This is a genomic window from Pseudovibrio denitrificans JCM 12308, from assembly GCF_001310815.1.
GTDB classification, from domain to species: Bacteria; Pseudomonadota; Alphaproteobacteria; order Rhizobiales; family Stappiaceae; genus Pseudovibrio; species Pseudovibrio denitrificans.
In genome coordinates this window covers 114,801-230,143 of sequence record NZ_BAZK01000004.1, presented here as the reverse complement: position 1 = coordinate 230,143, position 115,343 = coordinate 114,801, and the positions used below count along the sequence as shown (strand labels likewise).

The window sequence follows — 115,343 nt, the reverse complement described above, 5'->3', positions numbered from 1 at the left end:
TTGCCTGAGCCAGATCTTGCTCAGATATTAAAACTGGGGCGCTCTCCGGGCGGAGCCTGGGTACTGCTTTCTGCCCTTAAACTCCATGGAAGCATCGTGGAGTTTAAGGAAACTCGGATTATGCGTTCATCAGTTAACCCTATCCTTTGGCCATTAATAAAGGATGGAGACAAACCTAACCCATGAGAATCTGAGTTGATGGGCTTATGAGGGTATCAACATTGAGACGCCTTACCTTCTCTAATCTTGCAGCAACTTCAAGCCCTGCCCCCTCAACTAATCGGAGGGCGGATGACTTTGCCTTTTTCGTTGATGACCTGGACGCTTGCCCATTGTTCGACTGAGAACAGGGTTTTCCATTTTTCTTCAACGCGAGCGCGGCTTACGTTTGCATCTGAGAAGTTGGCGTTGGTCAGGTCGGCATCATCGAAGACGCTGTCGGCCAGTAAGCAGTAGCTCAGGTCTGGTCCGTTGGTAGCAAGTTTTCCTGCCAGAGGGCCGCTGTTCTTCATGCCGCGGAAATAGGCCCCGCTCAAGTCCAGTTGGATGCTCTGGTCTTTCTTCTTGAGCAGTTTCTTTAGTTCAGAAACTTTTTGAATGGAAGCAACCAACTCCCCACGTGCGAGCGTGCTCTTTGCCAGCCATCAGGTTTGCTCGTTGCGATGAACTAGCGCTGCGAATATGCGCGGCCAGAAGCTGAAGGACATCCTGATGGTGTTCTTTCGGGTTGGATTTTGCGATCTCGGAGAGGATCACAATACCCGCTTCACGCAGTGCGCCGTTACCTGATTCAAGAAGCTCGGCCGCTTTGGTGAACTGACCCAGAACGTAATTTCGCCGTGTTGCTTTAACGGCAGCGAAAGCGGAACTGGCGATGTAAGCGAGCAATAAGAACGCAGGAATCGCGACAAAAACGGTAAATAACGCACTTAAACCCGCAGCAACGTTATAGAACACCGATGTCTGCTCAATCGGAGTATATGGCACCCCTTTTGGCACCGGCAACTCACCGCGGAACATCTCGATCTTACCACCAGCCAGTACCACAAGGTTTCGAACCATCGAGTACTCATCGGGGATAAGATTGAGGTAGTCGCAAATCAGGTAGGCCGGGATGGTGAGAAAACCGAGGGTGACCAGCGTTACGGCAATACGGAAACTATACTTCATTGAAATGAAACCTGTCTAAAAAAGTAAATGTTACCAATGGCATGCCTGACGCAGTGGCGGCAGCATTTCGCGAAGGTTTGCCAGGTCAAAGAGGTAAGCACGCGATCCTTCATCCGAGAGGACATCAAACTGCACCCGGTCAACCTGAGCCCATCGGTTGATATGTGCAATGCTGGTTAAGCCGCGGGGACTGATCAAAACGCGCTTGCTTTCCGCACTCTGCCACACATCATTGTCGATGCGTTGCTCTCTCAACAACACCCGGATCGGAACTCGTCGTTTGGCATGCGGTTCATCCAGCACCAAAGCAACCGTTGTGATGTCTTCAACGCAAGACAGCAGAAGGATCGCACCGGGCTGGTCATGTCTTTCATCAACTGACTTCAGCGCTTTCATGCTGAGATAAACGTTGGTTGCCCCAGGCTCGACAACCGGTTGCTGCTCCTCCTGCGTGCTGAGCGCCTGCGTTTTTTCTGGCACGACACCTTCACGAGACTTGAGTGTCTTTTCAGGCTGCTTTGCTTCCTGAATATCCTCCCACTCAAAAACGGCTGGGTAGCCGATTTTCCCGAAACGGAAGACCCAGTTGGAGTTACCAGCCCGGCGCATTCTTTCCATTGCTTTTGCTTGCTGCTCTAAAGGACCAGCGGGTGCATTTGCTTGTTCGACAAATTCCGCTTGCGGCTCAGCCGCAGAAAGCACCTCCAAAGGCGTACCAAGCAACTGATCAAAGCACGACAGCCGATCAACGCGCCCCAAAGTCATCGTGCATTGTTTAAGCGCCTGCTGGTCAATCTGAATGGTTTCAGCTGAAAGAGGATGCGTTGTTGCCAACCATCCTGCGAGCGCAGCACTTGCCAGGTAACGGTGAAATCTATTTTTCTTCATGATCAAACCCCACCGTTCGATAGTTTGAAGCTGCTAAGTTTGTTTGCCAAAGTTCGCTTTGGAATTTGCAGGAAGTCAGCCATTTTTCGTCGGTCGCCATCAAAGCGAGAGTAGGCATTGCTCAGCAGGCGGTGTTCAAAATCAGACAGAACTGTTCGAAGTCCTTTTTCAGCCAGCATCAGTTCTTCAGTTTCGCCTTGCGACGCGGCATCACTGCTCTGAACAGTTGGAGTACACGTTATCTGCTGATCCATGGCCTGCCGCAGCATGGTGCCTGTGATCACATCGGTTCCAAAAGCAAGGAAGACAGCTTTGATCATACAGTTCTGGAGTTCGCGAACGTTGCCCTTTAATTCAGCAGCTTCCAGCACTACCATCGCTTCAGAACTCAACGTCTTTGGCGTATCTCCCTCGCTAACCGCGATTTCCTGAAGGAAGTAGCGGGCAAGGTGGACACTGTCTCCATCACGCATACGCAGTGGTGGCACCTCTATGGCAAGTTGGGAGATGCGGTAGAATAAGTCAGCGCGGAACTTGCCCTGCTCAATAGCCTCTCGCAGATTGACATGAGTTGCGCACACAAGACGGAAGTCAACAGGCTCATCTTTGTCACTGCCCAAGGGTCGAAGCTTTTTCTCTTGCAGAATTCGGAGCAGTTTCACCTGCAGATCCATGGAGAGATCACCAATCTCGTCCAGAAACAGAGTGCCCCCCGAGGCACGTTTTACCAGGCCATCTCTGTTCTCCATCGCCCCGGTAAAAGCGCCTTTTTTGTAACCGAACAGCTCACTTTCAATGAGGTTAGCAGGCAGGGCCGAAATGTTCTCAGCTATGAACGGCCCATCAGCGAACTGAGACAAACGATGCAACGAGCGGGCTACAATTTCTTTGCCAGACCCCGTCTCACCTTGCACGAGGATCGCATACTTGGTTTGTGCAAACTGAGCGATCTTCTCTCTGACCTGAACGATTTGCGGCGAACGCCCCACAAGGCTTTCAGAGAGCATTGCATCCACCTGCCCCTTTTGCACTTTGGACTGAACCGCTTGCGTCTCACCGTCTTTCTGCAGTGTATCCAGTGAGTTCAGAAGGAGAGAAAGATGGAAGTAAGAGTGCCACAACACGTGCATTGCGGCGTGGTCTTTTTGAAGCGTTGTGATGCTTGCTGAAGGCATCAGCAGGAAGACATAGACCTGCTGATGCGTGTTGTTTCGTTCTTCACTCTCCAGCAAGAGGCGATGCCCGATGAGTGAACCATGTCGGCAGAACAGGGCTTTGCTCAAGCCTTGTGTTTTTGCTTCATGGAATGGCTCAGTCTGCAAGGCATCCAGAACTCCATCGCGCTCCGTGCCAACTTCATTCTCAAGCTCTGGCAGTCGGCTTACTGGTAAGCCACCATCGCAAGCAAAAGGGATTAGTTTTCGGCCCGTAACATCCGGCAGGTACACCGCAATTGCCTGAGCTTTGGTAGACGCCAGAATAGTCTTCAGGACCTTTGCACGCAGCTCATTTTCCGATCTGCATGCCATGAAAGCCATAAGAGCGTCTGTTGTAGAGGATGTATCCATACCCGCACCTCTAAACCTCTTCCAATGTGTTTTCATCGGTTGGTTCAGCCGTCGTATCTTCCTGGAAAACCGCAGAAAAAGAGAAACCGCCATCTTCTTCCGGAGAGTCGATGGCGATGGAAGCGATATGCTCGCCGCGATGCCCAGCCTCCAGAATCTCAATGGAGAGCGTGGGGAGCAGCTGGCGCTGAATAACCTGATCAACAAGTCGCGCACCGTTTGAGGCCACCCGGCACATTTGCGTTACACGACCATAGGCTGCCTCGGTGATTGTAAGAGCGATCTTTTGTGTCTCTTTCAGCAGCTCAATGAGATCATTCAGACGCATCTGAACGATGTCGGCCAGCACTTCTTCAGAAAGCGGCATGTAAACCAGAGGCTCCATGCGGGCCAAAAGCGCGGGTTTGAAATGTTGGGCAAACAGCGGTGTTAGAGATTTCAACATTGAGCCGTGGCTCGGCACCTGACCGTCTTCTGCATTTGCAACCCAGTTCTCAATTTGGTCCGAGCCCAGATTGCTGGTCAGGAAGAACACCACATTGCGACAATCGATGAGGCGCCCTTCCCCATCTGCCAGTTCCCCTTTGTCAAAGGCCTGATAAAACAGATTGAGGACGTTGGGATCAGCCTTTTCAACTTCATCAAGCAGCACGACTGAGTATGGCTTCTTGCGGATCGCTTCAGTTAGAACACCGCCTTCTCCGTATCCGACATAACCGGGAGGTGAGCCGATCAAGCGGGAAACCGTATGACGTTCCTGATACTCAGACATATTGATGGTCGTGATGAACTCTTCGCCACCGAACAACCGGCGCGACACTTCAAGCGCGGTTTCTGTCTTACCCACGCCTGAAGGCCCGGCAAGGAAGAACACGCCCAACGGCTGGCCTTTTTTATGCAAATCAAGCCGTGATGCACGCAACCGCGCTTCGATGGCATCAATCGCGTGGTCCTGTCCTTTGATGGCCTTCTTCATGGTTTCAGCAAGCGTCAGAAGGCGATGATAATCATCCTGAACCATCGAATTAACCGGGATGCCCGTCCAATCGCTGATAATGGCAGCTATCTCCGCAGAACCCACTTCGACTGAAATGAGAGGCTCAGAACCGGCTTCCGCTATCAGCGCATTTTTGTGATTGGCGAGAAGAGCACGGTCTTGCTCCAGCGCATCTTCCTCCAACGTTTCCGGCTGTTTTTGGAACAAGTCTTCACGCGCGGAGATGAAGTTTTCAGCCAGTGCTACCTGCGCTTCTAGGCGAGAAGAAAGTTCCTGCTTGCGTTCCTCAAGATCATTGATCTGATCAGCAATTGCCTTCAGGCGCTCCAGTTGCTCAGGCTCTAAAGGAGCAGTCAGTTGATCTCGCTCCAGACCTTCCCTCTCCCAGCTCAGGGTTTGAAGACTTTGCTCCACATCTTGCAATTCTACTGGTGGAGTGTTGGCTCCAGCGCGCACGCGGGCACAGGCTGTATCCAGAACATCAATCGCTTTGTCCGGCAGTTGGCGACCAGTGATGTAACGCGCAGCCAGCCGAACTGAAGCGCCAATAGCTTCTTCAGTGATGTAAACGCCATGCGCTTCCTCATAGGCCTTTTTGAGCCCGCGCATGATGATGATCGCCTCATCAATGGTTGGCTCATCCAACTTCACCAACTGAAAACGACGGGTGAGTGCCGGGTCTTTTTCAAAGTACTTTTTGTATTCTGTCCAGGTTGTCGCTGCGATTGTTTTCAGCTCACCTCTGGCAAGAGCTGGTTTCAAAAGGTTCGCTGCATCAGAACCACCCTGGTCACCACCTGCCCCAATCAAGGTATGAGCTTCATCGATGAACAGAATGATCGGCTCAGCGCTGGACCGCACTTCATCGATCACACCCTTCAGGCGCTTTTCAAACTCACCTTTCATGGATGCGCCTGCCTGCAGGGCTCCAACATCCAGCCCCCACAGCGCGACATTGGCAAAATCTTCAGGCACCTCGCCATTTGCAATGCGCAGTGCAAGCCCTTCAGCGAGTGCAGTTTTACCTACGCCTGCTTCGCCAACACAAATTGGGTTATTCTTGCGACGGCGGCACAGGATCTCAATAATCTGGCGGATCTCATTGTCCCGGCAGAAGATTGGGTCAATCTTTCCGTCCTTCGCAAGCTGGGTGAAGTTGGTTCCGTATTTATGAAGAAACCCTTCTGCGGTATCGGCTGCACCTGCCCCACCGCCAGCACCCTGCCCGGCACGGTGGTCTTTCTCAAATGAACCGGCAGTTAGCTCATCAAACTGTCGGAGCAAGGTGTCTGATGATACGCGTTCAAGCAGCGGATAGTAGTCCATCTGCATGTAACGGCCACGGTCGTTCAACAGTGCAATCAGAACAGCACCTGAGCGAACAGTCTTTTCGCCTTGCTCTACAGAAGCGATCAACCAGGCGTCTTGCAATAAGTCCTGAAGCAGTGGTGAGAAGGTTGGCGTCCGGTCGGTTTCAACTCGACGATACCGATTGAACGTCGCGCGAAATGCCTCGTTCAAAACGTCGACATCTACATTCTGGCTTTGTACGAGAAGCCTAAAATCTACTGCAGGTTGTGAAGCAAGAGAAATGAGGAAATGCTCAATTGTTACTTCCTGATGCGAGTTTGAAACGCACAGGCTAGCAGCTTCTTCAATTGCCTGCCGACAGCACGGGTTGAGACGCTCAATCAGCGCCTTGATTTCCAGTCGAGCCATACCCGATCTCCAAAACTAAAGCATTTCACGCAGTTGAGTGACAACGCCGTCGGTGTATTGGTCGATCTGCCAATAAAACCCGACGTAGGTCAGTGCGCACAAAATAAAAAGGCTAATCCAAACAAGGGAAACAGGCGTATGCCAATGAACAACATGCGCTTTTTCTATGATTTTGTTTTCTGATTGACCGAGTTCAGAAGTCCCCTCGCCTCTCTCCTGACGGATGATGTGGCGAACGTCCCGCATAATTTCCTCAAGCTGCAGCTTGCCGTTGTGCATGACCCGGTATTTGCCTTCAAAACCGAGACCAAGCAGCACATACAAGAACTCTATCAACTCGATGTACCGAACCGGATCCCGCATCAACCTGCTGAGAACGATAAAGAACTTCTCTCCGCCCCAGGTTTCGCTATGAAACAGCGCTAGCAAGCTACGCTCTGACCAGTCAGAATTTTGCCCCCATGGAGAGCACATCACCGCCTCATCAATTGCGGAGCAAAGGCAATAGCGGTGAGCCAGAATAGTCGCCCGATCAAACCCTTCACGCTGGAGTTCAAGTTCCAGAGATTCAATCTCTGCCCGAACATCCTTATGGAGGTAATCCAGCTTGTTGTTCTCTGAGACTTCCGGGATACGCGAGATCAAAGCCAGCAATGATTGGCTCGCATCAATAATCTTATTGATGCTGTGCCCCCGCATCGGAAAGCTGATGTGTTGAACAGGTCTCGGAGAAACATCCTTCAGGTTCTGCGGAACGCTTTCCGCTGTTGCGACAGACACATCCTCTGCAACTTCAGGATCGCTAGCGTCAAACAGATTTGCGACTTCACTCATCATGCCGTCCTTTCGTTGCGAATAGCCCAGAACTGCAGCTGCAAATCGGCAAACTCACCAGCTATGTGGAAGGCAAAACCACTCGCGTTTTCAATGTATTGCCAGCCTGCTGAGTTGGCATCCAACTGGAAGTATGAGAACCCGGCATGATAAGGCAGCTGCCGCGGAGGAGATGGCAACCGCTGCAGAACCACACCCGGCAAATGCAGATGGATCAGCTCACGAATACGCTCAATGGAAGAGACTTTGGTTTGAGCTGGGAAGGATTTTGCTAGCTCTTCGAGCTCCATGCTGGCTTTCACAGCAACCACAAAGATCGCTGAGTTCAACAGTGAGCGATCATTGAGCGGAGATGTAATGATCCCGTACTTCTGCTTGTTCAACGGTAACGCAATCGCATTCGCTTCGAAGATCGTCGACAATGATTGCCGCAGTGAGCTGATCACCGGATCAAAGCAAACCTGAGGTTCTTCATGGTGATACGCAGGCCAGGATGTCGGCATCCGTTGTTCATTGGTGAATGTCGCCAGTTCTCCTGCGGCACCGGAAAAGATCTTGTAAAGCTCTCTTGGGTGCACGCCTTTAAGCATGATGTATGTCGAAATTCAGGCCAGAGCCGGTTGATCGTTTGCAGCATGAGAAAGTCGGATACATCCGAGACACCCCTTTGACCGGGCGTGCCCATACGCGTTGAAATGTGCGTTGCTCTTTGCCTCAGCAATCCCACCAGATCATCAAGCGTTTTGCGCAAACGTGGCTGGGCATCGATGGTCGAGGCCATTGGCAGGAACTCCTCATCCAGCACAACGCTGCCATCTGAGTTTTTGTTCCGAATGCGCGTCAACGGTAAGCAGGTGAAAGCCGAGCGATCTTCACGTTCCAACATCAGGCGCAAACGATACTGCGCCACATCCACCATGAAAGGTTCTGTGTCAGAGCTGGTGTTGTTGCGCACATCCTGAGAGAAGGCGCGCATTCTGGTCGCATCCTGAGGATTAAGCGGATCTTCGACCTCCGGCACGCCATTTGAGCGCAGTGGCAAAGCCAGATAAACGGTCTGGCCCACGACATTTTCACCGCTCACATCCAAAGGTGCTGGTGCCATGGTCTCCCCGGGCACATCAACTGTTGTGCCATCGGGGAAAATGCCGAGCACATAATCAACGAGCAGCTTGCCATGCAGAAGGCTTTCCTTATTGATCTCCAACCGGCTCACCCCATGCTGGTAAGGATCAATAGCTTCGCTGCGAGAGCGGATAAGATGCTCTAAGTATCGCTGTTGCTGCTGAAAATGGTGGGGCTTTAAAAACAAGCCATCTCGCCAAATTACATGATTTCGCAGTGACATAATCTAAATAAACCTATTTGCTCTCAAACCTATCGATGCAGGTTTGTGATAATTTTTTTTCTGCTGATCACAGCAAGTAGCTTGTACGTCTCTCCCTTGGGCTTGACCTTTTCGACTGCGCGCCAGTCGACCTTCTCAGGCTTGGCATATCCACCAACCAGACCGATGAAGACCGTTTCCTTATCCAGCTCCAGTTCGGTCACAACCTTTGACTCCCCAGGCATGACCTGAACCTCTTTCACGTCAACAAAGGTGGTTCCAAGAGCGTTCTCGTAGTCTTCCGTCGCCTCTTCAAACGAGGACTGAAGCAACTTGCCGTCATCACCCAGCTGAAAGACCCAGACATCAATGGGAACACTCTCACCAAGATCATTCTTGTTTGATCCCGGCTCAGAGAAAATGGTGACATCAATCAGGCTCGGCTGGTCTTTAGGCTCTCCCACTGGGATGCCCGGATCCATGACCACCTTGAAAACCTTCTCAGGTATCTTCTGCGCTTCGCATGCGCCCAGCACCAGAAGTGCTACGAACATGCAGACCAAGTGTAAGCTCTTTTTCAGGAGCGCGTGTTGTGTCCAACCCCAGTTCATTTTCTGCTAGCCGCCTTATTATTTTGGAAGCTGAAGGTATTGGGTGTACTGATCCTCCATCCCGCTTACTCCGCAGCACAGAGCTGATGACTGCGCATCTCACGGTCGTAAACCTGACGGAAAATCTCCCAGAACATGCGGGTTAGTCCACGCTGCCGGCCTGAGCGCATTTCATTGTAGTAGTGCTCGTACATCTGCCAGTTCCAGCTATCCAGATCGCCTGTACGAGGTGCATGCCCTTTGTAACGCGCAAAGCGCTTGGTCAGGTTCTCAGGAGAAAGGCCAAACAGAACCGCTTCCAGTGCTTCGTCGGCGGCGATGCGGCTTGCCTTCTCATGTAACTCAATCTGCATGAGGCTCTCTTCAATGGCGGATGGTGCATTCAGGTGCACAGGGCTTTGAACGAGCAGCAAATCTTCGATTGCCTGTTCAGGGCTTTGCGCCAGTCGGATTGGGTTGTCTTCCACCGGATGCAAGTGGGTATCGTTCATGGAAGACCGGTCTTCCCACTGCTGAGCGTGAATGGACATCAGACCGGAAATCGCTGTCCTCAAAGCCGCACCAACTTCCTGCGTAATGCGGTTTGCCTCAGGCAAACTCATATCGCCAATCGGTAGTCCCAATGCAGACAGGAGAGGACGCAGCACTACGTGATCCACCATGCCTTCTTCGCCCGTTTCAGATAAAGAAACCGACCCATGCCAGCTCTCGGTCTCCTGAATATCGCTGACCAGCATTTCCTGCCCGCCCGAGTTCGTCAGGGATTCAAGATAGCTATCCATTTCCGGGTCAACCGGCTCTGTACTCGTCGTGGACATTGCGTGGTTTCCTTTTGCTTGGGGCATAATCATGAGGCGGTGATGTGCTTGAGGGTCATCGATACCCACCGCCTTACCGCTGTATTCGAGTTGCAATCCCAGCGTGCCCAGAAGATCTTCATCCTGCTCTTGCTGCTCAGGCTCACTGTCGTGATTGAGTTGGGAGAGAGGGTCCTGATTTCCTGGCAGGCCTTCTTCATCCTGCTGGTCAAGAACCTCAACCGGATCACAAAGAAGCGCGTTGGAGCGTTGATTGCTTGCGAAAAAGTCTTCGCTCAGATCGCTCTCAAGGCGATCGGCCAAGATGTATTCAATGTTGCTTTGAGACTGTTCGTCTTCATCCTGCAAATGCCCTGACACGATGGTATCAATGGCTGCAAAGCGGCCCGCCCACTGCTCGCTATGATCCTCCAGCTCGCTTCCTTCAGCGACCACATAGGTTGTCAGCTTAAACGCCCCAACTTTCCAGACATCACCATCTGAAATGCGAAAGCGTTGCCCGGACGGGATTGGTCGGTTTGAACCGTTTACGATGATCCCTTCATCACCAACGGCTTCGGCGCAATAAACACCATCCTGAAAGAACACCCGCACATGTTCGCGGGAGACGGAGTTGTGCCTATCCATCAGCTGCCAATGGCACTGTGCTCCAGAGCCGATGCTCCCACCGGTTTTCTCAAACGTGGCGGTGGCTTTGCTGCCGTTCTCTAGCGTGGAGGTGTTGTTGATGACTAAAACCAGCTTCATTTTACCTCCTACAACCGCGCTGAAATGAGAACTTCGCGAGGGCTCTCATCGCCTTTGTCGAGAAACGTCGACCAACCCAGCCGTCCTTGATACTCATCGGAAAGCTCAACAGGTGCAGCCTGTTTGGGTGCAAGTTCCAGTTTGATGTCGTAGGCATGCTGATCGCGTAGCATGAACTCCACCAGATCTCGCAGGGCCTTGTAATCACGCCCGTGCGGGAGAAAGTCCTGAAAGCGCACGAAACTCAGGTTCTTGATGAAGATATTGAACTTACTGGAGATATCGGAAACGCTGTCCCCGATAATGGTGTCTTCACCCAGAAGCATATTGTGCTGTCCAAGTTCGGAGCGTTGAGCTGCAGGAATGTCCACCTTGCGAGCGACCCACTCTTCCACCTCAACATCCTTATGAAAGAAGGCATGTGAGACGACACTGGCAATGGCAGCCGGTGAGCGATTTCGGGAGGCCAATACACCCGCAAATGTGAGCAAGCGTGCCCAATTGATCGGTGATTTGCGACGAGCTTCCTGATCTGAAAGCCCGAAGATGCAGAACACCCATTGAGAGAACGGATCCAACGCCCCAGGTTCATAACGCACGTAGAAGCGATACTTGCGCATGGAACGGTGCAAGAGGCCAACAAGGCGGTTATGGAAGAAATCAAAGAACCCCTTCATCAAGGAGCCCTGCGCATCATACTTGGCTATAACCTCTTGATAGTAAGAGGGAAGCGGCGAACTTGAACCATGCAAGCCAAGGAATGTGACTTCCATATTGAAGTCAGCATAACTGATCGACTCGTCACCTTCTTCTACCTCATCTCGTTTCTCGATACTGGCAATATCAGAGAGCGGAAAGCCGAGAGAATGCATAACACTGAAGTTGATCTTCTCATCTTTTGGCAAAAGATGCGTACCAACCTCATTGCTTTCGTCATAACAACGCTGGATCAACTCAACAGCTTGGAAGAAGGACCAGCTGCGAGCATTAAACTGCATGTCACCTCTTAAATCAGAGGCTGTCGCCCAATTTTCGCTGGCCATTGATAAACTTCATTATTTTGCGTTCCATTCACGATGAGTTCGTGGAACGAATTGACACTTGAATAGAGAGAAAAGAATTCTGCGAGCACACTGCAGAACAAGAACATTTCGCCCTCACTCTGAAACGCCTCTTCATTGAGGGACATGACAGTTTTCAAACCTCGAACAGCCTGTCCTCGGAATAGTTTGTCGACTGGCTTTGTCTCAATCGAAACAATGCCATCAATACGTTGTTTGCTGACCCGCTCGTCTTGCCGGTTCAGGCGCGCCTGAAAATCGTAGGTCGCAATCACAGTCTTCAACGCTTCTTTTTCAAGAAGGGAGACGTAATTGAGAGAAAGATTGGAAATCAGGTTCCAGTAGAGCGATCCATCCAGTGGCGGATAAACTGGCGCTGTTGGCTGCCCCAAGTTCTTAAAGGTCACAAAGCTTGGCGTTTCACCGGTTGGCTCACACACATCCCCTGCTCCCAGTTCCATCGCATGATTGGGATGGAAACACTTCAGATCTGCGGACAGAACTTCATGCTCCGGGATCGCACGCTCATTGTCATGGCGCACAAATGAAACCAGATGCTCCATGCCGCGCTTGCCCAATGCTTCGCGAAGCCGCAAGCGATAGTAAATCTGAGTGAGGCCATCTGCCCGTTCAACTTCGTGATGGAAAGACTCAAAAGACGGATACTCTCGCAAATGAGAGCCACTTGTCGGATCTTTTGCAGCACGCCAACTCATAATGCGGTCGATAGAGAAGATATCAATCGCACCACGCCCATTGGCAGTCGGCCTGATCGGATACCGCATTTGGCTATGATCGATCTTCATCGGCTCAGCATCATAAGCAAACAAGTTCACCGCAGGCACGCAGTAAAGACGGAACGTTCCAGGGCGGACTTTAACCTCTGGCGGAAGAGGCCTAGAGAACGTGAGCTCTAATGAGAAATCTGTTTCTTCGCGATTTCTGAAGAATGGCTCCAGTCCATCGATATCATAGCATTGGAACTTCGCAGGAAAGACGAAGTACTCCTGCAGCAAGCGATATCCCTCATAGGCCGAATTTTCATTGGGAAGCAGGGCCTCAGACCCACCGAAACTGCCCGGCTGTAACGCTGAGATCGGTAGCTTATAGCGGGCAACTTCGCCATCCTCTGCCTCCTCGGAATCAAAGCAAACACTGATGTCCTTCAAATATCGCCCCAGCCACAGATAAAGCATCTGCGCGGCGACCTCATCTCCTGCGATCCATAAACGTAAATCTCGGAAGCTCAACCGGGACAACGGCAAACCAGATAGCGTCTGGAACTTAAGCGTCAGGACAGTACTTTCACGTGAGCGCTGAACGTCCTGCTCGACGATATCAAGCGGATAAACGGTTACATCTGCTGTGGTTTGAAACGGGCAAACAATCTCATCAACTGGCTTCGACAGAATTTGCGAGCCAGCAGGTAGAACCTGACGTTCTGTAATCGCTTTTTCTACGGGCACCATCTGCATCAGTGTTGTTGAAGGAAACGCCCGCAGGAAGTTTGGAATAAGCAACTGCACGAGCGAGTGGGTGAGCTCTGGCAACTCATCATCCAGCTTCTCGCGCAATCTTGATGTCAGGAACGCAAAGCCTTCCAACAACCGTTCCACATCAGGATCCGTGGAGGCATCAGACAGATACTTTGACAGCCGCGGGTTGCGCTCGGAAAAAAGCCGACCGCTCTCGCGCAGATACGTCAGTTCGTCCTGAAAGTAAGAAGCTTTCACAGCTGGTTGCCTGCTTGACTAAACAATGTGGGCGACATGCCCGTCTTTCATGAGGATATCGATTTGCACCTGCTCTCCCTTGCTAAGGGCGGGCATGAGCAAAGTTGCTTTAAAGCGCAGCTCTAACGGTCTGTCGGGATCACGGACAAAATGGACTGATCGCACCTTCACCCGCGGTTCGTATCTCTCGATGCATTGGCGAATAGACGCTGCGATGTGTTGGGTCAGATCGTTGGTCGCAACACTGGACAGGTTGAAATCCACCAGCCCCAAATCCGGAGTAGCAGCAGAAGCCCCTGCTCTGGCATTCAACAGTTTGGCCAAATGACGTTTGATCGAATTTACTTTGGCTTCCAGCAGATCGACGCTCTGAGGAGGAGCTACCTCCTCCTCATCAGCAATCAAACGCTCAAACAAACTGCCCCGAGCTGTCCGAAGTCTACTGTCCCAAACAACGGTATCTTCGCGCTTTCTCATAAGTCAGCCTTAGCTATCCTTGTCCAGCTTACCTACGAGCGACAGCTCAAAGTTCGCACCCATGTACTTGAAGTGCGGACGCACCTTCAAAGACACCTGATACCAACCCGGATCGCCTTCAACATCGGAAACGATCACTTCAGCAGCACGCAATGGGCGACGAGAACGCACATCTTGAGGTGGGTTCTCCTGATCGGCCACGTACTGTCGAAGCCACGTGTTCAGCTCACGCTCCAGATCTTCACGCTCTTTCCAGGAACCAATCTGCTCACGCTGCAGCACTTTGATGTAGTGCGCCAGACGGTTCACAATCATCATGTAAGGAAGCTGCGTGCCGAGCTTATAGTTGGTCTCTGCTTCTTTACCTTCCTTGGTGTTCTGGAAGATTTTTGGCTTCTGCGCTGAGTTAGCCGAGAAGAAAGCAGCATTGTCAGAGCCTTTGCGCATGGTCAGCGCAATGAAGCCTTCCTCAGCAAGCTCAAACTCGCGACGGTCTGTGACGAGAACTTCTGTCGGGATTTTCTCTTCAAGCTGACCAAATGCTTCGAACACATGCACTGGAAGATCGTGAACAGCACCACCAGACTGAGGACCAATGATGTTCGGGCACCACCGATACTTTGCGAAGCTCTCAGTCAGTCGAGTTGCCATCAGGAACGACGTGTTCCCCCAGAGGTAACTTTCGTGCTCTTCAGTCACATTCTCGTTGTAAACAAAGGAGTTAACCGGATTTTCTTCTGCGTCATATGGCATACGCAGCAAGAAACGAGGGCAGGTCAGGCCAACATAACGAGAGTCTTCACTCTGGCGGAAACCCATCCATTTACGGAACCGTGGCCCTTCATAGATGGAGAACAAATCTTTCTGTGCAGGCAGGTCCACGTACTCGTCAACATCGAACATCTTTGGACCAGCAGCCGCAAGGAATGGAGCGTGTGCCATTGCACCGACAGAAGCAGCAAACTGCAGCAGTTTTACATCGCGAGCACCCGGGCCAAAGTCATAGTTCGCAATCATGGCGCCAACTGGCTCACCACCAAACTGACCATAACCACTGGAATAGACGTGCTTGTAAAGGCCGGATTGTACGACTTCCGGGCTCGTTTCAAAGTCTTCCAGCAACTTGTCTTTGGAAACAGAAAGGACGTCGATCTTGATGTTTTCGCGGAAATCCGTGCGATCAACCAGCAGCTTCAGTCCACGCCAGGCAGATTCAAGTTCCTGAAACTTCTCATCATGAAGGATTTCGTCCAGCTGCGAGGAAACTTTCAAGTCCAACTCAGAGATCATGCGGTCAACCAGAACGCGATTGATCCGCTGATCAACTTCCTGACTGGAAAGGAGGTCGGAAATAAACGCCTCAACGCCTCTGCGCGCTATAGAATAGCTTTCTTCGTCTTCTGGGCGAATGCGCGTCTCTTCCATAATCTGATCTAAAAGAGAAATCGCGGCGCCCGCACCGGTAACATCCGGCTGGCCGGCAGAGGCTGATACATCTACCATGTCATCATATCCATGTTTTTAATTAGAAAAGTACTTGCGGATCAAAACTATGGAGCTCCGCAGCTTTACAGAAATTTTACTTGCAACAGCTCGAAATCAGCTGGTTTCTTCCTGAGAAGACACGACTGCATCCAGCTCTGACAAAAGCTTTTCCCTTTGCTCTTTGTCCTGCAAAATCTGCTCGAGCCGGTTACGGAATGCCGGTATGTTTCCAAGCGGCCCTTTCAAAGCAACCAGCGCTTCACGAAGATCAATTAGCTTTTTAAGTTCAGGCACTTGTTTAACAATGGAGTCTGGCTCAAAGTCCTTCAGGCCTTCAAACTTCAAGTTGACGGCCAGCTGCGCATCCTCATCTTCAACAAGGGTATTTTTAACTGTCAGCTCACGCTCCAGACCAGCTTCTTTCATAACCGATGCAAAGGTATTTTTATCGACGGAAAGCAGCTCGCGGTCTTCAAGAGGCGTGTCATCTTCTTTACCGTTGTAATCACCCAGCATGACTAGACGCAGCGGCAGTTCAACTTCTTCCTGCTGATCACCAGTTGCCGGAACATAACGAATATTAATTCGCTCTTTTGGCGCAACAGAACCTTCCTTGCCAGCCATAGAACTTCCCCATCTCTTCTTAGAAAATCAGAAAACAACTTAGGATTTACCTAAGATTATACTCAAATCTAAAATTAAACACTTTAGCGTCAATTCGACTCTAAATTTTCTTTAGGCCTATCGGAAAGAAAAACGATCGACAACAGAAAAGTAAAAGTTGCATTATTAGACTTTAGTCATATTGATTAGCAAAGTAAATATTCTGAAACAAATAGATTATTCAAACACAACACGTGATTCGCGCCTATTAACACCAATCAGAGAAGCGTAGTGATGGCTAGATCTCTTTCAATAATCAAATCAATACTATTATCGATTATTAAATTAACTACGTCATATATATTTATCAGCCTAACATTTCTAATTTTACTATTTTTAAGCATATTTTTATTCAGGGACACGATCTTCTCTTTCGCACCAACAGACGAAAGAAAATTAATCTATGCGACAGTAGCAATGGCCATATTTTCTGTCATTTGGGGCGTGAGTAACTTAGTTTATGTAAGCATAAAGAAGAAAAAGATTGATTTAAGTAAAAATAAAGACAAAAAAGAAAAGCCAAAGACACCTGATCTATCCTATCTGAATGAGTTTGAACGCGGCTTCACACAGGCACTCCAAACAATCAGCAGAAACTGGGCAGGCAAGGGTGAACGGAAGAAAGGAAAGAACCTCTACGCACTTCCCTGGTTCGTCGTATTGGGCTCTCCCAGTTCAGGTAAGACATCCCTAATCGTTGAATCGAACTTAAAGTTCCCGCTCGCCCACCTATTCTCTCAGGAAGATGCAAAACACGTTCAACCAACCAAGGACGTCGATTGCTGGGTAACTGATGAAGCTGTTCTCTTTGATGTCGCAGGCCAGTTCGTTGAACATGTAAACGGCCAGCAACCAGACTCTAAAGAAACGCATTACTCCGGTTTATGGCGTCGTTTCCTAAAGCTTTTGCGGGATAACCGGCCACGCAGACCGATCAATGGCGTCGTATTGTGTCTGGATCTCTCCGAACTGCTCTCACTCAGCTCACAAGAACGAACAACGAAAGCTGCCCTTGTTCACGCTCGCCTGAGCGAAATGACGGAAGTGCTCGGCACTCGTTACACCGTACACGTGGTCCTTACAAAGTTTGATCTGATTGATGGCTTCCATGAGTTCATTGGATGTCTGGCTGCTGCCGAAAGAACAAAACCGTTCGGCTTTACATTTGATCTTCACGATGGCCGTGATCAGGATAAGTGGTTGGACGAGTTCAATTCAGCCTTTGCCAAGTTTCTTGATGACCTCAACAGCACAGTTGTCGACCGACTTTCTGAAATGCGGTCGGCGCATCAAAGACGCCAGTTATACTTATTCACGCGCGAAATGGCTGGCCTGAGCAACATACTGAGCTCTTTTCTGGGGAAAGCCCTCCATCAGGACAAGTTTTCAACTGCTCCTCATATCCGCGGTATCTTCTTTTCCTCTGCACGTCAGGAGGCCATTCCCACCAATCCGGTTTTACTGGCAACTTCGCAGAAATATGAGATCGCAGCACCAATCCTGCCCATTCATAGTGGCCCATCCAAACAGTACTTCTCTGCTTCACTCTTTGACCAGGTGGTGTTCAAAGAAGCTGGCCTTGCAGGCGACAACATAAAGATTGAACGTGCCAAACGCTTCGCTCTCGTCGGATCAGGCCTTACCGCTTCTCTTCTTTATGTTGGTTTTTTCAGCACCTATTGGGTCGGCTATGAAAATAGTCGGGCACGGGCAGATGAAGTCGTCAATATCACAGAGAGCTTTGAAGAGCTGTTCCAGCAAGGCCCTGACAAGAACCTGAACGCCTCTGGACAGAACTACATCCGTCCTCTCGGCGCACTCACATCTGCAAGCGACATCTTTGGCAATTATCGCGAGAGAAACTGGCTTGTATCCCAACTCTCACTTTATCAGGCTATAAGATCGGCCCGGAAGTTGAAAAAGCTTACGTTGATATGTTGGCCCGCTATTTCCTGCCAGAGGTTGCAGCATATGTTCGAAACGAAATTGCAGCTCTTGGGAATGATGAAACCAGCAAAGACAGCAATGAACGGCTGGAAGCGTTACGCGTCTACCTAATGTTGGGCGATGCTTCCCGGCGAAATGAGCTTCTCGTCAAATCCTGGATGGAACAGAAATGGCAGGAGCAGTTTGAAGGCGATCTTAAGCTGCAAAAAGCGCTACGCGATCACCTTGTCTTTGCCATCGAAACTGCCGGGCTAGAAGCGAAGCTGGACAAAAAACTGGTCAAGACCTCCCAAAGAGATCTGAGAGAAGTACCGCGAGACCTGCGACTCTACCGCAATATCGAGCAAGTGAGTGACAGACAGCTGGCTTCACCCGTGAACTTCAGAAACGACATCGGGCCAGCATACAACATCGTTTTCAGCGGAACCGGCAACACCACTCATGACGACCAACCAATTGGGGTAAAGCAGTTTTTCACAAAAGATGCTTATCTCGACTACTTCGTCAAAATGAATGATGGCCTGTCCGTCGTCGCCGTAGAGGATGCCTGGGTGGCCGATGAGCGGGACACCGTGGAATATTCCCAAGCTGACCTAAAAGAGTTCCGTCGCAAAATCGCATCCCGCTATGCAACGAACTACATCTCCAACTGGAATGACGCTCTAAACCGTTTGGAAATTACGGACTTCAGAAACCTGGATCACGCCGTAGATATTCTGGAAACACTAACTGGGCCAGACAGACCTCTTAATCGGCTCATTAACCGGGTTAAGAGTGAAACAGAAATCTACGAGAGTAAGCTCATTGAGCTTAATGCCGAACAAGCCGTCAATTCTGAGCTGCCCTTCGACATCTACAGAGAACAGGGCCTCCGCGTTCGCCGCGCCTTTTCCAATCTCAATGGATTGGTGGAAGCTGAAGAAGGTGAGAAGGCTTATCTGGAAGATCTCGATGCGGCCCTTAATACTCTTTATGAGTATCTGAAAGACATCCGCCAAGCTGGAGAACGATCTGGCGAAGTTGCATTGGCACGTGCCAAAGCCAGAATTGATCTTCAGGGCGAAGACCCAATCTACACACTCAAACGCATCGGCGTTGATCTTCCCAGCCCACTCAATCGCTTCTTCGCAAAACTGGCCGATCAAAGCTGGAAGGTATTGCTGCAAGAAGCCAAGAAAGAACTGCAACGCAGCTGGAACGAGGAAATCTATGCAGATTATAACCTCAACTATGCGCAGCTCTATCCTTTCAACAAGCAGGCAGAGCAAGAGATCCCTCTTGAAGAGTTTGAAAGCTTCTTCGGCCCTGGTGGCAAGATCGAAACGTTCTACAAAAAGAACTTGATCGTGTTTGTTGATGAGGCAACGGGCGAGCCCAAAACCATCGATGGTCGCCATCTCGCCATCGCTAAGGATTTTCAGGATAATCTCAAGATCATCTTAGATCTGCGCAGAAGCTACTTTAACTCAGAAGGTCTGATCGGTGTGGAGTACAACATCCAGCCAGTCTCTCTTTCCGCAAAACTCCGCCGTGCGGTTATGAACATTGAAGGGCAGATCATCTCCTACTCCCACGGTCCACGTCGCCCGATCCGGGTAATCTGGCCGAATGTTCTCACGAATGAAGCTGAAAGCAGTCTGTCGGTCTTCCCTGCGGGTCGTGGTCGTCCACACACCACCACTTTTAAGGGGCCGTGGTCAGGCTTCCGACTGCTGGATTTTGCCACGACAAAAGGCTTTGATAGCAATGGCGCGCTGATCGAATTCAGCTTCAACGGGCAGAAAGCAACATACTCCTTGCTTCATAAAGGAGCCAGTTCACTGGCACGCAAGCAGCCGCTCTCCGGCCTTATCCTGCCAGCAAAGATGTGATGCCTATGACCACAAAAGATGCAAACTCCGAAGAGGCAGCTCCGGCTGCTTCTTCCATCTTCGTGACATCCTACGATGATCTGGCAAAGGCAGTCCTTTCGCCTATCTCAGAAGGGTTTGAAGATGATATTGAAGATCACCCGGATTTCGATGCCGTAAGTGACGAGTTAATGAAGCGCGGCACACTCTCCCATGGCTCGATCGATTGGAGCCTGGTGGAGCGAGAAGCCCTCAAGCTGTTGCAAAACACGCAAAAGAGTTTGGCCGTTTTCGAAGCACTCCTGCTGGCAAGAATGACACGGAAAACACGTGGTGCGGTGGCCAGTTGTATCAGAGCGCTCGATGCGTGCTTAACAACACCCAAGGCAGAACTTCATCCCAAAGAAGATCGCAGGTTTGAGCTCATCCTCAGGCGTATTTGCGGTCTTTTCAGTCTGGATAGTTTGCCGGGCAAACCCGGATCAGAAGCGGATAAACTTGAGGAAAGCCTTGCCCGGCTGATCAAAAACGAGCTCTTGCTTGAACATGGATTGGTAAAAGATTTTCGTGTCCTTCAAGAACGCATAGAGCTAGAGAAAAAACAGCAAGAGAACGAGCAAGCACGCAAATCCGCCAGTTCTGGCACCCCTGCAGATTCAACAAGTGCCGGAAGCATCGGCTCATCGCCAGCGATGGATGCTCGTTCCTTTAAGCGCCTCACAGCTGAGATCTGCACACTCATTTTTAAGCAAGACCCATCCCTACCTTTTATCTACCAACTCCGACGCCACGCCTGTTGGCAAGAGATAACAGGCGCTCCCCAAATCACCTCAGAACCACGAACCATTATCCCGGCAATATCTATCGATACCTGCGACAAGTATAGGGATGCCTTAAAGCAAGGCACGCCAGATATTTCGATCATTCACCAGTTAGAAACGACACTTTTCTCCATGCCCTTTTGGATTGAAGGCCAGTATCTCGCCGCACAATTGGCACTCAAAGCCGATCACAACCAGGTCGCAAACGCGATAACTGAAAGCACTCAGAGTTTTGTTAGTCGTGTCCCAGAGTTGCGTGAGCTGTGTTTTGATGATGGAACGCCCTTCATCGAAGGAGAAACAGCCGAATGGCTCAACTCAAAGCCCCTGAACAGCGATACGCCCGAACTACTAAGCACACCGCAGGAGCAAAAAGGCCTGACCGACTTCGTCAGCAATCCCAAACTCGCAACCAAATGGAACGGCGAGTACAAATCCCAACGCTCCCCCCGCCAAAAAGCCTTCATGGAACTGGCAATGCTGGAAGACCTCGCCCTCTCCGGCTTCTCCGCCCTCGTCTCCGACCAAACCCTCCGCCTCCAATCCGCCGTAGAAGAAACCTCCATCACAGACTGGGACCCGGAGTTTTTTAAAAGAGCAGCTATTCTCACGCGTAAGAGTCGGCGGTGAGAGTATGACCTTTAAGATGTTCATCGTCTTTCAATTTTGCTTCGAGCCGGAAACTGGTGCATATATAGAGAGAGTACTTTTAGGGTCTGTTCTGTTTGTTGAGATTGGAATGTCGCGGTATCAAAAGCTTGATAGGAATGAACTTCTGAATGCTGCTGAGAGGGTTATTCAGAACCAGGGGGCTCACGCGCTTTCTATTGGCACAGTAGCAGCAGAAGCTGGGGTTTCTCGTGGTGGGATTCAGTCTAACTTTGGCACTCGGGCTCAGCTGATTGATGCACTATTTGACCGGTGGGATGAAGATCTTGAGCGCTATAAGCAAGAGGTACGTTCTCGCGCGCGCAGTGACATCAGCGATCTGGATGTTTTTCTTGCAGCCTCCCGATTGCAGCATAAGCAACAACCTCAGCAAATGTCAGCCATGATGATTTTGACCATGCAAACACAGGCGCACCGTGAAGCCTCTCATGAATGGATGGCGGACAAGCTGAGTTTGATACCTTCTGAAGACAAGCAGAAGCGCCTTGAACGTCTCCGCCTGCTTGTTAGCGAAGCGATGATTGTCATTCATTCGATGCAGCTGACACCGCTTTCTGAAGATGATTGGGACGAGGTTTGGGATGATCTGGATGGAGTGTTCAGAAACGACACCCCATCCTAAACGTTTCATCAGCTTGCCTTAAACAGCGACCTGCTCGTTTCGTTCAGCATCAACCGAGGCTGAGTGTTTGGGTGCGAAAAGTAGATAAATGTAAGGCAGCGTTATCAGTGTAAACATCGTACCGATAACCATACCTGCCACCAGAATTATCCCGATACTGTTGCGGGCTTCTGCACCCGGTCCAGTAACGAGCACCAGAGGAAAATGACCTAAAACTGTCGCTGCTGTTGTCATGATAACAGGGCGCAGTCTGGTCTTTGCAGATTCAATGATCGCTGTTGTCAGATCCTTTCCTTGCTCGACAAGAACGTTTGCAAATTCAACAATCAAAATTGCGTTCTTAGCAACCAGCCCAACAAGTGTGATCACTCCAATTTGTGAGTAGATGTTCACCGAGGTGAACCCCAAGAAGGTGAACAAAAGGGCTGCAGACAAAGCCAATGGCACAGAGCCGACAACAACAATGAGTGGAGTCCTGAAGCTGTTGAACTGCACGCTCAAAGCCAGATAGACAACCGCGATAGAAGCCAGAAGGACAAACATCAGACTGTTGCCTTCCTGCTTAATTTGCCGGGATATGCCAGCGTAATCCAGAGAGTATCCAGCCGGGAGAATTTGCTTGGCTTTCTGCTCCATAAACTCCAGTGCTTGCGCTTTAGTGGTTCCTGGAACCACAGATCCGAGTATCCTGAAAGAACGTTGCTGGTTGAACTTTCCGAGTGTCCTCGGCACTGCAGCAACTTCCAAAGAAGCAATGGAAGACAAAGGAATGTAAGTGCTCTCAGGCCCTTTGATCTGCAGGTTCATGATCTGATCAGGTGCCAAACGGGCATCCTTCTCAACCATTGGCACAACAACATAAGCCTTACCGTCAGCATCAAAACGGTTGAGATATTGATCCGACAGCATGAAAGATAACTGATCACTGACGTCTTTCGAAGTCAGGCCCAGATCAGCTATTCTTGTGTGATTGAGTTTCAGCTTAACAAGTGGTCGATCAATTTTCAGATCAGTGTCAGCATACATAAACATGCCGCTTTGATAGGCTTCTCCAACAAGCTGGTAGCCATAGTTCAGCATGTTTTCGTAGCTGTCAGGTCCTTTGATCACCAACTCAACGTCAAACTGACCAGCAGTTGGCAGCGGAGGCAGCAGCAAAGGCAGCACTTTCAGTCCTGAAACCTGAGAGAGCTCATAGAATAGTCCTGGCAGTATTTCTTGCACGCTCTGCTCTCTCTCAAAGAAGTCGCTAAGCTGGATGCCACCAAAACCACCATTCGCTGTCAGAACCTGCCAAATTTCACCTGCACCTTCGACACGCTTTCCAGCTTCAATTGCCGGTTTCAAGTTTTCGGAAACTGCAGGCAGAGTACTTCCAGGAGGGGCTTGCACGATAAAGTTGATGTTCCCCTGATCTTCAATTGGCGCAAGCTCCTTGGCGGAAAACAGGAAAAACGGGATCATGAGAAGTGCAAAGACAAAACTGAAGGTCAGTATTTGTGCACGCCAGTTCAGCAACCGGATGAGCAAGTTGCCATAAGAATTGCTGGCACGAGTAAACAAGCGACCTATGAAGGCTGCGAACCGTGTCTCCATACCACGTGGGCTGGCCACATAGGCGCTCATGATTGGAGAAAGCGTAACAGCAAAAATGCCGGAGATAAGCACTGCGGCAGCAAGCGTAAAGGCAAACTCCCGAAACAGACTCCCTGACAAGCCGGTAACAAAACCAATCGGCAAGAAAACACTCGCCAGCGTCAGCGTCATTGCGATGATCGGTGAAAACAGCTCTTTTGAACTTTTCAGCGCAGCCTGAAACTTCGACAAGCCCTGCTGCCTATGTCGCGCAACATTCTCAACGACGACAATCGCATCATCCACCACGAGACCAACGGAAAGGACAATTGCGAGGATCGTCAGAATGTTAAGCGTGAAGCCAAGGGCGTACATCACAGCAACACTACCCAGTAAGGAGACCGGAATTGCGGTCAGTGGGACAAGTGAAGCTCTGAACGAGCCCATCAGGATGAGTACGATGAGACCGACGAGTAAGACCGTTTCACCAAGTGTTTTCACAATTTCAAAGAGGGAATCCCTCATTGCGAGTGTAGAGTCGAATGCGATGCCGACATGCAAGCCATCAGGAAACCCGGCGTTGAGTTCCTCCAGCTTTTCATAAAGCGTGTCACCAATGGCAATCTCATTTGCACCTGGCAGAGGCCAGACGGAGAGGAATACACGTTCATCAAAGTTTGAACGTGTTTCGACAATACCAGGCCGCTCACCGAGCTCAACACGGGCAACATCTTTGAGCTTGAGGGTGTACCCACCAAGATCCTTGATCGCTAACTCCTCAAAGTCCTGAGCAAGTTTCAGGTTTGAGTTGCTTATAATGTTGAACTGCTGCTCTTCGCCTTTGACATCACCGATCGCCGCAACAACATTGTTTGAGGCAAGAGCGTTGACAGGTCCTGTGAGGAAAGATTGTAACCAGCTAATCGAACCTGATCGACCCAGATTCTGAGTGCAGGCTCACGCCCACCTTCAACTCTCGCGCGCTGAACACCCTCGATCGAAGACAGCACTGGTACGACGTTACGTGTCAGATAGTCTGTAATCTCGAAGCGTTTCCAGTAATCTGAGGAGACATCAAGATAGAATGAGGCATACGGCCGATCAGCGCGCAAAAGAGAGATGACAGGCTCTTCAGCATCAGCCGGCAAATCAGACCGGATCTTGTTCAGGTTTGCAGTCAACTCAGACAGTGCAGCTGTACGATCCTCATTGATCTTCAGCCACGCTGTCACCGTGCTCTGACCTGCAACCGTCTTGGAATCCACATAGTCCACACCCGGCACGCTCATGGCTGCACGTTCAACAGGCTCGGTTACAAACCCTTGCACAACATTTGCGGCAAGACCTGTGTAGCGGGTAGTGATCTCGATGGCAGAGCTTTCTATAACTGGAAACTGCACAACAGGCAGACGCAGCGCTGATACCAATCCCAGCAAGACAAACAGGAGTGAAATTACGATCGCTAGGACGGGCTTTTTAACAAAGATATCCATACGTCCCTCCTAGTGTTTGCCAGCAGAGATTGCAGAAGAAATTTGCTGTTGTGTCTGTGGTGTAATCAACTCAACAAGCATACCAGGGGACAACTTAAACCCACCATCAGTCGCGATAAGATCTCCCTGAGAAATGCCTTGGCCGATCAGAACGGTCTCACCTAGGTATTGAAGATCAGCAATGTCCTTACGTGTTGCCCGATAAGCAGACTGTTCATCCTGTGCAAGCGCATAGACAAACTGACCGTAGCTGTCAGACTGAATGGAAGAACTGGGAAGTGCGCTATAGTCCTTTGCAGGGGCTGCTGGAACGAGAACCTCCACAAAAGCACCATGGATCAATTGCAGATCAGATACAGAAACAGTGGCTCGATGAACACGCGTTCTGGTGCTTGTAGATATTGCAGCATCACGATGAATAACAGTAGCAGTGACCGGCTTAGCGTCTGCTCCAATCGCCGTAACTTCATCACCGATGGCTAGTTCCATTTGGTGTTGAGGCAATTTGAAGTCTATCCAGATGTCGTCAGTATCGCCTACCACTTGAGTTATCAGCTCATTGACACCTAAGAACTCCCCGACAGATAAGACAGTTGTGTTTGTCTTTCCTGCAAAAGGCGCTCTGATAGTCTTTTTCAGGATCCGGCTTTTAATCTGACCTACTTTGGCTTTTGACGTATCCAGCAAGGCACGTGCATTATCAAGCGCGCTTTGGCTCCCACTTCCAGTAGAACGAAGTTTCTGAGCTCTTTCAAACTTGATCGCGGCAAGTTCTACATCTGCTTCTGCTGCTGCCAATTCCGCTGTTTCTTCCGAAACATCCATCTGCACGAGGAGTTGATGTTTCTCAACCCAGTCTCCGGGTTTGAACCCTAGGTTTACAACTCGGCCAGAGATTTCGGTACGTAGCTCAACTTGCTTGGGCGCTACAACTTCACCAATGACCTGCGTTTGAGGTGCATACAATGTACTTTGCGGATAGACTGCCTCTGTTGCCTCAGAGTGCTCCGGAATTAAAGCAGCTTGTGCAATAGCCTCAGTGATTTGAGTAAACTTAATGTAGCCAAGTCCACCGACGAGACCGGTGATAGCCAGTAAAGCGAAAAACCAGCGTGCAACTGTCATCTTTCTCTCTCTTAACATTGCCGAGGAATTGAGCGAAATAAAATACGATTGTATTTATTATTTCGGCGCAAATTGCGTGCTTTGTTGTCTAGTAAAGCTACGAATGAATTGCGCGCCTGATGATATATAGCTCACTCAGGTCTCAAGAATTACGCCACCTCCTACGTTGGGGAAGGAGGTGGCGCCTTACTTTTGGATTAGGTCTGCGGATTTACCGTCATCCAAGAAAGCTGCTGTTAGTCCCTCGCGATTGGAGACGCTTCGGAGCTGAAGTGAGCTAGCTAACACAGATCTTTATAAATACATTTGTATTTATTGCAAGATTTTTTTGCTAGTTGGATTTTGTTGACGAGATGTTATGAAAGGTCTGCACTGCAAGCGACAGATTTATCATCGCAGAACTGGAGAGCCGATCAATCTGCCCAAAAGGCACTAAACAACCTGCCCTGCTGAACTCCCCATAGGACGAAGAAGTGCTGAGAAGGACCCATAGATCCGCCCCCCCAACTCCCTGTTCTCGTCCAACAGGGAGCTTTTTTGGTTACATGTTGTGTGGTTTGTAGCTTATGCCGTTGGCGAGTTGTAGTTCTCGGATGTATCGAATGATGGACGTCACTTCATCTTTAGTGACATGAGACTGCTTGGGCATGTTGCCGAAAGGCAGTGGTGTCGTGGGACGCCGTTTTCGACTGCTCGGTAGAAAGATGCATCGTCATGGTGGCCAGGGTTGTAGATGTTATGAACCAGCGGTGGGCCGTTGTTGGTGCCTGTTGCGTTCGACCCATGACATGCAGCGCAGTTGTCATTGAACACCACCTCTCCAGCTTGGGCTTCGCTTGTGAACGAAGGCAATGTAATGGCAAGGCTTTCAGAGCTTTCCTCAGTTTCGAAGGCTTTAAATATCAGCACACCTGCACCAATCCCGAAAAAGCCAAGCACAAAAAGCTTTGGCAGGTTCTCAACGATCTTCATTTTGGTACTCCTGCCTCCCATCACACTGACGCAAATCTGAAGTGCTTGAGAGGCCTTAAATCTTACTTTTTACTTCTGAGGAATGTGCTTATGGCAGGCTGATCATCTGATGGCCTTCGCCTTCGATCGCAATCTCTTCTGAAATCTTCATGTCGTTCAGATCAATGGACCAGACAACGGATTCTGCCCGAGATGACACAAAGACACTTTCGGTATTTTCAACCAAGGTCAGATGATAGGGCGCGGGAGATAGGGACTGAGAGGAGAGTTCGCCAGACAAGAGGTCCAGAAAAGCTAATCTGCCTTCACTGGTGACCGTTGCAACAAGTTTTGCCCTGTCGGGAGATAGGGCTAAGGCATGAATTTCTCCGCCGATATCGAACGTGCGTAGGCTTCGCCAGTTTTAAGATTGAGTTCAATGATACGCCCGGCACCTGTATCTACAGCATAGAGTGTACCCGAAGACGGATCTGCGATCATGTGCTCGGGAGATGTGCCTGCAAGCAGGTTTCGTCGCACTATGCGGCGGTCAAGGTCAACTTCACTGATGGTTCCGTTGCCAGCATTGGAGACATAAACAGTGTCAGCAGCTGATCCAAATGCAAGGTAGTTTGGATTGTTACCTGTTGGAATAAAAGCTTCGAGCTGGAGACTGCTTAAGTTGACGACAGAAATGCCACCGCCTGATGGGTGCGTGACAACTGCAAAGCGCTCATCCGGAGTGACAGCAACGTGATGTACGCCTCCCGGAACTTCAATTCTGCGCAGGATGTCACCTGTTTCAATCTGCACCACACTGAGAAGGCTCTTACTTCCATCTCCTTGACTACTCGTCTGGGTCGTCGACGGTGCATGGTGGGCAGCATGGTCCTCTTCAGACATTCCTGCAGGTTTGCGTTCCTTGAGGGCATCACCTGTCTCAATCTCAGAAAGACTGCCTGCAATCAGCAGCTGCTTCTCTTCAGCGATTGCCAATCCATGTACTGCTTCCAGATCTGAGTAACGCCTGACGATGGCTTTGCTTTTGAAGTCCACAACGGCAACGGAGGTCGCGCTACCTTCTGGTATGTAAATGGTTTGCGCGACAGATGTTTCGACCAATGCCATCAAAGCTGATGTAGCCACCAGCAAGTGATAAATAGCTTTGTGTTTCATATGGTTTCTCTTTGTTTCTGCGCCTTGCAGGCACCAAGTCCTGACAATTGAAATCATAGAAACGAGAGGACATCACTCGTGGGATTGTATCGGTACGTAACAACCAGATGCTTTCATACAAGCAGTGACAAATCACTCAGAATCCAGCTCCCGATAGATGAAAGCAACCGGGAGCTTGCTGATTGGTGACTACTGTGCAGTTTGCTTTCGCGTACTGAGAGAGGATGTTTTCCCGGCAGTGGTCAATGCATCAATGACTTGGGCAGAGGTTAGCAACTCAGACAGAACAATCCCGTCGGGTGCATTGGGGCCGTAGACTACATTGAACGGAATACCAAAACGATTGAAGGAGGAGAGATAACGCGAAATGCTCTCATCCGGCCTTGTCCAATCAGCCCGCATTGCAGTTACATCATCTGCTGTCAGCACAGATAAGACTGGCTCGCGACCCAAGACCAAGGCTTTGTTTGCTTTGCAGGTCAGGCACCATTCTGCGGTCACATCAACGAACACAGCTTGTCCTTGCGAAACCAACTGCGCAATCCTGCCTCGATCAAACTCCACCCAGCCTATTTCTGAGCTTGAAGTTGCTGTTGCTTCCGGCACCTGAACGAGAGCAACAGGTGTGATCAATACCAGACTAACAATCAAGCCACTTCCAAGGATCCGAAGGCGCAAAGCCCCTCCCCGCGATGACAGGAGTACAAGCAAGAAGAGAGCTAATACCAATACCGTGACAGTGGCCAGAGAACCAACCAGACTGAACATGATCCAAAGCAGCCATAAGACTGTCCCGCTTAACATCACCGCGAGCAGCAGCTTTAGCAACAACATCCAGCGACCTGGTTTGGGGAGGTGTTTTACCAGTTGCGGACGGGCAGCGACAATGAGGTAGGGCGTCGCTAATCCTATTCCCAAACTTGTAAACACCAGCATGATGTCAATTGGTCCTCCCGCCAAAGCAAATGCAACTGCCGTCCCCAATAGAGGAGCGGAGCATGGTGTTGCCAAAACTGCCCCAAACACGCCTGTCAGAAAGTCAGCCTTGTATCCAGTCCCTTCTCCCTTTTTTGAGAGCCAGTTTTGAAGATCTGCAGGCAACATGATTTCAAATGCACCAAACAGGTTCCCCGCAAAGACAATCAAAACAGCTATTATGCCTGCAAGGAAGATGGGATTTTGAAACTGAAGTCCCCAGCCGACAGCAATGCCCATCCGTTGCAAAACAAAGAGCACAAGGGCAAGCCCCCAAACAAATGCCATCACTCCCAAAGCTGAGGCAAGGAAGCCACGCCTTACTTGCGCTGTGCTCTGATTACCAAGCTTAAGCGCTGATGATAGCTTGATGGAAATCACTGGTAAGACGCAAGGCATGACATTCAGGATCAAACCTCCCAGAAAAGCCAGTATGGTAATCCAGATCATTTCATTCAGACCGGGCGCCAACGCCTCAATACTGAAGGGTGGTACGAGCGCAGTTGCAACAACATTTGGGACTACGGCGAATGCACGTTCAGGTCCGTCTGTCACCGTTAGTCTGGGCCTATCAAATGTTTCTTCATTAAATGAGAGAACCGGAAACCGAGCCCAAACTCTTCTCCCCGCTTCGCTCACGCGAACATCTGGCTTACCAAGTGCTGTGCCATGACCAAGTTCGGGAAAGATGTCTGGCGTGTTCAAAGGTTTCTCTACCGTGACATCGACAATCAGTTCAGTACGTTTGTCGTCGATGTACGCCTTTGCAGTTTCTACGCCTGCTTGCTTATCCTCTAATGGAACTTTTCTGGAAAAAGCTGCGATTAACTCTCCTGATTGACGATCAAGCCCGGAGCCTTTTGGAAGTTTCAGGGACAAACTGAGAGTTTGAGGAACGCAGATATCAGAACACACCAACACTGAGACTTGTGCAGACAAAGACACAGGTTCCCCGGGCTCTTTCAAATCAATTTGCAGCGGAAAGACAACCTCTCCGTGATATCCGAAGTTTTCAATTCCGAAGGCCGTAAAGCGTAACGGGGCGGGCCACTCCAACCGAACATTTGCAACATTTTCTGATGTGGACCAGTCAAACTGTGGAGGTGTACCGACCTCACCTGGCGACCGCCAATAGGTCTTCCACCCCTTATCAAGTTGCAACTGAACACCTGCTGAGAGTGTTGCCGTATCTGCGGCAATGCCATCTTGTACTGTCAGGAGTCTTGCCTTGATGGCTGGCTTTGTAACTGTTTCCGACGTAGCTGCCTGCGCAGCATGAGCGACAAAAATGGTCAGGCCAGCTGCAATCACTGCCTTGATGAGGTGCCCAAACTTCAACATTTCATTTTCCAGAGAGGTGCCACCTGTAATAAGTACAGCAGCATTATCTTGTTTTCGAAGTTGGCTGAATGCGCGGTTTTATCTTCGAGTTATCAGAAGTAACCAGCACTTTGAACGAGGAGCATGAATGTAAACACTCTTCTCACTTCATGTTACTTAGGCTGACTTTTTAGTTTCTCGCACTAACTACAGCTCACGGCCTTAAGAAGGTCAAGGATACATATCGATACATTAGCGTAGTGTATTTTTACGGCTTTCTGTATTGACCTTCCACCTACTGGAAGGCCTATTAAGGCGCGAGGACTTCGCCTCTCTGGCAGGTAATAGGGTATCAAGAAGTAACATGAGACATAGGCTTTCGGCATACGTTTCAAGATTGATTATGTCATTTGCATTTCTGGCTTTTTTGATTGCCGGAGGTACCTTCAGTCATGCATTTGACAATCACAGTAATCACGTACATGACATTGCCGGAGTTGAAGATCACTCGCATGCCCAATCGGGTCCTTGGGATCCTTCTTTCATCGAAACGGACACGGTACATTGCGGAGCCAACTTGCTGGCGTTGGTCAGCGAGATTGAAGCAAAGATGGTCTCACTGAATGGTTCTGCACTCTCTCTTGAGCTGCGAAACGCTCCATCTGCTGTTACGCTTATAGATCCACCGCCTCCACGAACTCATTCCTTCTCCTAGTCATACTCAGGGTCAATTTGGCCGCAATCTAACTTGGAAAAGGAATTGAGTGATCATGAAAACATTAGCAATTTTCACTTCGGGCATCTTACTTGTATCCAGCGTCGCAGGTGCGATCGCACATGGCGGAGCGACTGGCATCGTAAAAGAGCGAATGGTCGCCATGGGAGCCATGGGGAAAGTGATGAAATCCCTTTCTGGCATGATGCGTGGAGACAGTGATTACGATGCAGAAGCAGTGCGCAAAGGTGCAGCAGTTCTGCAGTCTCATGCAGGTGAGTCATTAATAAGTCTCTTCCCCGAAGGCAGCATTAATGGCCCTTCAGAAGCAACTCCAGAGATCTGGTCGAACTGGCAAGAATTTGAACGTCTCTCAATGGACTTAGAGCTTTATGCAGCTGCATTAGGCCGGGCAGCAAGTAAGGGCTTAGCGCACTCAGCATCAGGGTCCGGAATGATGGGACAGATGACAATGGGCAATAGCGGGATGATGGGTCAGAGCATGATGGGTGGCAACGCCATGACAAATGATCCCGAAACGCTCGCTCAGATGCCGGTCGAAGGGCTGTTCAAAATGACAGCTCAGACATGTTCAAGCTGCCACACCAAGTTTCGCGTTGAAAAGTAGCCGTGAATGCGTAAGTGGCTTCTAAGCGTGATCTCCGCTCTTGCGTTAGCAGGAGCGGGTTTCGCAGTGATAAACTTCTGGCCAATAGGGGCAGAACCGAAACTCTCAACGGTAGAAGGCAGTGTACAGAGAGGCGTGTATCTGGCCAGAATGTCGGGTTGCATCGCCTGCCATACGGATTTGGAGAATGGTGGCAAGCCGTTGGCTGGCGGAACAAAGTTTGCAACTGACTTCGGCACATTTTACTCGCCTAATCTTACGACCGATAAAGCATTTGGAATGGGCTCTTGGTCCATCGAAGACTTTGCGAAGGCTGTACGTCAGGGCATCTCACCTGAAGGAGAGCCATACTACCTTCGTTTCCTTATCCGTTCTACGCCAAGTTTTCTGATCAGGATATCGCTGATCTGTGGGCCGCATTCCAAACTGTACCCGGTGTTGCAGAACCAACAAAACCGCACGATATGACACCACCGTTCAATCTGAGGGCTGGCTTAAAACTTTGGCGCGGTCTTTTCTTTAAACCCGAGCCATTCATCTCAGATCCAACCAAATCTGAGCAATGGAACAGAGGCAAGTACATTGTCGAAGGACCGGCACATTGCGCAGCCTGCCATACACCTCGGAACCATTTGGGGGCCCGAAAAACAGATCTTGCTTTGACTGGTGCGGATCGGCTTCCAGATGGAGGCAGTTCACCTGCGATCACAAGCGAATACTTAAAACAGAATGGTTGGACTGTGAGTTCACTCAGCTACGCGCTCCAGTCTGGTTTGATGCCTGATGGGGATGTCTTTGGTGGCTCGATGGGGGAAGTTGTACGTGATGGGACTGCTTACCTCTCAAAGCAAGACCGTGATGCTATCGCAATTTATCTACTTGAAGGGAATGAATAGGCGATGATTACACGTCGAAAATTCTTAGCTCTTACCGGAGCGACGAGTGCTTTAATGACAGCACCTGCTTTGTTCAACGTTGCAATGGCTGAAGATGGCTTCGTCAACATCACTGCAGGCCCTTCGAAGCATAAACTCATCAATGAGGATGTGGAGGCTTCCAATCTGTGGCTCTATGACAACTCCACACCCGGACCAGAGATTAGAGCGACTGTTGGAGATCGCATAAAAATACGCCTCATCAATAACTTGCAGGAGCCAACCTCCATCCACTGGCATGGCCTTCGGATCAGAAATGATATGGATGGTGTCTCTGGACTAACCCAAGACCCGGTTATGCCCGGTGAGCAGTTTGAGTACGACTTTACAGTGCCTGATGCTGGTACATTTTGGTATCATGCTCACAACAAAAGCTGGAACCAGGTGGCTCGAGGTCTTTACGGGCCTCTGATTATTGATGAGCAGCAGCCTCCTTTCGATAAAGATCATGACATAACGCTCGTTATTGACGACTGGCGCGTCAAAAATGACGGTAGTTTTGATGAAGAAAGTCTGGGTAGTTTAATGGACTGGAGCCATGGCGGACGACTGGGAAACTGGTTGACTGTCAATGGATCAAGCCGCCCTTCATTCACATTGAAACGTGGCGAAGCTTATCGGCTTCGTCTCATCAACACTGCAAATGCGCGCATTCTTGACATAGACCCCAGTCGCTTTGGGGCATTGGTTTTGGCGTATGACGGGCAACCGCTGACAGATGTAGCACCTCCGCTCTATGCACCTATGCTGCTCGGACCTGCTCAACGATTGGACTTGGTCGTTACTCCTGAAGATGATTTCGAGTTGGAAGAGCTGTCGGGAAGCAGTCCATTTGCTTTTGCCCGCTTCAAAGTGACAGGCGAAAAAAGCAACGCAACACCTGTTCAATATCCACGTCCCAACGACCTGCCAGAGCCGGATCTGGAACAAGCAAAAGTGTTTGAGATCGATATGACTGGTGGCGCGATGGGGCGTTCCGTCGAAACAACTTATAAAGGGCAAGTACTGTCTAGAAAAGACATCCGCACAACAGGACAGGTTTGGGCTTTTAATGGCGTTGCAAACCTGGCAAGTGACCCGTTCTTTTCACTTGAGGTTGGTGAGAGCGTTATCTTGAGCGTAATGAACAACACGGCATTTGCACACGCGATGCACGTTCATGGTCACCATTTCCGGATAATCGAACGATCTGGCGCATCCGTTGATGACGGGATGCCATGGCGTGACACTTTCCTGATTGGCCCCAATCAGCGCGTAAAGATAGCTTTTGTCGCAGATAATCCGGGTAAGTGGTTGTTTCACTGCCATATGCTGGAACATGCAGCTGCAGGCATGAACACATGGTTCCAAGTTAAGCGGCGATAACGCATTCGTGCTTGGCTGAAGCTGGATATGCTGAGTATTATAAGGTAGTAAAGACTTATGAGAATTTGGGCTCTTACACTTCTGATACTGTTGTTTGCAGGGGTCTCCGCTGGCTCTGCTTATGACATCAATCAGGGTATGACTGATGAAGTCGTACTCCACTCATCAGTCGATCTCGAAAGCCCACTTCTGTCTGAGTTTTCCCTCTCTCACCACGAAAAATGCTGCAACAGTTCTGGAGATCAGACCAGTTCTACCAGCGCTTCCAGCTGTGCAGCAGATTGCACATCCTTGTTTGTTGACAGTGCCGAGTTCGTGTTTCAAGCAAGCATCGAGCATGAAGTCACGCCGATACCTATCCGCACGGCACTGATCGCTGACCTAAAAGACCAGCCTCCCAAATTTCTTTGACGCTTCACGATGGAACAGCGGTCTCGTCATCGCATTCCATCCAAGCCAATTGATGGGAAGTGGTTGCTTAACGCATCTCCAAAACATCGTTGCTCCTTCAGTTTCAATTGCTGAGGATTAGGCATTGGGTCTTCACGCCTGAGTTTCATCATCAGATCTCGGTTGCTGGCTTTCAGCTCTCGATGATCCCTAGAGGTTGAGACACTGGCTTTCTCGCGAAGTGCGGGCATCCCAACGCGTGCAACATTCAGTTTTGCATGACTTCCCATTTCCAGTTCGCACAACACCCGACCGGTTCAACCTCATAAAGACCGCGGGCAAGAGCAGAAAAGAAATGGACGTATTACTATGACTACTCAACAATCGAATGTATCGAGCAAAGCACTCGTGCCACAAGTTAGCGCAGCACAGACCCAGCAGTCGTCACTACGCAAACTCTTCTCCGGACACAACATCATGATGATGGCTTGTTGCGCTGCAATGGCTGTTGGAACCGGTGTTCTTGTGGCCACAGCACCCGCAGGCCAGTCTTTAGGGCAAACACTCTTACTGGCAGCGCCTTTAGTAGGCTGCTTGGTATGCATCTCGTTATGCATCGCTTTATGGGCAAGTCATGCCATTCCACTTCAAAACAAAAGACTAAAACCGACTGACCAAGGATGGTTTCACCATGCTTGAAAGATGTCTGTGTCTTCACCATCAGACACGCGTAACGACAGGTCACAAAACCTAATATGACAGTACTCTCAAGAAGAACTTTTCTTGCTGGATCGGCGAGCCTGACAGGGCTCGCCGTGAGCGGTTGTGTTTCAAACTCAGCAAAGCCAGTCCCCCAACCACTTGCGCAGGACCTAACATACATCTCAATGTATCGTGCCATGCCAGAGGAACGTTTCCCGCTTCCAGCAATCAACCCAAGCAAAGTCCCGAAAAGGTTCTATCGCCAACAAGTAGACTACGAAACACCAGAGCCCGTCGGGACTCTGATTGTCGATACTCATGAGTTCTTTCTCTATCTGGTTCAGGAAAATGGAAAAGCAACGCGCTATGGCGTGGGGCTTGGGCGAGCTGGTTTTGAATGGTCAGGCCGCGCAAAAATTGCGCGGAAAGCAGCTTGGCCTAAGTGGACGCCTCCTGATGAAATGATCAAGCGGCAACCTGAACTTGAGAAATGGAGCTGGCGCAATGGAGGTATGCCTCCAGGACTGGAAAATCCGCTGGGAGCCAGAGCGCTCTACATTTATCAGGACAACAAAGACACGCTTTATCGGCTGCATGGCACTGCCGAATATTGGAGTATCGGAAAAGCCGTTTCCAGCGGCTGCGTTCGCCTGATGAATCAGGATATCATTGACTTATACGGCCGTGTTCCTGTCGGTTCCCCAATAGTGGTGCTTTGATGATGCGTTCCGTCAAGAAAAGCCTGCTCTTTGGCGCGTTGTTACTCATTATAGCAACAGCTCTGTATTTTATTTCTACACCGATCGTGAGATGGAAGAGGTATTGCTGCAACCTCAAAACCTGCAACTCACCAGTCGTGGTGCAGGGCTCTACGCCGAGAACTGCGCAGCCTGTCATGGTGGCAGCCTTGAGGGTGAACCTGACTGGAGATCAACGAGTGCGGATGGTTCGCTTCCTGCCCCTCCTCATGACGAAACAGGCCACACCTGGCATCACACTGACGACTTACTCTTCAGGATTACCAAATTTGGAACTGCAAAAGCTGCGGGGCTGGAGGACCTGAACTCAAACATGCCTGCTTTTGAAGAAACGCTGAGCGATGAGGACATCATTACCATTCTCTCATGGATCAAATCTCAATGGCCAGAAGAGCTCCAGCAACGGCATGACGCACTTAATGAACGTACCAGGAGTTTACAAAAATGAATTTCTTAGCTCGCACATTTTCCATTTTCATGATGGTGCTGTTTGCATCAGGAACCAATGCTCTGGCGGATGCCAGCAAAACACTATCTGAGGAACACATCAAAGAACTCGCTCTTGAGGCTATACTTGAAAATCCAGCTATAATTGAAGAAGCAATACAACGGTTGCAGAAGGTCAGGCAGGAGCAACGACAAGCGGGTGTAAAGAACATAATCGAGTTGCGAAGAGACACTCTCGAGAATGATCCCAATGCTCCCGTCCTTGGCAACCCGAGCGGCGATGTTACGCTTGTTGAATTCTTCGATTACAACTGCCCCTATTGTAAACGGGCCAAGCCTGAACTGGAAGCTCTCTTAGAGACTGACGCAAATGTCCGACTTGTTTTCAGAGAATGGCCCATTCTTGGAGCTGGTTCAGTGTTTGCTGCAAGAGCGGCACTGGCGGCAAGAAAGCAAGGTAAGTACGAGGATTTCCATTGGGCGCTCATGGGTTTCAAAGGACGCATTGATGAAACGTCAACGATGAAAGTGGCACGTCAGATTGGCTTGGATGTAGAGCAATTGAAATCGGATATGGAAGATCCATCAATTACAGAACACATCCAACTCTCAATGGCACTGGCGCAAGACCTAAACATAACCGGCACGCCAAGTTTTGTGATCGGAGATGATGTTTTTCCTGGACTGCTAACTCGTGATCAACTCGCCAAGGTCGTTGCAGAAAACAGATAGATCAACCTCGTGATAGCTGGATGGCAACTCAATGTGTTGCCGTCTTGCTTCACCAGAACACCCCTCACTCAGCCCAAGCTCACGGCCGCAAAGACGGAGGGAGCGGTGGAGCTTCGGCCATCAGCAATATCTCAACCCGCCGGTTTGCTATCAAGTATGGATCATTCGGAAAGAGAGGCTCGATGTCTGCTTTTCCTGTAACACCATGAAACTGATCATGAGGCACCCCGTACTCCGACAAGATCTGACGTGCAACATTTGCACGATCCGCTGAAAGATCCCAGGTCGTATTCGGAAAAGAAGCTTTCGTCTGGCCGGCTGTCGTATGCCCTGTAACATGAATTCTATTGGGCAACCGCGAGAGGATCGGCGCCATTTTCGCTAGCAATCGTCGCGTTGTCTCATATGGAAACTTTGAGCCTTCTTTAAACATGGACCGACCTTCCTGATCGATCAGAAGTATGTTTAGTCCGTCCTCAGTCTCCTCAAGAATTATGTTGCTGGAAACATCCGTAATCTCTGGCATCTCTTGCCAAGCTTGGCGAAGCGATACGGCGGCGGTCGCAAATTGGCGTGGTTGTTCAATGTCTGCCTTCAGAATGCTGTTCGTGTCTGCTTCAGGCCCTTGTCTGCGTTTTTCATCGTGCCGCTCCTGCGCAAAATCTGAGTCCAGATCCTGCGGTGATCGACTTACATCCTTCATGTAGTCACGAAGTGGGATCCCTTCGACCTCGATTATTCCTCGCTTCTTTGAAACATCCTTGATGCCAAAAGCTTCCTGAATTGAGCCTGCCACAACTTGCAGCTTTTCTTTGTCCTGTATTGAGAAGGAAATTATCAATACAAAAAAGACAACCAACAGCGCCATCAGATCTGCAAATGTCACCATCCAGCCTGGGACACCGCTTTGGTGTTTCTTTCTTTTGCGACCAGTCATAAATGCTGCAGCCTGTTGCTGTTTTCACATCACATAACAGTGGTTGGGGTGCCTCCTCAGAATCCGATGCGTATTGAGGCTTGGATACTGAGGAAGCCGACTACTTATTGCGGAACATCAGCTAAGGTTTGCTCGATCAGCAAACGTCGGGGATCATCTTTCGCCACATCAGTAAGTAAGGTGCTGGCTTGCTTGAAAGCATCAACTGCCTTTGCACTTTCACCCATCACCTCATAAGCATTCGCAAGGCGCAGCCAACCATCAAGGTTGTCTGGATCAGACTTGAGACGCTCGGACAAACGCTCCACCATGGATCTGATGAACTCTGATCTTTCTTCACTGCTCAACTCCTGAGCTGCGGCGACATCTTCTGCGGTCGGACCTGTTGGCTCGACTTGCACGAAATCAGAGACTTTCAATCGGGCCTGCCCTATTGTTTTTCCTAGCCTGTTTGCTTGCTCAATCAGAGGTTCCATCCAGGGAGAAAACGCTTCAGCAGCCTTCAGTCGGGCCACCAGAACATCGTAAGCATCACGCTCTCGTCCTGCCTGAGCAAGCGCAAGAGCCTTGTAGAAGGTTGCAGCCGGGTTCTTAGCGTTCAGTTCCAATGCTGTATCAGCTGCCTGCGCAGCGCGTGGAGAAACAATGCCTTGATCCATCCTAACTAACGCTTCTGCAAGCATTGACCATGTGACAGATGTATTCCCCTCAAGCAGCACTGCTTTTTCGAGAGCTTGCACGGCATCCTGAGTACGTCCAAGACGCATGTATGTGCCACCCAGCAGCTGCCAACCTTCGCTGTTGCCACCCTCTGGATCACTCTCGAGCTTTGAGAGGAGCTGATCAGTCATTGCAGAGATCTGCTGGATCTCTTGCCGTTCATTCTCTCGATCAGCAAACGCCATGCTTGGCAAACTTGGTGAACCCAACAACACATAATAGCCGATTGCCATGGCGGGCACGAACAAAGCACTAGCAACCAAAACGGCAGTCCCGCTGGAACCAGAAGACATCAGTGGTCTGGATTTGCGATGCGTGGCAGACAAAATACGTCGTTTGATTTCTTTTTGTGCCGCATCAGCTTCACTTTCAGAAATCAAACCCGAACTTCTATCTCTTTCCAACTCGCCCAGCTGATCCATAAGCACCGAGGAGGTTATCGCAGTCTCTGAAACCTCCTCCTTTTTCTTCTGAAGCAGCGGCAAAAGTACAAACAGCATCGCAACCAGAGACAGCGCTGTTATGGCAAACCAGATCATTCCCGATCTCCCTTCTGATAATTCTTTATGACTTGATCGGCATATGCTTCTTCTTCACGCGTCAAAGCATGCGAGGATCGTGGTCGATTGCTGACTGCGAGCACTCGCCACCCAAGTACAAAGACAAGGAAAATCAAGAACAATGGCGCAAACCAAAGAACGTAGGTCGATGGTTTAAATGGTGGCTTCAAGAGTACGTAATCGCCATAGCGCGCCTGAATGAACGCAAGTACTTCATCATTGGCATCTCCAGCCACAAGCCGTTCGCGGACCAGCAAACGTAAATCTCTGGCGACACCAGCATTTGAGCTATCGATGTCCTGATTTTGACAAACCACACAGCGCAGTTCTTTTGAGATTTCTCTGGCTCTAGCTTCAAGCACCGGGTCAGAAAGCATCTCGTCAGGTTCAACTGCCAGCGTAGGAGTTGCTATAAGTGCAAAGAGCACCAGTACGATTGAGAGGTAACGCATCAGCTTGCTCCTGTTCCAAGCACACCAGCTTGTGTCAAAGCTGCACGGAACTTGGCTATTGCAACGTCCCCGACAACTGGTCCCACGTATCGGTACAGAACAGTTCCATCACCTCCGACGATGAAAGTCTCCGGAACACCAGAAATGCCCCATTCGATACCAGTGCGCCCATTTGTGTCTGCTCCAATCCGCTCGTACGGATTGCCTAGCTCAGCCAACCATCGCGCTGCATCCTCTGCTTTATCTTTGTAGTTGATACCGAAGAGACGGATACCTTCCCGTTCCACTAGATTGGTGAGGACAGAGTGTTCAGCACGGCATGGCACACACCACGAAGCGAAGACATTCACTACCACTGGCTTGTCATTGTTCAGCAGATCCTCCCTTGCGAAGCCTGGAACAGCTACTCCGGGAATTGGCTCAAGTGAGAAATCCGGGGCAGCTTGCGAAATCAAAACCGATGGAATTTCATTCGGATCCCGTTCCGGGTTTAATCCCCACAAGAAGAAGCCCCCGATGACGACAGCGAGTAAGAGCGGGACAAGTGCAAGAAATCTGGTCATTTGTCACTCCGCGGCTGCAACATTGGGTGGGAGCTTTGCCTGCTTAGGCGCACCGACACGCAAACGTCTATCGGTCAACGACAAGCAGCCGCCCAGAACCAGCATAAGTGACCCAATCCAAATGAAATTTACGAGTGGCTCGTACAAGATACGTAGTGTCCAGGCACCTGTTGTCCCCTCCTGCTCCGCGGCAGGTTCTGCAATGGACGCATATAGATCACCAGCAAGCGTTGAGCGTATGGCAGACTCGGTTGTCGAGGAACGAGCCACTGGATAGCTGCGGCGTTCTGGATACAGAGTTGTTACATACTGCCCGTCTCGTTCAACCACGAGTATCCCGCGATCGGCGATGTAGTTCGGACCACGAACCCGGTTCACACCTTGGAACGAAACATCAAATCCTGCGATAGCTATAGAAGACCCGGGTTTGACAAAGACAACTTCTTCGGATTTCCATGCACTTGAACCGATAATTCCGAACATAAGAAAAGCTACGCCAAGATGCGCCAGGCTCATGCCATGCGCCGCTCTTGGCAAGTTACGTGCTCGCCGTAATGCGTCGGAGAATGACACATCAAACAACCGGATACGAAGCATCCATTCCCGGCAGGTTGTGAAGGCAAGCCAGAATGCGAGAAGAAGGCTCACGTAGGCTAGAACTGGACCACCATTTGTCAGGTACGCAAAAATCAATGTGGCAATGACGCAGAGAAGACCAACAAACTTAAGCCTGGAAAACACTCCGGCAAGGTCAGCTCGTTTCCATGAGAGGAATGGCCCCAACCCCAGTACAAACACCAGAGGCAACATCATGGGAACGAAGGAGGAGTTAAAGAATGGAGGTCCAACCGAGATCTTTTCTCCGGTAACGGCTTCCAGAAACAACGGATAGAGCGTTCCGAAAAGAACAATACCCGTAGCCGCCGCCAAGAAGAGATTGTTCATGAGAAGGCCAGCTTCGCGACTGATTGGCTTAAACAAACCACCTGCTTCCATAGATGGAGCTCGCCACGCATAAAGAAGCAAGGAACCGCCTATGGACAGAGCAAGCAGCATCAGGATGTAAAGACCACGTTCCGGATCTACAGAGAAAGCATGCACTGAAGTCAGAAGACCGGACCGCACGATAAATGTTCCGAGCAAAGAGAGTGAGAAGGTCAGGATTGCCAACAAGATCGTCCAGCTTTTGAACGCATCGCGTTTCTCGGTCACAATGGCAGAATGCAAAAGTGCTGTGCCCAGTAACCATGGCATAAAGCTGACATTCTCGACTGGGTCCCAGAACCACCAACCACCCCAGCCGAGCTCGTAATATGCCCACCAGGAACCAAGTGCGATGCCGGCAGTCAGGCTTACCCATGCTGCCAATGTCCAGGGACGAACCCAACGCGCCCAAACAACGTCAATGCGCCCTTCAAGCAAAGCTGCAACTGCAAACGAGAACACGATTGAGAAACCGACATAGCCAAAGTAGAGCAGAGGCGGATGCAATGCCAAACCAACGTCTTGCAATAATGGGTTCAGGTCGTTGCCATCAGCTGGAGGCGGGAAGAGACGGTCAAACGGGTTGGATGTTAAAAGAAGAAACGAAAAGAAACCAACACTGATCCATGCCTGAACAGAAAGAACACGAGCCTTTGTCGCTTCCGGAATGTTTCTGCCAAACAACGAGACCCCTGCCCCAAAGACCGTGAGAATTAAGACCCACAGCAGCAACGATCCTTCGTGACTTCCCCAGGTTCCGGCAATTTTGTAGAGAAGCGGTTTCAAAGAATGAGAGTTTTCGGCAACATTACGAACTGTAAAGTCACTAACAATGAATGCCTGCATCAATGCGCCAAATGCAACTGACGCAAATATGACCTGACCGATAGAAAGCAGACGCGCCGAACGCATCCATAAGAGATTGCCATGCGCAGCGCCCATTATGGGCACCGTGCTCTGGACGAGCGCAAGGGCTAGCGCTAAGGCCAGCGCGAAATGACCAACTTCAGGTGTCATGTTGTGATCCTGTTTATTCTAACCCGGCATTGCCCGGTTGTTCTTCTCCCCCGACAGAGAGACATCCTCCGAAAGAGGAATTTTGATTTGAGCGGCCAGACCTCCACCATCACGATTTGACAGCGTCACATCACCGCCATGCGCCCTCGCGATCGTCCTGGAAATAGATAGTCCAAGACCGTGCCCACCGGTCTCCAGTGATCTGGATTCCTCCAGCCTGAAGAACGGCTCAAAAACTTGCTCCAACTGCTCTTCTGGAATGCCCGGTCCGTCATCCAGAACTGAAACCACAAGCAACTGATGTTGAGCCTCATAAATCACAGTCGTATCCCCTCCATAGCGAAGGGCATTTTCAATGAGATTTCGAAGGGCACGTCGAAATGCCATTGGCCGGATGCGGACCTGTATCTTTGGTCCGTGCGTAATCTGGAAGGGATCTACAATGTCTTTTTGCAGTGAAGCGAGAAACTCTCCAACTTCCACAAGCTCCGTATCTTCGGAGTTGATCAGGCCTCTTGAAAACGTAATCGTTGACTCAACCATCGACTGCATTTCTTCAACACAGGCGATCAAGCTCCCGCGTGTCTCTTCGTCATCAACCATTTCTGCCCGCACACGCATCGCAGTTAAAGGCGATTTCAAGTCGTGCCCCAAAGCCGCAAGCAGTCTGGTTCGATCCGCTACAAACCGGGTCAGTCTCTTTTGCATCTGGTTAAATGCTTTTGTGAGATTTCTTGCCTCAAGCGGACCAGCTACGGGTAGCTCTAGCACAGCCTCCCCCCGACCTAATCTTTCAGAGGCTGATGCCAGTCTTCTCAACGGCCCTGTTAAACGGGTGAGTAGGAACCAAAAGACAACAATCAGTATCAAAGCCGCAGACACAGCAAAGGTTAGTGTCGAATAGAATGGCCACTGCAAAGGAGGCCGTTCAAAGCGGGTTTCAACATTCAACCAATCACCGTCTGAAAGAGCAATCGACAGGTTCATCTCTACGGCAGATAGCTCCCCCTTCATCATGCCATATGCATTTCGGCCATTTCACCGGAAAGGTGGGGTAGCGGCAAAATTTTACCTTCAACTTGTCTCAGCTCTACTCGGATATCTCTATCTTTGTTGTCACCCAACAGCCGGCGAACACGCATCTCGACTACGCCGCCATCAGAGTAATCATCAACCGCGACTGTCGGTCTTGAAGATAGTTTGAACCGCACCAGAGGGGAATCTGCAGCCTCCAAAATAGCGGATTGTGCCTCGGCAGGTGCATTCTCTAAGAGCCTTGCAACATTAGCAGCACGCCCGGCAGCCTCAAAGCCTAGTGCGGCTCTGATCGCCAGGCTCCGTTCGTCAACAAACAGCCAAAGACTGATCATCTGCGCAGCTACCAACGCCGCTATTACTAATAGGGTCAGCTGCACAATCAACGTGTTGAATGGCCAGAGTTTCATTCCAGCACCTCAACATCGGCAGACAGACAATAACCGCCATGACGCACAGTTGTTATGATGCTTGGCCGCAAAACATCCGGCTCGATCTTCCGCCTTAGCCTACTAATTTGATTATCTATTTTTCGATCAAGTGGACCTGCTGTCTTTCCTGCAGTGAGGTCCAGAAGCTGCTCTCTGCTAAGCACGACACGTGCTCTTTCAAGCAGCACCGTGAGGAGTTTATGATCAGACGTGGTGAGCAAGATCTCTTGCCCCTGATCATCCATCAATACGCGACGATCAGTATCCAGAGTGAGATGCGCAAAACGGACTCTTTTGCCAGCAAAACCACCACCTAACGTTTCAGGCTGACTCGTACGCCGAAGGATTGCTTTAATCCGCGCTAACAGTTCTCTGGGGTTAAACGGCTTTGGTAGATAGTCATCTGCGCCAATCTCAAGGCCGACAATACGATCCGTATCCTCGCTCAAGGCAGTCAGAAGAAGAATAGGTATTTTGCTTCCGGATGAGATCCTCTGCACGCCGAAAGCCCGCTTTCTCCCGGCATCATCACATCCAGAACGATCAGATCAAACTGACCGTTCGCCAACTTTACGTCCATCTCACGAGCATCTTTTGCAGATGATGCTCTCAAACCATTTTTTTCAAGAAAGCGCGTAACGCTATCACGAATTTGCTTATGATCATCAACGACTAGGATATGCGGTGCTTCTGACATACCGCTGTTTTACCGGATCCCCCCTTGCCCGTCAGCGTTCGTTTTGTCTCCATTTGTATCAATCAAACCAGTTAGTACTGGCCGATACAAACGCATAAAAGCCACCAGCGACAAGGCCGTTGAGCTTTCGAAAGGAGGCTTGTGAGCACTTGCGAAGAAGCACGCTATTAAAACAAGCCAAAAATTGCAAAATCGCTACAGGCTGCACAAACTCATAGTACCTGCCTAATAAGCGAATGATTGGGACGGCTTACTGGGACTAGTGTTCCATTTCTTAGCTCTATGTGGAGTTTGGAACCAGTTTCTACGGTTTTGAACACCGCGCTCTTTCGTACCCAATGTGATCGATGGACCTTGAAACCTTCTTCACCTGCAAGATCCTTTAGCGCAAGACCAAACCTATAATGAATTAGCTCGTGCTGACCTTTTCCAGAAACGCAGGTGTAGTGTTCTTCCGCTTTCACGTGATCGATTTCATCCAAGCTGCTAATAGACTGCAGGCGTCGCAACAACTCATTTTCTGATTTTATATAATCAATGGAAGGGTTCTGTTGGGGTAAATCTTGTGTTTCATATCTAAAACGCGGGTAGTTGAGCAGTCTGTCGAAAGCATAGTTTGATGTAAGCCAGAAAATGACTGCTCTAGCAGTTTGCATCAACCCTTCGCTCACAGGATTGGTTGCAGCGTGATTAAGCAACTCTGAGGCACGTTCTGTTGGCCAGTATTCAGCGAATAAATAAGAAACTTGAGAAACTAAAGGCACGACCAAAACGCATGCCAATGTCACACCAACGCTGCATATGATCCAAAGAGGAGGCCGATAGGCTCGTACTGATACCCAAACAAGTTTTGTCGTCAGCTCTGCAATCCACCAGGATACGAGTGCAATGAAACTAATGTAAATTATAGCACCGCTGTACCCAAGGGTACGATTGTATCCAGTCTCAGTTGCGGTGAACGCAGCCAATGCTAGTGGGATAACAACGAAAAAACTAAATCCACGCATGTCACGACGGCTCTGGAATGTAAACGGCTTGCTTTCGGTTTTTTCGACGGACAATGAACACTCCCAGAGCTTACACAACAACCGCATCACATGTCGGGCTGCACTACCAGTTTTTGGGAGGACAATTAACATAGTCTTCGTGAGGATCGAAGCCTAATGAATGGTAGGTTCGTGAAAAAGAAGCGGAAACCAGCCACTGTCAAGCAGCACACTTATAGGATTCAGCCCAACCATGACGATAGGTTCCCCAAAATTCAATGAAGTAGTGGTGCGGGAACTCTATGCCAATCGTCCCTCAAACAGATCAAGACACAAGCCTACTTCTACGCTCTTTTCAAATTGAGCGTGAGGAGCAGCAAGATGAGAAGTCTAACAGCAACATAATACCACTGGTTCTGCTGTTCGCAGCCATTGCTTGTGCAGCAGTATTCTTTTTTTGGTACTTTGGCCAAGCCAATCAGCGGCCTACAGCCGCTCAAATAAGACCTACAGAGATACATAGTGTACCTCCTCCAACTCCACCTGCAGCAAGTTGGATCGTAGCCGGCTATTTGTCCGCCGAGAATGAAGCAATCATAAGTGCAGAGGTTTCGTCCACTTTAACTCATTTGCTCGTTGAGGAAGGTAGTGCGGTTGTCAAAGGGCAAACTATCGCTCTGCTCGACAGTACCCTGGTGGAAGCAGAGCTGGAAATTGCAAAAGGGCGTAGAGAAGCAAACTCATTGGCGGCCCAAGCGATTGAAGTGGAATTGCAGGAAGCCAAACGTGTCTTAAGGCGTGCCACTCAACTTAAAGAGCGCGAGCTCATGAGCCAAGCAGAGCTGGATAAAGTTCAAACCCAGGTTGCTGTTTTAGAGGCAAAAAATAAAGAAGCTGTTGCCAGACAAGAAGTGTCAGCCCATGAAGTCGATCGGGTAGCTACCCTCCTAAAGAAGCATACATTGACGACCCCTGTCTCAGGTGTGGTGACAAATTGTGGTGCTCGTCTTGGAGCAACAACATCACCAGAAGCTTTTGGCACTGGTGAGGATGGTGGCCTTTGCTCCGTCGTAGATATGTCTTCCATCTACATCGAGATCGATGTTCCAGAGACGATGCTGCACCGGATTAAACTCGGAGCAACCGCTCAAGCTTATTTGGATGCATATCCCGAAGACGCATTTACGGTAGTAGTGCAATCCATTGCACCAATCGCAAACCGCGCAAAATCAACTGTTCAAATCAAACTCAGCTTCACCCGGCCGGACGAGAGACTGCGTCCAAACATGATCGCAAAAACGCACTTCAAGATTAATCCAGAGAGGACTGAGGATGACTAAGACACCAATTATCGAAGTTGTCGATGGGTGCAAGATGTATAGCAAATCCAGAAATGATGCAGTTGTTTTCGAACACCTGAACCTTTCAATACAACAAGGAGAGTTTGTTGCACTAATGGGCCCATCAGGTTCTGGAAAAACAACGCTTTTACATTCTATTGGAGGTCTTGAGAAACTCACAAGTGGCCAGATCCTCATTGGAGGTCAGCAAATTGACCACTTCAACGAGCGACAACTTGCCCGTCTCCGATCTCAGACAATTGGTTTCATTTTTCAGTTCTATAACTTGATGCCAATGTTGAATGCAGCAGGGAACATTGAGTTACCTCTGATGCTTACTAAACTTGGACAAAAGGAAAGACGCCGCAGAGTAGATGAAGCTGCAGAAATGGTGGGAATTCGACACCGTTTGAAGCATCGCCCAAATGAGTTGTCAGGAGGAGAACAGCAACGTGTGGCGATTGCACGAGCTCTTGTCTCTGACCCACCCATATTGCTTTGTGATGAACCAACTGGTGATCTTGATCGCGCGACAGCTACGGAAGTCATGAAGATCCTGCAGCTGTTGGGCAAAGAACTTGGTAAAAGCATCGTGATGGTCACACACGATCCGTCAGCAGCAGACTACGCTGATCAAACTTACACCTTCAACAAAGGTGAGATCAGCAAGATGGATCGTGCGGCATGAACTCGTCTAAGTTTATTGCACTGAACTTTAAATCAGCATGGCTTCGTAATCTTCTCCTGATGTCTTCCATAGTAATCGCCTATGTTTTGTTCGGGATACTATCAGCGTTCCAGCAGTCCTACGGAGCAACCAGCTCAGACGATGATGCGAGCCGAATGATCACTGCAAACAAGATCAACTTTACTCAACCACTGCCTCTTTCTCATTTTCATGAGGTTCAAAAGATCCCAGCAGTAAGAGAGCAAACATATGCGGCTTGGTTTGGCGGTTACTATCAAGAGCCTCGCAACTCGCTTCACGCCATTGCGGTGGAGCCACAATCTTATCTGAAGGTCTACGGCAAAGATCTGCACTTAAGTGATAGTGCCCAGAAGAGTTTTCTCGATGATCGCTCTGCAATTTTAGTCGGTAAATCCATGGCAGAACAGTATGGCTGGCATGTAGGTGATCAGATATCTATTCTCAATAAGCGCATTACCCGAGCTGACGGGGCTCACAATTGGGTCTTCAGAATTGCAGGCATTTTTGAAGGTGCTACGGAGCAAATAGATACGTCCTTTCTCTACATTCACTACCGCCGGTTAAACGAGGCACGTGATCAGAATGTGGACACCATTGGCTGGATTGTTACCAAACCAGAAGTTGGAGAGAATCCCTCTGCCATGGGGCAAGCTATTGATCAACATTTCAAAAGTTTCACTGACAGAACAACGACAGAAAGTGAACGCAGCTTCTCTCAGGCTTTTGTAGCCCAGTTTGGGAATCTGGCACTCGTAACCCTATTGGTTCTTGCAGCCGCATTAATGAGTTTGATTATGATCGTCGGAAGTACAACAGCTCTTTCCGTCCAGCAAAGAGCTCGTGAAGTTGGCATTTTAAAAGCCCTTGGTTTCACTCGCCAACAAGTTCTTCAACTCATCGTAACAGAGAGTTTTAGTCTCACGATTATATCGGGTTGCTTTGGTTTAGCGATTGCAGCTGGGTTACTCGAGAGCATGGCTGAGAGCTTCGCTTCAATCGCGCCTGGAATTGCCATTACAGCAGAGATTTTTGTTGCCGGAGTTCTCTCTATGATTGCTCTTGCATCATTAGCTAGCGTTATACCCGCTCTGAAAGTCGTAAATGCAGACACAGCAACTTTGCTGCGAAGGAGCTGATGGAATGCAGAGTTTTGTAAGCCAAACAACTGCTATCACAAGAATGAACCTGAGAGGGTTAAGCGGCCGGCTAACGCTTACAGCTGCCACAATCATGTGTGTCGCTTTAGTAGTCGGAACATTGCTGGGGCTAAATGCTCTTTCAGAAGGTTTGAGGTTCAGTCTCGGAAACTCTGGAGCTGCTGATGTAGTTCTTATTATGCGGGGCGGCAGCAATCTGAGCTGAATAGTGAAGTAAGCCGTGAGCAAGTTCAGGTTCTACAAAGCGCCGTAAATACCTCCACAATTTCTCCTGAAGTTAGTCTCATTGTTGATGGCTGGAGAAAGAGCGACAACAAGCGAGCAAACATCGGGTTGCGAGGTATTTCCGCTGCTGGAATAGCTATGCGTGATGGTATTGAAGTTACTCAGGGACGTTGGCCTCAGGTGGGAACTGCTGAGCTCGTTGTAGGTAATAGCGTAGCCAGAACCTATCAAAATATGGAGGTAGGTGACACGATTACATTTGGCACAACAGCTTGGACCATCGTAGGCATTTTTCAAGCGAATGGTAGCATGTCAGAATCTGAAATTTGGGGTGACTTAACAGCAGTCCAAAACTTCTTTAATCGTACTGACCAAGTTCAAAGCGTTCGCCTCAAGTTGTCGGATCCAACAGCGTTTGCAGACCTCTCGAATTTCAATGAAACAGACCCTCGCTTATTGCTGTCAATACAAACCGAAAAAGCTTACTTCGCTCGACAAGCTGTAAAGAGTAGCGATCTTGTACAAAAGCTTGCCTGGCCGCTGACCACTCTCATGGCAATTGGCGCAATCATTGGTGTGTTAAACATCGTCATGTCATCTGTAGCAAAGCGAACTACAGAAATAGGCACCTATCGCGTTCTCGGCTTCGCTCGTTCCGCGATTTGCGTGGGATTGATACTCGAATACCTAGCGATTTGTTTTGTAGCAGGATTGCTAGGTGGGGGAGTTGTTTACCTATTACTTGATGGCTTTCAGGCATCAGCTCTTGCAAATGGCGTGACAAACATTGGCTACACCTTGAGGTTTTCGCATGAAGGATTACTCCAAGGCCTCATGCTCGCGACTACAATCGGTTTCTTTGGTGCAATTTGTCCCGCGATAATCGTTAGCCTGCGCTCTCCCATAAGCAATCTAACAAAATGATGCAGGCGAGCCTTTTAGCAATTGCCGTTATCAAGCGCCGTTAAAACGAGATTGAGTGTGGGGAAGAACAACTAACCGCAACTTTCCCTACTCAAAGCGTCGCCCTTTCCCCAACACAAAGGGCGACGCATCAAAGGCAAACCGGCTCTTCAGTCGCTTATGTTGGTTTCATCTGTATTGACGACTGCTTTAGGCGTGCTCGGAAAAAATGATAATGTAATTTATCCGAGACTGAACATCTCGAAGCAAAATCTTTTTAGTGTTGAAGCTTTGTTGCAGATGACATTATCTCGTAGCAGCTCAAACGGCTGCAAAGTCACTCAACAGCTAGCTTGTTAAAATTAACTAATGGTTGAAGTCATGTATTAGCTGCTGGCCATTCGATCTACAGATGAACAGCCTATGTCAAAGCTACCCCTCAACTTTAAGTGGAACCAACCTCGCAAAAATTTGACGATAGCTCCTATTTTTCCATAGAGATCACAAAACCCGCGCTGCAAACTTGGTCCCGTTCGCTGAACTGCAAGAACGCAGGCAAGTTAGTGACAGTTGCCAGCATCGGGCCATTAGCTGCCATTGGGGCTGTTCTATCAACGGTTGAAGAAGTCTTGAGGGCGGACTGTCTGAGTTTCCTAGATCGCTTTCGTTTCCTACGCGAAGGTCGCGGCGCTGAAGCGTAAAGGCATGTTCAGGACGGGGACAAAATAGCCGGAATGGTGCATATGGATTTTTGACAGTCGGAGAGCATTTGCCCGCCACTTGAGTTTACAGGTGACGGGCAGGTTTTGTCGGGTAGTTGGCCTTACACAGACTGGAAAACGGTCAAAACTTCAGAGCAATGTTTGCTTTGAGCCCCTGACCGGTGAAGCCGGAACCAAACTGGCTATCGTATGCCAGACCTAAGGTTGTGTTCCGTCCCAGATCCACCGATGCTCCCAGATTTAGCAGAAGAGTATCTCTGGCAATCGAGATACCGGTAACGGAGAAGTCCTCGCCTCCGACAAAGGCGTGATTGAAAACAGGTGTTACATCGCCAAACGCATGCTGCCAGGCAGCGTGAGCTGAAAGCTTCGCAGTGAGTTGACCAAGGTTCGCCTGTGTCTCTGCACGCAGCCCGATACTGGTGAAGGTGCTGTCCATAGTCTGGCGACCAGCTTCAGCCCAGCAGATCCACCGGTTTCAGAATACCCATCGCTGGACAACTGGACGTAGGATATATTGGCAAAAGGCTCCAGACTGGTCGCAGCAAAATCAAAACGATATCCTGCTTCACCAAAGATCTGCGCGGTTCGCGCGGTATAGGACCCTGATAGGTTCTCAGCAAAGCCAGTAAAGGCGACTGAACGGGCCGTGTCGATATCATGCCATGCATAGCTCGCACCTGCGCGCACCCCCAGAGGCCCAAATTCTGTGCCACCATAAGCACCAAGGTGCAGCGTGTCTGCTGTCGCAGAGGTCGTTCTGCCATTCACCTTGAAACTGCTGTTGTCATAGCCTCCGAAAAAGCCAAGACGGGAGTTCTCACCGATCTGGACATCTCCCCCCAGAAGGAAACCGCCGATTGATCGGTCAAGCGCTGCGGCATTACTGTTTCTGCTCCAGCGGCCCCAGGACCCAAAACCTTGCCCCCAGAATGCGAGGCTCTCGCCAATGCGCTTTTCCACTTGCTCTTGTCCATCCGCAGCAACGGAATCCATTGCAATGCGCACTCGACTGAGGGCTGCCTCACGGGCAAATCGGCTATCTTCAATCAGCGCTGCTTTTATTGAGGCGTGGGCTTCACCTGAAAGTTGATCGAGTGCTCCTGGTGCATCTGAGTTGGACAGGTTCAAGACTGAATTGAACAAATCTCCGCTGCCAAGTGAGAACGCACCTTCACCTGTAGCGCACTGGTTAGCACTCATCCCGGGCATGCAGAACGTGCTGGATGCCATTTGGGAACTCAGATAAACGTTGTTCGCATCGTATGACAGAGCGAAATTAAGGAACGCGAAGTCATCTGTTGGTGTGGGTGTATCAAACGTTCCAGAGACGCCGCCTACAGCGCTCATAATCGTATAGACCGTATTTGCAGCGTAGGTTGAACCATCGTCGGTTCCGTTTTCTGGCTTAACATGAACTGTACCACCATTGATCATCACGGTATCGCTGGCCGCCAGCAGATCGTTGTTGATGCCTGCCGCGTTGCCCCCATCGTTCAGCTCAACCTCAAAGGTTGAACCACTATTGAAAACAAGAGAAGTCGCATTCAGAGTCCCGATGGAATTTCCCGGAGCGATCACAGCACCTGAGTTAAAGGCAATAGTCCCGACAGTCCCCGAACCACCAAGGCTACCGCCATTGACTGTAACATCACCCACGGCGCCATTAACAACCAGTTTACCCGCTGTCAGGGTTGTGCCACCTGCATAGCTATTATTGCCCTCTAGAATAAGTGTGCCTAGGTCGGTTTTGTTCAGAGATCCGGGCCCTGTAATGGCAGAAGCGATGGTCGCAGTGAAGTCTGCACCAGTATTCGTACCATCACCAACACGGACCGACGTTGCGCCGTTGAGCTTAATATCGCCACCTTTGACCTGATAGCCATCGGTTGCAAACTGAAGGCCAGATGAGACCGAGATACCTGTACCAGCAACCGTGACAGTGCCCGCAGTACCTTGGAAAACAAGTGAGCTGTTGGGGTCATAGGTCAGATCTGTGAAGCTGGCGGAATTGGTCCAGTTCTGGCTTGTTGTATTCCATGTGCCGGCGCCGCCATGCACGGTGCCGTCGGCAGTCGAAGTACCGTTCCAAAACAATAGATTCCGCGTCGAGGCCAATAGCGACACCGTGCCGGGCGTTGCAGTGGTGCTCAGGGCATAGTCGTAGCCCACTGGGGAAAGCCCGATTGTGAGCCCGTTATCTGTCAGGGCGCCGCCATAGGTGATTAATGAATATACACCTGCACCAAACGCGCCAACATCGCTTACATTAACTGTGCCATCCAACGTCAGGTTGCCACCGACTGTGATGAGGTCGCTGTTCACGCCTGCTGTGCCATCGGGTGCACCAAGGCCAAAATCGAGCTTCGCGCTTTCGCCCAAAACAAGGTTGCCGCCGATCTTCAATGTGCCGCTCCCGTTGGAGCCTGGAGAGAGCGTACCATCTGTCGCCTCGACATTGCCGACAGTGCCCGTGCCCCCTAGTGTTCCGTTCGTCAGCTTGATATGCCCAGGCAGTTCGCCATTAACGATCAGCGCACCGCCAGTGATATTTGTTGTACCAGCAAAACTGTTGTTACCACCGTAGAATTCACCCACACCGCCGGTCCAAATCGTTGCGCCCGCTGTATGATTGATTGTGTGGTGATGCCCTTGATTGGAATGAACCGACCCGATGTCAACATCAAAAATATAAGCGTCATCCGTGTGATTGAAGTTCAGCTCGCTCGTGGCATACCGAAAATAGATGCTTGGAACATCCAGTATGCCCGGGGCTTGCGCAGCTTCACCTTTCGCGGCACCGACATTGACGGCAAACTGGCTATGATCGCCACCTCCAACAGCATCACCAAACCTGATCCAATTGGGTGAGGAAAAAGTACCGCCATTTGAGACGGTGAGTGCGCTCGTTCCATATTGGAAATCTAGTCTCTTTAAAGTTGATAATATAGATCCTTCGCCCGAAACTATTATATGGGCTCCTTCTGTTGGTGCTGGAGCGCTATCGAAATAATTGCCAGCAAGAATAAAGTCATTTACAGTTAGGCGAGCACCGTCAAGCACGTTAAGCTCACCGCGGGCAATCCCGCTATCAAAAGACCTACGGCGTGCAATATTCAAGTCGCCGTCAATAGTTTGATCTTCTCTCACGCCATGTATGTCCACGCCAGAGATTGTGAGCGTGCCAATCCCCCCTTCGCCGAGGGTCATATGGCCACTGCCAAAAGAGCCGTAGTTATTGCCGGTAAAGATAACGTCTGCACGAGCAATCTGGGGAGCTACCGCCAGAGCACCTGCAATGATTGAAATCGCAAGCCTATGTGAAACTAGGGCTGATGTGTTTTTGTATGCAAAAATCAAACATCGCATGTGCGTCTATCCCTGGAGAGCAAAAAATCGGAAAAACTTAACCGCAACGGTGCCAGATCACTGTCTACACCCGCTGTGCCGGATGGAGAGCCAAGCTCGAAATCCATTGCTGAGGCGGAGGTAAGATCGAGGTCGTCATCAATTGTCAGCGTATTGGGACTGTTTCCAGCAGCGACGGTACCGTTCGTGACTGTTGTTGAACCGTTGATCGTGCCCACCCCACCAGGGATTCTGCCATCGGCAATGTTCACAGCGCTCGTTCCAGCACTGCCAACCTTGAACTCCCCGGAGGCCAGCCACTGGGATCCCGATCCGCTCACCGTTACGGTGCCGTAAGAACCGAAGTTTACGCCGATAGTTCCACCAGTGTTGGTGACTTCACCACCATTTTGAATGGTAATCTTGGCATCGGACCCAGCTGTCACCCTACTATTCAAGGGGGCATCCACATCCCACAGACTAGGGTGATCCGAAAAACCTGGATCACTATCAATTGTTAGTGACCAAGACCCATCAATGTCCTCTGCACAAGCAGACCGGCTTGTGGCTACCAAGTCTAGGGCAATGAGTGCAAACGAAGGGACACGCAATGCTGCAACAACGGTTTTTTGCTTTCGTCTTGTCTGTGAACCAAAACTATTCTGGAACATTCAATTCCTCGGCTTTTATGTATTTGTAATGAGGTCGTTGGGCAGCGAAAAACGGGGAACTTCAATCTTCAGCATTGAAGGAATGGACCATGTTTAGCCCTGCATACAGAACGCCAAGCGGTGAGATGGTGAGGATGATTTGTGCTCGTGCACTTAATCCAGCGCAGAACACTCCCGCAGTCAGCAGCCCCAACACCACCAACCAGCGGAGCAGAGATGCAAACAGGGGGGGTGCGTTTGATAGCAACTCGCGGAGGACTGTGTCTGAGCTTTGAACCAACGCCCCAAAATGCTGCCTCTGGAGCGCTCGCAAATGTGTTTGACCGCATACATAGAATGTCCCCTAAGCGTAGTCGCTAAAGCTCTCTCCCCAGTCACTCGCCAGACGACGCTCTGATATTCAGGCGGCAGCGGTCAAAATGCTGACACTTGAATATCAATGGGATGAAAATACAGAGGGATTATACGTAGTCGGTAACGCAAAGAATGCTAAGAACTTAGCAATCTGGCTGTTTAATCAGATTTGTGCACACAGCATGAGCGGTCAGACCTCAGAGGGACAGATGCTCGGCTCTGGCGGCATCAATCCAGTCTGACAGGCTTGCTCGTCCGGCACGGAAATTGCGCCATACTTCAGTACGATCAGGCCATTTTTTTCCAGCTGTTTGAGCGCTTTACCCATAGAAACACGTGAGGTGCCCACAGCGATAGCCAACTCAGACTGGTTCCAGTTGAGCATCCCTGGCACTTCTGAAGCTTCGAGCATGTTCTGCAAAAACACCGCTGTATAAGCAGGCAAAGGCAGCAAACGCAGATCGTCCAGCATATTCAGCGCCACATTCAAACGGCTCAACGTAGCTGGCAAAGCTGCGCGGGCGATTTCCGGATGAGCGTCCATTAGCGTCAGAAAATCAGCTTTGTGAACATAACCAATCGTCGTTTTACCGACTGCAACGGCATTTTGCGTCCGCTTGCGCCCGGTCAGCACGCCCATGAGGCCAATGAAGTGACCCTCACCAAGCACTGCAAGAATTGTTTCTCGGCCACTGGGGCTGAAGCGCCCCATTCTAACTGCCCCTGAACGCACAATGAGAAGGCGATCACCCTCATCACCAGTCGAAAAGATTGTACGTCCGTCCTGATAGGTGTGGCGCTGCTCGACAGCTGCAAAAGCGGCCTCGACCTTTGGGCTGAGCAGGTCAAGGAACTTGAGGCTCCCGTGATCCAACAATCCTGTCATGGCCAAGGTTCCTTGAAATACGTTGAGGTGTACACATTATCACGTATCCTGAACATCGCACTTATTGTCAACACACCATACTGTTAGTTGCAGAGTTTCAATTGTGGCCGCTGACAACTGAAGAGTTCGGAGCTGCTCCCTACCAGCTCCTTAATTGCTAAATGTCGATTTTCTCTGACAACGAGAGTGCATCTTCAAGGTCTATACCTAGATATCAGACAGAACTGTCCATCTTTGTGTGGCCAAGAAGAAGCTGCACAGCACGAAGGTTACCTGTCTTCTTGTAGATTTGCGCGACCTTAGTTCTGCGCATTGAGTGTGTACCATAAGAGCTTGGTTCTAGCCCGATTGATAAACCCCACTCTTTCACCAATCGGCCGTATTGTCGTGTCGAAATATGCGGCCTGTCATGAAACCGACTTAGCCATAGGTACTCTGACCCGATCATTTCTGGACTGTCTATCCATTTTGACAAGGCTGATCTGGTTCCCACCATGAGTTCAAACTGAACAGGTTTGCCGGTCTTAATCTGAATTATTGAAGTGCGCTCTTTCACTCGCCCTGCAGTAAAGACATCGACAACCTTATGACGTACGAGGTCACACCCTCTGAGTTTGCTATCGATTGCTGTGTTGAATAAAGCTAACTCACGTACTTTGCCTGCAAGCTCGAGGCGAACACGAATGGCCCAGACGTGTTTTGGTAGCAAAGGGCGCTTTTGCCCGACAATCCTGCCACGATCCCAGGCTGGTTTTACCGGTTAGATCATAGGAAGGTTTGATATGGTCATGACAGCTCCTCCATACCACCCTCAACCACCACATCTAGCTAATCTTACAGCGGGTAGAAGACAGTATTGAGGTTTAGCTTGGTAAGGGCAACGAACTACTGGTCTGCTTGCCAAGCATTACGCAAAGGACCAGCATTGTGCGGTATAGTTTTCGGAAAAGTTCCTTGATGAGTGATGTCGCTTTGATAACGGGTCATTTGAAGACATTGGAGCATTTCCATCAGGGATTGAAGTAGCCCCAACCTAAGGCGTTTACGGCAGCCTTCATGCATATCCCACCAAGGGTAACCTGTGCTCAAGACAAACAACATGCTCTTGATGAAGCGTAAGTTTTGTGTACCGGACTGCACCTTCGCAACGCTCACTGGGTTCCAACTTTTCTATGACCATTCTTCGTCGCACAAATCGCTACGCATACACCAAACTCCCCGTCACTACGGGGAGTTTGAAGTACGCTGTGCTTTGCAAGGGAAGAGCTTAGTCAGCGGGGTCCAGATCCGGCAAACCAATTTTGTAGTATAGCTTATTGTTGTCATCGCCACCTTCCGAATGCCTGTGCACTTCTATAAGGTGGCCATTATTATCCATGGTTACAGCAAGATTAGAGCCATGGTCGTATTTCTTACTTTCACTCCAGTCTATCTTTTTTTTCTCAAATTGTACTTTTCCAGTACGGTAGTATAGGTCAACGCTGCTACCGCGACCTCGATGAACCTCCACACAATTACCACTATTGTCCATCGCTACTGAGTGATCTGAGCCTGAATCGTATTGGATACTATCACCCCAACTTATGGTCTTTTTGCTGAAGTCTATTCTGCCAACGCGGTAGTAAAGTTTATCGTCGTTACCAGAAGCCGGGTTACCTCTGTGTGTCTCTACGCAATTACCATGATCATCCATTGCGATGGCAATGTCAGCGCCCGTGTCATACTTGTCGCTATCTCCCCAATGTATTGTCTTTGCAGTGGAGTTAACGATCCCAACCATGTAGTAGAGATTGTCTTTGTCGTCGCCGCTACCGGTGTGTAGCTCAACACAGTTACCATGATTATCCATGGCGACTGCGACCTTGGTCCCGGTGGTGTAATTTTGATTATTGCCCCAATTGACTGTCCTGGCACCTATATCCGCAAGTCCAACGGCATAATATAGCTTATTGCCACTCCCACTTTCCCTATGTACGCAGATACAGTGGTCTTTATTGTCCATAGATACGGCAAAGTCGGAGCTGCTAGTAAAATATATACCGTTTCCAAAGTCGATACGATTGCCGGAGAAATGCGCCCTTCCTACGCGGTAGTAAAGTTTGTTGCTATTTCCGCCAGAGCCACGGTTCATTTCCAAACAGCCTGAGTTGTAATCTGTAGCGATCGCCACAGAGGAGCCTGTAGTGTAATAAATGCTAGGCCACCAAACAGCATCGATAGCGGTTTCCGCTTTCCAAGTCGCAACTGAAAACACTCCAGGGAAGAAAGGCGGATATGGGAAAGCACTTCTGGATGTTGCAAAAATCTCAATACTGGTGGGTGATGTAATCTGAAGACCCTTTCCCCATCTGAAATTGGCACCCAGGTCAGACGGTGACATCATATCCACACCCGGCATATAGTTCGCTTTGAAACCAGCTAAGCTGATAGCACCTGACATCTCGTCGTATCTTGCTTCCGTGTCGGCTGGCGAGGAGGGGCCAGTTTCCAATAGTATTGGAGCACGAACTTGCGTTACAGTTGCGCTATGATCTCCTTCGATCTGGAGCCGATATAAACCAAAACTTCTATCGGTGCCGTGCATCGTGAAAATAAAGAGCTGGCCATCTTCCTGTGTCGCGAGAGCGAAGCCACCCTCTGGACTAAATGTGTCAGGAAGATCTTTTTTTGAAATCAACTGAATGAGATCAAACTGGTCGGGTTGTGTACTAATTTCAGCTGTTTTAGATCGATAGACGCTTAACCCCGGGCTATCCCCTGCAATGACAATGTACTTCCCTTTTTCTTCCCCTACTGACTTTTCTTTCGTCATCCCTGCGCCATTTACCCCGCTATCTTCTCTCGGGATCGTGGTCAGAAGTTTCATCGGTTTGTTTTTTGCCGTAGGGCGCACATCGTAGATTTGTACTTCTGAGCAGGTGTTATGTTTGTCACTTTTCTCCAGAGCAAGTGCCATATAGCTACCGCAGACTTGAACACCTCCTGGATGACCCCATGCGGATCATGTTCGGTATTATAAGTTGCTTTAATTGTTGAGCTACCGCCATATTTTTTTGGGATTTTATCTCCGATCATATATGTACCTTGCTGATGGGGAAGCAGTACGTTTGTGTGCGTGAAGATTAACTTTGATCCAAAAGCACCAACTCCTTTAAAATGTGAGTAGATCGAAGTGTGGATGGTCAAGTAGTAGCCAGTCCCGCCGGAGTTTGCATTGACACTATCAAAAGTAGCAGCTGCATTTACCAACTGTGGGTTCTCAGGAATAATTTCCGTCGCATCACCACTTTCAATCACAAATCTGGCGTCGTTGGTTTTTCCATTTGTGCTGCGTGCATCCACCGTCCAATAGTGCCCCTCGGAGCCTTTGGTTGGGAAAATTCTCTGCACCGGGAGTAACTGAGAAGTCATCGTTTCGTATATCTGATCGCTTGTGCCAACATCGATTTTGTTCATGTTCCCAATCGGATTGGCGAATGCGAAATAGATGCTGATGGGGTTTTCAGGCGACGCAGATTTATATTTGACCCAGCCAGCGCACCCTGCGACAGATCTGTCCGCCTCATCACACTCGACGATTACTTGGCCGCCATCAGCAGATATTTCTTTTGGCCACTCGTTATCATCTGTGAGTTGACCATATTCTAAGTGAGCTTGCTCAAAGGTGAAAACGGATGGGCTGTTATTGGTGATTTCTAAGCGAATGCGATGGTCTTTTTGCATAGGCTCTCTCCCTAAAGTTAATACGCTACCATCGAAATAATGTCGTTAATTGGCTAAAGGCCATGACACGTTACTATTATCGGTTACGACAACAGCTACCGTCCTCGTGGCGCTGGTTGGCGGGAGTGTATTTTTGCTGGGGGGCAGCACAACCAAAGATTGTTTTGTCGCCTATAGGTTTTTGCTATAGGTCGGTGTTTCTGCTGTGGGTTCATCGCCTTCCAGATTGATCAAGGAGACTAAAAACTCTAGGCTCTGTTGACAAAGCCCTTCCTGTGCAAAGCATAGGACTCTGCGCAAAGGTCAAACCGGTGCTTTCAACTTCTCAAAGGATACTCTGGGTGAAGCGGCCTCATTCAGCAGGCCTTTGGAATTTGCCCCAGTGCTCGATCTGAAGCCATGACTATGCTCGAAAACCATCTTCAGAATGATAAAATCTATTAAGATAGCCCTGAAAGGCCATCCTTAGCGTAGTATTCTATCCCTAATCCCTCGATACGTGCCAAGTGATACCCAAGGACATTCAAAGAGAACATCCAGTAGTTGATGTTCAAGATTGAAGGTATGAAAGTGACCTGTAGTTGAACACTGGCCAAAGTTTGAACGAGCTTTAAGCCGTGTGAATGGCAGCTATTGGTCACAAGCGACTTGCTATACCAGCGAGGCTCTGTGTTCTGACCAACATCAGCAATGAGCGTATTAATACCGAGTAGAGAACTTCCTTTCCCACAAACCAGTCGCCTCCCCCCTGACGCTGCCTCAACCTTTGATGGAAATACACGAACGTCTGGTTAGTGGTACATCGCAAACATAGCATTCAGTCCATCTCTTGAGCCGCTCTCTATTTCCCAATACTCAGTACTCCATCTAACCAGTAAGTTAGAAGATTCACTTTCGTTTCACTTGACCCATTTGCATAAAGTGACACTTACAGCCGTACATATACGGCGTCCGAAGTTGCCAAGATCGTTGGGATGAATATCGAGACGTTGCGGGTCTGGAGGCGGCGGAAGCAATTGGTGCTTGAGGGCGAGCGTCAAGGCTGGACCCGATATACCTTTAATGATCTGATGGCCGTTGCCACCTACCACAACATGGTTCGCTCTCACTGCACAAATACGATTGCAGAGCTGATTGCCGGGACTGTCTCACAGCAGCTCGCCAACAAATGGTCTGGCATTCTAGGCACAGAAAGTAGCGTCTTCTGCCTTTGCAACAATGCAATGGATGAGGAAAATATTCAGATAGAGATGCATCTCGGACTGGAAGAGCTTCTGGAGGCGATCACTCAGATTATGCGAAGCTCAAAACGTCAGCCTGCCTATCATATTGTCGATTGTGGTGCTTTGTTTTTGAAAGTGCTGGTGTCTTGCACAAAGGTTCGTGAGGAAAGCGAGTAATCGCTTTGGCTCATTAAGTCACAGGCCCATGCTATCGGCATCAAAACATCTATAGCCTGAAGATCAATAGGGGATCGATATGGCGAGAGCGCAGTTGAACTTGAGTATCCAGCCGTATCGCATGCTGAAGAGAGCTCTACGGCTTCCTATTGCGGACTAAGTGCAACCAGCTTCCTGGCCAATTGCCCGGTTCCCGCTGTTCTTCTTCCCGGAGCGCAAGGTCTGGGATGTCAAGGATCTGGATCGCTGGATTGAAAGCTTAAAGGAAGACGGTCGTCCATCTGATGATGATCTCCTCGATCAACTTGGAGCCTGATATGACGACGATCCGGGTCAAAGGCTTCAAGATCTTCAAAGACCAGCATGGCAAGCTGCGGTGTTATCATCGCAAGACTGGAGAGGCGATCAATCTAGAAAAAGCGCCAATTGGCAGTGCTGCCTTTCTGGCGGAATGCGAGCGACTGACAAGCTTGAATTCAGTGGCTGATATCAGCAGGCCGGGCACGCTCGGCAATCTGATTGACAAGTATCGCGCCAGCTCCACCTTTCTTGAGTTGGCTGAGCGCACCAAGTCGGACTACCAGAAGGTCTTTGATTATCTGGCGCCAATCACCCCCCCCTCACCCGCTTTACCTCACCCTTCATAGTCAAACTCAGAGATAGAGCAGAGGAACAACGTAAGCGGCGCTTTGCCAACTATGTGAAGCAGGTGCTTTCTGTACTGTTTTCATGGGGCAAAGAGCGCGGGTTCATCAAAGAAAACCCTGCTCTTGGGGTTAAGTCCATTCGCAAACCCAAGAACGCTCCCATCGCCAACAGGCCCTGGACGGATGACGAGCGCAGGATCGTTTTAAAACACGCCCCGGCTCAAATGATCCCTGCCCACTCGGCTCCAACACTTTGTGCAAATTCCAGAGGGCAACCATGGACTATTTCGGGGTTCAGAGCATCGTGGAGAAAGCTGCGCATCCAATTAGAGGATAAAAACCTGATTAAGCCGGGCCTCACTCTTTATGGTCTGCGGCATACGGTGGCGACCATTTTCGGGAGATTGGGCTGAACGACAGAGACCTTGCCGCTGCGCTGGCACATGAGACAGAAGCCATGGCACGGCTTTATGCAAAAGGCGCTGATTTACGCAAAAGCATGTCGGATATCGCTGTCCGATTTGAGAAGGAAATCACGCTGCGCGGGGAAGAGTTCAGCAAGCAGTTGGAGCAAAAGTGTCAAACCATGCCGAAAAAGTGTCAAATCTTGAAAAATCTGAGCGAATGCTCGGTTTATTATCCAATAATTTCAAGGAGATAAGTGGTGCCCGGAGGCGGATTCGAACCACCGACACGCGGATTTTCAATCCGCTGCTCTACCAACTGAGCTATCCGGGCCTGTCGCGTTGGGCAGTGTGCCCCGCTGAGGTGAGGGTCTTATAGGGTGGGAAAGTTTGTCTGTCCAGCACCTCAAAGAGTTTTCCCAAAGGCTTTTAGGGGGTTAAATCTTTTTTTTCGCTGAAGACCTTGCAAGCAAGAATTCACCCTACAAAAAAGGGCGCTGGTGGAGCGCCCTTTTCATTCCGATATCTATGGATTTTAAACGGTGACCCAACCAGACTGTTCGTGGGATTTGGCCATGGACTGAACCAGGCCTTCAATGAAGATGCCGCGTTCGAAGTCGATTAAATGGCTTTCCTGTCCTTGCAGGCTCTTCAGGATCTCATTGACTTCGATGATTTTCAGGTCGTTGAAGCCAAGGCCGTGGCCCGGAGCCGGGATAAAGCGGTCGTATGGTTCGTGAGCCGGACCGGCCAGAATGGTGGTGTAGCCCTGCCCTGCGACGTCGCCTTCCGCCTTGTAGACGTGCATTTCGTTCATGCGTTCCTGATCATAAACGATGGAGCTTTGGAGCCGAAGATCTGTACGGCGATGCGGCCTTTACGGCCCCATGCGGAACGGTTGAGCTGCAATGTGCCGTTGCCGCCATTTTCCAGCTCAAACAGCACGGTGGCAGCATCGTAAGTTTCTACGGTCTTGTCGTTGCCGGATGCGTCCTTACGGGTCGCGTATGGCTTTGTCATGTGGCACATGACTTTGGCAATGCGCAGGTCCAGTGCCATGAGCAGGGACATGGTGTGCACGCCGAAGTCGTCCAGCGCACCGAAGCCGGAAGCTGCACCGCTCTTGATGCCCCATTCATCATCCGGGTTGGCCATGAAGTCTTCGTCCATCTCAAGACGGATCTGAAGCACGTCGCCAATCTCACCTGCGTTGAGCAGGTCGCGGATGCGGCGCATCATCGGGTTCTGGATGTAGTTGTAGCCGAGGAAGGTTTTCTTGCCGGACTTGCGGGATGCTTCGAGCATCTTCTGGGCATCTTCAAAGGAAGGTGCCATTGGCTTTTCGCAGTAAACGTGTTTGCCAGCTTCGAGTGCTGCAATCGCCATTTCCGGGTGGAACTCGTTCGGCGTGGTAATCGAGATGATATGAATATCAGGATCAGCCAGCATATCGCGCCAGTTGCCCGTTGACTTGGCAAAGCCGAAGTCTTTTGCGCGCGCAGCTGCCAGCTCTTCATTCACCTCAGCAAGCGTTACCAGTTCTGGCTTAAGCTCACCACCAAACACACCGGATACGGCATTCCATGCCAGAGCATGACATTTGCCCATATATCCGGTTCCAATCAGACCTACGCCGATTTTTTCCATCTCAGTAATCCTGAAAGTGCTCCCAGAGCGAAGCGGGTTCTTGTTCTTAATTGGTTCCAACAGAACGCACTTTGAAACGGAGCATTGCTAGAAAGAAGGAGCGGCACGATCGGGTAATGCCGCTCCTCAATGTGTCATTGAACAACCTGTATGTTGCGTATGCCTGGACCGGGAACTGAGTTCAGCTCCCGGAAATACACATCATACGGTGCCGCCCAATGATGCCTCCAGACTGGCAAGCTCCTGCCCGCCAGCCATCAAGTCTTGTAGTTCCTCAGCGGTGATCTCACCCTTCTTTGCAGTGCCGAGGGTTTTGCCCCGGTTCAGCACTGTGAAGCGATCACCCACTGCCATGGCGTGGCGAACGTTGTGAGAAATGAACACGACGCCAACACCTTTCTTGCGGACCTTATCCATAGTCGAGAGCACGTTTGAAGTCTGGCGTACGCCCAGAGCTGAAGTCGGCTCGTCAAGAATAAGGACCTTCGCGCCGAAGTACACGGCGCGCGCGATTGCGACTGTCTGGCGCTCACCGCCGGACAGCGTGCCCACGGCCTGATCCGGTTCGCGCAGGTTGATGCCCATCTTGGACATCTCTTCCATGGTCACTTCGTTAGCGTACTTGTGATCGAAGTAAGAGATTGGTCCGAACTTTTTGACCGGCTCGCGGCCAAGCCAGAAGTTGCGAGTGATGGACATGAGCGGGATCATGGCCAGATCCTGGTGCACCGTTGCGATGCCAGAATTCATTGCATCACGCGGGCTTTCAAAGACCTGCTTCTGACCATCAACGAAGATCTCGCCCTTACTTGGCTTGTGCACGCCGGACATGGTTTTGATGAAGGTGGATTTACCTGCACCGTTGTCACCAAGCAGACAATGCACTTCGCCGGGCATGACAGAGAAGGAAACACCAGCCAAAGCAATTACGGAACCGAAGTGCTTTTCGATGTTCTTCATCTCTACGATAGGTGAAGTCATGATCAGCGCTCCCCTGTGACGCGCTTGCGGATCATGTTGTTAAACAACACCGCAATCAGCAGCATGGAACCGAGGAAGACCAGATACCAGTCCTGATCGATATTGGTGTAGCTGAGGCCGATCAGCACCATACCGAAGATGATGGAGCCGAAGAACGCACCAATCGCTGACCCGTAACCACCAGTGAGCAGACAGCCGCCAATCACCGCTGCGATGATGGCCTCAAACTCCTTCTGGAAGCCACGACGGGCATCGGTGGAGCCTGCATCCATCACGGTGAGGATTGCGACAAGCGCTGCACAGCATGCGGTGAACATGAACAGGTACATCTTGACCTTGCGCACTGGCACACCAGAATTGCTTGCTGCATTGCTGTCGCCGCCAGCTGCAAAGATCCAGCTGCCATAGCGGGAGCGCAGAAGCACCCAGGTAGCCACAAGAGCGAGCAGCAGGAACCAGATGATATCAACTGGAATGCCATCAACCTTTGGCTTGCCGGACTTGAAGGTATCGATCCAGCCAGATTCTGCCAACCAATAGAAGAGAGGTGTGAACGCTTCGCCGCTGAAGAACTCAGCCAACCACGAGCCTTCAAACTCCTGACGGATGCCACGGAGTTGGGTGGAGCCACCGGTTGCGGCCTTGAGGCCAACCAGAGACAGGCCACGCAGGATGAAGAGGAACGCCAGCGTTACAATGAAGGACGGCAGACCTGTGCGGATAACGATCTGCCCGTTGAGGGCACCCATCGCAGCTGCCGCCATGAAGGTGACAATAATCGCTGCAAACAACGGCAGGTCAAACGTGACCATTGCCGCGCCGAAGATCAGCCCTGTGAACGCAACCATGGAGCCAACGGAGAGGTCAAACTCGCCGCCGATCATGAGAAGTGCTGCTCCGATTGCCAGAATGCCGAGCTGGGCAGCAGGCGTCATGAAGTTCATGATCCCCGCAAGGGTGAACATCTTGGAGTCAGCAGTGAAAAGAAAGAAGATTGTTACGAGAGCAAGGCCAGCAATAGCGCCGAGTTCCGGACGCTTCATGAGCCGGGAGATGAGCGAGATTTTTTTTACTCTTTCGTCCGCGCTCTCAACAGCAAGATCGGACATTTTATTTCCCTCAGTTTGCATGGATGAGAGGGATGCGGACACCCCTCCCATAGCAAAGCTCCTTAGCGGATGCCTTGAGCGGACAGCTCTACAACCTGGCCTGCTTTGTCAGCAGTGATCAGGTTTGGACCGGATGGAACGTTGCCACCTGGAATAAGTCCGTACTCTGCATTGAGAGCGAGGAAGATAACTGGCAGGTAGCCCTGCAGGAACTGCTGCTGGTCAATTGCAAATGCCGCTTTGCCGTCAACAACTGCCTGCAGGAAGCCTGCGGACATGTCGAAGGTTGCTACATTGACTTCACCAGTGCGTCCTACAGCTTCAACCGCTGCTACTGCTGGCTCACCTACGAGAGAAGCACCAAGACCCATGATGGTGTCGATGTCTTCGTTGGATTCCAGGGTCGCCTTGATCTTAGCTTCTACTTCTGCCGGATCGTTGTTGGTTGGAACAACGGTCACGTTGCCACCGAAGCCAGCTGCAAAGCCTTCACAACGCAGGTCGAGGGAAACGTTGCCCACTTCCTGGTTGACGCAGATGCCGACCTTGCCGCCCATGTCAGCAAGCTTCTTACCTGCTGCTTTACCGGCGTCAAACTCGTCCTGACCTACGTGAAGCAGGGTGCCGAAGCTTGCGGACACGTCGCTACCGGAGTTCATGGAGATGACAGGGATGCCAGCTTCCACAGCTTTGGTGATGGATGGACCAAGCGCGTCGCCATCTGGAATGGACACAACAATTCCGTCCGGCTCCTGAACGATGGCTGCATCGATAAGCTGGCTCATGGCCACCATGTCAAAAGTTTCTGGAGCACGGTAAGAAACGTTAGCGCCGCTGTCTTTTGCTGCTTTGTCTACACCGTTTTTAACAACAGACCAGAATGGGTCGTTTGCCTGGCCGTGGCTCACAACAATAATGTCAGCAGCCATTACAGCAGGTGCAGTCATGATCGCAGCAGCAGCTACGAACGCGCGTAAAGTCTTTTTCATATAAACCTCCCAAGATTGGCGCATGCCAATTTTAAGTCAGGGTTTCCCCTAGAAGTCCGGTGTGTATCTCGTCCATAAACACCAGAGTTCGAATGCGTCTCCGCATATATTGTAGTGCTCAGCCGTCCCACGGGCGAAAGCACCCATCCCCTTTTATATCAACGCAAGCCTGTTTGCGGCAAATCCGTGCCGGATCTGCAAGATACAAGGTAGATGGACAGAGCGCGTGTTACCGGCCCTACAATCGTAGAATTCATCCAAATTTTTCCAATTCGGAAAATTCATTCCAAATTTATAGAACGTACATTGCGGTTTTTCAAGTTTTGGAATAGATTTTTTTCATGACACAGAATTTAGATGCAATTAGCCCAGACATTCCCTCGGATTACGAGAGCCTGAAGGCTAGAATAAGTACTCTTTCGGAGAGCATGCCGAAGAGACTTTTGCAGTGCGCTCGGTACGCATTGGCAAATCCGGACAGAATCGCTCTTGGCACAACAGCGGAGATTGCCAGCGCTGCAGGCGTGCAGCCGTCTACTCTTGTACGCTTTGCGCAGACGCTGGGGTTTGATGGTTTCTCGCAGATGCAGCAGATCTTCCAGGGGCAACTGGTTGGCCGCAGCTCTGAGTATACAGAGCGCCTGACCAAGATCCGCGAGAGCGGAACAAACACCCCTGGCAGCATTCTGGGCAACTTCGTGGAACGTTCCAAGCAGTCGCTGGATGATCTGCTGCGGCAGGTGGATACGGTGGCGCTGGAACGCACCATTGAAGCGCTGTCAGCTGCAGAAAACATACACTTATTGGGACTTAGACGTGCATACCCAGTGGTTAGCTACCTGCACTATACATTGGGTAAAATGGGCGTCAGAACCAATCTTTTGGAATACACGGGAGGTATTCTGGAAGAGCGTGTTCAGTTCATCAATGAGAACGATGCATTGTTTGTGGCGACCTTCAGCCCCTACTCTCCAGAGGTGGTTGAATTTGCCAGCAAGGCCTTTGGTCGCGGCGTGGCGGTGGTGTCTTTGACGGACAGTGTTCTGTCTCCAATCGCCCGCGTTTCTTCAACCGTTCTGGAGGTTAATGAGGCAGAGCACGGCGCTTTCCGTTCACTCTCCACAACCATGTGCCTTGCAACTTCTATCGCTGTTGCAGTTGGCGATGCGCGAAAGTGGACCTCCCTCTCCTAGAGTATCTCTAAGGAATCAAAGGGAAGCCCACACAGCACCGAAAATGGAAGAGAGCTTCTCCAAATTTTGGAATGAAGCTCATTCTATTTTGAACATACATTCCACTTGTGATTATTTTTGGAATATGTAATCTTTCAGGAAATGCTAGTACCTGATTGGGAGAATCCGTTGAAATCACTTGATGTCATCACAATCGGCCGGTCATCGGTCGACCTGTATGGAACGCAGGTTGGCAGCCGACTTGAAGACATATCTTCGTTTAATAAGTATGTCGGCGGCTCACCAACCAATATGTCAGTCGGAACAGCTCGTCTCGGGCTGAAGTCTGCCCTGATCTCCCGCGTAGGGGATGAGCACATGGGCCGCTTCATTCGCGAGCAGCTGGTTAAAGAAGGCGTTTGTGTCGATGGTCTTGTCACCGACAAAGAGCGTCTGACCGCACTTGTTATTCTTGGTATTCGTGACAAAGAACAGTTTCCGCTGATCTTCTATCGCGAGAACTGTGCCGACATGGCGCTGTGCGAAGATGACATTGATCCTGAGTTTATTGCCCAAGCAGGCTGTGTGACCGTCACAGGTACGCACCTTTCGCATCCACGCACCGAAGCTGCTGTTCTTAAAGCGCTGCGTCTTGCGAAAGAGAACGGCGCGCGCACTGCTCTGGACATCGATTACCGTCCGAACCTCTGGGGTCTTGCTGGTCACGGTGACGGTGAAGAGCGTTTCATTGCTTCCGAGAAGGTGACTGCTGAGCTGCAAAAGCACCTGCACCTGTTTGATCTGATTGTAGGTACGGAAGAAGAGTTCCATATCGCAGGCGGTTCTACCGATACTCTTGAAGCACTGAACGCGGTGCGCAAGGTCAGCAAGGCTGCTCTTGTTTGCAAGCGTGGCCCAATGGGCGCTGTGGTGTTTGAAGATGAGATTGGCGCGAGCTTGATGACGGCAAGTCCGGTCCGGGCTTCCCAATTGAAGTGTTCAACGTGCTTGGCGCGGGTGATGGTTTCATGTCTGGCTTGCTGCGCGGCTGGCTGAAAGACGAGACCTGGGAGACCACCCTCACCTATGCAAATGCATGTGGTGCGTTTGCTGTATCCCGTCACGGCTGTGCGCCGGCTTACCCAAGCTGGGAAGAGCTGCAGTGGTTCCTTGAGAACGGTTCCACCGAGCACGCTCTGCGCAAAGACAAGAAACTGGAGCAGATCCACTGGGCGACCAACCGCAAGGGCGACTGGTCCAACATGAAAGTGTTTGCCTTCGACCACCGCTCTCAGCTGGAAGACATGGCTGCCAAAGTTGGCGCTTCTGAAGACAAGATCCCTGAGTTCAAAGAGCTTTGCCTCAAAGCTGCTCAGCAGGTTCGTGCTGGTGGTGACGACTACGGCATTCTGTGTGATGGCCGTCTTGGTGAGGAAGCGCTGTTCAAAGCAACGGGTTCTGGTCTGTGGATTGGCCGCCCTGTTGAACTGCCAGGTTCCCGTCCGCTGGAGCTGGAGATTGGTCCTGACCTTGGCAGCCAGCTGGCAGAATGGCCGGTTGAGCATGTGGTTAAGGTGCTTTGCTTCTACCACCCAGATGACAGCGCTGAGATGAAAGCGCGTCAGGAAGAGACGATCCTTCGCCTTGCACATGCGTGCCGCGAAAATAATCTGGAGTTTTTGCTGGAAGTCATCCCGTCCAAGGTTGGACCGGTTGATGATGACACCACCGCGACCATCATTCAGCGCTTCTACGATCTGGGTGTTTACCCTGACTGGTGGAAGCTGGAGCCATTGAAGACCGACGCAGGCTGGCAGAAAGCTTGTGATGCGATCAAAAAGAATGATCCTTGGTGCCGCGGTATTGTTGTTCTTGGCCTTGATGCACCGGCTGAAGAGCTCGCAGCGAGCTTTGAGGTTGCAGGCAAGTATGACCTTGTGAAAGGTTTTGCTGTAGGCCGTACCATTTTTGCTGAAGCTGCTGAGAAGTGGCTTGGCGGAAACATTTCTGACGAAGAAGCCATTGCGAACATGGCTGCGAAATTTGAAGGTCTCGGTTCTGTCTGGGAGCAGGCCCGAGCGGATAAGAAAGAAGTTGCATGAGTACGATCAGATTAACAGCGCACAGGCTCTGGTTCGCTATCTAGCAGCCCAGAAAACGCCTGAGGGAGACAGCTTTATTGCTGGCGTCTGGGCTATTTTTGGTCACGGTAACGTGGCAGGTCTTGGTGAAGCGCTTTATCACGCTCAAGACACGCTGCCGACTTATCGCGGTCACAACGAGCAAGGCATGGCCCACGCGGCGATCTCCTATGCCAAAGCGTCCAACCGTCGCCGTGCGATGGCTGTGACCACTTCCATTGGTCCAGGTGCGACCAACATGGTGACTGCTGCGGCTCTGGCTCACGTGAACCGTCTGCCGGTCCTGCTGCTTCCAGGTGATGTGTTTGCAAACCGTGCGCCAGATCCTGTGCTTCAGCAGATCGAAGACTTCCAGGATGGCACCGTCAGTGCAAACGACACCTTCCGCCCAGTCAGCCGTTACTATGACCGCATTCAGCGTCCTGAACAGCTGTTGACTGCACTGCCACGCGCGATGGCGGTTATGACTGATCCGGTTGAGTGTGGTCCAGTGACTCTGGCCATGTGTCAGGACGTGCAGGCAGAAGCGTTTGACTGGCCGCTGAGCTTCTTTGAAGAGCGCACCCTGCACTTCCGCCGCCCTGCACCAGATGCGCTGGAGCTGGAAACTGCGGTTGCTGCTATCCGCGCTGCGAAGAAGCCAATGATCATTGCTGGTGGTGGTGTGCATTACTCTCTGGCAACGGATGATCTGAAGAGCTTTGCTGAGACACACAACGTACCGGTTGCTGAAACGCAGGCTGGTAAGTCCGCTCTGCCATGGGATCATGAGCTGAATCTGGGCAGTATTGGTGTGACCGGTTCTGCTGCTGCAAATGCGATTGCAGAAGATGCTGATCTGATCATCGCTGTGGGCACCCGCCTACAGGACTTCACCACAGGCTCTTGGGCGCTGTTTAAGAACCCGGATCGCCGGATCTTGCAGCTGAACGCAGCGTCTTATGACAGTGGCAAGCACAACGCGCTTCCGCTGGTGTGTGATGCGCGTGTTGGCTTGCAGGCTCTCAGCCAGAATCTGGGCAACTGGAAAGCTGAAACCGATGGTGCGTCTCACCGTGCGACATGGCTCGCCGCTGTTGAGAGCGCAACTGCAGCACCTGATGGTGGCAATGAGCTGCCAACTGATGCGCAGGTGATCGGCGCTGTTCAGCGTGCGTCCAACGCAGACACCACTGTTGTGTGCGCTGCTGGCGGTCTGCCGGGCGAACTGCACAAGCTTTGGAAGACCGACAAGCCGGGTGGTTACCATCTGGAATACGGCTTCTCCTGCATGGGCTACGAGATTGCCGGTGGTCTTGGCGTTAAGATGGCCAAGCCTGAGAATGAAGTGGTCGTCATGGTTGGCGACGGCAGCTACATGATGATGAACTCCGAGTTGGCGACCTCCGTCATGCTGGGTCATAAGATCATTGTGGTTCTGCTGGACAACCGCGGTTACGGCTGCATCAACCGTTTGCAGATGGCAACCGGTGGTGACAACTTCAACAACCTTCTGGATGACGCATACCACGTTGAGCCATCCAATATTGATTTTGCTGCACATGCGGGTGCAATGGGGGCAACCTCTGAGCACGTTAAGAGCATTGAAGAGCTCGGCGAAGCTCTTGAGCGCGCAAAAGCCAGCACCAAGTCCTACTGCATTGTGATCGACACCGATCCGCTGCCAACCATGCCGGAAGGTGGTCATTGGTGGGATGTGGCTGTGCCGGAAGTATCAAAAAGAAAAGAAGTAAATGAAGCTCGCAAGGGCTACGAAAGCGCGCTGACCAATCAGCGTTTGGGGGACTAAGGCCAATGATCCGTTACGGAACCAACCCAATTGCATGGAGCAATGACGACGACCGTACTCTCGGTGCGCACATTTCTCTGGAGCAGTGCCTCAAAGAAGCCGGTGAAATCGGCTTCGACGGCATCGAAAAAGGCCACAAGATGCCAACCGAGCCAGAGGCACTGAAAGCTGCACTGGCACCACACGGTCTTGCCTTTGTTTCCGGCTGGCATTCTCTGAACCTTCTGGCGCACAGCGTTGAAGACGAGAAGAAAGCAATCCAGCCTCACCTCGACCTGCTGAAAGCTATGGCTGTAAGGTTTGCATCACCTGCGAAACCTCCAACGCCATCCACGGTGCTGATGACACCGCGCTTGCAGACAAGCCTGTGCTGGCTGACGAGCAGTGGGCAAAGTTTGGTGCAGATGTGGAAGCGATTGCTGCTTACTGCGCTGAACAGGGCATCTCCCTCGTTTACCACCACCACATGGGTACTGTGGTACAGACAGGTGAAGAGATCGATCGCTTTATGGAAGTGACCGGCCCGAACACCTACCTGCTGCTGGACACTGGCCATGCATGGTTTGGTGGTGCGGACCCGGTTGAAGTTGCCAAGAAGCATATGGCTCGTGTGCGTCACCTGCACGCGAAGAACGTTCGTCCAACCATCCGTGAGCAGGTTGAAGGCGAGCGCCTGAGCTTCCTGGAAGGCGTACGCCGCGGTGTGTTCACCGTTCCTGGCGATAAAGAAGGCGGCGTTGATTTTGAACCTGTGCTGAAGATTGCAGCTGAGCATGGCTATGAAGGCTGGCTGGTGATTGAAGCAGAACAGGATCCTGATCAGCGCAATCCGTTCACCTACCAGAGCATGGGCCTGAAAGCACTGCGCGAGATGGCTGTGAGCGCTGGTCTTGATAAGAAGGTAGTCGCATGAGCAAGCTTCTCGTAAAACCTAATGGCAAAGAGGGCAAGGTGCATGACATCACGCCTGAAAGCGCCGGTTGGGGCTACGTTGGCTTTGGCCTTTATCATCTGGAGCCGGGCGCAAGCGCCAAGGAACTGATGAAGGGCAAAGAAGCCATTCTGGTTATCGTGGAAGGCAAAGCGACCATCACCTCTGATGGTCAGGACTTTGGCACCCTTGGTGAGCGTAAGAACGTGTTTGAGCGCATCAAGCCATGGTGTGTGTACGTTCCTGCCGGAGCTGAGTGGAGCGCAACCGCTGTTACCAAGCTGACACTGGCTGTGTGTACTGCCCCTGCAAAGGATGGCAGCTACCCTGCCCGCGTGATTGGCCCGGATGACATTCCAAGCGTTGAGCGCGGCGTTGGTGCCAACACCCGCTACATCCACCCAATCGCCATGGAAGATCAGGACTTTGCAGAGAGCCTGCTGGTGACTGAGGTTTACACCCCTCAGGGCAACTGGTCCTCTTATCCTCCGCATCGTCATGACGAAGATAACTTCCCGGAAATGACCTATCTGGAAGAGACATATTATCACCGTCTCAACCCAGAGCAGGGTTTCGGCTTCCAGCGTGTATTCACTGAAGATGGTGAGCTGGATGAGGCGATTGCGATGTCCAGTGGGGATGTTGTGCTTGTACCAAAAGGTCACCACCCATGTGGCTCGCCTTATGGTTATGAGATGTACTACCTGAATGTGATGGCTGGCCCGATGCGTAAATGGCGCTTCCAGAACCACCCTGATCACGATTGGATTGCTCAGCGCGACGCAAAACCTGCGGACGCCTGAGGCACCTGATATCCGCATGTTCCCGTAAATTCTTATGCGGGAGCATGCGTTTAATAAACGCGCCTTCTTTTGGGATACCCACCAGGCAACTCTGCTGGAGTGCGCGATATAAACGCTGTTGTGAAAGATAAGCTATGACTGTTTCAATTGGCCTGTTGGGAGCTGGCCGTATTGGCAAAACCCACGCAAAAGCTGTGAGCCAGCTTGCAAATGCAAAACTGGCGGCTGTGTACGACCCGTTTGAAGATGCTGCAAAAGAAATCGCAGCTCAGACTGGTGCACGCGTTGATGGTCTGGACGCCATCATGAATGATCCGGCGATTGACGCTGTGATCATCGCGACCCCAACCGATCTGCACGCTGAGCAGATTGAGCAGGCGGCACGCGCTGGTAAGGCAATCTTCTGCGAAAAGCCAATCCATCTGGATGGCGACCGCGTTCGTGAGTGCCTGAAGGTTGTTGAAGAGACCGGCGCAAAGCTGATGGTTGGCTTCAACCGTCGTTTTGACCCGAACTTCGCTGAAGTAAAGCGTCAGATCGAAGCTGGTGTGATTGGTGACGTTGAGATGGTTCAGATCACCTCTCGTGACCCTTCCCCGCCACCTGTCGACTACGTGAAGCGCTCTGGCGGTCTGTTCAAAGACATGATGATCCATGACTTTGACATGGCTCGCTTCCTGCTTGGCGAAGAAGTTGTTGAAGTGAACGCAATGGGCAGCGCGATCGTTTCTGAAGAGATCGGCGCAGCTGGTGACGTGGACACTGCTACTGCAACTTTGAAGACTGCAAGCGGCAAGATCTGCACCATCACCAACTCCCGCCGCGCGACCTACGGCTACGACCAGCGCGTGGAAGTTCACGGTTCCAAGGGCATGGTTTCTGCTGAGAACATGCGCACCACTACTGTGACTGTTGCAAACGGTGAAGGTTACACTGCTGAGCCTCTCATGGACTTCTTCATGGAGCGCTATGAAGCAGCTTACCGCATTGAGCTGACAGCCTTTGTTGACGCGCTGACCAGCGGTTCCGAGATCTCTCCAAACGGTTTCGACGGTTTGAAGGCTCTTGAGCTGGCAGAAGCAGCAACAGCTGAAGTTGCAAAAGCACGCGAGCTGGCAAACGCTTAAGTCTGCTTTCAGATTTGAATATGAGAAGGGCCGATGCATTGCACCGGCCCTTTTTAGTGTCTCAAAAACTTGGCTTACGCCATGGCTGCCTGACGGCGGACGGTGGCGATGCGGAAGCGGTTGGCGACGTAGGCGCCGTCTGTGAGGCTGGCGTTGCCAGCTGGGTTGGCACCGGTGACGTGGAAGTCAGAATAAGCGGCTGACTGGTTCACGTAGATGTTGCCAGTAAGGTTCACAGAAAGCGGTGCGCCTGCCCAGGCATAAGCGTCCACGGCCTTATCAATCACAGCTTCATCCGTTGAATACAGCGCTGCTGTAATGGCACCATGGCTCTTTGCAGAACCAGCTGCACGGGCGATGGCATCATCAATATCATCACAAGCGATGATGAAGGAGATCGGGCCGAAGCGCTCCTGCATGTAAGCTTCTTCGTTTTTGGAATCGACCGCCACCAGTGTTGGTGTTGCAGAACGGGCGCCGTTCATACCTTCAACAGGCTCGGATGAGCGGATCACCTTGCCGAGCTTGCCAGCAGCATCGATACGCTCCAGCGTGGCCGGATTCTGTACGGCACCGAGGATCGCTGCTGCACGGGCCGGATCGCCGAGGAGCTTGTCCAACGAGATCTTGATGGCGTCAGCCACTTCCTCAAAGCTCTTCTTACCGTCGTTGGTTTCAATGCCATCACGGGGAACGAAGATGTTCTGTGGTGTGGTGCACATCTGACCGGAATAGAGCGATAGGGAGAACGCAATGTTGCTGGCCATGCCGCGCAGATTATCAGTCGACTCGATGGTGATCGCGTTGACGCCTGCTTCTTCGGTGTAGACCAATGCATCGCCTGCGTTTTCACGCACCCACTCACCAAAGGCGTTGGAGCCGGTGAAGTCGATGATCTTTACAGCATCAGCAGTGACCAGTTCCTTGGTTTTTGGTGCATCCGTAGTATCTGCAGCCAGCAGCAGGACGTTTGGATCAAAGCCTGCTTCTTTCAGCACCTCACGGCCAATCTGGATAGAGATGGCCATTGGCAGGATCGCCATTGGGTGCGGCTTGATGATGACCGGATTGCCGGTGACAAAGCTTGCGAACATGCCCGGATAGGTGTTCCAGGTTGGGAAGGTCGCACAGCCGATGACCAGCGCAACACCGCGTGGCACAACTCGGAATTTCTTGTCCAGCACGATCGGGTCATGCTTGCCCTGCGGTTTGGTCCAAGTCACCTCAGTTGGTGTCTGGGTCATCGCGTCATAGGCATAAGCAACGGCTTCAAGGCCTCTGTCCTGTGCGTGTGGGCCACCTGCCTGGAACGCCATCATGAAGGCCTGACCAGAGGTATGCATCACCGCATTGGCGATGAGGAAGGACTTTTTGTTGATGCGGTCCAGCATTTCCAGCGCAACGCCGACGCGCTCTTCTACGGATGCTTTGGCCCAGCTCTTACCAGCTTCCTGCGAGGCTTTGACCAGTTCGGCCGGATCAACATCTTCATAGGTGACGCCCAGTTCCTTGCCATAGGGAGACGTTTCGGCGCCGGTCCACTTGCCGTTGGTTGGCTGGCCCAATGCAAATGGCTTGCCGAGAATCCCCTCAAATTCTGCAAGCTGATCGTCTTTTGCTGTTTCGCCATAGATCTTGCCAGAGGCGATCTCAGGGTAAGCAGACCAGTAATCTCTTGATTTACTTGTCTTTACTGCCTGAAAGAGCGTGTCTTTATGTGCTTCAAAAAAGTTACTCATTGTTCCTCCTCGAAAAACCTGCGGCTGCCGCAGTGTTTCTTCGACCAATGTGTGAGTTGAATTCCAATTGACAGCGGTTTCACTTCCAGACAATAATTTACCGACCGGTCAGTCATTTCAAGCAAAAATTGCTAGAACCATCGACCAGCCTACGAAGTGATTAGGTTTTCCAGAGGGCTCTCCTCATGAATTTGGAAGTTCATTGAAGGAGATTCGGTGGTTCACTGGGGAGTGATGACAGATCAAAGAGCACGTTGCGTTCATTTGCATTCACGCATCATGCTCTAACATTTCTTATGAGCGACTTCTTATCGTTTGATTGGAGCAATCAAACGGAACGCGCTCTATTGGAGGGAGAGACCATGAGCGAGACGAGCGTCATTTCCGAGCAGAGCATTCTGGTGGATGTGAAAGACACCTACCATGTGATTACACTGAACCGTCCTGACAAACTGAACTCGTTCAATGACGAGATGCACCGTGCGCTTTATGCTGCGCTGGAAGCTGCGGACGCGGATGAGAACTGCCGCGCGATTTTGCTGACAGCGGCTGGCAAAGGGTTCTGTGCAGGTCAGGATCTTGGTGACCGCGTGAAGCCGACCCCCGACTCCCCTCCACCGGATCTCACCCAGACCATCGGTGATTTTTATAATCCCCTCATCCGCAAGCTGAAGTCGATCAACATGCCGATCGTGTGTGCGGTGAATGGTGTGGCTGCCGGGGCTGGTGCCAACATCGCCATGGCGTGCGATATCGTGATCGCCTCTGAGAAAGCCAAGTTCATTCAAGCCTTTGCCAAGATCGGGCTGGTACCGGATTCTGGCGGCACTTACTTCCTGCCACGTCTCGTAGGCTCTGCCCGGGCGCGCGGACTTGCCATCTTGGGCACGCCGATCACCGCTGCACAGGCAGAGGAATGGGGCATGATCTGGAAGTGCTCTTCTGCCGAGACATTTCTGGACGAAGCCACGGCCATGGTTCAGGAACTTTCTGTGGGGCCGACCATTGGTCTTGGCCTGATCAAGCAGGCGCTGAATGCCTCTGAAGGCAACACGCTGGATGAGCAGCTTGATCTGGAGCGGGATTATCAGGCGAAGCGGGCCGCACGCCGGATTATCTGGAGGGCGTGACTGCCTTCATGGAAAAGCGGGCTCCGAAGTATTCAGGCAAGCGATAATGGACAAGCAGGAATTGGCGGAGGCCGTTGCGGCCTCCATGTGGGAAGAAGACGAAGCAACACGCGCTCTGGGCATGACCTTGGATGAAATTGCACCAGGCCGTGCTGTGATCTCCATGAAGATCCTTGAACGCATGACCAACGGGCATAAGACATGCCACGGCGGGTACATTTTTACCCTGGCGGACAGCGCGTTTGCTTTTGCATGCAACAGCCATAACCAGCGTGTTGTGGCGTTTCAATGCTCCATCACTTATCTCGCCCCGGCCTTTGAGGATGATGTTCTGACGGCAACTGCCGAGGAAATTACCGTGCAGGGCCGATCCGGCGTCTATGACATTCATGTGTGCAATCAGGACGGCACACGCATTGCAGAATTTCGCGGAAACTCGAGGACCATCAAAGGGACCCACATCGAGCTAAGCACTTAATTTATTTGGATGACCAGCATTTGAGGAGGAGAAAATGTTGGAGGTTGAAGAACGCAGGCCTGATCTGGAGCCTATTGAAACGGCTGGCCGTGAGGAGCTGCAAGCGCTGCAACTGGAGCGCATGCGCTGGTCAGTTCGTCATGCATATGAGAACGTAAAGTTCTATAAAGACAGTTTTGATGCAGCTGGCGTGCATCCGGATGACTTGCAGAGTCTGGCTGATCTGGCGAAGTTTCCATTCACCACCAAACAGGATTTGCGCGACAATTATCCATTCGGGATGTTTGCTGTTCCTGAGGAAGATATCTGCCGCATTCATGCATCCTCCGGCACCACGGGCAAGCCGACTGTGGTGGGGTACACCAAGAAGGACATTGAGACCTGGGCTGGTGTTGTTGCGCGTTCCATTCGTGCAGCAGGCGGCAAGCCGGGTGATAAAGTGCACATCGCTTATGGCTATGGGCTGTTTACTGGTGGCTTGGGCGCGCACTACGGTGCTGAAGCACTTGGCTGTACCGTCATCCCCATGTCTGGCGGCATGACAGAGCGTCAGGTGCGGCTGATTGAGGATTTCAAGCCTGAGATCATCATGGTCACCCCGTCTTACATGCTCTCCATTCTGGATGAGTATCGCAAAGAGGGTCTGGATCCACGCAAGAGCTCCATCAAGATTGGCATCTTTGGTGCTGAGCCGTGGACCAACTCCATGCGTGAAGAGATCGAACAGGCGTTCGATATGCATGCGGTTGATATCTATGGCCTTTCAGAGGTCATGGGCCCGGGTGTGGCGCAGGAGTGCGTTGATACCAAGGATGGTCTGCACATCTGAGGATCACTTTTACCCTGAGATTATTGACCCGGTGACCGGTGAGGTTCTGCCCGACGGATCTGAGGGTGAGCTGGTGTTCACTACGCTGACCAAGGAAGGTCTGCCGATCATCCGCTACCGCACCCGCGACCTGACACGCCTGATGCCGGGCACGGCTCGCAAGATGCGGCGTATGGAAAAGGTCACCGGACGTTCTGACGATATGATGATTGTGCGTGGTGTAAACGTGTTCCCAAGCCAGATCGAAGAGCAGATGCTGCGCTGTGATGGCCTCTCCCCTCACTACCAGATTGAGCTGGCTCGCAAGGGCCGCATGGATCAGCTGATGGTGAAGGTGGAAGCGGCTGCCCATGCCACCTCTGATGCAGATCGTCTGGCGAGCGCGAAAGAGCTGGCGGTTCATGTGAAAAACAACATCGGAATTTCGGTTGGGGTAGACGTGGGCCTGCCAAATTCCATAGAACGAAGCCAAGGCAAGGCCAAGCGGGTTGTGGACCTGCGGCCTAAAGAAGATTAACGGAAATACAAAAGCATGGCGCGCACCAGAGCAGCGGATTATGACGATAAACGCAAATCCATCTTGAAGTTATCGGCGCGCGCCTTCGCGCAGCATGGCTACGACAAAACATCCATGGCGCAGATCGCCAAGATCTGCGGCTTCTCCAAGGCCTTGCTCTATCACTACTATGAGAACAAAGAGACGCTGCTGATTGACATTATCAGTGCGCACCTTGAGGAGCTCGTAGATGCGGTGGAGAGTGCTGGTCAGGCGGAGCAAGAACCGCTGGAGCGGTTGCGTAGCCTGTGCCGTGCTTTGATGATGGCCTATGAGGACGCAGATTCAGAGCACAAGCTGCAGATCAATGAGCTTTCGTTTCTTCCAACCGAGAAGAAACAGGACATCATTGAGCTGGAGCGCAAGCTGGTTGCCATTTTTGCTGATGCTGTGGCTGCCACCAATCCGCAGTTTGGTGATGGCGACGCGCTGATCAAACCCGTCACCATGAGCCTGTTTGGCATGCTCAACTGGTCTTACCTTTGGTTTAAACCAGGGGGCGACCTGAGCCGCGAAGGATATGCGGATCTGGTGGTGCAGCTTCTGTTGAATGGCTCGCGTTCCATTCAGGGAACCGCGGCGAGCTGATCTCCCCTGCCCTTATTCTGATTTTACCAGTGCCTGCGCGGTGAGCTGCTGCATCATGTCGATGTAGCGGTCTTGCGTCCAGTTGCAGGTGATACGCAGCTGTTCCCAGTTGCGCACCGAAAGGAGCGTGAGGAGCAAATCGGTTGCTTCTTCTTCGCTCATGTTATCCGTTAGCTTGCCATCGGCTTTCAGTGCCTGCACCGCCTTTTCGCAGCCATCGCGGATGGCAAGGATTCGGTCATTCCACGCGGCAGCGGCTTCGTCGTCCGTTTCCTGCATGGCCATGAGCGCCTTGGCTACACCAAAAATCGTCGGGATGTAATTGCCCCAGGTCTCGACCCAGGCTTCCAGTCTTTCCGTGCCGGATGCTGCGCTCCGGCTTTTGACCAGTTTTGCATCGATATCGTGCACTTCATCCAGATAACGCGTTGTGGCAGTGAGCAAATCTGCGCGATTGGGAAAGTGCAGATAGAGCGCCTGACGACTGATTTTGGCGGCCTTTGCGATATCTGACATGCGCACAGCATTGCCATTCCCCACTTCCAGCAATTGCCAGGTGGACTTCAGGATACGATCTCGTGTGGGAATATTCTGACTTGACATGGTGTCAATATAGATGCGATTGACATGATGTCAACTTGACACCATGTAAAGTTAGAGAGGTATGACGATGAAAACGATCATATTTGGTGCAACGGGCACCGTTGGCAGGCTCGCCACGGAGAGGATGTTGGCAGATGGGCACAGGGTGACAGCCTTTGCCCGCACACCCGACAAGCTGAAGATTGAGCATGAGAACCTAACGCTTCTGGCAGGCAATGCGGCCTCTGCTGATGAGGTTGCAGCAGCGGTTGAAGGGCATGAGGCGGCGGTGATTACGCTGGGAGCCGGCATGTCGCGCAGCAGCACGATCCGGTCAGACGGCACCCGCAATGTCATTCTGGGCATGCAAAAGCACGGGGTGAAGCGGCTGATCTGTCAGTCCACCCTTGGGGCGCATGAGAGCTGGGCAAACCTCAACTTCTTCTGGAAGCGGATCATGTTTGGTGCGTTGTTGCGGCCTGTATTCAAAGACCATGAACTGCAGGAGGAGCTGGTGCGGGTGAGCGGTCTGGACTGGACCATCGTGCGGCCCAGCGCGTTTGCTCCAGAGCTGGCAACCGGCGACTACAAAGAGAACTTCCCCCCATCTGAACCGCGCCTTTCGCTGAAGATCCACCCAGCAGACATCGCCGGTTTTCTCAGTCGCCAGCTTTCAGACATGCAGTACCTTCACCGTGCCGTGGGGATTTCCACCTGAGGCGTGCGGTCAGATCAGAGAGGCCTTGCAGATGCCGCTGCTGTCATAGACCTCTTCAGCCGCCAAAACGGCTTCCCATTTACTGAGACGGTGTCCGTCTTCGATGAACTCGCGACCTTCGGACACCACATAGTACCAGCCTATCGCACCGTTCTCCTGGGTGAAGCGGTCAACGCGCATACAAATCTCAGGATTGTCGGGAACGCGGCCAATGCCTCTGCCGTCGCCGATCTTTGCTCCTTCAGCGGGGCCAGATGTATTTCGGTTTTCTCATTTCTTCTCTTTCAGGTGGTTGCGCCTTGAGCGAGCCAACATAATGACAGTAGGCAATCTGAGAGGAGATGGTGCCAAGCGGCTTTGTTGCTTCTCCTCCGGATGCTCTCACATAGGCTTTATGCAAAATCTGCCATTGCCACATGAGACATGGCGGCATCGCCAGCTCTTCCCAAAGCAAGATTGCAACTTCGAAGGACAGCAGCGAGCCGCCAACAAACATGTTTCTCTGGCCGTCCCTCTCCTTCCAATAGAACCCAGGTAGCCATTGCATCTCCAACCCCATTCGTTCACTATATGTTCTATATCGCATTTTATGGCAACGCAAACCAGCAGATTCCGCTGATGCGCTGCTCAGGTTTTGGCGAAATGCAGGTGACAGTGAAAATGCTGCTTGCAAGACTCTTCGAATTTTCCGAGAGTTACAGCAAGACTCAAGGAATGGCCCCACATGAAAACAGAACGTGAAAAGATGGAGGCGGGTGAGTGGTACACCTGCATTGATGATGAGCTGGAGGCATTGCGTCAAGCGGCCTATCACGCCGTGCATGAACATCGCACACTGCACCCAAGTGAACGTGGCTGATCAGCCCTGCCTACGTGCCTTGCTTGGCAGTGCCACAGACAGCACGATCATCGAAACACCGTTCCATTGCTCCTATGGCGTCAACATTCATCTGGAAGAGAGGGTCTTCCTCAACGCGGGCTGCACCATTTTGGACAGTGCAACGGTGCGGATTGGGGCGCAGACCATGCTGGGGCCGAATGTGCAGATCTATTGCGCGCAGCACCATAAGGATGCAGAAAAGCGCTGTGCCGGGCTGGAGGTTGCCAAGCCGGTGACCATTGGCAAGCGCGTCTGGATTGGCGGGGCTGCAATCATCATGCCGGGCGTGACGATTGGCGATGAGGCCATTGTTGGTGCTGGCAGCGTGGTGACCAAGGATGTGCCCGCCGGGGCAACCGTGTGGGCAATCCCGCTCGCGTTCGCGGGTAAAGCAACGGCTGCCGGGGACATCCCAGCAGCCATCTCTTACTCCGGTTAGGCCTTCAGTGCCTGAGGTGTTTCTTCTGTTTCAGAAGACACTTTTCGCTTGCCGAACCACATTCTGCCGAACAGCCGGTCCTTCAGGATAAACTGATGGAAGGCCCATCCACCGATGTGCAGCAATATCAGTGCGCTCAGTAAGGTGGCGATCATTCCATGAGCAGCGCGTGCCGGATAGATCATCAGATCTGTCGGGAGTGCCTGGCCAGAGCCACCAAATGCGATTGCGAAGAGATCTGCGTTTATGGCCATGATCAGGCCTGAGACAACCATCGCTGCAATAAGCAGGTAAAGCGCCCAGTGCGCCAACCCAGCGAGCGTGTTGAGGGCGGTGTTGCCCGCATCAGCTTTGCGGGGTTTGTTCGTCACGAAGCGGGTGATGAGGCGCAGGATGATCAGCACACCAACAGTCATGCCCCAAATCATATGCCCTGTCATGCCCGTCAGCTTTTCGGGGTCTGCGTTATCCATTTCGGCCAGCATGGGGCCGCCCACCACCAGTGCCATGAAAATCATAAGGGCGACAATCCAGTGTAAGGCGACTAAAACCGGGTGATATCGAGTTGTCATTGCATGCTCCATCCATTTTCAAGGAACCTGCCTACGAGTTCCTGATCAATTCTGGAGCACATTTTACGTTACATGATGAGAACAAGAATGCTATCATTCGCAACATTGTGTTACATGAGAGGAACAATGGAGCATTCATGAAGTCATCTGATTGGGAACTGATGCCCGCCTTTCTCGCAGTGGCGCGAGCTGGCAGTTTGCGGGCCGGGGCAGAGCTGCTTCACACCAACTACGGCACAGTCAACCGCAACATTCAGGCACTGGAGGCGAGTTATGGGGTGGCATTGTTTGTGCGCTCCACTAAGGGCTTCAAGCTGACGGAGGCTGGCGAGGCTGTACTGCCATTTGCTGAACAGGCTGAACAGGTAATCATCAATGCGCGCAAACGGGTTGAAGGGCTGGACAAGACCGAGGCCGGAACGCTTCGCTTTTCCGTTACGCCCACATTTGCCTATGATGTGATTACACCGATCATCAGTCGCTTTCAGGAAGCTTATCCGGATATTCAGGTGGCGCTGCGACTGACCTCTGCGGTTGAGAACATCAACAAGGACGAGACGGATGTGTCACTGCGAGCCGCCTATGATGTGAGCGGCGACGTGGTTGCCCGCAAGCTCTATCCTATGGCGATGGGCATTTATGCCAGCAAGGCTTACATCCACACTACGTTTGCAAAGGCTGGCCCACAAGGTGCAGGTCTATCGTGGATAGGATGGCCGGAGAATGGCCCGTTCAGCAACTGGATCTCGCAGTCCGCCTTTCCTCAGGCCGACGTCCGCCATAGCGTTTCTGATGGATACATGCGGCTGCGGATGCTTCGGGAAGGCTGTGGCATTTCTCCCCTACCAGTGGTGTTTGAGAAGTTCTTTCCTGACCTGTGCCGTGTGCCCGGTACGCCGCTGGAATTCGGGCAAACTCTCTGGATCGTGCTGCATGCTGATTTGCGCAAGACCGTGCGTATCCGCCGCTTTGTGGACTTTCTGGCAGATGCGCTGATGGATTTGCGGCCAGATATGCAGGGCGAGCTTTATCGCCGCTAGAGCAGGTTGCGTTCATCTGCATTCACGCATCCAGCTCTAACCTTTTGTTTTAACGCGTATTCTTATCCGAAAACCGGAACCACTTTTCGGGAATACGCTCTAAGGGATGCTAGCTTAAGTGCTGGTCACAATAACCTCAATTGCAGGTTGGGGATGCTACGTATAGTGTGCAAGCATCCTATCATTTCAGCCAAGCAAGTGATCTATGAAACTGTTTTACGCTCCCGGCACCATCTCAATTGCCGTTGCCATTGCCCTTGAAGAATCCGGCGTGCCGTACACCACGCACAAAATCGACTTCAAGAACCCGGAGGTCAGCCGTCCGCAGCTGTTAGAGGTGAACCCGAAAGGCCGTGTGCCTGTTCTGGTGACCGACCACGGTATTCTGACGGAAGCCGGTGCTCTGCTGGATTACGTTGCCGACCTTGCACCGGATGCGAGCCTGAAGCCCTCTGATCCTTACAAGGCCGCCAAGATGCGCGAGGCCATGTACTATCTGGCGTCCACCATGCACGTGAACCACGCCCACAAGCTGCGCGGTGCCCGTTGGGCAGATAAGGAATCCAGCTGGGAAGACATGCGTGCTAAAGTGCCAGAAACCATGACAGCCTGCTGCTCGTATGTGGAAGAGAACATCGTCACCGGCCCTTATGTGCTTGGCGAGACCTTCAGCATCGCCGACGCCTACCTTTACGTGGTCAGCACCTGGCTCAAGGGCGATCAAGTCGACATCACCCCCTTCCCCAAGTTCCACGCTTTCCAAAAGCTGATGGAAGAACGGGATTCCGTGAAGGCTGTGAAAGCAGCTGGGATGCTGGGGTAGTCTCCAACACGATTGAAGGCAGCTGCCGCTTTATGTTTGAGGCAGCTGCTTTGCATTGTGATGCGGTGTAGCCTAGGTCTTAAAACGCGATTTCGCCGTTATGGAGGAAGCACTGAGCTGGGTATTGCCCACCGTCAGGCATAACAATCGGCATCGATGCCGAATATGATTAGTTCCAGAGCAAGAGCCACCAACCAAAATCAGGAGTTAGCAGGCGACCTCTGCTGCTCTCTCAAACTACGGGTTGTGGGAATTGGTCCGGGCTCCAACTCGCCCAGTTCAATCAAAATCTCATAGAGCTTGTCGATCACTATCCCATCAATCAGGCAGTTAAACAGCTCAATTTTCCTGGTTATTTCAGCTTTAGTCAGCCATCGCCCATAACGCCAATTACCTGCCCACAAGCCGTAATGGAAACCAGTTATCTTTCCTCGCCTTTCGTTTATGATCTTCTTGAACTCCTTAGGCGCATTGAGCCAGGTGTTCAAAGCGACATCAGAAACAATCGCTGATATCTCCGGATTTGGCTTGTCTTGATCCAAGACAAGCATTGCATTGTCCAAGAGATAAGGAACAAAGTTAGGGTGTGGTTTGTTACTCGCGCGGATTAAACCGATATCTTTGAGTATGGACTGCAACTGAGGGGCAAACTCTACGGTGTCCCAAAAGCTCTTGTTTCTATTCGGGTGTTTGTCGTATTGCGTGGCGACACATAAGGAAACAGCAACACAGTCTTCCAGGAGTGGACGCCTGTTTTCCTCCAGTTTCTCTAAATGACTGGAAATCTTTTCGCGTGAAACTCGCAGCTTCCCACCGATCCCAGTATTCTCGCAGATCTTCGTCTGCTCCAAAATCTGTATCGCTTGTTCACCCGCGGTCATGAAGAGGTGATCAAACTCCTTCTCACCGTCCGTCACAGTCTCCAAGATGTAACGCAGGAAGTCTTCAGTTGCTTGTTTTTCAATCTCCATCGGAATCTTTCCGAAGAAGTTGTCATCATACGTTTGCATTGCCAGAACTCAGGAGATGAAGGCTGTATTACGATTGACTTTGATCGAGCATCTTTCTGCAATCCACTCAATCTGTAGCTTCGCAGAACTCCCCACTATCAGAGCAGGCTGGAGACTAGCTGTGCTCGTGGCGTTTGATCGGGAGAGTGCTCCTTGCAAGCGCATAAACAGCCTGCTGCTCACCGAACCGTTTCAGTTGCCGGATTTTCTTCATGCCGAGTTTTTGGAGCAGATGGATGGAGCGGGTGTTTTGGAGTTGGGTTTCGGCGAGGATCGTCATGAGCTTCAGGTTTTCCATAGCGATGGGGAGGAAGGCTTTGAGGGATTCTTCTGCGTATCCCTGCCCCCAGTGTTCCGGCAGGAACTCATAGGAAATCTCGTGGTATTCGCGGTCATGATAAGGGCCCAGCGTGAGCAGACCGAGGAAGTTGCTTGTGTCTCCGGCATACACGACTGCATGATACACTTCCGTTGCAGCCACTACGCTTGAACAACGAGCTTCAATTGCTGCCTCGCTTTGCTTTCCTCCCAGAAACTCTCTGGTTTTCTCGTTAGAGAACAGCTTTATGAGATCTGGTTTATCGGCGGGTGTTGGTTTGGCGAGGATGCAGCGGGGTGTTTGGATGGGTGTTTCCAGCATTCCTACTCCCTTCCCTCATGGCCTAATACAGCACCGATCGCATGCGAGACATCTCAGATCAGATGCAAACTTGAATCGATAGTCGTTGTGCGCGTTATCGGGCTGATAACAATAGATAATGTTCCTTGGTTTTATTATTTCTGCAGTGAGCGCTGCGAGTCATAATTGGCTAGTTGATTAAGATTGTCGGCAAGAAGGGCAAGCTTATGGCTCCTGGCAACAATAACGAACAACAGCCCAATGAAAATCCTGCTCCGGATCATGAAAACTGGATACAGGCCATGGGGCAGGAGTTGAACCTGCAGTTTGATCCAGCGGATTTGGCAGGTGAGAGACCCGTTGGACAACCAGAAAACCAGGCTCCACCAGAGGTGCGGGTCAACGATGCCGATGCCCAGCAGCCTCCGCAACCGGGCCAGCCCATGATGCCGCCGCTGGCTGTTCCCATGCAGAACCGCCCCAATGAGCAACCCAAGGCAGGTAGCCGGATGCAGGTGGAGTACAAGGACAATGGCACCATGGTCATTGATCCCTACTCCGTGCCCCGCACGATTGCGACAGCTCATGGGGCCGGACTGGATGGTGTTCGCCATGCGGTTTACGCACCGACCAGATACTCAACCGATGTAGAAGGCAAGATCACACCACCACTTCAGGGGGATGCATTAGCCGACAAGCTCTTGGCCGTGGTGGTACGGGATACCTGCAGACTTACCCCGACATAGAAGACGCCGTCATCAAGCGCCCTTACAGCTATGGTGAGGGAGAGGACCAGCAGTTTCTGGGGATGGAGTCGATCATTCACGAAACGACCATCCTGTCTGCTCTTGGGGAGTTTGAAGGTGCCAAAGGCGTTGAGAACATCATCAAGGTGAAAGGTTCTGGCGTGACCGGTGGCGGCGAGCCCTTTGTGATCATGGAGAACCTGAAGGGCGGCACGCTGGATGATCGTATTGCCAATGAAGGTCTGCCTCCAGAGCAGCTGGACCAGTTTGCGGAGGGGTTGCTCTCCGGCATTTCCTTCCTGCAAAACCGCAATGTGATCCATCAGGATCTGAAGATCGACAATATCATGTTCCGTGATCAGGGCAGTGTTGAGCCGGTGATCATCGACTTCAACGCAGCCTCTGCCACTGAAGGGATTGCGGCAGCAACGGATGATTATGAGGAGTTCCGCTACGAGCGGGATGGCGAACCGAACATCCAGCCCCCTGAAAAGCAAGGCCAGCAGATCAATCTGGCTAAGATCACTCCCAAAGCGGATTCGTGGACTGGTGGGCTTTGTCTGGCAGCGGCAGTGATTGGCAAGCAAAGCCAGCAGGCGTTGGTGCAGGAAGCCAGACAGGCCGAGGGAAATCAGGCTGTTGTTGATGAAGCTCTGGATCGTCGGTTAGGCACTGCGCCTGAGCACATCAAAATGGCTATCAAAGGCATGATGCGGGTTGAGGTGGGCGAGCGCCTGACAGCTGAGCAAGCGCTTGCGTTGATGCAGCAGAACAACCCGAACTTTGTGCCGGAAGAGCAGCCTCAGGTACAGGAACCTGAACCACAGCCGCAAGAGCCGGAGCCACAGGAGCCAGAACCGGTCTATAGCGACGAGCCCAAGGAAGGTAGTCCTATTCGCGTTCAGAGAAAACGCAATGGCACTTTGGTGATTGAACCAGACAGTGTGCCAACAGGCATTGAGATGGTGCCTCAGCGCGGTCGTGATGCTCGCCAGTATGGCAACCGCTATCGCGCAACACGGCATAGCCTGCGCATGAACCAGCATGTTCCGCCCCCTATCGTTGATGGGGAACACGATCAGCCTGGCGTTCTTGCCCATGGTGCAACTGGTGTGCTTCAGGACTTCCCAGAGATGGAAAATGCAGTTTTGAAGCGACCCAATGCAGTGCAGGTGGAAGCCGGAGAGCCGTTGACCTATATCGGCATTCCGCAGCTTCTACATGAAGCGAAGATCCTGACGGCACTGGCAGACTTTGATGAAGCAAAGGGCTACGAGAACATCCCTCAGATCAAAGGCACCGGCATCACCGAACAGGAAGAGCCCTACATGGTGATGGAGAAGCTGAAGGGCGGAAACCTGACAGAGCGCATCCCAGAGGAACGTGGTATGCCTGAGGAACAGGCAGAAGCGTTCGCCAACGGGCTGCTGAATGGCCTGTCCTTCCTGCACAAGCGTAACATCGTCCATCAGGACCTGAAGCCCGACAACATCATGTTCCGCGAGGAAGGTGATGAGGTGCCGGTGATCATCGACTATGACCTTGCCACCGCCCATGAAGGCGTGGCGACCGGCACAGGTGAAGGCGAGCCTGATGGGTTCGATCTGAGCGGCACCCCGGACATCATGCCGCCGGAAGCCAAGAACCCCGGCCCCAACAAGGAAAACCTGAGCGAGAAGATCGATGCGTGGTCCGCTGGTATTCTGCTGGTGACAGCTGTTGCCGGGAGCCGCACTGCAAATCTTCTCAAGGAGGATCTGACGGACTTCCGCAATGGTGCAAACACGGATTCCAACCAGCTGCGCATTCTGCTGGAACGACATCTGGCAGGTGTTCCACAAAACATGAAGGAAGCCATCATCGGCCTCCTCAAACTCAACCCCACCACCCGCCTCTCCGCAGACCAAGCCCTGACCCTGATCAACTATGCGAAGGGAGGCCCGGGCGGTACTGGGTAGGGTGTGATGCTTTGTCCGCGTGGGTGTTATCCCCCTACACCCCCAGCTTTACGACTACGTTGAGGAGTGTGTCGCGGAGGGATTGGACTTCTTCTTTGGTGAGGTTCTGGTAGATCACGCGGCGGTCGCCGGCCATGACGCTGTCCATAGCTTTTTCGACGGTGGTTTTGCCCGCTTCTGTCAGGCGCACGATCTTGCTGCGTTTGTCGGTGTCGTGATCAATGCGGGTGACGAGGCCATCTGCTTCCAATTGTTTGAGAATTTTGGTCATGCCGCCTGATGTCATCAGCAGAGCACGGTACAGGTCGCTGGGGGACATTTCCCAGGGCTCTGGACGGCCACGCAGAGCCACCAGCACCTCAAAGGCACCATTGGTCAGGCCATAGACTTCCAACTCTTTGGTGCAGTTCTGATCGAGGATTTCGGCGAAGCGGTTCATGCTGAGAAACAGCTCGGTTTCAACGGAGACGGCTTCCGGCCAGTTCTGGCGCATTAGCTCAAGGGCTTTGCCCATTGGGTAGGCTTTTGACATGAGATCCTCATCACAACTCTATCGGTTTTCTAAATTAAACCTTGCCAGAAAGATAGTTTGAATATATCTATCCAGAAAGCTACTTAGATAGATAGGTGTGACATGAGAAGTTTCTGGGACAGAGTTCGGCACTCCGTGCTGTTTGAAGGGATCGCCCTTTCAATCGTCGCGGTGTTCGGAAGCTGGATTACGGGTCATTCCCTCGCAGAGATCGGTGTTCTCGGACTGATCATGTCCCTGATCGCCATGGGCTGGAACTTTGTTTACAACTGGCTCTTCGACAATTGGTATGTGGCCAACCGTGGTACCCAGCCAAGAACCATCGCCCTGCGCGTTGTGCATGCGATCCTGTTTGAAGCCGGACTGCTCGGCTTCGGCATCGTTGCAATCATGTGGTGGTTGCAGATGAATTTCATTCAGGCATTGCTGCTTGATATCGGCTTTGCGGTGTTCTTTCTGGTTTACGCCTTCGTCTACAACTGGGCCTATGATCTGGTGTTCCCGGTGCCGACGACAGAGGCGGCCTGAAAGCGCAATGCCGACATATAAACGCAAGAAAAGCCGGAATAACGCAAATTCCGGCTTTTCTTTTCAAACCAACGCAAACAGGTGGTTTGTCTGATCAAATGTCGTCGTAATCGACTGTAACATCATCAGTTTTCGGTCTGGATTGGCAGGTGAGCACGTAGCCTGCTTCGATTTCCCATGGTTCCAGAGAATAGTTGACGGCCATGTCCACTTCGCCGGAGACGACCTTCGCACGGCAGGTGCAGCACATTCCGCCCTTACAGGAGAATGGTGCTTCGATGCCTGCGCGCAGGGCACCGTCAATGATGGTCTCACCCGGCTCCAACGTGATGTCGTGACGGGCTCCATCGACGATCATGGAGACTTTGGCGTTGTGGTCTACTGCACTGGAATCCTTAGCTTTATGGGCTGCGTGCGGATCACCGCCATCAGCTGGAACGAACAGCTCGTTATGGATGTGTTCCAGCGGGATACCATGGTTCTGGCAGGTTTGCTTGGCTGCTTCGATCATATCACCGGGACCGCAGAGGAAGACATGGTCGATGCTGTTTTCACCAACAGTCTTGGTGATGAATTCCTCAATCTTTTCAGATGTTAAGCGGCCATTAAAGAGGCTCAGTTCCTGCTCTTCGCGGGACAGAACATGGTAGACACTCAGGCGATCGAGGAAGCGGTCTTTCAGGTCGTCCAGCTGGTCCTTGAAGATCACGCTCTGAGAATTCTTGTTGCCATAGAACAGGAAGAAATGGCTGTTCGGCTCATCCTCCAGCACCGCCTGCACCATGGACATGATCGGCGTGATGCCGGACCCTGCTGCGAAAGCGGCGTAAACCCTTGCATCTTCTGTGGTTCCTCGTGGCAGATTGAAACGGCCCATTGGGGTCATCACGTCAATCTCGTTGCCAACAGCCACATGGTCGAGCGCAAAACTTGAGAAGCGGCCTCCCTCCACTTTCTTGATCGCAACGCGGATGTCATCGTCCTTGGGAGAGGAGCAGATGGAGTAGGATCGGCGGGTGTCTTCACCGTTGATAAATTCGCGCAGCGTGAGGTACTGCCCTGGAATAAAAGAATAATCTTCCTTCAAGTCCGCAGGTATCTCGAAGTCAATGGAGACGGCCTCCTCCGTTTCCTGATGGACTGACTTGATCTTCAATCTATGAAACCGTGGCGACATGGTTTCCTCCCTTGCACCTGAACCGGTCAGATGCACTTGAAATAATCAAAAGGCTCAGAGCAATCGTTGCAGCGGTACAGCGCCTTGCAAGCGGTTGAGCCAAACTCGGAAATACGACTGGTGTTGGCAGAGTTGCACTTGGGGCAATGGACTTGCTCCTCCCCGAACAAAGCCCGACGCGAGGCCTTGCCATTGGGAGGTGCAATTCCGTAAGCCCTTAGCTTTTCACGCGCTTTTTCTGAGAGCCAATCTGTGGTCCAGGCCGGATTGAGGACGGTTTTCACCTCCACCTTGTCAAATCCGGCGTTGAGCAGAGCCGCTTCAATATCGAAAGCGAACATGCTCATGGCCGGACAACCGGTGTAGGTTGGTGTGATGGTCACTTGCACAGAGCCATCCGCCTGCACATGCACATCGCGCAGAACACCAAGGTCCTCAATGGTCAGAACCGGCACCTCGGGATCCGGTACATCGCACACCGCATTCCAGGCTTTTTGGTCCAGTTCAGATCTCAGAATTTTCGCTGCAACTGCCATGGGTTAACTCCCAATCACCACTGGGCTTGCGGGAATGAGCGCTGCAGGTACTGCATAGGCGACAGAATATGTCCCAGATGCTCGCTGTGTTCGCCCTTACGGCCACCGGTCTGCATCCAGCTTTCCGTTGGACGTTCCAGATTGGCGCGAACCAGTACCGTGTTCACTGTCTCGTCCCATAAGTGCTTGATAGACATGGGATCTACGGCAATGCCTTTTGCAACAAGAGATGATACAACCTCGTCACACTCAAACATCTCGCCGGTGTACATCCAGAGGAACTCCAGCGCATCACTGACGCGGTTGTGGCTTTCCTCGGTGCCGTCACCCAGACGGATCACCCACTCTGCAGAATGACGCAGATGGTAGGCTGCTTCTTTTTCTGCCTTTGCTGCCAGACCAGCCAGCAGCTCGTCTTCCGATTTCATCATAGCTTCCCAGAAAGGATGCATGAACGCGGAGAACAAGAACTGGCGCATGATGGCATAAGCGAAGTCATCGTTGGGCTGTTCAACAAGCAGAAGATTGGTAAATTCGCGCTCAACCCTATGGAAACACAGGGCATCTTCATCGCGGCCCTTGCCTTCAATCTGACCTGCATAGGTGTACAACTCGCGGGCATGACCGATCAAATCAAGTGCAACGTTGGTGAGTGCGATGTCTTCTTCCAGGTGAGAAGCGTGACCACACCACTCGCTCAAACGCTGGCTCAGGATTGCGGAATCGTCTGCCAGTCGCATGCAGTATGTAAATAGTGCCGGATCTTTCATCATGGCCTCCTTACATATTCGCGACTTCGTCAGGGAGCTCGTAGAACGTTGGGTGGCGGTAGATCTTCGAGGCTGTTGGCTCAAACATCTCGCCCTTCTCGTCTGGATCGTTTGCTACGATGGCCGCAGATGGCACAACCCAGATGGAGAGGCCTTCACCGCGGCGGGTGTATACATCCCGTGCAGCCTGAAGTGCCATCTCTGCATCAGCTGCGTGGACTGAGCCCGCATGCCGGTGAGACATGCCATTGCGCGCTCTGATAAATACTTCCCAAAGTGGTGTTGCTTGTTCGCTCATGTTCCGCCCTCCCTTAAGCAGCTGATTTCTTTGCGGCTTGCTTTGCAGCGTACGCCTGCGCAGCCTCACGTACCCAGGCACCGTCCTCATGCGCCTTGATGCGGTCTTTCATCCGCTGCTTGTTGCAGATGCCATTGCCTTGAATGGTGTTGTAAAACTCGTCCCAATCCGGTTGGCCATGTTCCCAGTGGCCTGTTTCCTCATTGAACTTGAGGTCCGGATCCGGCAGTGTGATGCCAAGAACCTTTGCCTGTGGCACGGTCGCGTCTACGAACTTCTGGCGTAGTTCATCGTTGGTGAAACGTTTGATTTTCCACTTCATGCTGGCTGCAGAGTGCTTGCTGTCCTTGTCGGAGGGGCCAAACATCATCAGCGCTGGCCACCACAGGCGATTGACGCGTCTTGCACCATCTCCTGCTGTTCTGCAGTGCCTTTCATCATGCAACGAGAAGATCGTAGCCCTGACGCTGGTGGAAGCTTTCTTCCTTACAGATGCGGATCATCGCACGGGAATAAGGGCCGAAGGAGCAACGACAGAGCGGGATCTGGTTCATGATGGCCGCACCATCTACCAGCCAGCCAACAGCCCCAACATCCGCCCAATTGAGAGTTGGGTAGTTGAAGATGGAAGAGTACTTGGCCTTGCCGCTGAGCAGTTGATCCACCAGCTCTTCGCGTGAAACGCCCAGGGTTTCTGCCGCTGAATAGAGGTAGAGACCGTGCCCCCCCTCGTCCTGAATCTTGGCAAGCAGGATGGCTTTGCGCTTCAGGGATGGAGCGCGGGTGACCCAGTTTCCTTCCGGCAACATGCCAACCACTTCGGAATGCGCGTGCTGAGAGATCTGGCGAACCAGCGTCTTGCGGTAGGCTGCTGGCATCCAGTCGTTGGGTTCAATCTTCTCTTCGCGGTCAATACGGGCTTGAAAAGCAGCAAGCTTCTCTTCGTCCTCAACCTCGGCTTCGACAGCTGGGTTGTTCAATGCTTGCGTGTACATAGGTCACGTCCCTCCCAAGAGCACACCAATGTTCGTCTCCGCTTCAATATGTCACAGAATATCATTCTCACAAGTTTTTTCTGTAACATTTAAGGGCGCATTTTAGGACAATTCTAAATTCGCTAATGATTACAAAGGTTGGAACCGTTCAAAAAAAGCGGGCTCAGGAGGCGGCAAAGTGCCCTCTGCATTCTTGGCATTAGAATCAAGCCAGATCTCACCGCGGTCTCTCAAGGCGCTGTAAATGTCTGCCGCCAGCTCTCGGGCGATGCTTCCTGCCCAATTGTCTGGCAAGGCCTGAAGAGGCAGCTCAGGGTCTCTCAGAACAAGTCTTCGCAGGTCGTGGATGAGCATGATGCGGATGGCCAGCGCATCTTCTGGAGAGATACCCGGCTCGCTTCCTGAAGCTTCTGAGAGGCATGCGTGGAGACCGTGGTAGTTCTCGATAAACTCGCTGTAGCCATGTTGCAGGCTGTCCAGATTCCAGGCTTGTCGGGCCAGTTGTAGAGCTTTGTCTGCTGGGGCTTTTGACTGCATGTAGACGATCTTGCCAGAGGACCTGGGAGTGCCCTGCCCGTTGTCTGGCTTGATCAGCACATTGGGCGCGATGACGCCGTAGCCTTGCTCCATCAGTTGCTCGCGGCGGTCTACCCGGTCGTCGCCCTCGCTCAGGATCGCGGTGATCCAGCTGCCATTCCCCTTGGCCGGGCCTCGGGCGTAAATGCGCGGAGTGGCTTGACCGAAAGCTTCACGGCCCATTTTGGTGAGGCGGTAGAAAGAGTTCCGGCCTATGCGGGTGCGTTCCAGCCAGCCATCGGATGCAAGGCGCGACATAGCCGTGCGGACGACACCGGAATTGATGCCGATCATCTGCATGATCTCAGTGATGTTGCCCATCCAAAGCTCTCCGCCACGCTGAGCAACGCAGTCGCCAAAGATGGAGATGATCATGGACCATGAGCGGATTGGCTTTTGCGCATGGAACCTGTCGATGAGCTTTTGCTGCTCTTGCTCTAGATTGCCCACATCCACACGCCTCTTGAGATTTGGAACCCACATAGTTGTAAGGGCTTCCTGCGGCTTCATGCAAGTCCCTGTTTGCAAAGAACAATAGGAAGCGCAGCTGAAGTTGATGGTTTTGGTGCCAGAGAGGATGGCATGAAAAAAGCCGGAGGCATAACCTCCGGCTTCAAATCATCTGCTAAGCAAGATCTGCTTATTTTGCAGTAGCGTCGGTGATGCGACCAGCCAGTTTTGGCTCGTATGCACCGCCCTGTGCTTTCAGGAAGTCAGCAAGTACGAACTCGAGGCCTGGGCCGTAGTCGTATGCGTTTTTACCTTCTGCGGAGAAGATCTTGTAGCCGTCGCCACCGTTACGAACGTAGTTGTTGGTTGCGATCTTGTAGACTTTTTCTGCGTCGATTGCAGAACCGTCTTCCAGGGTCACTTCAACAATACGCTCACCAGCAGGCTTGGAAGCGTCGAAGGTGAACTTCAGACCAGCAACCTGTGGGAAGCGGCCAGCGCCTTCTTCGATCTTGGACAGACCGTTTTCCAGAGCGTCTTTGATGAACTTACCCTGAAGGTCGAAAGTCGCCAGAGTGTTCTGGAACGGAAGAACTGCCAGAGCTTCGCCCATGGTTACTTCACCAGCGTCGATAGATGCACGCAGGCCGCCACCGTTGGTGATTGCAATCTGAACGCCCTGATCTTTGGTTGCGTCGAGCATAGCGTCAGCTACGAGAACGCCCATTTCACACTCACGTGCGCGGCAGGACTTACGGTCACCATCGATAGCAGCAGTTGTGTTGCCGATAACTTCGGTGCGGATTTCATCAAGTGGACCAGCGAGTTCTGCGATACGAGCCTTGATAGCTTCGTTCTCAGCAACTTCTTTATCCATGATGATTGGCTCACCAACAGCTTCGATCACGTCGCCATTGTCGTCGAACTTAACGTTCAGCTCGCCAAGGAACTTACCGTATGCGTATGCAGATACGATCGCAGCTTTCTTACCGTTTGGAGCTTCAACCCAAGTTGGGTATGGGCCTTCAGCACGGTCGGAAGTGTTGGACAGATAAGTGTTGGTGTGACCACCAACGATCACGTCGATACCGTCAACAGCAGCAGCGATTTTCTTGTCCACGTCGTAACCGGAGTGAGACAGAACAATGATCTTGTTCACGCCCTGCGCCTGAAGTTCAGCAACGTGCTTGGTTGCAGCTTCGATTGGATCGTAGAAGGATACGTGCTCACCTGGGCTGGACAGCTCGTGAGTGTCATCTGGTGTCAGGCCGATGAAACCGATTTTCTCGCCGCCACGCTCAACGATAGAAGTTGGCTTGAGAACGCCGATCAGCTTGCCTTCTTTAGAGAAGTCAGCGTTTGCCAGCAGTACAGGGAAGTTTACGATGTCCATGAAACCACGCAGAACTTCTGGGCCATCATCAAATTCGTGGTTACCAACGGTCATTGCGTCGTAACCGAGAGTGTTCATGAACTCAGCTGCAGCCTTACCTTTGTAGTAAGTGTAGAACAGAGAACCCTGGAACTGGTCACCACCATCAACCAGAACGGAGTTTTTCGCAGCAGCGCGGCGTTCTTTAATTGCTGTTTCCAAACGAGCAGTGCCACCCAAACACTTGCCCTTTGCATCATCCTTTGAGGAACAAGTAGAGTCGTACTTGTTGATTGGCTCAATGCGGGAATGGAAATCATTCGTGTGCAAAATTGTCAGATCAAATTCTGCCATAGCCGGTGCAGAAACACCAAAAGACAACAAAAGCGCAGTTGCGCCCAAGAGATGCTTTTTCATAGGTCTTGCCTTTTTTCAATTGCCCCAAGCAATTTAACGAGACGGCTACGCGAGAATCTCTATATCCGCGCAAACCTCCCAAGAACACGCTCGGTACAATTGCCCATAACTGTGACAGGCACAAGACTAAAGCAGATATATTTCGCCATCTAATTGAAAAAAAATTCAGAGCCTGACTTTTTTATCGCTTACCTATCCGGCACCTGTTGCAAGGGGTAGGATTGTTGAGAATCCTTTTAATATATCAACTTCTTGGCTCAACAAATCAGAGGTAGAAAACACCGAAAATAGGTAAAAATTGTCGAAAAAAATCTTCAATTTTTCGAAATATTTATCCCCAAATGCTCAGTGCAGAATACGTGGATCTTCTAGGTCAGAGATTTCAGATTCACTGAACTCTTCCTCAACTGCAGGTACGGAATAATGACCACTCAACCACTTGTTGAGATCCACTTGCTTACACCTGTCTGAGCAAAACGGCTTCGTCGCTTCCTGCGTCGGCTTTTCGCAGATCGGGCATTTTGCGGATGGCTTCTTCATCATCTCTCTCAACTGCTGGTTTTGGTCTTCGCAGATATGGCTGTTTGCCTCTCCGGCTCAGCGGAGTATCTGCCAGAGCCTCTAGCCAGAATTCGCAAGGACATCAAGAGATAATCTCAGGCCACTTCCGAGGTTTTGTCGATTTTGGAATAAAGACAGCTCCCCGACCTCTTCACAACTGCAAATTATCTCCCAAATTTAAGGTGTTAATCAGTTTAGGTGCAAACAACTTTGCAGCTGCTAAAGTTCGGACTAAGATTACTCATAGGCAGGCACTTTTAAGTATGCGCGTATCCTTGCCCAACAACCGGAAGCACTTTGTCGGGATACGCCATGAGTTCTTTATCTATTTGAAAGTATCTCGCGAAAACCGGGGAAGCGTATAATGAATAACGAAGTTTCTTGGATCCTTACAGCGCGCCTGGCCACTGCAGAACCAAAGGTCTTTGAAGGATTGATGGTTGAGATGGTGAAATCTGTCCAGCAGATGCAAGGTGATACCACAGCCTATGTCTGGTACCTGTGTGAGGACGGGCAATCCTGCGAGATCTTTACAAGCTTCAAGGACAGCAACTCTGCCCTGCTGCATCTGACGTGGTTCTCGAACACCTACGCCAAGCAGTTCATGGACACGCTGCATCCAACGGGTATGACCGTTTATGGCAAGCCAACACAGGAGCTGCGAAACGCTCTTGCGAGCCTTTCACCGCGATATGTTCAGACTGTTGGAGGGTTTGCGCGTTAGCCCTGCTGTTTAGGCAGCAGGAACAGCGTCTTCATCCCAGGCCTTCTGTGTCGGATAGCCAGCGGACTGCAGAAGGTTTGCAGTCTCCAGCAGCGGCAATCCTACCACGCTTGGGTATGAACCAATCACACGGGCGATAAACGCGCCTGCGAGGCCCTGAATAGCATATCCGCCTGCTTTCCCGCGCCACTCACCAGAAGCGAGGTACTTGTCCGTGTCATTTGCAGACAAACGGCGGAAACGGACGCGGGTTTCAACCAGCTTGGTGCGGACCACGCCATCCGGCATGTTCACGCATACGCCGGTGTAGACCTTGTGCATACGGCCAGACAGCAACTGAAGGCAAACACTGGCCTGCTCTTTGCTCTCGGCTTTAGGAAGGATGCGGCGCCCGACTGCGACTACGGTGTCAGACCCCAGGATGATGGAATGTGCTTTTTCTTCATCCCGGTCGATCAGGACACGAGCCGCGGCGGCTTTGCCGCGTGCAAGTCTTTGCGCCAGCGCGCGCGGGCTTTCCCCACGCACAGGCGTCTCATCAATGTCTGCAGGTAGAAGGAAATCCGGTTCAATACCAATCTGCTGAAGTAACGCCAGACGACGTGGTGACCCGGAGGCCAATACTAGCGGCAGTTCTTTGGTCATATGCCAGTTCCCCGATAGAATTACAGACCAGAGCTCAACCAAGGCAGGTTCATCATGAACCCGCGCTCAGTGGATCGCTTACTTGTAGCGATAGGTGATACGACCCTTTGTCAGGTCATATGGTGTCATTTCCACGAGCACTTTATCGCCAGCCAGAACGCGGATACGGTTTTTGCGCATACGACCAGCGGTGTGAGCGATAATTTCGTGATCGTTTTCAAGTTTCACACGAAAAGTCGCATTTGGAAGGAGTTCGACGACGACGCCTGGAAACTCCAGCATTTCTTCTTTAGCCATTAGGATTCCTGATTTGTTAAATGGAATTTTCGCGGAACCTACCGGATAACTCGTCAAAAGTGAACAGGCTACCTCCATTTCTTGGAGGGCAGTTTCACGAGTTTTACCGCATATTTCTTGTTTTTGGGTGGAAAACACATGCAAAGGCCACGCGTAGAGCGTTTTCAGCAGCTTATTGCATGCGCTGTTCAATCTTCCGCTTCAGTGTATCACGCACCGCACGATAGGCATCCATGATCTGTGCGCGGCTGCCCGTTGCCACTGTCGGGTCGATTGTGGGCCAGTACTCAACATCGACGTGCTGGGTGCGTGTCAGCTCCAGTGCCATGTGATGCGCTTCCGGTGCCAGCGTCACGATGAGGTCGAACCCCTCCTCCGCCAGATCCTCGAAGGTCTTGGGATGATGGTTGCTCAGATCCATTCCCAGCTCGTCCATTACAGAGTCCACGAAAGGATCTCGCTCGCCTGCGAAGACGCCGCAAGAGCGGGTGTAGACCTGTTTTGGATACAGCAGCTTGGTCAGCCCCTCCGCCATCGGGGAGCGTACGGCGTTCATTCTGCAAATAAACAGGATCGAACTTGGCCGTGACATAAACTCGGCCATCCTTACCCCCGATGCTGCAAGGCGCAAATAAGCGTAAACAGACGTCGGGCAGTTTGATGGTCGATGGTGATTTTCCCCTTCAGGCGCTCTTCCAATATGCAGGCACCGTCGTCGTGCAGTCCACGGCGCCCCATATCGATGGCTTCAATCTGCTTGGGAGAAGCACTTCGAATGGCATCGTAGTAGCTCTCACAGATCATGAAGTAGTCTTTGATAATCTTCCGAAAAGGCGTGAGCGAGAGGATATGAGTTGCGATTTCGCTGCCCATTTCATCTCGAATTCCAAGCACAAGCTTGCGCTTGATCATCGCAAGATCCAGTCGGTACGGGCCCAGATCGGGCCCGACCGGAGAAAACATGTTTTCCTCTACCAGATCAAAGATCGCAATTTTCCGCTCGCGCTCGACGTCCTTGTCAGCGCGCACAATCGAATCCCGGTCAAGAACCACCTCAAAGAGGCGTTCTCCTCCTTGTTGTCTCTGTTCTTCGTTTACAGGGACTTCCTTGTTCATCGAGCGATCTTTTCCCTACTGGATCAAGTGACTAGTGATTTAAGCGAATTGAGACTGAACGTCCATGTGCCTGCAAGCCCTCGACCTCTGCAAGGGTGACGGCTGCCGGGCCTATCTGCGCTAGATTTTCCGGGTTACAGCGCAGGAGCGATGTTCTTTTCACGAACTCCAGCGTGGAAAGACCAGAGGAGAAGCGAGCAGAGCGCGCCGTTGGCAACACGTGGTTGGAGCCGCCGACATAATCTCCGATTGCTTCTGGTGTGTACCTACCAACAAACACAGCGCCAGCGTTTCTCATTTTCGGCAGCAGCGCATCCGGATCATCAACGCAGAGCTCAAGGTGCTCTGGTGCAAAGCGGTTGGATAGCACCATGGCATCGTCCAGATTATCGACGGTGATGATGGCGCCGAAGTCATTCCAGCTCTGGCGGGCTACGTCTGCTCGTGGCAACGTGGTCAGCTGACGCTCGACAGCTTCTTCAACGGCTTGTGCCAGTTCTTCACTGTCAGTGATGAGAATGGACTGCGCGACCGGATCATGTTCAGCCTGAGACAATAGATCGACAGCGACCCAATCCGGGTTATTGTCTTTGTCTGCTACGACGAGGATCTCGGAAGGGCCAGCGATCATATCGATGCCGACAGTGCCGAATACACGGCGCTTTGCTGCGGAAACGAATGCGTTGCCCGGGCCAACAATCTTGGAGACCGGTGCGATTGTTTCCGTGCCATATGCCAGTGCACCTACAGCTTGAGCACCACCGATGCGGTAAATCTCAGAGACGCCAGACATTTTGGCAGCAGCCAGCACAAGTGGGTTCAGCACGTTGTCCGGGCTTGGAACCACCATCACGATCCGCTCAACGCCCGCTACCTTTGCAGGGACAACGTTCATGAGAACGGAGGATGGATAACTGGCAAGGCCGCCAGGTACATAGACACCAACAGCTTCCACTGCAGTCCAGATTGCACCCAGTTCTACGCCAATTGCGTCTTTATAGGTGTAGCTTTCCGGTAGCTGCTTTTGATGGTGGGAACGAATACGATCATGGGCAAGCTGCAATGCTTCCAGTGTTTCAGCAGGGATCTGAGCAACAGCTGCTTCAATCTCCGCTTCAGTTACTTTTAGCTCGTCCATAGATTTGGCCGACATACGGTCAAACTTGTTGGTGTACTCGAGCACGGCCGCATCACCGCGCGTTTCGACATCATGTAGGATGTCGCGCACGATATGATCCACATCCTCTGAAGTTTCCCGCTTGCTTCCAAGCAGGGCACGAATTTCTTCTTCGAAACCTTCAGACTTTGAGGAGAGCTTTATCGCCACGTTATCGTTCCCAATTTACTTTTGTTCTCAGAGAACTACTGCCTCTGAGGTGATGTTCCATTTTTTCGAATTGCGGTCCAAGCCTTTAAGTTGTGCCGGGATTTTACGAAACTATCCCGCGCTTTCCAACTAGCCTTCCAGATGATGTTCGGGTCTGTTATCGGTTTCCCAGACAGAGCCCAGATCAGCAAGCTGTGCTTCGATGCATTCGATGTTTGCTGCAATAGCAGCCCCACCGGAAAACTCAAGCTTCAACTGACCAGCCGGCGCATTTGTCTCTTCAAACAACACACAGAGCAAAGACAGGACCATGTCTTTGTTTGTCTGGTTGATTTTTTGTGCTTTGACAGCATCAACGCGAGAGATGGAGAGCACAGAACGTGCGCGCATGCGTCTCTTCTGATTGTTTGCGTCTGTTTCCCAAAGGTACCGATTCATTGTGAGAACCAGACGACGTTCGCCAGGTAAGTACTTGATATCCGCGAGTTTCAGAACACTGTCCTGCACCATGGAAGAGATGACTTGCAAGTCTTCCTGATCCAGTGCCATCAGCTTCATCGGTTTTACCTGTTCCATATCGATCCCTTGCAGAATTTCCTAGGCCCGCGCACCGTACATAAGCGCGAGACATCCTTACTATTACAACAATTTACAGAAAAACATCTATGAATGAACGCAGCAGATTTCAAGCTTGAAGGTACGGTCCGTCTTCTTTGAGAAATTCTCCATGAAAAAACCCGGCCTGAAACAGACCGGGTTCACATCTTTTGCGCTCTGAGTATTAAGCAGAGATGCGCTCAATGACTGCGCCGCAGCGGGAGAGCTTGTCTTCCAGACGCTCAAAGCCACGATCCAAGTGATAGACACGGCTGACCGTGGTCTCACCTTCAGCAGCAAGGCCTGCGATCACGAGAGAAACGGATGCGCGCAGGTCTGTTGCCATAACCTGAGCACCGCGCAGAGTTTCGACGCCCTCGATGGAAGCGACCTGCCCGTCCAGAGTAATCTTGGCACCAAGACGTGCCAGCTCCTGAACGTGCATGAAGCGGTTTTCGAAGATATTCTCGGTGATCTTGCTCACGCCTTTGGAGCGTGTCATGAGCGCCATGAACTGTGCCTGCAGGTCCGTTGGGAAGCCTGGGAATGGTTCTGTGGAGATATCAACCGGGCTGATACCTGCACCGTTGCGGCGTACTTTGAGACCCATGTTGGTCTCAGTGATCTCAGTACCGGTCTGACGCAGAACGTCCAGCGCGCTTTCCAGTAAATCGCCGCGTGCACCTTCCAGCGTGACTTCACCACCTGTCATCGCAACAGCCATTGCGTAGGTGCCAGTTTCAATGCGGTCAGGAATAACCGGGTGACGATGTGCGCCGAGCTATCCACGCCCTGAATATGAATGGTGTCTGTACCAGCGCCTTCGATCTTAGCGCCCATACCAATCAGGCAGTTTGCGAGATCTGTGACTTCTGGCTCCTGAGCCGCGTTTTCAATCACGCTCTCGCCTTTTGCCAGTGTCGCAGCCATCATAACTGTGTGGGTTGCGCCAACAGACACTTTAGGGAAGACAACACGACCGCCCTTCAGGCCGCCTTTTGCTTCTGCCTGAACATAACCGCGGTCCATCTCAATATCAGCGCCGAGTGCTTTCAGGCCGTCGATAAAGAAGTCTACCGGACGGGTACCAATTGCGCAGCCACCTGGCAGAGAAACGCGCGCGCTGTGCATGCGGGCGAGCAATGGGCCAATGACCCAGAAGCTTGCACGCATTTTGGAAACCAGCTCGTAAGGAGCCGTGGTGTCGACAATGTTGCTTGCATTCAGGTGAATGGTCTGGCCAGTCATTGTGTCCTGACCAGCGCGCTTGCCATCTACAGAATAATCAACGCCATGGTTGGAAAGAATCTGAGTGAGCAGCGCGACATCGCGCAGGCGGGGCACATTCTCGAGTGTCAGTGTATCTTCGCAGAGCAGTGACGCGATCATCAAAGGCAGCGCAGCATTCTTCGCGCCTGAGATCGGAATAACACCATTTAGCTGATTACCACCAACAATACGAATTTTGTCCATATTTCATAACCCCAATAAAGCCCGCAGAGGGAAACGCAAATTTGAAGAGGAATTGATTGTGCCCACTAACATCAGCGCTATGGCATAAACAAGGCGTCACTTTCGCCCTGCTGCTTCCCCAACGGTTTTCCCCAATAGATCCTACTGATATTTCGCAATTAGCAGGATATACGAAGTCCGCAGCGTCTTACCTCGTCAAAACCCTTCAGTTTCTGACGAGTTTTACATGTATTTCTAATTTAGCGAAAAATTGCTAGATTTTTGCTTAACGCCCTTTTTCACGCCCCAACGCGTATGGCGAGCAAGCTCAATCTTCGTCAGCGCTTCGCTTTGCAGCTTGTTTTCTGCGGCGCAGATTTGCGCGCAAGGCTTCAGCCAATCGATCAGCCTTCGGATCGTTTTTTGGCTTGGATGCAGACTTTATCGCCTTATCCTCGCCTTCTGTTTTCTTTGAATCTGTCATGCGCAACTGGTACACGAGGTCGCGATTGAAGCCAAGTGCCCTAATATACGACAAGTGCATGGCAATGCTCTCATTTCGTTGTGTTATTCAGTTTCCACAGAACTGCCAATAAAACCTCTTGCAGGTTTAAAAAGGTTATGACATAAGCCTCCTCGTTCCGAGGGCAGCGCCCACGGAGCACTTACCTCGTTGCAAAAACGCTGGTTTGGAAGATACAAGAAGCGCTTAACTGCTTCATATTTATGCGATGCTGCCGTAGCTCAGGGGTAGAGCACTCCCTTGGTAAGGGAGAGGTCGAGAGTTCAAATCTCTCCGGCAGCACCATTCTTCTAAAGGCGATGCACACATTCGGCGCGCTGCCGTAGCTCAGGGGTAGAGCACTCCCTTGGTAAGGGAGAGGTCGAGAGTTCAAATCTCTCCGGCAGCACCATTCTTCTTCTACATTGTTAGATTTTCCGCACTGAATTCGCTGCGTCTTGCTTTTGCATTTCCCCAAAATGAGAAATCAGATTTTAAAAAATCACAGATTTTTAGAACAGCTTGCAACTCTGCCGTGAGCAGATGCTGTTATCCTCACAAGTTCGCCAGGTACGCACTAGCACTTATCAACGCTAATCCATCGATAATCCAAAGGCCTTACGAAACATTCGAACTTTGCAGGACACTTAAATATCACGGTATGGAAATAAAATTCCACTGCGCACGGCTGCACCCTGGCTGCCTCAACGGCACTGTGTCTCAGATACAACGTGCCACAATTCTACCAAATTTCATCTTGGGGTTGGTTTACATATGGCGGCGGTCCTGCGACGTTTCTGTGGTCTTGGGGGCGTATTGGGGTAGTTTTCCAACATCCGTTTTTGCGGAACCGGGGAAGAGGATATGCCTCCCAAGCGCACTTGCGCGAGCTCTTGTGCAAGTGTCCACTGATTTTCATTTTGTTGGAGTTTCAGGAGGTGAAAATGGATCAGGCAGTCATCGAAGCGGATGTTCCCGCAGCTGCAACCGGCAAGTTTACTGAGGCAGAGCTACAGATGCTCCGCTACCAGCTCGAAGAAGCAGAGTTTGCGCAACTCATTCGACTAGTTTCCAGCCTTCCCTCGGAAAAATGGGAAAAGGCAGTCGAGGCCCTCACCTCACTTTAATGCTCTTCGCGTTCATTTCTTTACACGCGCTGCACATCAAGCCTTAACGCCCACCTATCCCTCTCCGAATATCGGGGTTGCTGTCAGGGGTACATGGATCGCATAACAGGCTACCACCTTGGAGGCAGGCTGACGCCTCCGAGGAGGCATTTCAATTTCATAGATTATTAGAAAAGCTGATCAGACCATTGCAGAGTTTGCGTCTGTCAGAACCTTGTTTCCATCCCAGTTTTTCTTGTGCCCGCGGATTTCGCGCGGTGCCGGACCGAAATAACCAGCTGTTTTCACAAAGTCTCTTGGCTGCAGGATGATCGAAGCGATGCGCTGGTAGAGCGCTTTTGCCGAGATCGGCTTACAGAGCAGCTCATGTATACCCAGTTTTCTGGCTTCAATAATACGGCTACGCTCTGTGTGCGCGGTCACCATAATGATTGGGATATAGGCATATGGATTGTTCTGGGTACGGATCATGCGAACCATATCCGCACCGTCGAGGATTGGCATAACCCAGTCGAGAATCAGGATATCCGGGTTCGCGCGATCCATCGCTTCAAGGCCTGACGCTCCGTCTTCCGCCTCAACGATCTTACGGGCACCAAACCCCTGGAGCATTGTCCGCAGAATCGTGCGCATGTACGCACTATCTTCAACCACCAGAAATGATAAGGATGAGAGGTCTATACTCACGCAGTCATGCCCCGGTCACTTGACGCAACCCAATTTAATTAGAACAGAAATTCAGTTATTAGTTACAAGGTGTGGCAGAGAACATAACAAATTGCAAGACTGCCCAATTATAGTTCTATGTCAAAGACTGTCTCTGCGATATAGATAGGCTGATATGCGTTAGGTGAAAATATCCTTTGATAAATCCGCATTTCCATGGACCGCGTCAATGTGTCCTTCGACAGGGATAAGGATTATCGCTAAGTTTAGGCTAACTCTAAAGTATCGCCGAATAATACCGCCGCAATATAAGGGGCAAAAAATGGACTACCAAAATATCTTCAATGAGGCGATTGCTTCTTTGAAGGATGAAAAACGGTACCGCGTATTTGCTAATCTCGAGCGCATTGCAGGGCGTCACCCACACGCACTCTGGCGTAAAGAAAATCAAAACCTCCGTGAAATCGTCATTTGGTGTTCGAACGACTACCTGGGTATGGGTCAACACCCTAAAGTGATTGAAGCCATGACAGAAACCGTTCAGCGCATGGGAGCAGGCGCAGGCGGTACGCGTAACATCTCGGGCACGAACTACCCTCTGGTACAGCTTGAGGAAGAACTCGCTGACCTGCACGGCAAAGAAGGCGCTCTGGTGTTTTCAAGTGGTTTCGTCTCCAACGAAGCCTCCATTTCCACCATTGCAAAACTGCTGCCTGATTGTCTGATCCTGTCCGACCAGCTGAACCACGCTTCCATGATTGCGGGTGTTCGCGGCGCAGGGACTTCCAAGAAGGTATGGCGCCACAACGATCTTGAGCACCTTGAAGACCTGCTCAAGGCTGCTGGCAATGACCGCGCAAAACTGATCGTGTTCGAATCCGTGTACTCCATGGATGGCGATATCGCACCGATCGAGCGCATCTGTGATCTTGCCGACAAGTACAATGCGATGACTTACATCGACGAAGTGCATGCTGTTGGCATGTACGGTCCACGCGGCGCAGGTATTGCTGAGCGTGATGGTGTGATGGATCGTATCGACATCATCGAAGGTACACTGGCAAAAGCATTTGGTGTAATGGGTGGTTACATCACCGCTTCTCAGACCATCATTGATGCGGTTCGCTCTTATGCTCCGGGCTTTATCTTCACCACTGCTATTCCTCCAGGACTTGCTGCAGCTGCAACAGCTTCCATCAAGCACCTGAAAGAATCCGGTGTTGAGCGTGAAGGCCAGCAGCGTCAGGCACAGCGCACCAAGGACGTACTGAAAGCAGCAGGCTTGCCTGTGATGCCTTCTGACACGCACATCATTCCGGTCCTCGTGGCTGATCCTGATCTGTGTAAGCAGGCAACCGACCTTCTTCTTGATAAGCATGGCATCTACATTCAGCCAATCAACTATCCAACCGTTCCACGCGGCACAGAACGTCTGCGCATCACTCCGGGCCCTGTCCATAACGACGCCCTGATTGATCACCTGCGCGACGCACTGGTTGATGTATGGCAGACCCTTGAGTTGCCATTTACCGACGCTCCAGCAGAAGAAGAGCTGGACGCTGCACAAGGTCAGGCTGTTTATCAGTTTGCTGGCGGCTAAGCGCCAACACATAGAAACACCAAAAGGCCGGCGCTTTCGTCGGCCTTTTTTGTTGCCCTCACCCACCAATAAAAAAGAGACCTGAAGCGGATCGCTTACAAGCCTCTCATTGATCTGTTCTTTTCGCTAAATACAGCTGGTAACTGATTAGGATGCCTTGCGCTTGGCAGCTTCCACAGGTGTGCTGTTTTCCTGCAGATCACCATCATCCAGAATACGCCACTTCGGCCCTTCCATATCATCGTACTGCCCTGCACGCAGAGACCATAGGAACGCTACCAAACCTGCGCCACCAAGAACCAACGCAACCGGGATAAGGTAGATTAAGACTTCCATAGTGCTGCTTAGGCCTCCTGGCTCGGCTGGGATGATGTGCCTGCAATCATTCTCAGGCGTACTGCATTTAGCGTCACGATAATCGAAGAACCCGACATAGCCAAGGCTGCAACGAGAGGTGTGACAAAACCTAGCACCGCAAATGGCACTGCAATCAGGTTATAGATGACAGAGATGGCAAGATTCTGGTTCATCACCCAGCGCGCTTTCTGGGAAATTATCAGAGCGCTCATGACTGGTGCAAGACTATCCCCCAGGAACACAGCATCTGCTGCAGCCTGACTGACGTGAACAGCAGATACTGGTGAGATGGAGACGTTTGCAGCTGCCAGGGATGGTGCATCATTAAGGCCGTCACCGACCATCAGCACTTTCTTACCTTGAGCTTTCAGCTCTTCAATGCGGTCAATCTTGTCCTGAGGTTTCAGACCAGCCTTCCAGCTCTCAACGTCAAGTAGATCAGCAGCATGCTTCACTGCACCTGCATGGTCACCGCTGAGGATCTCAATCGCAAAGCCTGCATCTTTCAGCTTCTGAATGGTCTCAACCGCCCCTTCCCGCATAAACTGGCCAACAGGGAGAAGATGAGCCGCCTCATCTCCCATCTGAAACGCAACGAAAGATGCATCCGGATGCTGCTCTTTCGCCTGAGCGAGTTGCTCTTCTGAAACACCGCAGAATGCGGGAGAGCCCAGCTTTACTTGCACGCCGTCAATCTGCGCCTCAACGCCTTTACCCGCTAGTTCCTTCGCATCTGGCAAGCTTTGCTGCGCGCCAGTGGCTCTTGCAATGGCCTGAGACAGTGGATGTGACGAAGACAGTGCCAGACGGCCAGCCAGCTCTAACTGCTCTGCTGAGAGCCCATGCTCTTGTGAGAGCGATGCTTCCGGAAGGGTTAGGGTACCAGTCTTGTCGAACACGATGGTGTCGACACTTGCTAAGCGCTCAATAGCATCGCCAGCATTCAGCAAGACACGTTCATTAAAGAACAATCCGCTGGCAACGACCTGAACCGCAGGGATCGCAAGGCCGAGCGCACATGGGCATGTGATAATCAGAACCGAGATAGCGATGACCAGTGCTGGCTGCCACGCCATGCCAAGCATGATCCAGCCGATCAGGGTCAACAGAGCGGCTGCATGAACCACAGGCGCATAGAGCTGAGAGGCACGGTCAGCGATGTGAACGTACTTGGAACGGCCTTCCATGGCTGTTTCGAGAAGCTTGTTCACCTCATCCAGCAATGTGCCTTTGGCAGCTGCGGTGACTTCAATCTCCAGAACACCATATGTGTTCATGGTACCAGCGTAGACAAGATCCCCTTCCCCAACAGCTTGCAGCAGAGTTTCACCTGTTACGAGGCTCTGGTCCACTTCAGAAGTGCCTGTCGCAATCCGACCATCTACGGAGATGCGCTCACCAGCGCGGACAAGCACACGATCACCAACGGCAAGTTTGGAGAGCGGTACATCGAGCGTGCTTCCGTCGTCCTGGATCTTCGCTGCACTCTCAGCTTTCAAAGTCGCGAGATTTTCTGCAAAAGAACGCGTTTTTCTGCGCATCAAATGATCGCAGTAACGACCCACCAGCAGGAAGAACAGGAGCATCACAGCACTATCGAAGTATGCGTGCTCGGCTTCTGAAATGGTTTGCCAGACTGAAAGACCAGTTGCGAGCAACACTCCAATCGTGATCGGCACGTCCATGTTCAGACGGCTGGTCTTGATTGCCATATAGGCACTGCGGAAAAAGATACGCCCGGAATAGACCACCGTTGGCAGCGCGATCAAAGCTGAGATCCAATGAAAGAATGCACGGGTTTCATGATCGATATCAGAGGCATTGCCGGACCAGACGGAGATCGACAGCAGCATGATATTCATCGCGGCAAAGCCGGAGACCGCGAGGGCTCGCAGGATTTCTTTTCCGACGGCATCACCACGAGATTTTACCTGTGCCGGATCAAAGGGATATGCCTTGTATCCGAGCTTTTGCAGCATATCGACGATGGGAGACGGGTTGGTTTTCTCCTCATCCCAATCTACGGAGAGCCGGTGGGATGACAGGTTTACGCGCGCTTTTTCAACGCCATCCAGCTTCTGGAGGCCGCGTTCAATTTCGTACATACATGCAGCACACGTAATACCGTCGACAGCAAGGTCCATATGAGCCTTGCCATCGTCCGTATTTGTTACGAATGCAGCCCAATCCCTCTCAGGCGCAGACATAGCAATACCGCCTTACTCAGCGAAGAAAGTCTTATTTTTGGAACGGAAAATCGGCAGCGCTTTATCGTTTCGGTCTGCGATTTCTACGATGACGTTCCAATGGCCAGCACCTACACCAGATGCATTGGCGACATATTCACCCGCTGAACGCTCAGACAAAATGAGATCCTGATCCGCTGCGGTGATTGTTGGGCGATGCAGTTTTACGGTGACGGCTTCGCCAGTAATTGGTGCGCCAGCCTTGTCTTTTGCAATTACCCGAATGTGAGCGGAGCCATCACCATTGCGTTCAATGACAGCATCTACGCTCCAGTTGAGTGCGGCCTGAGCTTTCGCCTTGGCAATTTCTTTGTTGTAGCGTTGGCTAACTTTATAGGAGCTATCTACTTCCAGCCCAGGAAATGTATCGATCGCGATATAGATCATCACGGCATTCATAGCAGCAATTGCACCGAAGAATGCGATGAGGCTGAACAGAACCGTGCGGCCAGTAATCTGCCGAGGTTTGCGCGGAGACTTGTGGTCTACAGCCATTGTCATATCCTAGCTCCTTCTTGCGGCTCTTTTGATGGGGAGAGTCTCGCCATTATGACCATTTAAGTGATAAGGGGCGTACCCCTCATCACGCAAGTTTAAATAGGTAGTTTTACCTCAAAGGGCTTCTATTTACCCGGTGCCCGGAAGAAGTCGCTCACAACAGTGGTTTCACCGGTCTCGCTGTCGATCAGCTTGAAGCTCATCGGCTTGGAACCTGGAAGCTCAACACCCGCAGGTGAGAACACAAGCGCACGAACAGAACGCGTGGTATCTGCATCCACTGTCAGGGTGATCTTCGTGTCCTTGGTAAGGTCCGCAGCACTCTTATGAACACCAACCACTTCAAGTGTAGTGCCTGCTGGCATACCTTCAACACTCAGAGTGAACGCCTGTTCCTTGTTGTGCTTGTTCAGAAGACGGAGTGCATAGCCGTTTCTGAAACCGCCATCACTCTGCTGAACGTAGAGCGGGTTACGGTCGTGCACGACGGACAGATCTGTCATAGAGCGGTTGAGCTGCATGTACAGCATCACACCGGCGATCGCAGCAATGATTGCAGTGTAGATCACGGTACGTGGACGGATCAGGCGATAGACTGCCTCTTCACCTTTCTCGCGGCGCTCAATGTTGATGTCGGTGTCATATGCAATCAGGCCAGTTGGTTTGCCAACCTTGGTCATGATCGAGTCACAAGCATCGATACACAGGCCACACTGAATACAATCGAGCTGCGCGCCCTTACGAATGTCAACACCGGTTGGGCAAGCGTAGAAGCACTGATTACAGTCGATACAGTCACCAGCTGGCAAACCTTCTGCGAGACGTTTCTTGCTTTCTTTGAGGTGCCCACGTGGCTCACCACGGTCGTAACGATAAGTTACGTTCAGCGCGTGCTCATCAGTCAGAGCGGCCTGAATCCGTGGCCAAGGGCACATGTAAACACAGACCTGCTCGCGCATGTGACCTGCCAGCGAATATGTGGTGAAGGTCAGAATGCCGATCCAGACATATGCAGACATTGCTGCCTGTCCGGTTGCCAGGTCATAAACAAGGGTTGGTGCGTCAGCGAAATAAAGAACCCACGCCCCGCCGGTCCACCAGGCAATCATCAGCCAGATAAAATGCTTCGTTCCCTTTTTGAGAATCTTTTCAGCATTCCAAGGCTGCTTGTCCAGTGCGATCCGTTTGCGGCGATCGCCTTCAATCATGCTTTCAACGCGGAAGAAAAGGTCGGTCCAGACCGTCTGCGGGCAGAGGTAACCGCACCAGAGACGACCTGCGATTGCGTTCATCAGAAACAAGGCAACAGATGCAATGATGAGCAATCCGGCAAGGTAATAGACTTCCTGAGGCCAGATTTCGAGAAAGAAGAAGTAACCTCTTTTACGTTCGAAATCGACCAGAACAGCCTGATCCGGGAGCAAAGGTCCCCGGTCCCAACGAATGAAGGGGGTAAAGTAATAAATTCCAAGGGTAATAAAAAGAATTGCCCATTTGATTTTACGAAAACGGCCTTTTACCTCCATGGGGTAAACTTTGGCAGCTGACGCAAACCAGGACTCATCCTCTTCGTTATCGATGGGTTCAACTTGGCTAGACATAACGTCTTCCTCAGTTGGCGATGTATTTGTGCAAGTGAAGCGAGGGCACTTGCGCGTCCTCGCTTGTTTTTTATTTTAGCGAATAAAGAGAGTTTACTGACCGCCGCCGAGAGAGTGAACGTACACAGCCAGAGACTTGACTGTTGTTTCACCCAGACGATCGATCCATGCAGGCATCACACCGTGGCGCGGTGCATTTACCTGCGCAATGATGTCATCTACAGATTTGCCATAGAGATAAGTAGGTGCCGTCAGGTTTGGAGATCCTGTTTCTATATCACCCTTAAGATTGTCCATATGACAAGCTGCACAGTTCTCTTCATAGATAACTTTACCAGCTTCCAGATCTACGCCGTCTTGCGTTGGAAGACCTGCAACTGAACCAACATAGTTGGCAACCTGAACGATCTCTTCTTTTTCGAGCAGTTCATCACGACCAAATGCAGGCATTTCTGCAAAGCGGGATTCGTCATGTTCTGAACGAACACCGTAAGAGATGGTGGTTGCCAGAGTGTCCAGATCGCCACCCCAGATCCAGCTGTCGTCCTGAAGGTTTGGATAGCCTTCAAAGCCAGTTGCGCCGGTACCATGACAAGGTGCACAGTTGTCACCGAATGCCACTTTACCCTGAGCACTCGCATACTCGAGCAGTTCTGGTGTGTTGAGGATCTCATCCAGAGACGCTTCAAGAAGCATCTTGCCGGTTTCGGCGCGTTCTGCAGCAGCTACATTGAACTCTTCAGTCGCAACAGCACGCTGGCTGTAATCCAGAAGACCCTTTGTATAACCGTTGACCAACGGCCAGCTTGGCATCAGGACCCAATAGATCACTGACCACACGATGCTGCCGTAGAACATGTAGAGCCACCACTTCGGAAGCGGGTTGTTCAGCTCTTTCAGGCCATCCCATTCGTGACCAGTGGTTTCGACACCCGATACCTGGTCAATTTCCTTTTTATGTTCAGCCATTAGTCGTCCTCCCGAAGCGGGATCTGTGAAGCATCGTTAAAGCGCTCCCCATTGCTTGGCCAGCAAGCGTAAAGAATTACGCCTGCGAAAATGGCCATGAAATAGAGGAGACCACCAGTTTGCGCGAAGTGTGCGAGGGCGGTGTAAGTCGCGTCCATCATCGCCTCCTTAGCGCAAGTTTGCTTTTTCGTCGTAGAGGCTAAAGTCTACGAGTGTGCCAAGCATCTGTAGGTAAGCCACCAGTGCGTCCATCTCAGTCACTTCTTTAGCATTGCCATCGAAGTCACGGATGAGAGCACCTGGGTAACGCTCTTCGAAGCCTTCTGCCGCATCGCTGTCAGGCTGAGCCTGAGCTAAGAGGTCTACTTTAGCGCTTGCGATCTGCTCTTCAGTGTAAGGAACACCGTAAAGTGCATTCACTTTGAGGTGGTTTTCGATCTCGATTGTAGAAAGCTTAGCGTCCATCAGGAATGGGTAGCCAGGCATTACAGAAGTCGGAGATACGGAACGTGGATCAACCAGGTGATCACGCTGCCACTCATCAGAGTACTTGCCACCTACGCGAGCGAGGTCAGGACCAGTACGCTTAGAACCCCACTGGAATGGGCGATCGTACATGGATTCCGCTGCCAGGGAGTAGTTGCCGTAACGCTGCAGCTCATCACGCATTGGACGGATCTGCTGTGAGTGACAAGCGTAGCAGCCTTCACGCACGTAGATGTTACGTCCAACAAGCTCAAGCGGGGTGTAAGGGCGCATACCCTCAGTTTTTTCGATCGTGCTCTTCAGGTAGTAAAGAGGAACGATTTCAACGAGACCGCCGATTGAGATCATGATGACGATGCCAATAATCAGGATCAGCGAGTTTTTCTCGAAGATTTGGTGTTTTTTCCAAGCAGACATTCGTGATCTCCCGATTATTCCGCTGGCGCCATTGCAGGCTGGCCTGCAGCTTCGGTTTCAACTTCTTCGCCTGCACGAACTGTCATCACGAGGTTGTAAACCATGATGAGAGCACCAGAGAGGAAGAGAAGACCACCGAATGCACGCATGACGTAGAACGGATACATCGCATCCACTGTTTCGATGAAGGAGTACTCAAGGAAGCCCAGCTCATCGTACGCACGCCACATCAGGCCCTGCATGATACCGGATACCCACATGGAGCAGATGTAGAACACGATGCCAGAGTAGAGATCCAGAAGTGCCAGTTAACGAGACGCAGAGAGTACAGAGCCTTCTTGTTGTAGAGCCAAGGAACCAGGCAGTACAGAGCACCGAAGGAGATGTAGCCAACCCAGCCGAGCGCACCAGCGTGTACGTGACCAACAGTCCAGTCAGTGTAGTGTGACAGGCCGTTCACAGCGCGGATGGACATGAGAGGACCTTCGAAGGTCGCCATGCCGTAGAACGCTACAGACACAACCATCATACGCAGAACAGGGTCAGTACGCAGCTTGTCCCAAGCACCGGACAGGGTCATCAGACCGTTGATCATACCACCCCAGGACGGCATCCAGAGGATGATGGAGAAGGTCATACCAAGAGTAGACGCCCACTGTGGCAGTGAGGTGTAGTGCAAGTGGTGAGGACCAGCCCAGATGTACAGGAAGATCAGTGCCCAAAAGTGAACGATGGACAGACGGTAAGAGTATACCGGACGCTCAGCACGCTTCGGAATGAAGTAGTACATGATCGCCAGGAAGCCAGTTGTCAGGAAGAAGCCCACTGCGTTGTGGCCGTACCACCACTGAACCATCGCATCCTGAACACCAGCCCAAACGATGTAGGACTTAGTGGAGTAGATGCTTACTGGCAAGGATGCGTTGTTGAACAGGTGCAGAAC

The 115,343-nt window shown here is 51.3% G+C and carries 99 protein-coding genes, 3 tRNA genes and 17 pseudogenes (2 of these 119 cut by a window edge); 45 read left to right on the top strand and 74 right to left on the bottom strand.

Annotated elements, in window-relative coordinates:
• Nucleotides 1-186 carry the end of a type 1 periplasmic-binding domain-containing protein gene (locus JCM12308_RS06460; RefSeq protein ID WP_054783196.1) on the top strand. The gene continues 339 nt to the left of window position 1, outside the view, so only the last 186 of its 525 coding nucleotides appear in the window; the start codon falls outside the window, past its left edge; it ends in the stop codon at nt 184-186.
• An 86-nt stretch (nt 187-272) separates the two neighbouring features.
• Here the strand turns inward: JCM12308_RS06460 and JCM12308_RS29165 are convergent, their stop codons facing one another.
• The 14 genes and pseudogenes from JCM12308_RS29165 to tssB all read right to left on the bottom strand — a co-directional run bounded on the left by JCM12308_RS29165 (nt 273) and on the right by tssB (nt 16,059).
• Nucleotides 273-536, bottom strand: coding sequence for a pentapeptide repeat-containing protein (locus tag JCM12308_RS29165; protein WP_208978303.1), 264 nt, complete (start codon nt 534-536; stop codon nt 273-275).
• Between the two features lie 46 nt (nt 537-582).
• Nucleotides 583-1,170, bottom strand: a complete 588-nt coding sequence (locus JCM12308_RS06455) for a hypothetical protein (RefSeq protein WP_208978302.1) — start codon at nt 1,168-1,170, stop codon at nt 583-585.
• A 30-nt stretch (nt 1,171-1,200) separates the two neighbouring features.
• Nucleotides 1,201-2,058 carry a type VI secretion system-associated protein TagO gene (locus JCM12308_RS06450; RefSeq protein ID WP_208608722.1) on the bottom strand — a complete coding sequence of 286 codons (858 nt, stop codon included), beginning with the start codon at nt 2,056-2,058 and terminating at the stop codon, nt 1,201-1,203.
• Between the two features lie 2 nt (nt 2,059-2,060).
• Nucleotides 2,061-3,626 carry a sigma 54-interacting transcriptional regulator gene (locus tag JCM12308_RS06445; protein WP_208608723.1) on the bottom strand — a complete coding sequence of 522 codons (1,566 nt, stop codon included), beginning with the start codon at nt 3,624-3,626 and terminating at the stop codon, nt 2,061-2,063.
• A gap of 10 nt (nt 3,627-3,636) precedes the next feature.
• On the bottom strand, nt 3,637-6,342 hold the full coding sequence (gene tssH, locus JCM12308_RS06440; RefSeq protein WP_054783195.1) for a type VI secretion system ATPase TssH: 2,706 nt from the start codon (nt 6,340-6,342) through the stop codon (nt 3,637-3,639).
• Nucleotides 6,343-6,357: 15 nt separating this feature from the next.
• The gene (gene icmH / locus JCM12308_RS06435) at nt 6,358-7,176 is read right to left on the bottom strand and encodes a type IVB secretion system protein IcmH/DotU (RefSeq protein ID WP_208608724.1); all 819 of its coding nucleotides are present in this window, start codon (nt 7,174-7,176) and stop codon (nt 6,358-6,360) included.
• Nucleotides 7,176-8,524, bottom strand: a pseudogene (gene tssK / locus JCM12308_RS31345) (type VI secretion system baseplate subunit TssK). Before tssK ends, icmH begins: the two are co-directional and overlap by 1 nt.
• Nucleotides 8,525-8,553: 29 nt before the next feature.
• Complete coding sequence (gene tssJ, locus JCM12308_RS06425; protein WP_208608726.1) at nt 8,554-9,057, bottom strand: type VI secretion system lipoprotein TssJ; 504 nt, start codon at nt 9,055-9,057, stop codon at nt 8,554-8,556.
• Between the two features lie 122 nt (nt 9,058-9,179).
• A complete protein-coding gene (gene tagH / locus JCM12308_RS06420) occupies nt 9,180-10,679 on the bottom strand; it encodes a type VI secretion system-associated FHA domain protein TagH (protein WP_054783192.1) in 1,500 nt (499 codons plus the stop codon).
• An 8-nt stretch (nt 10,680-10,687) separates the two neighbouring features.
• On the bottom strand, nt 10,688-11,677 hold the full coding sequence (gene tssG / locus JCM12308_RS06415; protein WP_054783191.1) for a type VI secretion system baseplate subunit TssG: 990 nt from the start codon (nt 11,675-11,677) through the stop codon (nt 10,688-10,690).
• Nucleotides 11,678-11,685: 8 nt separating this feature from the next.
• Entirely contained in the window at nt 11,686-13,473 is a 1,788-nt protein-coding gene (gene tssF / locus JCM12308_RS06410) for a type VI secretion system baseplate subunit TssF (protein WP_054783190.1), read from the bottom strand.
• A gap of 18 nt (nt 13,474-13,491) precedes the next feature.
• Nucleotides 13,492-13,890 carry a type VI secretion system baseplate subunit TssE gene (gene tssE / locus JCM12308_RS06405; RefSeq protein ID WP_008549175.1) on the bottom strand — a complete coding sequence of 133 codons (399 nt, stop codon included), beginning with the start codon at nt 13,888-13,890 and terminating at the stop codon, nt 13,492-13,494.
• A gap of 69 nt (nt 13,891-13,959) precedes the next feature.
• Nucleotides 13,960-15,453, bottom strand: coding sequence for a type VI secretion system contractile sheath large subunit (gene tssC / locus JCM12308_RS06400; protein WP_054783189.1), 1,494 nt, complete (start codon nt 15,451-15,453; stop codon nt 13,960-13,962).
• 96 nt (nt 15,454-15,549) lie between these two features.
• Nucleotides 15,550-16,059, bottom strand: coding sequence for a type VI secretion system contractile sheath small subunit (gene tssB / locus JCM12308_RS06395; protein ID WP_008549395.1), 510 nt, complete (start codon nt 16,057-16,059; stop codon nt 15,550-15,552).
• Nucleotides 16,060-16,332: 273 nt separating this feature from the next.
• On the opposite strand from tssB, the pseudogene tssM reads away from it, so the two are divergent.
• The 3 genes and pseudogenes from tssM to JCM12308_RS06380 all read left to right on the top strand — a co-directional run bounded on the left by tssM (nt 16,333) and on the right by JCM12308_RS06380 (nt 22,007).
• A pseudogene (tssM, locus tag JCM12308_RS32980) lies at nt 16,333-19,916 on the top strand (type VI secretion system membrane subunit TssM).
• Nucleotides 19,917-19,978: 62 nt separating this feature from the next.
• Nucleotides 19,979-21,346: a TssA family type VI secretion system protein gene (locus tag JCM12308_RS06385; RefSeq protein ID WP_208608729.1), complete on the top strand. Its 1,368-nt coding sequence runs from the start codon at nt 19,979-19,981 to the stop codon at nt 21,344-21,346.
• A 109-nt stretch (nt 21,347-21,455) separates the two neighbouring features.
• Nucleotides 21,456-22,007, top strand: a complete 552-nt coding sequence (locus tag JCM12308_RS06380) for a TetR/AcrR family transcriptional regulator (protein WP_054783293.1) — start codon at nt 21,456-21,458, stop codon at nt 22,005-22,007.
• Between the two features lie 18 nt (nt 22,008-22,025).
• Here the strand turns inward: JCM12308_RS06380 and JCM12308_RS06375 are convergent.
• The 6 genes and pseudogenes from JCM12308_RS06375 to JCM12308_RS06350 all read right to left on the bottom strand — a co-directional run bounded on the left by JCM12308_RS06375 (nt 22,026) and on the right by JCM12308_RS06350 (nt 30,643).
• Nucleotides 22,026-25,075, bottom strand: a pseudogene (locus JCM12308_RS06375) (efflux RND transporter permease subunit).
• A gap of 9 nt (nt 25,076-25,084) precedes the next feature.
• On the bottom strand, nt 25,085-26,200 hold the full coding sequence (locus tag JCM12308_RS06370) for an efflux RND transporter periplasmic adaptor subunit (RefSeq protein ID WP_054783188.1): 1,116 nt from the start codon (nt 26,198-26,200) through the stop codon (nt 25,085-25,087).
• Nucleotides 26,201-26,812: 612 nt separating this feature from the next.
• Entirely contained in the window at nt 26,813-27,172 is a 360-nt protein-coding gene (locus tag JCM12308_RS06365) for a c-type cytochrome (RefSeq protein WP_164845270.1), read from the bottom strand.
• 88 nt (nt 27,173-27,260) lie between these two features.
• Entirely contained in the window at nt 27,261-27,452 is a 192-nt protein-coding gene (locus JCM12308_RS06360) for a hypothetical protein (RefSeq protein WP_054783187.1), read from the bottom strand.
• Between the two features lie 71 nt (nt 27,453-27,523).
• Nucleotides 27,524-28,327, bottom strand: a complete 804-nt coding sequence (locus tag JCM12308_RS06355) for a YncE family protein (protein WP_054783186.1) — start codon at nt 28,325-28,327, stop codon at nt 27,524-27,526.
• 189 nt (nt 28,328-28,516) lie between these two features.
• Nucleotides 28,517-30,643: a protein-disulfide reductase DsbD family protein gene (locus JCM12308_RS06350; protein WP_054783185.1), complete on the bottom strand. Its 2,127-nt coding sequence runs from the start codon at nt 30,641-30,643 to the stop codon at nt 28,517-28,519.
• A gap of 382 nt (nt 30,644-31,025) precedes the next feature.
• Here JCM12308_RS06350 and JCM12308_RS06345 point away from each other — a divergent pair, with 382 nt between their 5' ends.
• From JCM12308_RS06345 to JCM12308_RS06310, 9 genes are all read left to right on the top strand, one after another.
• The gene (locus tag JCM12308_RS06345; protein ID WP_054783184.1) at nt 31,026-31,337 is read left to right on the top strand and encodes a hypothetical protein; all 312 of its coding nucleotides are present in this window, start codon (nt 31,026-31,028) and stop codon (nt 31,335-31,337) included.
• A gap of 55 nt (nt 31,338-31,392) precedes the next feature.
• Nucleotides 31,393-31,965: a c-type cytochrome gene (locus JCM12308_RS06340; RefSeq protein ID WP_054783292.1), complete on the top strand. Its 573-nt coding sequence runs from the start codon at nt 31,393-31,395 to the stop codon at nt 31,963-31,965.
• A gap of 6 nt (nt 31,966-31,971) precedes the next feature.
• Complete coding sequence (locus JCM12308_RS29145) at nt 31,972-32,433, top strand: hypothetical protein (protein WP_208978300.1); 462 nt, start codon at nt 31,972-31,974, stop codon at nt 32,431-32,433.
• A gap of 272 nt (nt 32,434-32,705) precedes the next feature.
• Entirely contained in the window at nt 32,706-32,861 is a 156-nt protein-coding gene (locus JCM12308_RS29140) for a hypothetical protein (RefSeq protein ID WP_208978299.1), read from the top strand.
• 54 nt (nt 32,862-32,915) lie between these two features.
• Nucleotides 32,916-34,265 (top strand): multicopper oxidase family protein, encoded by a 1,350-nt coding sequence (locus tag JCM12308_RS06330; RefSeq protein ID WP_244271839.1) that lies wholly within the window; start codon nt 32,916-32,918, stop codon nt 34,263-34,265.
• 57 nt (nt 34,266-34,322) lie between these two features.
• Nucleotides 34,323-34,676: a hypothetical protein gene (locus JCM12308_RS06325; protein WP_128647341.1), complete on the top strand. Its 354-nt coding sequence runs from the start codon at nt 34,323-34,325 to the stop codon at nt 34,674-34,676.
• Nucleotides 34,677-35,554: 878 nt separating this feature from the next.
• Nucleotides 35,555-36,076 carry a L,D-transpeptidase gene (locus JCM12308_RS06320; protein WP_306303319.1) on the top strand — a complete coding sequence of 174 codons (522 nt, stop codon included), beginning with the start codon at nt 35,555-35,557 and terminating at the stop codon, nt 36,074-36,076.
• 91 nt (nt 36,077-36,167) lie between these two features.
• A complete protein-coding gene (locus JCM12308_RS06315) occupies nt 36,168-36,563 on the top strand; it encodes a c-type cytochrome (protein ID WP_054783180.1) in 396 nt (131 codons plus the stop codon).
• A complete protein-coding gene (locus tag JCM12308_RS06310; protein WP_083416573.1) occupies nt 36,560-37,294 on the top strand; it encodes a DsbA family protein in 735 nt (244 codons plus the stop codon). Before JCM12308_RS06315 ends, JCM12308_RS06310 begins: the two co-directional genes overlap by 4 nt.
• A gap of 79 nt (nt 37,295-37,373) precedes the next feature.
• Here JCM12308_RS06310 and JCM12308_RS06305 read toward each other — a convergent pair whose 3' ends face one another.
• The 9 genes and pseudogenes from JCM12308_RS06305 to JCM12308_RS06270 all read right to left on the bottom strand — a co-directional run bounded on the left by JCM12308_RS06305 (nt 37,374) and on the right by JCM12308_RS06270 (nt 45,751).
• Entirely contained in the window at nt 37,374-38,231 is an 858-nt protein-coding gene (locus JCM12308_RS06305) for an OmpA/MotB family protein (protein WP_054783179.1), read from the bottom strand.
• Between the two features lie 104 nt (nt 38,232-38,335).
• Entirely contained in the window at nt 38,336-39,490 is a 1,155-nt protein-coding gene (gene ccmI / locus JCM12308_RS06300; protein ID WP_054783178.1) for a c-type cytochrome biogenesis protein CcmI, read from the bottom strand.
• Nucleotides 39,487-39,963 (bottom strand): cytochrome c-type biogenesis protein, encoded by a 477-nt coding sequence (locus JCM12308_RS06295; protein WP_054783177.1) that lies wholly within the window; start codon nt 39,961-39,963, stop codon nt 39,487-39,489. The genes ccmI and JCM12308_RS06295 overlap by 4 nt, the downstream gene beginning before the upstream one ends.
• Nucleotides 39,963-40,526, bottom strand: a complete 564-nt coding sequence (locus JCM12308_RS06290; RefSeq protein WP_054783176.1) for a DsbE family thiol:disulfide interchange protein — start codon at nt 40,524-40,526, stop codon at nt 39,963-39,965. The genes JCM12308_RS06295 and JCM12308_RS06290 overlap by 1 nt, the downstream gene beginning before the upstream one ends.
• Nucleotides 40,527-40,529: 3 nt before the next feature.
• Nucleotides 40,530-42,527, bottom strand: coding sequence for a heme lyase CcmF/NrfE family subunit (locus JCM12308_RS06285; protein WP_054783175.1), 1,998 nt, complete (start codon nt 42,525-42,527; stop codon nt 40,530-40,532).
• A gap of 18 nt (nt 42,528-42,545) precedes the next feature.
• Entirely contained in the window at nt 42,546-43,544 is a 999-nt protein-coding gene (locus JCM12308_RS06280; RefSeq protein ID WP_208978298.1) for an ATP-binding protein, read from the bottom strand.
• Entirely contained in the window at nt 43,541-43,972 is a 432-nt protein-coding gene (locus JCM12308_RS29135; protein WP_208978297.1) for a hypothetical protein, read from the bottom strand. Before JCM12308_RS29135 ends, JCM12308_RS06280 begins: the two co-directional genes overlap by 4 nt.
• A pseudogene (locus JCM12308_RS06275) lies at nt 43,969-44,690 on the bottom strand (response regulator). Before JCM12308_RS06275 ends, JCM12308_RS29135 begins: the two are co-directional and overlap by 4 nt.
• A 212-nt stretch (nt 44,691-44,902) precedes the next feature.
• Nucleotides 44,903-45,751, bottom strand: coding sequence for a LytTR family DNA-binding domain-containing protein (locus JCM12308_RS06270; protein WP_164845269.1), 849 nt, complete (start codon nt 45,749-45,751; stop codon nt 44,903-44,905).
• A gap of 227 nt (nt 45,752-45,978) precedes the next feature.
• On the opposite strand from JCM12308_RS06270, the gene JCM12308_RS06265 reads away from it, so the two are divergent.
• The 4 genes from JCM12308_RS06265 to JCM12308_RS06250 all read left to right on the top strand — a co-directional run bounded on the left by JCM12308_RS06265 (nt 45,979) and on the right by JCM12308_RS06250 (nt 50,031).
• On the top strand, nt 45,979-47,016 hold the full coding sequence (locus tag JCM12308_RS06265) for an efflux RND transporter periplasmic adaptor subunit (protein WP_083416577.1): 1,038 nt from the start codon (nt 45,979-45,981) through the stop codon (nt 47,014-47,016).
• A complete protein-coding gene (locus JCM12308_RS06260; RefSeq protein WP_054783172.1) occupies nt 47,009-47,704 on the top strand; it encodes an ABC transporter ATP-binding protein in 696 nt (231 codons plus the stop codon). The genes JCM12308_RS06265 and JCM12308_RS06260 overlap by 8 nt, the downstream gene beginning before the upstream one ends.
• Nucleotides 47,701-48,861 carry an ABC transporter permease gene (locus JCM12308_RS06255; RefSeq protein ID WP_054783171.1) on the top strand — a complete coding sequence of 387 codons (1,161 nt, stop codon included), beginning with the start codon at nt 47,701-47,703 and terminating at the stop codon, nt 48,859-48,861. Before JCM12308_RS06260 ends, JCM12308_RS06255 begins: the two co-directional genes overlap by 4 nt.
• A gap of 222 nt (nt 48,862-49,083) precedes the next feature.
• Nucleotides 49,084-50,031, top strand: coding sequence for an ABC transporter permease (locus JCM12308_RS06250; protein WP_373282342.1), 948 nt, complete (start codon nt 49,084-49,086; stop codon nt 50,029-50,031).
• An 885-nt stretch (nt 50,032-50,916) separates the two neighbouring features.
• Here the strand turns inward: JCM12308_RS06250 and JCM12308_RS06245 are convergent.
• Nucleotides 50,917-52,793, bottom strand: a pseudogene (locus JCM12308_RS06245) (autotransporter family protein); the annotation flags it as partial.
• A 600-nt stretch (nt 52,794-53,393) separates the two neighbouring features.
• Between JCM12308_RS06245 and JCM12308_RS28225 the strand changes: the two are divergent.
• Nucleotides 53,394-53,603 (top strand): hypothetical protein, encoded by a 210-nt coding sequence (locus JCM12308_RS28225; protein WP_164845266.1) that lies wholly within the window; start codon nt 53,394-53,396, stop codon nt 53,601-53,603.
• Nucleotides 53,604-54,088: 485 nt separating this feature from the next.
• Here JCM12308_RS28225 and JCM12308_RS06240 read toward each other — a convergent pair whose 3' ends face one another.
• From JCM12308_RS06240 to JCM12308_RS06215, 6 genes are all read right to left on the bottom strand, one after another.
• Complete coding sequence (locus tag JCM12308_RS06240; protein WP_054783168.1) at nt 54,089-54,526, bottom strand: hypothetical protein; 438 nt, start codon at nt 54,524-54,526, stop codon at nt 54,089-54,091.
• 286 nt (nt 54,527-54,812) lie between these two features.
• Complete coding sequence (locus JCM12308_RS28220; protein ID WP_054783167.1) at nt 54,813-55,031, bottom strand: hypothetical protein; 219 nt, start codon at nt 55,029-55,031, stop codon at nt 54,813-54,815.
• Between the two features lie 264 nt (nt 55,032-55,295).
• Entirely contained in the window at nt 55,296-55,991 is a 696-nt protein-coding gene (locus tag JCM12308_RS06230; RefSeq protein ID WP_208978296.1) for a Crp/Fnr family transcriptional regulator, read from the bottom strand.
• Between the two features lie 214 nt (nt 55,992-56,205).
• Nucleotides 56,206-56,721 (bottom strand): tyrosine-type recombinase/integrase, encoded by a 516-nt coding sequence (locus JCM12308_RS06225; RefSeq protein WP_244271844.1) that lies wholly within the window; start codon nt 56,719-56,721, stop codon nt 56,206-56,208.
• A 537-nt stretch (nt 56,722-57,258) separates the two neighbouring features.
• Nucleotides 57,259-58,857: a hypothetical protein gene (locus JCM12308_RS06220; RefSeq protein WP_054783165.1), complete on the bottom strand. Its 1,599-nt coding sequence runs from the start codon at nt 58,855-58,857 to the stop codon at nt 57,259-57,261.
• Nucleotides 58,854-59,714 (bottom strand): hypothetical protein, encoded by an 861-nt coding sequence (locus tag JCM12308_RS06215; RefSeq protein WP_054783164.1) that lies wholly within the window; start codon nt 59,712-59,714, stop codon nt 58,854-58,856. Before JCM12308_RS06215 ends, JCM12308_RS06220 begins: the two co-directional genes overlap by 4 nt.
• Before the next feature lie 286 nt (nt 59,715-60,000).
• Between JCM12308_RS06215 and JCM12308_RS31335 the strand changes: the two are divergent.
• From JCM12308_RS31335 to JCM12308_RS28500, 5 genes and pseudogenes are all read left to right on the top strand, one after another.
• Nucleotides 60,001-60,158 (top strand): annotated as a pseudogene (locus tag JCM12308_RS31335) (IS6 family transposase); the annotation flags it as partial.
• Between the two features lie 509 nt (nt 60,159-60,667).
• A pseudogene (locus tag JCM12308_RS06210) lies at nt 60,668-61,114 on the top strand (MerR family transcriptional regulator); the annotation flags it as partial.
• Between the two features lie 160 nt (nt 61,115-61,274).
• A complete protein-coding gene (locus JCM12308_RS28215; RefSeq protein WP_164845263.1) occupies nt 61,275-61,430 on the top strand; it encodes a hypothetical protein in 156 nt (51 codons plus the stop codon).
• 1 nt (nt 61,431) lies between these two features.
• Nucleotides 61,432-61,761 carry a hypothetical protein gene (locus JCM12308_RS28505; protein ID WP_174519178.1) on the top strand — a complete coding sequence of 110 codons (330 nt, stop codon included), beginning with the start codon at nt 61,432-61,434 and terminating at the stop codon, nt 61,759-61,761.
• Between the two features lie 457 nt (nt 61,762-62,218).
• On the top strand, nt 62,219-62,422 hold the full coding sequence (locus JCM12308_RS28500; protein WP_054783160.1) for a hypothetical protein: 204 nt from the start codon (nt 62,219-62,221) through the stop codon (nt 62,420-62,422).
• Between the two features lies 1 nt (nt 62,423).
• Here the strand turns inward: JCM12308_RS28500 and JCM12308_RS06185 are convergent.
• From JCM12308_RS06185 to JCM12308_RS06165, 5 genes and pseudogenes are all read right to left on the bottom strand, one after another.
• Nucleotides 62,424-62,499: transfer RNA gene (locus JCM12308_RS06185), tRNA-Phe, on the bottom strand.
• 201 nt (nt 62,500-62,700) lie between these two features.
• Nucleotides 62,701-63,812, bottom strand: a pseudogene (locus tag JCM12308_RS06180) (Gfo/Idh/MocA family protein).
• A gap of 201 nt (nt 63,813-64,013) precedes the next feature.
• A complete protein-coding gene (locus JCM12308_RS06175) occupies nt 64,014-64,793 on the bottom strand; it encodes an ATP-binding cassette domain-containing protein (protein WP_008549691.1) in 780 nt (259 codons plus the stop codon).
• 2 nt (nt 64,794-64,795) lie between these two features.
• Nucleotides 64,796-65,902, bottom strand: a complete 1,107-nt coding sequence (locus JCM12308_RS06170) for an ABC transporter permease (protein WP_054783159.1) — start codon at nt 65,900-65,902, stop codon at nt 64,796-64,798.
• A gap of 62 nt (nt 65,903-65,964) precedes the next feature.
• Nucleotides 65,965-66,891: a sugar ABC transporter substrate-binding protein gene (locus JCM12308_RS06165; RefSeq protein ID WP_008549715.1), complete on the bottom strand. Its 927-nt coding sequence runs from the start codon at nt 66,889-66,891 to the stop codon at nt 65,965-65,967.
• A gap of 341 nt (nt 66,892-67,232) precedes the next feature.
• On the opposite strand from JCM12308_RS06165, the gene JCM12308_RS06160 reads away from it, so the two are divergent.
• The 6 genes and pseudogenes from JCM12308_RS06160 (at nt 67,233) to iolG (ending at nt 74,854) form a co-directional block, all read left to right on the top strand.
• Nucleotides 67,233-68,084 (top strand): MurR/RpiR family transcriptional regulator, encoded by an 852-nt coding sequence (locus tag JCM12308_RS06160; RefSeq protein WP_008549568.1) that lies wholly within the window; start codon nt 67,233-67,235, stop codon nt 68,082-68,084.
• A gap of 141 nt (nt 68,085-68,225) precedes the next feature.
• A pseudogene (locus JCM12308_RS06155) lies at nt 68,226-70,165 on the top strand (bifunctional 5-dehydro-2-deoxygluconokinase/5-dehydro-2-deoxyphosphogluconate aldolase).
• A pseudogene (iolD, locus tag JCM12308_RS06150) lies at nt 70,162-71,993 on the top strand (3D-(3,5/4)-trihydroxycyclohexane-1,2-dione acylhydrolase (decyclizing)). The pseudogenes JCM12308_RS06155 and iolD overlap by 4 nt, the downstream one beginning before the upstream one ends.
• Nucleotides 71,994-71,998: 5 nt before the next feature.
• Nucleotides 71,999-72,906: pseudogene (gene iolE, locus JCM12308_RS06145) on the top strand (myo-inosose-2 dehydratase).
• A complete protein-coding gene (iolB, locus tag JCM12308_RS06140) occupies nt 72,903-73,727 on the top strand; it encodes a 5-deoxy-glucuronate isomerase (RefSeq protein ID WP_014284512.1) in 825 nt (274 codons plus the stop codon). Before iolE ends, iolB begins: the two are co-directional and overlap by 4 nt.
• 134 nt (nt 73,728-73,861) lie before the next feature.
• Nucleotides 73,862-74,854, top strand: a complete 993-nt coding sequence (gene iolG / locus JCM12308_RS06135; RefSeq protein ID WP_008549805.1) for an inositol 2-dehydrogenase — start codon at nt 73,862-73,864, stop codon at nt 74,852-74,854.
• A 74-nt stretch (nt 74,855-74,928) separates the two neighbouring features.
• On the opposite strand, the gene paaN is transcribed toward iolG, so the two are convergent.
• Nucleotides 74,929-76,593 carry a phenylacetic acid degradation protein PaaN gene (paaN, locus tag JCM12308_RS06130; RefSeq protein WP_054783157.1) on the bottom strand — a complete coding sequence of 555 codons (1,665 nt, stop codon included), beginning with the start codon at nt 76,591-76,593 and terminating at the stop codon, nt 74,929-74,931.
• A gap of 347 nt (nt 76,594-76,940) precedes the next feature.
• Here paaN and paaG point away from each other — a divergent pair.
• The 4 genes and pseudogenes from paaG (at nt 76,941) to JCM12308_RS06110 (ending at nt 80,174) form a co-directional block, all read left to right on the top strand.
• A pseudogene (gene paaG / locus JCM12308_RS06125) lies at nt 76,941-77,770 on the top strand (2-(1,2-epoxy-1,2-dihydrophenyl)acetyl-CoA isomerase PaaG).
• Nucleotides 77,770-78,201: a hydroxyphenylacetyl-CoA thioesterase PaaI gene (gene paaI / locus JCM12308_RS06120; RefSeq protein ID WP_054783156.1), complete on the top strand. Its 432-nt coding sequence runs from the start codon at nt 77,770-77,772 to the stop codon at nt 78,199-78,201. The pseudogene paaG and the gene paaI overlap by 1 nt, the downstream one beginning before the upstream one ends.
• Before the next feature lie 34 nt (nt 78,202-78,235).
• Nucleotides 78,236-79,547 (top strand): annotated as a pseudogene (gene paaK / locus JCM12308_RS06115) (phenylacetate--CoA ligase PaaK).
• A 15-nt stretch (nt 79,548-79,562) separates the two neighbouring features.
• Nucleotides 79,563-80,174 carry a TetR/AcrR family transcriptional regulator gene (locus JCM12308_RS06110; protein ID WP_008549518.1) on the top strand — a complete coding sequence of 204 codons (612 nt, stop codon included), beginning with the start codon at nt 79,563-79,565 and terminating at the stop codon, nt 80,172-80,174.
• Nucleotides 80,175-80,186: 12 nt separating this feature from the next.
• On the opposite strand, the gene JCM12308_RS06105 is transcribed toward JCM12308_RS06110, so the two are convergent.
• The gene (locus JCM12308_RS06105) at nt 80,187-80,777 is read right to left on the bottom strand and encodes a TetR/AcrR family transcriptional regulator (protein WP_054783155.1); all 591 of its coding nucleotides are present in this window, start codon (nt 80,775-80,777) and stop codon (nt 80,187-80,189) included.
• A 67-nt stretch (nt 80,778-80,844) separates the two neighbouring features.
• On the opposite strand from JCM12308_RS06105, the gene JCM12308_RS06100 reads away from it, so the two are divergent.
• Nucleotides 80,845-81,474: an NAD(P)-dependent oxidoreductase gene (locus JCM12308_RS06100; RefSeq protein WP_054783154.1), complete on the top strand. Its 630-nt coding sequence runs from the start codon at nt 80,845-80,847 to the stop codon at nt 81,472-81,474.
• 9 nt (nt 81,475-81,483) lie between these two features.
• Here the strand turns inward: JCM12308_RS06100 and JCM12308_RS29130 are convergent, their stop codons facing one another.
• Both JCM12308_RS29130 and JCM12308_RS29125 read right to left on the bottom strand, forming a co-directional pair.
• Nucleotides 81,484-81,654, bottom strand: a complete 171-nt coding sequence (locus JCM12308_RS29130) for a hypothetical protein (protein WP_208978294.1) — start codon at nt 81,652-81,654, stop codon at nt 81,484-81,486.
• 61 nt (nt 81,655-81,715) lie between these two features.
• Entirely contained in the window at nt 81,716-82,147 is a 432-nt protein-coding gene (locus JCM12308_RS29125; protein ID WP_208978293.1) for a hypothetical protein, read from the bottom strand.
• A gap of 51 nt (nt 82,148-82,198) precedes the next feature.
• Here JCM12308_RS29125 and JCM12308_RS32140 point away from each other — a divergent pair.
• Nucleotides 82,199-82,744 (top strand): annotated as a pseudogene (locus JCM12308_RS32140) (sugar O-acetyltransferase).
• Nucleotides 82,745-82,789: 45 nt separating this feature from the next.
• Here the strand turns inward: JCM12308_RS32140 and JCM12308_RS06085 are convergent.
• Nucleotides 82,790-83,365 carry a cytochrome b gene (locus JCM12308_RS06085; RefSeq protein WP_054783153.1) on the bottom strand — a complete coding sequence of 192 codons (576 nt, stop codon included), beginning with the start codon at nt 83,363-83,365 and terminating at the stop codon, nt 82,790-82,792.
• Between the two features lie 137 nt (nt 83,366-83,502).
• On the opposite strand from JCM12308_RS06085, the gene JCM12308_RS06080 reads away from it, so the two are divergent.
• Both JCM12308_RS06080 and JCM12308_RS06075 read left to right on the top strand, forming a co-directional pair.
• Entirely contained in the window at nt 83,503-84,405 is a 903-nt protein-coding gene (locus JCM12308_RS06080) for a LysR family transcriptional regulator (protein ID WP_054783290.1), read from the top strand.
• 205 nt (nt 84,406-84,610) lie between these two features.
• Nucleotides 84,611-85,228, top strand: a complete 618-nt coding sequence (locus JCM12308_RS06075) for a glutathione S-transferase family protein (protein WP_054783152.1) — start codon at nt 84,611-84,613, stop codon at nt 85,226-85,228.
• 200 nt (nt 85,229-85,428) lie between these two features.
• Here JCM12308_RS06075 and JCM12308_RS06070 read toward each other — a convergent pair whose 3' ends face one another.
• Nucleotides 85,429-86,238: a hypothetical protein gene (locus JCM12308_RS06070; RefSeq protein ID WP_054783151.1), complete on the bottom strand. Its 810-nt coding sequence runs from the start codon at nt 86,236-86,238 to the stop codon at nt 85,429-85,431.
• Between the two features lie 115 nt (nt 86,239-86,353).
• On the bottom strand, nt 86,354-86,878 hold the full coding sequence (locus JCM12308_RS06065) for a GNAT family N-acetyltransferase (RefSeq protein WP_054783150.1): 525 nt from the start codon (nt 86,876-86,878) through the stop codon (nt 86,354-86,356).
• Between the two features lie 173 nt (nt 86,879-87,051).
• Between JCM12308_RS06065 and JCM12308_RS29120 the strand changes: the two genes are divergently transcribed.
• Complete coding sequence (locus JCM12308_RS29120; RefSeq protein WP_208978292.1) at nt 87,052-87,603, top strand: hypothetical protein; 552 nt, start codon at nt 87,052-87,054, stop codon at nt 87,601-87,603.
• Nucleotides 87,604-87,665: 62 nt separating this feature from the next.
• A complete protein-coding gene (locus JCM12308_RS06060; RefSeq protein ID WP_208978291.1) occupies nt 87,666-89,561 on the top strand; it encodes a protein kinase domain-containing protein in 1,896 nt (631 codons plus the stop codon).
• A gap of 34 nt (nt 89,562-89,595) precedes the next feature.
• Here the strand turns inward: JCM12308_RS06060 and JCM12308_RS06055 are convergent, their stop codons facing one another.
• Nucleotides 89,596-90,093 carry a MarR family winged helix-turn-helix transcriptional regulator gene (locus JCM12308_RS06055; RefSeq protein WP_054783149.1) on the bottom strand — a complete coding sequence of 166 codons (498 nt, stop codon included), beginning with the start codon at nt 90,091-90,093 and terminating at the stop codon, nt 89,596-89,598.
• Between the two features lie 102 nt (nt 90,094-90,195).
• Here JCM12308_RS06055 and JCM12308_RS06050 point away from each other — a divergent pair, with 102 nt between their 5' ends.
• Complete coding sequence (locus tag JCM12308_RS06050; protein ID WP_083417083.1) at nt 90,196-90,621, top strand: PACE efflux transporter; 426 nt, start codon at nt 90,196-90,198, stop codon at nt 90,619-90,621.
• 94 nt (nt 90,622-90,715) lie between these two features.
• Here the strand turns inward: JCM12308_RS06050 and paaE are convergent, their stop codons facing one another.
• The 8 genes and pseudogenes from paaE to yacG all read right to left on the bottom strand — a co-directional run bounded on the left by paaE (nt 90,716) and on the right by yacG (nt 97,752).
• The gene (gene paaE, locus JCM12308_RS06045) at nt 90,716-91,798 is read right to left on the bottom strand and encodes a 1,2-phenylacetyl-CoA epoxidase subunit PaaE (RefSeq protein ID WP_054783148.1); all 1,083 of its coding nucleotides are present in this window, start codon (nt 91,796-91,798) and stop codon (nt 90,716-90,718) included.
• 26 nt (nt 91,799-91,824) lie between these two features.
• Nucleotides 91,825-92,334: a 1,2-phenylacetyl-CoA epoxidase subunit PaaD gene (paaD, locus tag JCM12308_RS06040; RefSeq protein ID WP_054783147.1), complete on the bottom strand. Its 510-nt coding sequence runs from the start codon at nt 92,332-92,334 to the stop codon at nt 91,825-91,827.
• Nucleotides 92,335-92,348: 14 nt separating this feature from the next.
• Nucleotides 92,349-93,107 (bottom strand): 1,2-phenylacetyl-CoA epoxidase subunit PaaC, encoded by a 759-nt coding sequence (gene paaC / locus JCM12308_RS06035; RefSeq protein ID WP_054783146.1) that lies wholly within the window; start codon nt 93,105-93,107, stop codon nt 92,349-92,351.
• 7 nt (nt 93,108-93,114) lie between these two features.
• Complete coding sequence (gene paaB, locus JCM12308_RS06030) at nt 93,115-93,402, bottom strand: 1,2-phenylacetyl-CoA epoxidase subunit PaaB (RefSeq protein WP_014284492.1); 288 nt, start codon at nt 93,400-93,402, stop codon at nt 93,115-93,117.
• Nucleotides 93,403-93,415: 13 nt separating this feature from the next.
• Nucleotides 93,416-94,397: pseudogene (paaA, locus tag JCM12308_RS06025) on the bottom strand (1,2-phenylacetyl-CoA epoxidase subunit PaaA).
• Between the two features lie 129 nt (nt 94,398-94,526).
• On the bottom strand, nt 94,527-95,483 hold the full coding sequence (locus JCM12308_RS06020; protein WP_208609081.1) for a PaaX family transcriptional regulator: 957 nt from the start codon (nt 95,481-95,483) through the stop codon (nt 94,527-94,529).
• 130 nt (nt 95,484-95,613) lie between these two features.
• Nucleotides 95,614-97,212 (bottom strand): bifunctional metallophosphatase/5'-nucleotidase, encoded by a 1,599-nt coding sequence (locus JCM12308_RS06015; RefSeq protein ID WP_054783145.1) that lies wholly within the window; start codon nt 97,210-97,212, stop codon nt 95,614-95,616.
• Between the two features lie 345 nt (nt 97,213-97,557).
• Nucleotides 97,558-97,752 carry a DNA gyrase inhibitor YacG gene (gene yacG / locus JCM12308_RS06010; protein ID WP_208609080.1) on the bottom strand — a complete coding sequence of 65 codons (195 nt, stop codon included), beginning with the start codon at nt 97,750-97,752 and terminating at the stop codon, nt 97,558-97,560.
• A 385-nt stretch (nt 97,753-98,137) separates the two neighbouring features.
• Between yacG and JCM12308_RS06005 the strand changes: the two genes are divergently transcribed.
• Nucleotides 98,138-98,497 carry a hypothetical protein gene (locus JCM12308_RS06005; RefSeq protein WP_008549628.1) on the top strand — a complete coding sequence of 120 codons (360 nt, stop codon included), beginning with the start codon at nt 98,138-98,140 and terminating at the stop codon, nt 98,495-98,497.
• A 9-nt stretch (nt 98,498-98,506) separates the two neighbouring features.
• Here the strand turns inward: JCM12308_RS06005 and JCM12308_RS06000 are convergent, their stop codons facing one another.
• The 8 genes and pseudogenes from JCM12308_RS06000 to JCM12308_RS05965 form a co-directional block, all read right to left on the bottom strand.
• Entirely contained in the window at nt 98,507-99,142 is a 636-nt protein-coding gene (locus JCM12308_RS06000; RefSeq protein ID WP_054783143.1) for a Maf family nucleotide pyrophosphatase, read from the bottom strand.
• A 78-nt stretch (nt 99,143-99,220) separates the two neighbouring features.
• Nucleotides 99,221-99,439, bottom strand: coding sequence for a translation initiation factor IF-1 (infA, locus tag JCM12308_RS05995; protein WP_008549604.1), 219 nt, complete (start codon nt 99,437-99,439; stop codon nt 99,221-99,223).
• A gap of 172 nt (nt 99,440-99,611) precedes the next feature.
• A complete protein-coding gene (locus JCM12308_RS05990) occupies nt 99,612-100,043 on the bottom strand; it encodes an arsenate-mycothiol transferase ArsC (protein WP_037036921.1) in 432 nt (143 codons plus the stop codon).
• Nucleotides 100,044-100,045: 2 nt separating this feature from the next.
• A complete protein-coding gene (locus tag JCM12308_RS05985) occupies nt 100,046-100,555 on the bottom strand; it encodes a UPF0262 family protein (protein ID WP_008549968.1) in 510 nt (169 codons plus the stop codon).
• 31 nt (nt 100,556-100,586) lie between these two features.
• Nucleotides 100,587-101,882: a histidinol dehydrogenase gene (gene hisD, locus JCM12308_RS05980; RefSeq protein ID WP_014284484.1), complete on the bottom strand. Its 1,296-nt coding sequence runs from the start codon at nt 101,880-101,882 to the stop codon at nt 100,587-100,589.
• 129 nt (nt 101,883-102,011) lie between these two features.
• Nucleotides 102,012-102,458, bottom strand: a complete 447-nt coding sequence (locus JCM12308_RS05975) for a DUF2948 family protein (protein ID WP_014284483.1) — start codon at nt 102,456-102,458, stop codon at nt 102,012-102,014.
• Nucleotides 102,459-102,663: 205 nt separating this feature from the next.
• Nucleotides 102,664-103,952: pseudogene (gene murA, locus JCM12308_RS05970) on the bottom strand (UDP-N-acetylglucosamine 1-carboxyvinyltransferase).
• A 307-nt stretch (nt 103,953-104,259) separates the two neighbouring features.
• Nucleotides 104,260-104,415 (bottom strand): hypothetical protein, encoded by a 156-nt coding sequence (locus JCM12308_RS05965; protein WP_164845262.1) that lies wholly within the window; start codon nt 104,413-104,415, stop codon nt 104,260-104,262.
• Nucleotides 104,416-104,664: 249 nt separating this feature from the next.
• Here JCM12308_RS05965 and JCM12308_RS05960 point away from each other — a divergent pair.
• The 3 genes from JCM12308_RS05960 to JCM12308_RS05950 all read left to right on the top strand — a co-directional run bounded on the left by JCM12308_RS05960 (nt 104,665) and on the right by JCM12308_RS05950 (nt 105,560).
• Nucleotides 104,665-104,739: transfer RNA gene (locus tag JCM12308_RS05960), tRNA-Thr, on the top strand.
• Between the two features lie 31 nt (nt 104,740-104,770).
• Nucleotides 104,771-104,845 (top strand) — tRNA-Thr (locus JCM12308_RS05955).
• A gap of 532 nt (nt 104,846-105,377) precedes the next feature.
• On the top strand, nt 105,378-105,560 hold the full coding sequence (locus JCM12308_RS05950; RefSeq protein WP_054783288.1) for a hypothetical protein: 183 nt from the start codon (nt 105,378-105,380) through the stop codon (nt 105,558-105,560).
• Nucleotides 105,561-105,740: 180 nt separating this feature from the next.
• Here the strand turns inward: JCM12308_RS05950 and JCM12308_RS05945 are convergent, their stop codons facing one another.
• Nucleotides 105,741-106,214 (bottom strand): response regulator, encoded by a 474-nt coding sequence (locus tag JCM12308_RS05945; protein WP_014284480.1) that lies wholly within the window; start codon nt 106,212-106,214, stop codon nt 105,741-105,743.
• Between the two features lie 334 nt (nt 106,215-106,548).
• Between JCM12308_RS05945 and hemA the strand changes: the two genes are divergently transcribed.
• A complete protein-coding gene (hemA, locus tag JCM12308_RS05940) occupies nt 106,549-107,826 on the top strand; it encodes a 5-aminolevulinate synthase (RefSeq protein ID WP_008550049.1) in 1,278 nt (425 codons plus the stop codon).
• 147 nt (nt 107,827-107,973) lie between these two features.
• Here the strand turns inward: hemA and ccoS are convergent, their stop codons facing one another.
• From ccoS to ccoN, 8 genes and pseudogenes are all read right to left on the bottom strand, one after another.
• The gene (gene ccoS, locus JCM12308_RS05935) at nt 107,974-108,162 is read right to left on the bottom strand and encodes a cbb3-type cytochrome oxidase assembly protein CcoS (RefSeq protein ID WP_008550004.1); all 189 of its coding nucleotides are present in this window, start codon (nt 108,160-108,162) and stop codon (nt 107,974-107,976) included.
• Nucleotides 108,163-108,170: 8 nt separating this feature from the next.
• Nucleotides 108,171-110,390 (bottom strand): cation-translocating P-type ATPase, encoded by a 2,220-nt coding sequence (locus JCM12308_RS05930; RefSeq protein WP_054783141.1) that lies wholly within the window; start codon nt 110,388-110,390, stop codon nt 108,171-108,173.
• A gap of 12 nt (nt 110,391-110,402) precedes the next feature.
• Nucleotides 110,403-110,930: a FixH family protein gene (locus JCM12308_RS05925; RefSeq protein WP_054783140.1), complete on the bottom strand. Its 528-nt coding sequence runs from the start codon at nt 110,928-110,930 to the stop codon at nt 110,403-110,405.
• A gap of 122 nt (nt 110,931-111,052) precedes the next feature.
• Nucleotides 111,053-112,453: a cytochrome c oxidase accessory protein CcoG gene (gene ccoG / locus JCM12308_RS05920; protein WP_054783287.1), complete on the bottom strand. Its 1,401-nt coding sequence runs from the start codon at nt 112,451-112,453 to the stop codon at nt 111,053-111,055.
• A 168-nt stretch (nt 112,454-112,621) separates the two neighbouring features.
• Nucleotides 112,622-113,497: a cytochrome-c oxidase, cbb3-type subunit III gene (gene ccoP, locus JCM12308_RS05915; RefSeq protein WP_008550041.1), complete on the bottom strand. Its 876-nt coding sequence runs from the start codon at nt 113,495-113,497 to the stop codon at nt 112,622-112,624.
• Nucleotides 113,497-113,655, bottom strand: coding sequence for a cbb3-type cytochrome c oxidase subunit 3 (locus JCM12308_RS05910; protein ID WP_037037069.1), 159 nt, complete (start codon nt 113,653-113,655; stop codon nt 113,497-113,499). Before JCM12308_RS05910 ends, ccoP begins: the two co-directional genes overlap by 1 nt.
• A 10-nt stretch (nt 113,656-113,665) precedes the next feature.
• Complete coding sequence (ccoO, locus tag JCM12308_RS05905; RefSeq protein WP_054783139.1) at nt 113,666-114,400, bottom strand: cytochrome-c oxidase, cbb3-type subunit II; 735 nt, start codon at nt 114,398-114,400, stop codon at nt 113,666-113,668.
• Between the two features lie 14 nt (nt 114,401-114,414).
• Nucleotides 114,415-115,343, bottom strand: a pseudogene (ccoN, locus tag JCM12308_RS05900) (cytochrome-c oxidase, cbb3-type subunit I); it runs 726 nt beyond the window's last position.

What these genes read in the sequence shown, in the direction of transcription:
- JCM12308_RS06455 (WP_208978302.1), bottom strand. Translation starts at nt 1,170, where the DNA reads ATGAAGTATAGTTTCCGTATTGCCGTAACGCTGGTCACCCTCGGTTTT.
- JCM12308_RS06450 (WP_208608722.1), bottom strand. Translation starts at nt 2,058, where the DNA reads ATGAAGAAAAATAGATTTCACCGTTACCTGGCAAGTGCTGCGCTCGCA.
- JCM12308_RS06445 (WP_208608723.1), bottom strand. Translation starts at nt 3,626, where the DNA reads ATGGATACATCCTCTACAACAGACGCTCTTATGGCTTTCATGGCATGC.
- tssH (WP_054783195.1), bottom strand. Translation starts at nt 6,342, where the DNA reads ATGGCTCGACTGGAAATCAAGGCGCTGATTGAGCGTCTCAACCCGTGC.
- icmH (WP_208608724.1), bottom strand. Translation starts at nt 7,176, where the DNA reads ATGAGTGAAGTCGCAAATCTGTTTGACGCTAGCGATCCTGAAGTTGCA.
- tssJ (WP_208608726.1), bottom strand. Translation starts at nt 9,057, where the DNA reads ATGTTCGTAGCACTTCTGGTGCTGGGCGCATGCGAAGCGCAGAAGATA.
- tagH (WP_054783192.1), bottom strand. Translation starts at nt 10,679, where the DNA reads ATGAAGCTGGTTTTAGTCATCAACAACACCTCCACGCTAGAGAACGGC.
- tssG (WP_054783191.1), bottom strand. Translation starts at nt 11,677, where the DNA reads ATGCAGTTTAATGCTCGCAGCTGGTCCTTCTTCCAAGCTGTTGAGTTG.
- tssC (WP_054783189.1), bottom strand. Translation starts at nt 15,453, where the DNA reads ATGGTAGATGTATCAGCCTCTGCCGGCCAGCCGGATGTTACCGGTGCG.
- tssB (WP_008549395.1), bottom strand. Translation starts at nt 16,059, where the DNA reads ATGGCTGGCAAGGAAGGTTCTGTTGCGCCAAAAGAGCGAATTAATATT.
- JCM12308_RS06380 (WP_054783293.1), top strand. Translation starts at nt 21,456, where the DNA reads ATGTCGCGGTATCAAAAGCTTGATAGGAATGAACTTCTGAATGCTGCT.
- JCM12308_RS06370 (WP_054783188.1), bottom strand. Translation starts at nt 26,200, where the DNA reads ATGACAGTTGCACGCTGGTTTTTCGCTTTACTGGCTATCACCGGTCTC.
- JCM12308_RS06365 (WP_164845270.1), bottom strand. Translation starts at nt 27,172, where the DNA reads ATGAAGATCGTTGAGAACCTGCCAAAGCTTTTTGTGCTTGGCTTTTTC.
- JCM12308_RS06355 (WP_054783186.1), bottom strand. Translation starts at nt 28,327, where the DNA reads ATGAAACACAAAGCTATTTATCACTTGCTGGTGGCTACATCAGCTTTG.
- JCM12308_RS06350 (WP_054783185.1), bottom strand. Translation starts at nt 30,643, where the DNA reads ATGTTGAAGTTTGGGCACCTCATCAAGGCAGTGATTGCAGCTGGCCTG.
- JCM12308_RS06345 (WP_054783184.1), top strand. Translation starts at nt 31,026, where the DNA reads ATGTCATTTGCATTTCTGGCTTTTTTGATTGCCGGAGGTACCTTCAGT.
- JCM12308_RS06340 (WP_054783292.1), top strand. Translation starts at nt 31,393, where the DNA reads ATGAAAACATTAGCAATTTTCACTTCGGGCATCTTACTTGTATCCAGC.
- JCM12308_RS29145 (WP_208978300.1), top strand. Translation starts at nt 31,972, where the DNA reads ATGCGTAAGTGGCTTCTAAGCGTGATCTCCGCTCTTGCGTTAGCAGGA.
- JCM12308_RS06330 (WP_244271839.1), top strand. Translation starts at nt 32,916, where the DNA reads ATGACAGCACCTGCTTTGTTCAACGTTGCAATGGCTGAAGATGGCTTC.
- JCM12308_RS06325 (WP_128647341.1), top strand. Translation starts at nt 34,323, where the DNA reads ATGAGAATTTGGGCTCTTACACTTCTGATACTGTTGTTTGCAGGGGTC.
- JCM12308_RS06320 (WP_306303319.1), top strand. Translation starts at nt 35,555, where the DNA reads ATGCCAGAGGAACGTTTCCCGCTTCCAGCAATCAACCCAAGCAAAGTC.
- JCM12308_RS06315 (WP_054783180.1), top strand. Translation starts at nt 36,168, where the DNA reads ATGGAAGAGGTATTGCTGCAACCTCAAAACCTGCAACTCACCAGTCGT.
- JCM12308_RS06310 (WP_083416573.1), top strand. Translation starts at nt 36,560, where the DNA reads ATGAATTTCTTAGCTCGCACATTTTCCATTTTCATGATGGTGCTGTTT.
- JCM12308_RS06305 (WP_054783179.1), bottom strand. Translation starts at nt 38,231, where the DNA reads ATGACTGGTCGCAAAAGAAAGAAACACCAAAGCGGTGTCCCAGGCTGG.
- ccmI (WP_054783178.1), bottom strand. Translation starts at nt 39,490, where the DNA reads ATGATCTGGTTTGCCATAACAGCGCTGTCTCTGGTTGCGATGCTGTTT.
- JCM12308_RS06295 (WP_054783177.1), bottom strand. Translation starts at nt 39,963, where the DNA reads ATGCGTTACCTCTCAATCGTACTGGTGCTCTTTGCACTTATAGCAACT.
- JCM12308_RS06290 (WP_054783176.1), bottom strand. Translation starts at nt 40,526, where the DNA reads ATGACCAGATTTCTTGCACTTGTCCCGCTCTTACTCGCTGTCGTCATC.
- JCM12308_RS06285 (WP_054783175.1), bottom strand. Translation starts at nt 42,527, where the DNA reads ATGACACCTGAAGTTGGTCATTTCGCGCTGGCCTTAGCGCTAGCCCTT.
- JCM12308_RS06280 (WP_208978298.1), bottom strand. Translation starts at nt 43,544, where the DNA reads ATGATGAAGGGGGAGCTATCTGCCGTAGAGATGAACCTGTCGATTGCT.
- JCM12308_RS29135 (WP_208978297.1), bottom strand. Translation starts at nt 43,972, where the DNA reads ATGAAACTCTGGCCATTCAACACGTTGATTGTGCAGCTGACCCTATTA.
- JCM12308_RS06265 (WP_083416577.1), top strand. Translation starts at nt 45,979, where the DNA reads ATGCCAATCGTCCCTCAAACAGATCAAGACACAAGCCTACTTCTACGC.
- JCM12308_RS06260 (WP_054783172.1), top strand. Translation starts at nt 47,009, where the DNA reads ATGACTAAGACACCAATTATCGAAGTTGTCGATGGGTGCAAGATGTAT.
- JCM12308_RS06255 (WP_054783171.1), top strand. Translation starts at nt 47,701, where the DNA reads ATGAACTCGTCTAAGTTTATTGCACTGAACTTTAAATCAGCATGGCTT.
- JCM12308_RS28225 (WP_164845266.1), top strand. Translation starts at nt 53,394, where the DNA reads ATGAACCGACCCGATGTCAACATCAAAAATATAAGCGTCATCCGTGTG.
- JCM12308_RS06230 (WP_208978296.1), bottom strand. Translation starts at nt 55,991, where the DNA reads ATGACAGGATTGTTGGATCACGGGAGCCTCAAGTTCCTTGACCTGCTC.
- JCM12308_RS06220 (WP_054783165.1), bottom strand. Translation starts at nt 58,857, where the DNA reads ATGAAACTTCTGACCACGATCCCGAGAGAAGATAGCGGGGTAAATGGC.
- JCM12308_RS06215 (WP_054783164.1), bottom strand. Translation starts at nt 59,714, where the DNA reads ATGCAAAAAGACCATCGCATTCGCTTAGAAATCACCAATAACAGCCCA.
- JCM12308_RS28505 (WP_174519178.1), top strand. Translation starts at nt 61,432, where the DNA reads ATGACGACGATCCGGGTCAAAGGCTTCAAGATCTTCAAAGACCAGCAT.
- JCM12308_RS28500 (WP_054783160.1), top strand. Translation starts at nt 62,219, where the DNA reads ATGGCACGGCTTTATGCAAAAGGCGCTGATTTACGCAAAAGCATGTCG.
- JCM12308_RS06175 (WP_008549691.1), bottom strand. Translation starts at nt 64,793, where the DNA reads ATGACTTCACCTATCGTAGAGATGAAGAACATCGAAAAGCACTTCGGT.
- JCM12308_RS06170 (WP_054783159.1), bottom strand. Translation starts at nt 65,902, where the DNA reads ATGTCCGATCTTGCTGTTGAGAGCGCGGACGAAAGAGTAAAAAAAATC.
- JCM12308_RS06165 (WP_008549715.1), bottom strand. Translation starts at nt 66,891, where the DNA reads ATGAAAAAGACTTTACGCGCGTTCGTAGCTGCTGCTGCGATCATGACT.
- JCM12308_RS06160 (WP_008549568.1), top strand. Translation starts at nt 67,233, where the DNA reads ATGACACAGAATTTAGATGCAATTAGCCCAGACATTCCCTCGGATTAC.
- iolB (WP_014284512.1), top strand. Translation starts at nt 72,903, where the DNA reads ATGAGCAAGCTTCTCGTAAAACCTAATGGCAAAGAGGGCAAGGTGCAT.
- iolG (WP_008549805.1), top strand. Translation starts at nt 73,862, where the DNA reads ATGACTGTTTCAATTGGCCTGTTGGGAGCTGGCCGTATTGGCAAAACC.
- paaN (WP_054783157.1), bottom strand. Translation starts at nt 76,593, where the DNA reads ATGAGTAACTTTTTTGAAGCACATAAAGACACGCTCTTTCAGGCAGTA.
- paaI (WP_054783156.1), top strand. Translation starts at nt 77,770, where the DNA reads ATGGACAAGCAGGAATTGGCGGAGGCCGTTGCGGCCTCCATGTGGGAA.
- JCM12308_RS06110 (WP_008549518.1), top strand. Translation starts at nt 79,563, where the DNA reads ATGGCGCGCACCAGAGCAGCGGATTATGACGATAAACGCAAATCCATC.
- JCM12308_RS06105 (WP_054783155.1), bottom strand. Translation starts at nt 80,777, where the DNA reads ATGTCAAGTCAGAATATTCCCACACGAGATCGTATCCTGAAGTCCACC.
- JCM12308_RS06100 (WP_054783154.1), top strand. Translation starts at nt 80,845, where the DNA reads ATGAAAACGATCATATTTGGTGCAACGGGCACCGTTGGCAGGCTCGCC.
- JCM12308_RS29130 (WP_208978294.1), bottom strand. Translation starts at nt 81,654, where the DNA reads ATGCGCGTTGACCGCTTCACCCAGGAGAACGGTGCGATAGGCTGGTAC.
- JCM12308_RS06085 (WP_054783153.1), bottom strand. Translation starts at nt 83,365, where the DNA reads ATGACAACTCGATATCACCCGGTTTTAGTCGCCTTACACTGGATTGTC.
- JCM12308_RS06080 (WP_054783290.1), top strand. Translation starts at nt 83,503, where the DNA reads ATGAAGTCATCTGATTGGGAACTGATGCCCGCCTTTCTCGCAGTGGCG.
- JCM12308_RS06075 (WP_054783152.1), top strand. Translation starts at nt 84,611, where the DNA reads ATGAAACTGTTTTACGCTCCCGGCACCATCTCAATTGCCGTTGCCATT.
- JCM12308_RS06070 (WP_054783151.1), bottom strand. Translation starts at nt 86,238, where the DNA reads ATGCAAACGTATGATGACAACTTCTTCGGAAAGATTCCGATGGAGATT.
- JCM12308_RS06065 (WP_054783150.1), bottom strand. Translation starts at nt 86,878, where the DNA reads ATGCTGGAAACACCCATCCAAACACCCCGCTGCATCCTCGCCAAACCA.
- JCM12308_RS06060 (WP_208978291.1), top strand. Translation starts at nt 87,666, where the DNA reads ATGGAGTCGATCATTCACGAAACGACCATCCTGTCTGCTCTTGGGGAG.
- JCM12308_RS06055 (WP_054783149.1), bottom strand. Translation starts at nt 90,093, where the DNA reads ATGTCAAAAGCCTACCCAATGGGCAAAGCCCTTGAGCTAATGCGCCAG.
- JCM12308_RS06050 (WP_083417083.1), top strand. Translation starts at nt 90,196, where the DNA reads ATGAGAAGTTTCTGGGACAGAGTTCGGCACTCCGTGCTGTTTGAAGGG.
- paaE (WP_054783148.1), bottom strand. Translation starts at nt 91,798, where the DNA reads ATGTCGCCACGGTTTCATAGATTGAAGATCAAGTCAGTCCATCAGGAA.
- paaD (WP_054783147.1), bottom strand. Translation starts at nt 92,334, where the DNA reads ATGGCAGTTGCAGCGAAAATTCTGAGATCTGAACTGGACCAAAAAGCC.
- paaC (WP_054783146.1), bottom strand. Translation starts at nt 93,107, where the DNA reads ATGATGAAAGATCCGGCACTATTTACATACTGCATGCGACTGGCAGAC.
- paaB (WP_014284492.1), bottom strand. Translation starts at nt 93,402, where the DNA reads ATGAGCGAACAAGCAACACCACTTTGGGAAGTATTTATCAGAGCGCGC.
- JCM12308_RS06020 (WP_208609081.1), bottom strand. Translation starts at nt 95,483, where the DNA reads ATGAAGCCGCAGGAAGCCCTTACAACTATGTGGGTTCCAAATCTCAAG.
- JCM12308_RS06015 (WP_054783145.1), bottom strand. Translation starts at nt 97,212, where the DNA reads ATGAAAAAGCATCTCTTGGGCGCAACTGCGCTTTTGTTGTCTTTTGGT.
- yacG (WP_208609080.1), bottom strand. Translation starts at nt 97,752, where the DNA reads ATGAAGAAGCCATCCGCAAAATGCCCGATCTGCGAAAAGCCGACGCAG.
- JCM12308_RS06005 (WP_008549628.1), top strand. Translation starts at nt 98,138, where the DNA reads ATGAATAACGAAGTTTCTTGGATCCTTACAGCGCGCCTGGCCACTGCA.
- JCM12308_RS06000 (WP_054783143.1), bottom strand. Translation starts at nt 99,142, where the DNA reads ATGACCAAAGAACTGCCGCTAGTATTGGCCTCCGGGTCACCACGTCGT.
- infA (WP_008549604.1), bottom strand. Translation starts at nt 99,439, where the DNA reads ATGGCTAAAGAAGAAATGCTGGAGTTTCCAGGCGTCGTCGTCGAACTC.
- JCM12308_RS05990 (WP_037036921.1), bottom strand. Translation starts at nt 100,043, where the DNA reads ATGGCCGAGTTTATGTCACGGCCAAGTTCGATCCTGTTTATTTGCAGA.
- JCM12308_RS05985 (WP_008549968.1), bottom strand. Translation starts at nt 100,555, where the DNA reads ATGAACAAGGAAGTCCCTGTAAACGAAGAACAGAGACAACAAGGAGGA.
- JCM12308_RS05975 (WP_014284483.1), bottom strand. Translation starts at nt 102,458, where the DNA reads ATGGAACAGGTAAAACCGATGAAGCTGATGGCACTGGATCAGGAAGAC.
- JCM12308_RS05965 (WP_164845262.1), bottom strand. Translation starts at nt 104,415, where the DNA reads ATGACAGATTCAAAGAAAACAGAAGGCGAGGATAAGGCGATAAAGTCT.
- JCM12308_RS05950 (WP_054783288.1), top strand. Translation starts at nt 105,378, where the DNA reads ATGGATCAGGCAGTCATCGAAGCGGATGTTCCCGCAGCTGCAACCGGC.
- hemA (WP_008550049.1), top strand. Translation starts at nt 106,549, where the DNA reads ATGGACTACCAAAATATCTTCAATGAGGCGATTGCTTCTTTGAAGGAT.
- ccoS (WP_008550004.1), bottom strand. Translation starts at nt 108,162, where the DNA reads ATGGAAGTCTTAATCTACCTTATCCCGGTTGCGTTGGTTCTTGGTGGC.
- JCM12308_RS05930 (WP_054783141.1), bottom strand. Translation starts at nt 110,390, where the DNA reads ATGTCTGCGCCTGAGAGGGATTGGGCTGCATTCGTAACAAATACGGAC.
- JCM12308_RS05925 (WP_054783140.1), bottom strand. Translation starts at nt 110,930, where the DNA reads ATGACAATGGCTGTAGACCACAAGTCTCCGCGCAAACCTCGGCAGATT.
- ccoG (WP_054783287.1), bottom strand. Translation starts at nt 112,453, where the DNA reads ATGGAGGTAAAAGGCCGTTTTCGTAAAATCAAATGGGCAATTCTTTTT.
- ccoP (WP_008550041.1), bottom strand. Translation starts at nt 113,497, where the DNA reads ATGGCTGAACATAAAAAGGAAATTGACCAGGTATCGGGTGTCGAAACC.
- JCM12308_RS05910 (WP_037037069.1), bottom strand. Translation starts at nt 113,655, where the DNA reads ATGGACGCGACTTACACCGCCCTCGCACACTTCGCGCAAACTGGTGGT.
- ccoO (WP_054783139.1), bottom strand. Translation starts at nt 114,400, where the DNA reads ATGTCTGCTTGGAAAAAACACCAAATCTTCGAGAAAAACTCGCTGATC.